This window comes from Geobacter sp. AOG2, assembly GCF_019972295.1.
In the GTDB taxonomy this organism is placed as follows: domain Bacteria; phylum Desulfobacterota; class Desulfuromonadia; order Geobacterales; family Pseudopelobacteraceae; genus Oryzomonas.
The window spans coordinates 442815-558157 of the sequence record NZ_BLJA01000001.1 but is presented as its reverse complement, the minus strand read 5'-3'; the positions used below and the strand labels follow the sequence as shown (position 1 = coordinate 558157).

Annotated in this window: 87 protein-coding genes, 4 tRNA genes, 2 pseudogenes and 1 riboswitch (2 of these 94 cut by a window edge); of the genes and pseudogenes, 35 read left to right on the top strand and 58 right to left on the bottom strand. The window is 58.4% G+C overall.

Annotated features, from left to right (window positions below):
• Both arsS and LDN12_RS02410 read right to left on the bottom strand, forming a co-directional pair.
• Positions 1–386, bottom strand: the 5' end (the start) of a protein-coding gene (gene arsS / locus LDN12_RS02415; RefSeq protein WP_223921097.1) for an arsenosugar biosynthesis radical SAM (seleno)protein ArsS. It extends 571 nt beyond the left edge of the window; only the first 386 of its 957 coding nucleotides appear in the window; the start codon lies at positions 384–386; its stop codon lies off the left edge, out of view.
• 362 nt (positions 387–748) lie between these two features.
• The gene (locus LDN12_RS02410) at positions 749–1582 is read right to left on the bottom strand and encodes a replication initiation protein (protein ID WP_223921096.1); all 834 of its coding nucleotides are present in this window, start codon (positions 1580–1582) and stop codon (positions 749–751) included.
• 583 nt (positions 1583–2165) lie between these two features.
• Here LDN12_RS02410 and LDN12_RS02405 point away from each other — a divergent pair.
• From LDN12_RS02405 to glp, 10 genes are all read left to right on the top strand, one after another.
• The gene (locus LDN12_RS02405) at positions 2166–2996 is read left to right on the top strand and encodes a DUF2064 domain-containing protein (RefSeq protein ID WP_223921095.1); all 831 of its coding nucleotides are present in this window, start codon (positions 2166–2168) and stop codon (positions 2994–2996) included.
• 61 nt (positions 2997–3057) lie between these two features.
• Positions 3058–4023 carry a DUF169 domain-containing protein gene (locus LDN12_RS02400; RefSeq protein ID WP_223921094.1) on the top strand — a complete coding sequence of 322 codons (966 nt, stop codon included), beginning with the start codon at positions 3058–3060 and terminating at the stop codon, positions 4021–4023.
• Positions 4024–4040: 17 nt separating this feature from the next.
• A complete protein-coding gene (locus tag LDN12_RS02395) occupies positions 4041–4517 on the top strand; it encodes a GNAT family N-acetyltransferase (protein WP_223921093.1) in 477 nt (158 codons plus the stop codon).
• The gene (locus LDN12_RS02390; protein WP_223921092.1) at positions 4510–5301 is read left to right on the top strand and encodes an MBL fold metallo-hydrolase; all 792 of its coding nucleotides are present in this window, start codon (positions 4510–4512) and stop codon (positions 5299–5301) included. The genes LDN12_RS02395 and LDN12_RS02390 overlap by 8 nt, the downstream gene beginning before the upstream one ends.
• 18 nt (positions 5302–5319) lie before the next feature.
• Positions 5320–6039: a flavin reductase family protein gene (locus LDN12_RS02385; RefSeq protein ID WP_275951768.1), complete on the top strand. Its 720-nt coding sequence runs from the start codon at positions 5320–5322 to the stop codon at positions 6037–6039.
• A complete protein-coding gene (locus tag LDN12_RS02380) occupies positions 6029–6604 on the top strand; it encodes a hypothetical protein (RefSeq protein WP_223921091.1) in 576 nt (191 codons plus the stop codon). The genes LDN12_RS02385 and LDN12_RS02380 overlap by 11 nt, the downstream gene beginning before the upstream one ends.
• 136 nt (positions 6605–6740) lie before the next feature.
• Positions 6741–8081, top strand: coding sequence for a hypothetical protein (locus tag LDN12_RS02375; RefSeq protein ID WP_223921090.1), 1341 nt, complete (start codon positions 6741–6743; stop codon positions 8079–8081).
• Positions 8082–8257: 176 nt separating this feature from the next.
• Positions 8258–8854: a molybdenum cofactor guanylyltransferase gene (locus LDN12_RS02370; RefSeq protein ID WP_223921089.1), complete on the top strand. Its 597-nt coding sequence runs from the start codon at positions 8258–8260 to the stop codon at positions 8852–8854.
• Positions 8851–9354 (top strand): molybdopterin-guanine dinucleotide biosynthesis protein B, encoded by a 504-nt coding sequence (gene mobB / locus LDN12_RS02365; RefSeq protein WP_223921088.1) that lies wholly within the window; start codon positions 8851–8853, stop codon positions 9352–9354. Before LDN12_RS02370 ends, mobB begins: the two co-directional genes overlap by 4 nt.
• A gap of 108 nt (positions 9355–9462) precedes the next feature.
• Positions 9463–10683, top strand: coding sequence for a gephyrin-like molybdotransferase Glp (gene glp / locus LDN12_RS02360; RefSeq protein ID WP_223921087.1), 1221 nt, complete (start codon positions 9463–9465; stop codon positions 10681–10683).
• Positions 10684–10820: 137 nt separating this feature from the next.
• Here the strand turns inward: glp and LDN12_RS02355 are convergent.
• The 4 genes from LDN12_RS02355 to LDN12_RS02340 form a co-directional block, all read right to left on the bottom strand.
• A tRNA-Lys gene (locus LDN12_RS02355) sits at positions 10821–10896 on the bottom strand.
• Positions 10897–11131: 235 nt separating this feature from the next.
• Entirely contained in the window at positions 11132–11491 is a 360-nt protein-coding gene (locus LDN12_RS02350) for a cytochrome c3 family protein (RefSeq protein ID WP_223921086.1), read from the bottom strand.
• 381 nt (positions 11492–11872) lie between these two features.
• Positions 11873–12322, bottom strand: coding sequence for a ferritin family protein (locus tag LDN12_RS02345; protein ID WP_223921085.1), 450 nt, complete (start codon positions 12320–12322; stop codon positions 11873–11875).
• 198 nt (positions 12323–12520) lie between these two features.
• Positions 12521–13387: a cytochrome c3 family protein gene (locus tag LDN12_RS02340; protein ID WP_223921084.1), complete on the bottom strand. Its 867-nt coding sequence runs from the start codon at positions 13385–13387 to the stop codon at positions 12521–12523.
• Positions 13388–14433: 1046 nt separating this feature from the next.
• On the opposite strand from LDN12_RS02340, the gene LDN12_RS02335 reads away from it, so the two are divergent.
• From LDN12_RS02335 to LDN12_RS02320, 4 genes are all read left to right on the top strand, one after another.
• Positions 14434–15708, top strand: a complete 1275-nt coding sequence (locus tag LDN12_RS02335) for an HDOD domain-containing protein (protein ID WP_223921083.1) — start codon at positions 14434–14436, stop codon at positions 15706–15708.
• Between the two features lie 268 nt (positions 15709–15976).
• Positions 15977–18148, top strand: a complete 2172-nt coding sequence (locus tag LDN12_RS02330) for an HDOD domain-containing protein (protein WP_223921082.1) — start codon at positions 15977–15979, stop codon at positions 18146–18148.
• Entirely contained in the window at positions 18148–20352 is a 2205-nt protein-coding gene (locus LDN12_RS02325) for an EAL domain-containing protein (RefSeq protein ID WP_223921081.1), read from the top strand. Before LDN12_RS02330 ends, LDN12_RS02325 begins: the two co-directional genes overlap by 1 nt.
• Before the next feature lie 494 nt (positions 20353–20846).
• Positions 20847–23261 (top strand): methyl-accepting chemotaxis protein, encoded by a 2415-nt coding sequence (locus tag LDN12_RS02320; protein WP_223921080.1) that lies wholly within the window; start codon positions 20847–20849, stop codon positions 23259–23261.
• Between the two features lie 124 nt (positions 23262–23385).
• On the opposite strand, the gene LDN12_RS02315 is transcribed toward LDN12_RS02320, so the two are convergent.
• From LDN12_RS02315 to LDN12_RS02250, 14 genes are all read right to left on the bottom strand, one after another.
• Entirely contained in the window at positions 23386–24387 is a 1002-nt protein-coding gene (locus tag LDN12_RS02315; protein WP_374045027.1) for a peptidylprolyl isomerase, read from the bottom strand.
• A gap of 103 nt (positions 24388–24490) precedes the next feature.
• A complete protein-coding gene (locus LDN12_RS02310) occupies positions 24491–24751 on the bottom strand; it encodes a metalloregulator ArsR/SmtB family transcription factor (protein WP_308464323.1) in 261 nt (86 codons plus the stop codon).
• Between the two features lie 237 nt (positions 24752–24988).
• Positions 24989–28288, bottom strand: coding sequence for a PKD domain-containing protein (locus LDN12_RS02305; RefSeq protein ID WP_223921077.1), 3300 nt, complete (start codon positions 28286–28288; stop codon positions 24989–24991).
• A 30-nt stretch (positions 28289–28318) separates the two neighbouring features.
• A complete protein-coding gene (locus tag LDN12_RS02300) occupies positions 28319–28705 on the bottom strand; it encodes a cytochrome C (RefSeq protein WP_223921076.1) in 387 nt (128 codons plus the stop codon).
• Between the two features lie 526 nt (positions 28706–29231).
• On the bottom strand, positions 29232–30863 hold the full coding sequence (locus LDN12_RS02295; RefSeq protein ID WP_223921075.1) for a cytochrome c3 family protein: 1632 nt from the start codon (positions 30861–30863) through the stop codon (positions 29232–29234).
• Between the two features lie 58 nt (positions 30864–30921).
• Positions 30922–32007 (bottom strand): SMP-30/gluconolactonase/LRE family protein, encoded by a 1086-nt coding sequence (locus LDN12_RS02290; RefSeq protein WP_223921074.1) that lies wholly within the window; start codon positions 32005–32007, stop codon positions 30922–30924.
• The gene (locus tag LDN12_RS02285; RefSeq protein WP_223921073.1) at positions 32007–34028 is read right to left on the bottom strand and encodes a hypothetical protein; all 2022 of its coding nucleotides are present in this window, start codon (positions 34026–34028) and stop codon (positions 32007–32009) included. The genes LDN12_RS02290 and LDN12_RS02285 overlap by 1 nt, the downstream gene beginning before the upstream one ends.
• 37 nt (positions 34029–34065) lie before the next feature.
• On the bottom strand, positions 34066–34680 hold the full coding sequence (locus tag LDN12_RS02280; RefSeq protein ID WP_223921072.1) for a cytochrome c3 family protein: 615 nt from the start codon (positions 34678–34680) through the stop codon (positions 34066–34068).
• An 18-nt stretch (positions 34681–34698) separates the two neighbouring features.
• Positions 34699–35946, bottom strand: a complete 1248-nt coding sequence (locus tag LDN12_RS02275) for a hypothetical protein (protein WP_223921071.1) — start codon at positions 35944–35946, stop codon at positions 34699–34701.
• Between the two features lie 171 nt (positions 35947–36117).
• Complete coding sequence (locus tag LDN12_RS02270; protein ID WP_223921070.1) at positions 36118–36927, bottom strand: cytochrome c3 family protein; 810 nt, start codon at positions 36925–36927, stop codon at positions 36118–36120.
• Between the two features lie 379 nt (positions 36928–37306).
• On the bottom strand, positions 37307–38707 hold the full coding sequence (locus tag LDN12_RS02265) for a cytochrome c3 family protein (RefSeq protein ID WP_223921069.1): 1401 nt from the start codon (positions 38705–38707) through the stop codon (positions 37307–37309).
• Entirely contained in the window at positions 38694–38984 is a 291-nt protein-coding gene (locus LDN12_RS02260; RefSeq protein WP_223921068.1) for a hypothetical protein, read from the bottom strand. Before LDN12_RS02260 ends, LDN12_RS02265 begins: the two co-directional genes overlap by 14 nt.
• A 65-nt stretch (positions 38985–39049) precedes the next feature.
• Positions 39050–39538 carry a tetratricopeptide repeat protein gene (locus LDN12_RS02255; protein ID WP_223921067.1) on the bottom strand — a complete coding sequence of 163 codons (489 nt, stop codon included), beginning with the start codon at positions 39536–39538 and terminating at the stop codon, positions 39050–39052.
• A 293-nt stretch (positions 39539–39831) separates the two neighbouring features.
• Positions 39832–41274 carry a sigma-54-dependent transcriptional regulator gene (locus LDN12_RS02250; RefSeq protein ID WP_374045071.1) on the bottom strand — a complete coding sequence of 481 codons (1443 nt, stop codon included), beginning with the start codon at positions 41272–41274 and terminating at the stop codon, positions 39832–39834.
• Positions 41275–41286: 12 nt separating this feature from the next.
• Between LDN12_RS02250 and LDN12_RS02245 the strand changes: the two genes are divergently transcribed.
• Positions 41287–41730: a hypothetical protein gene (locus LDN12_RS02245; protein ID WP_223921065.1), complete on the top strand. Its 444-nt coding sequence runs from the start codon at positions 41287–41289 to the stop codon at positions 41728–41730.
• On the opposite strand, the gene selB (LDN12_RS02240) is transcribed toward LDN12_RS02245, so the two are convergent.
• From selB (LDN12_RS02240) to LDN12_RS02210, 7 genes and pseudogenes are all read right to left on the bottom strand, one after another.
• Positions 41693–43603: a selenocysteine-specific translation elongation factor gene (selB, locus tag LDN12_RS02240; protein WP_223921064.1), complete on the bottom strand. Its 1911-nt coding sequence runs from the start codon at positions 43601–43603 to the stop codon at positions 41693–41695. The genes LDN12_RS02245 and selB (LDN12_RS02240) overlap by 38 nt on opposite strands.
• 20 nt (positions 43604–43623) lie before the next feature.
• Positions 43624–43803, bottom strand: a pseudogene (locus tag LDN12_RS02235) (cysteine desulfurase); the annotation flags it as partial.
• Positions 43804–43957: 154 nt separating this feature from the next.
• Positions 43958–44055 (bottom strand) — tRNA-Sec (locus LDN12_RS02230).
• A 34-nt stretch (positions 44056–44089) separates the two neighbouring features.
• Positions 44090–45025, bottom strand: coding sequence for a LysR family transcriptional regulator (locus LDN12_RS02225; RefSeq protein ID WP_223921062.1), 936 nt, complete (start codon positions 45023–45025; stop codon positions 44090–44092).
• A gap of 770 nt (positions 45026–45795) precedes the next feature.
• A tRNA-Glu gene (locus LDN12_RS02220) sits at positions 45796–45873 on the bottom strand.
• Positions 45874–45881: 8 nt separating this feature from the next.
• Positions 45882–45957: transfer RNA gene (locus tag LDN12_RS02215), tRNA-Lys, on the bottom strand.
• Positions 45958–46024: 67 nt separating this feature from the next.
• The gene (locus tag LDN12_RS02210; protein WP_223921061.1) at positions 46025–47326 is read right to left on the bottom strand and encodes a diguanylate cyclase domain-containing protein; all 1302 of its coding nucleotides are present in this window, start codon (positions 47324–47326) and stop codon (positions 46025–46027) included.
• A 105-nt stretch (positions 47327–47431) separates the two neighbouring features.
• On the opposite strand from LDN12_RS02210, the gene LDN12_RS02205 reads away from it, so the two are divergent.
• Positions 47432–48580 carry a DUF362 domain-containing protein gene (locus LDN12_RS02205; protein WP_223921060.1) on the top strand — a complete coding sequence of 383 codons (1149 nt, stop codon included), beginning with the start codon at positions 47432–47434 and terminating at the stop codon, positions 48578–48580.
• On the opposite strand, the gene LDN12_RS02200 is transcribed toward LDN12_RS02205, so the two are convergent.
• The 9 genes from LDN12_RS02200 to gatC form a co-directional block, all read right to left on the bottom strand.
• Entirely contained in the window at positions 48577–49017 is a 441-nt protein-coding gene (locus tag LDN12_RS02200; protein WP_223921059.1) for a TraR/DksA family transcriptional regulator, read from the bottom strand. The two genes, LDN12_RS02205 and LDN12_RS02200, sit on opposite strands and share 4 nt — an antisense overlap.
• 102 nt (positions 49018–49119) lie before the next feature.
• On the bottom strand, positions 49120–50436 hold the full coding sequence (rimO, locus tag LDN12_RS02195) for a 30S ribosomal protein S12 methylthiotransferase RimO (protein WP_223924009.1): 1317 nt from the start codon (positions 50434–50436) through the stop codon (positions 49120–49122).
• A gap of 231 nt (positions 50437–50667) precedes the next feature.
• Positions 50668–51153, bottom strand: a complete 486-nt coding sequence (locus LDN12_RS02190) for a YajQ family cyclic di-GMP-binding protein (protein WP_223921058.1) — start codon at positions 51151–51153, stop codon at positions 50668–50670.
• 141 nt (positions 51154–51294) lie between these two features.
• The gene (locus LDN12_RS02185; protein ID WP_223921057.1) at positions 51295–52011 is read right to left on the bottom strand and encodes an outer membrane lipoprotein carrier protein LolA; all 717 of its coding nucleotides are present in this window, start codon (positions 52009–52011) and stop codon (positions 51295–51297) included.
• Between the two features lie 240 nt (positions 52012–52251).
• A complete protein-coding gene (locus LDN12_RS02180; RefSeq protein ID WP_223921056.1) occupies positions 52252–53886 on the bottom strand; it encodes a chemotaxis protein CheA in 1635 nt (544 codons plus the stop codon).
• A 3-nt stretch (positions 53887–53889) separates the two neighbouring features.
• Entirely contained in the window at positions 53890–54255 is a 366-nt protein-coding gene (locus tag LDN12_RS02175; protein ID WP_223921055.1) for a response regulator, read from the bottom strand.
• 94 nt (positions 54256–54349) lie between these two features.
• Positions 54350–55795 carry an Asp-tRNA(Asn)/Glu-tRNA(Gln) amidotransferase subunit GatB gene (gatB, locus tag LDN12_RS02170; RefSeq protein WP_223921054.1) on the bottom strand — a complete coding sequence of 482 codons (1446 nt, stop codon included), beginning with the start codon at positions 55793–55795 and terminating at the stop codon, positions 54350–54352.
• Positions 55796–55993: 198 nt separating this feature from the next.
• The gene (gene gatA, locus LDN12_RS02165; RefSeq protein ID WP_223921053.1) at positions 55994–57451 is read right to left on the bottom strand and encodes an Asp-tRNA(Asn)/Glu-tRNA(Gln) amidotransferase subunit GatA; all 1458 of its coding nucleotides are present in this window, start codon (positions 57449–57451) and stop codon (positions 55994–55996) included.
• Positions 57452–57600: 149 nt separating this feature from the next.
• Positions 57601–57888, bottom strand: a complete 288-nt coding sequence (gatC, locus tag LDN12_RS02160; RefSeq protein WP_223921052.1) for an Asp-tRNA(Asn)/Glu-tRNA(Gln) amidotransferase subunit GatC — start codon at positions 57886–57888, stop codon at positions 57601–57603.
• A gap of 524 nt (positions 57889–58412) precedes the next feature.
• Between gatC and LDN12_RS02155 the strand changes: the two genes are divergently transcribed.
• From LDN12_RS02155 to LDN12_RS02140, 4 genes are all read left to right on the top strand, one after another.
• Positions 58413–59912, top strand: coding sequence for a hypothetical protein (locus LDN12_RS02155; RefSeq protein WP_223921051.1), 1500 nt, complete (start codon positions 58413–58415; stop codon positions 59910–59912).
• 171 nt (positions 59913–60083) lie between these two features.
• Positions 60084–61601, top strand: a complete 1518-nt coding sequence (locus tag LDN12_RS02150; RefSeq protein WP_223921050.1) for a VCBS repeat-containing protein — start codon at positions 60084–60086, stop codon at positions 61599–61601.
• Between the two features lie 129 nt (positions 61602–61730).
• Complete coding sequence (locus tag LDN12_RS02145; protein WP_223921049.1) at positions 61731–63032, top strand: ATP phosphoribosyltransferase regulatory subunit; 1302 nt, start codon at positions 61731–61733, stop codon at positions 63030–63032.
• 159 nt (positions 63033–63191) lie between these two features.
• Positions 63192–64484: an adenylosuccinate synthase gene (locus tag LDN12_RS02140; protein ID WP_223921048.1), complete on the top strand. Its 1293-nt coding sequence runs from the start codon at positions 63192–63194 to the stop codon at positions 64482–64484.
• Positions 64485–64658: 174 nt separating this feature from the next.
• Here LDN12_RS02140 and LDN12_RS02135 read toward each other — a convergent pair whose 3' ends face one another.
• The 5 genes from LDN12_RS02135 to LDN12_RS02115 all read right to left on the bottom strand — a co-directional run bounded on the left by LDN12_RS02135 (position 64659) and on the right by LDN12_RS02115 (position 74081).
• Positions 64659–66635, bottom strand: a complete 1977-nt coding sequence (locus LDN12_RS02135) for a hypothetical protein (RefSeq protein ID WP_223921047.1) — start codon at positions 66633–66635, stop codon at positions 64659–64661.
• Positions 66636–66823: 188 nt separating this feature from the next.
• Positions 66824–67648: an AAA family ATPase gene (locus LDN12_RS02130; protein WP_223921046.1), complete on the bottom strand. Its 825-nt coding sequence runs from the start codon at positions 67646–67648 to the stop codon at positions 66824–66826.
• A 4-nt stretch (positions 67649–67652) separates the two neighbouring features.
• Positions 67653–68408, bottom strand: a complete 756-nt coding sequence (locus tag LDN12_RS02125; protein ID WP_223921045.1) for a hydrogenase — start codon at positions 68406–68408, stop codon at positions 67653–67655.
• Positions 68347–71874, bottom strand: coding sequence for an alpha-amylase family glycosyl hydrolase (locus tag LDN12_RS02120; protein WP_223921044.1), 3528 nt, complete (start codon positions 71872–71874; stop codon positions 68347–68349). Before LDN12_RS02120 ends, LDN12_RS02125 begins: the two co-directional genes overlap by 62 nt.
• Before the next feature lie 278 nt (positions 71875–72152).
• Positions 72153–74081 (bottom strand): tetratricopeptide repeat protein, encoded by a 1929-nt coding sequence (locus LDN12_RS02115; RefSeq protein ID WP_223921043.1) that lies wholly within the window; start codon positions 74079–74081, stop codon positions 72153–72155.
• Between the two features lie 169 nt (positions 74082–74250).
• Between LDN12_RS02115 and LDN12_RS02110 the strand changes: the two genes are divergently transcribed.
• The 4 genes from LDN12_RS02110 to LDN12_RS02095 all read left to right on the top strand — a co-directional run bounded on the left by LDN12_RS02110 (position 74251) and on the right by LDN12_RS02095 (position 77757).
• The gene (locus LDN12_RS02110) at positions 74251–75096 is read left to right on the top strand and encodes an HDOD domain-containing protein (protein ID WP_223924008.1); all 846 of its coding nucleotides are present in this window, start codon (positions 74251–74253) and stop codon (positions 75094–75096) included.
• A 392-nt stretch (positions 75097–75488) separates the two neighbouring features.
• Positions 75489–76004 (top strand): peptide deformylase, encoded by a 516-nt coding sequence (def, locus tag LDN12_RS02105; protein WP_223921042.1) that lies wholly within the window; start codon positions 75489–75491, stop codon positions 76002–76004.
• A complete protein-coding gene (gene fmt, locus LDN12_RS02100; RefSeq protein WP_223921041.1) occupies positions 76001–76960 on the top strand; it encodes a methionyl-tRNA formyltransferase in 960 nt (319 codons plus the stop codon). Before def (LDN12_RS02105) ends, fmt begins: the two co-directional genes overlap by 4 nt.
• A complete protein-coding gene (locus LDN12_RS02095) occupies positions 76960–77757 on the top strand; it encodes a DUF116 domain-containing protein (protein ID WP_223921040.1) in 798 nt (265 codons plus the stop codon). Before fmt ends, LDN12_RS02095 begins: the two co-directional genes overlap by 1 nt.
• 214 nt (positions 77758–77971) lie before the next feature.
• Here LDN12_RS02095 and LDN12_RS17835 read toward each other — a convergent pair whose 3' ends face one another.
• The 3 genes from LDN12_RS17835 to mtnA are packed head-to-tail and all read right to left on the bottom strand — an operon-like array spanning position 77972 to position 82468.
• Positions 77972–78238, bottom strand: coding sequence for a GSU3128 family (seleno)protein (locus LDN12_RS17835; protein WP_274382180.1), 267 nt, complete (start codon positions 78236–78238; stop codon positions 77972–77974).
• A gap of 12 nt (positions 78239–78250) precedes the next feature.
• Complete coding sequence (gene glnE, locus LDN12_RS02090; RefSeq protein WP_223921039.1) at positions 78251–81424, bottom strand: bifunctional [glutamate--ammonia ligase]-adenylyl-L-tyrosine phosphorylase/[glutamate--ammonia-ligase] adenylyltransferase; 3174 nt, start codon at positions 81422–81424, stop codon at positions 78251–78253.
• A 3-nt stretch (positions 81425–81427) separates the two neighbouring features.
• Positions 81428–82468: an S-methyl-5-thioribose-1-phosphate isomerase gene (gene mtnA, locus LDN12_RS02085; protein WP_223921038.1), complete on the bottom strand. Its 1041-nt coding sequence runs from the start codon at positions 82466–82468 to the stop codon at positions 81428–81430.
• 474 nt (positions 82469–82942) lie between these two features.
• Here mtnA and LDN12_RS02080 point away from each other — a divergent pair, with 474 nt between their 5' ends.
• A complete protein-coding gene (locus LDN12_RS02080) occupies positions 82943–85450 on the top strand; it encodes a helicase C-terminal domain-containing protein (protein ID WP_223921037.1) in 2508 nt (835 codons plus the stop codon).
• Positions 85451–85636: 186 nt separating this feature from the next.
• Here the strand turns inward: LDN12_RS02080 and LDN12_RS02075 are convergent, their stop codons facing one another.
• The gene (locus LDN12_RS02075) at positions 85637–86119 is read right to left on the bottom strand and encodes a hypothetical protein (protein WP_223921036.1); all 483 of its coding nucleotides are present in this window, start codon (positions 86117–86119) and stop codon (positions 85637–85639) included.
• 101 nt (positions 86120–86220) lie between these two features.
• Between LDN12_RS02075 and LDN12_RS02070 the strand changes: the two genes are divergently transcribed.
• The 4 genes from LDN12_RS02070 to selB (LDN12_RS02055) all read left to right on the top strand — a co-directional run bounded on the left by LDN12_RS02070 (position 86221) and on the right by selB (LDN12_RS02055) (position 90890).
• Positions 86221–87129 carry a metal ABC transporter substrate-binding protein gene (locus tag LDN12_RS02070; protein WP_223921035.1) on the top strand — a complete coding sequence of 303 codons (909 nt, stop codon included), beginning with the start codon at positions 86221–86223 and terminating at the stop codon, positions 87127–87129.
• A 1-nt stretch (position 87130) separates the two neighbouring features.
• On the top strand, positions 87131–88066 hold the full coding sequence (locus LDN12_RS02065) for a sensor histidine kinase KdpD (RefSeq protein WP_223921034.1): 936 nt from the start codon (positions 87131–87133) through the stop codon (positions 88064–88066).
• Between the two features lie 13 nt (positions 88067–88079).
• Positions 88080–88784: a response regulator transcription factor gene (locus tag LDN12_RS02060; protein WP_223924007.1), complete on the top strand. Its 705-nt coding sequence runs from the start codon at positions 88080–88082 to the stop codon at positions 88782–88784.
• Positions 88785–88979: 195 nt separating this feature from the next.
• Positions 88980–90890, top strand: coding sequence for a selenocysteine-specific translation elongation factor (gene selB / locus LDN12_RS02055; RefSeq protein ID WP_223921033.1), 1911 nt, complete (start codon positions 88980–88982; stop codon positions 90888–90890).
• Positions 90891–91010: 120 nt separating this feature from the next.
• On the opposite strand, the gene LDN12_RS02050 is transcribed toward selB (LDN12_RS02055), so the two are convergent.
• On the bottom strand, positions 91011–93023 hold the full coding sequence (locus tag LDN12_RS02050) for a molybdopterin oxidoreductase family protein (RefSeq protein ID WP_223921032.1): 2013 nt from the start codon (positions 93021–93023) through the stop codon (positions 91011–91013).
• A gap of 225 nt (positions 93024–93248) precedes the next feature.
• Between LDN12_RS02050 and LDN12_RS02045 the strand changes: the two genes are divergently transcribed.
• The 3 genes from LDN12_RS02045 to amrA are packed head-to-tail and all read left to right on the top strand — an operon-like array spanning position 93249 to position 94916.
• On the top strand, positions 93249–93809 hold the full coding sequence (locus LDN12_RS02045; RefSeq protein WP_223921031.1) for a glycine cleavage system protein R: 561 nt from the start codon (positions 93249–93251) through the stop codon (positions 93807–93809).
• Positions 93810–93812: 3 nt separating this feature from the next.
• Positions 93813–94319 carry a peptide deformylase gene (gene def / locus LDN12_RS02040; protein ID WP_223921030.1) on the top strand — a complete coding sequence of 169 codons (507 nt, stop codon included), beginning with the start codon at positions 93813–93815 and terminating at the stop codon, positions 94317–94319.
• A gap of 48 nt (positions 94320–94367) precedes the next feature.
• Positions 94368–94916, top strand: a complete 549-nt coding sequence (gene amrA / locus LDN12_RS02035; protein ID WP_223921029.1) for an AmmeMemoRadiSam system protein A — start codon at positions 94368–94370, stop codon at positions 94914–94916.
• A 38-nt stretch (positions 94917–94954) separates the two neighbouring features.
• Here amrA and LDN12_RS02030 read toward each other — a convergent pair whose 3' ends face one another.
• From LDN12_RS02030 to gspG, 5 genes are all read right to left on the bottom strand, one after another.
• Positions 94955–97621 carry a response regulator gene (locus LDN12_RS02030; RefSeq protein WP_223921028.1) on the bottom strand — a complete coding sequence of 889 codons (2667 nt, stop codon included), beginning with the start codon at positions 97619–97621 and terminating at the stop codon, positions 94955–94957.
• Positions 97618–98511: a transporter substrate-binding domain-containing protein gene (locus LDN12_RS02025; protein ID WP_223921027.1), complete on the bottom strand. Its 894-nt coding sequence runs from the start codon at positions 98509–98511 to the stop codon at positions 97618–97620. Before LDN12_RS02025 ends, LDN12_RS02030 begins: the two co-directional genes overlap by 4 nt.
• 40 nt (positions 98512–98551) lie before the next feature.
• Positions 98552–102190 carry an ATP-binding protein gene (locus LDN12_RS02020; protein ID WP_223921026.1) on the bottom strand — a complete coding sequence of 1213 codons (3639 nt, stop codon included), beginning with the start codon at positions 102188–102190 and terminating at the stop codon, positions 98552–98554.
• A gap of 173 nt (positions 102191–102363) precedes the next feature.
• Positions 102364–105024 carry a pyruvate, phosphate dikinase gene (gene ppdK / locus LDN12_RS02015; RefSeq protein WP_223921025.1) on the bottom strand — a complete coding sequence of 887 codons (2661 nt, stop codon included), beginning with the start codon at positions 105022–105024 and terminating at the stop codon, positions 102364–102366.
• Between the two features lie 139 nt (positions 105025–105163).
• The gene (gene gspG, locus LDN12_RS02010; protein ID WP_223921024.1) at positions 105164–105607 is read right to left on the bottom strand and encodes a type II secretion system major pseudopilin GspG; all 444 of its coding nucleotides are present in this window, start codon (positions 105605–105607) and stop codon (positions 105164–105166) included.
• A 426-nt stretch (positions 105608–106033) separates the two neighbouring features.
• On the opposite strand from gspG, the gene LDN12_RS02005 reads away from it, so the two are divergent.
• Positions 106034–106297 (top strand): cytochrome c7, encoded by a 264-nt coding sequence (locus tag LDN12_RS02005; RefSeq protein ID WP_223921023.1) that lies wholly within the window; start codon positions 106034–106036, stop codon positions 106295–106297.
• Between the two features lie 264 nt (positions 106298–106561).
• Here the strand turns inward: LDN12_RS02005 and LDN12_RS02000 are convergent, their stop codons facing one another.
• From LDN12_RS02000 to thiS, 7 genes and pseudogenes are all read right to left on the bottom strand, one after another.
• Complete coding sequence (locus tag LDN12_RS02000) at positions 106562–107428, bottom strand: winged helix-turn-helix transcriptional regulator (RefSeq protein ID WP_223921022.1); 867 nt, start codon at positions 107426–107428, stop codon at positions 106562–106564.
• 214 nt (positions 107429–107642) lie between these two features.
• A complete protein-coding gene (gene uvrB, locus LDN12_RS01995) occupies positions 107643–109670 on the bottom strand; it encodes an excinuclease ABC subunit UvrB (protein ID WP_223921021.1) in 2028 nt (675 codons plus the stop codon).
• Positions 109671–109847: 177 nt separating this feature from the next.
• Positions 109848–111248 (bottom strand): glutamate--tRNA ligase, encoded by a 1401-nt coding sequence (gltX, locus tag LDN12_RS01990; protein ID WP_223921020.1) that lies wholly within the window; start codon positions 111246–111248, stop codon positions 109848–109850.
• A gap of 134 nt (positions 111249–111382) precedes the next feature.
• Positions 111383–112312, bottom strand: coding sequence for a TIGR01212 family radical SAM protein (locus LDN12_RS01985; RefSeq protein ID WP_223924006.1), 930 nt, complete (start codon positions 112310–112312; stop codon positions 111383–111385).
• Positions 112313–112345: 33 nt separating this feature from the next.
• Positions 112346–112939, bottom strand: a pseudogene (gene thiE / locus LDN12_RS01980) (thiamine phosphate synthase); the annotation flags it as partial.
• Between the two features lie 225 nt (positions 112940–113164).
• Positions 113165–113944: a thiazole synthase gene (locus tag LDN12_RS01975; RefSeq protein ID WP_223921019.1), complete on the bottom strand. Its 780-nt coding sequence runs from the start codon at positions 113942–113944 to the stop codon at positions 113165–113167.
• 86 nt (positions 113945–114030) lie between these two features.
• A complete protein-coding gene (gene thiS, locus LDN12_RS01970) occupies positions 114031–114231 on the bottom strand; it encodes a sulfur carrier protein ThiS (RefSeq protein WP_223921018.1) in 201 nt (66 codons plus the stop codon).
• A gap of 101 nt (positions 114232–114332) precedes the next feature.
• Positions 114333–114431, bottom strand: a riboswitch (TPP riboswitch).
• A gap of 168 nt (positions 114432–114599) precedes the next feature.
• Between thiS and LDN12_RS01965 the strand changes: the two genes are divergently transcribed.
• Together LDN12_RS01965 and LDN12_RS01960 are read left to right on the top strand one after the other, a co-directional pair.
• Positions 114600–114926, top strand: a complete 327-nt coding sequence (locus LDN12_RS01965; protein WP_223921017.1) for a PilZ domain-containing protein — start codon at positions 114600–114602, stop codon at positions 114924–114926.
• Positions 114927–114986: 60 nt separating this feature from the next.
• A protein-coding gene (locus tag LDN12_RS01960; RefSeq protein WP_223921016.1) for an AAA family ATPase crosses the window boundary here: on the top strand, positions 114987–115343 show its 5' portion. 738 nt of this gene lie beyond the right edge of the window; the window shows 357 of its 1095 coding nt (coding positions 1–357); its start codon is at positions 114987–114989; its stop codon lies beyond the right edge, outside the window.

The window sequence follows — 115343 nt, the reverse complement described above, 5'->3', positions numbered from 1 at the left end:
ATATCCACGTTGTTCTGCAGCAGGAATTCGGGCAGGGAGGCATATTCCGGTTCATCGAGTATGACCAGGTTGCTGCGGAGCAGGATGGTTTCCACCGAGGCGATCTTTCCCAGTTCCAGGATCAGATAACGAAGGTGGGGGTTCATCTCCGGCGCCCCGCCGGTGATATCCACGACCCTGACCCCCTCGCGCTCCACAAAACGCAGGCAGTCGTCGACAACCGCCCTGCTCATCTTTTCGTGGCGGTGCGGTCCCGCTTCAACATGGCAGTGGGCACAGCTCAGGTTACAGACAAACCCCAGGTTCATCTGCAGACAGGCGACGGAATCCCTTACCAGCGCTTGCCCGCTTTTTTCCACATAGGTATCGAACGCTCTTGTTTCCATACGACTTCCTCCCGGACACCGGCCCACCGGTACGACCCCTTTGTGGCGGCAGGCACGGATGGCACACTAACGATTGCAAACACAAATGCACATGCAATCGTTGCGCCAACGGCAGTCATGTGCCTAACCTATTGCAATAGAATCATTACCATTTTGAGAGCCGGATCGGTAATTCTCGTTTTGATAAAGCGGTTATCGATTTGGAAACGGGCGGCCGGGGGCATATCGGCCCGGCAAAAAGGTTGTGTGATCGGATCCGGGCAACCGCTGTTCCGGGGATGCGCCAAAACGCAAAAGCCCCTGGATTGCAGGGGCATACAACTTATTGCAACCCAAGGGCTTCAAATATGCCTTATTTCCGGTTACAGCGTCCTGGCGGGCTTTTCCCCGGGTTGGGCCACCTTGAACTCGGGCTCCTTCTTCCGCAACTCCCTGGCCTTTTCTCCCACGGTTACTTCAAACCAGACACTTTCGACCCTGCGCCCTGAAAACGTCGGCCCGAAACGGATGAATATCGAGTCGTCCCAAGCATAGATCTCCGCAAAGGAGGGCTCCAAGACCCGGAGCTTCAGTTGACCGTACGAATAGCGGGTATGTTCGAGAGCGAGTTGCTCCATGAGCTGCGAGATGGAATATTCGGTGACCCCCCTGCCCCGCCAGTGCCAGATCATGTTGAAAACGGCAAGGGTATGTCTCCCCTTGTACTGGATTCCCTTGACCTGGCTGTATTCGTCGTCATCGGGGACAAATTTGAGAATCAGGGGGAGGATCTTTTCGGCAAATTGGAAGACGATCCGCCCGCCGGCATACTCGATGGACTGGAACCAGGCGGTCCTTGTCAGCATCCTTTTGTTTTTGTCAACGAGCCAGAGTCCCTTTTTAAGTATCTTTTCGATTTCGTCGGCCGACGGCAGGGAGGGGTTGTCGTGGCCGGGGGCGCACATCTCCATGAACCTTCCGACCTCCATGGAGTATGACGTTTGGGAAGGGTCGGTCTCGCCGGCGGCATGAATGAGCGCGATTGCCGCAGTAAGTATCTTCTGCTGCACCTCCGTGAGAGGGTCCGGATACCCGACCATGCCTTCCACCTTGATCAATTTGTTCGACTTGGCGGCAAAGCCTTCCAGATGAAGGAAGGTAGCCATGAATGTGTCGAAAACCGGATCGGGAGCGGTCCTTTTAAGATATATTCCCATGGGTCTCACGTCGGCCGGAGCAGGCCTTATTCTCCGTAAAAGGTTTCATCGAGGGATTAAATAGTATTGATACTTTTTTATATTGCAAGCTCTTATTTCCCCTGATCCAGACATCAATCGGTTGCCGGGCCTTCAGGTAAAAAGGGCCGGCAAGCCCAGCCCCACGTGTTTCAGGAAAGAACCGGCATGCCGGTCTCCCTGCCCGACTTCGGCAATTCCGCACCCAGGCGACCACCGGTTGTCTGCCGCGCAAATCCGCCTCCAGGGCAAGCCGCCTCCGCCCACCACCACCCCCGATCACCCCGTATCAAACAAGCCGGCCGTCACGGCGTCCGTGCATTTTCATATTGAGAGATATCTTGTCAAAACAAGAAAAAATACGTCACGCCGCTGCCTTCAAACACAACAATATCAAATTGTTACACTTATGTGACTCGATGGCATATTCGTTGCTCATACCTGGATGGCAACCTTCTGAAGAGGTCTGTTTCGGGATGTTTCAGGGAAACAACTCCGCCGTGAAGCCATGACCGCGACCGGCAGGATTTCCACAGCGGCAAACAACAGGAAGGCGAGGTACGCAATGCGAAACACAATAGTTGTTTTCACCAAGGTCCCCAAATCCGGAGAGACCAAGACTCGCCTCACGACGAACAGGGGCGGGATCCTCACCGCGGATGAGGCCATGGCATTGTACGAAGGCTGCCTCCTGGATGTGATCAATGTATGCATCGCCGCAAACAGCGGCGATGTCCGCATCTGCTACAACCATACGGGTGATGTGGACTATCTGGAAACCTTGCTCGAAAAGGTATCCGACCGGTCGCAGATCAAGGAACTGTTCCCCGACCAGGGCGGCAGCTTCGACAACTGCATGCAGTATGCGGCGGATTACATCCTCAAGGAAAACGGCTCCGCAAAGGTTGCCGACAGCATCGTGATCGTCGGAGGAGATATCCCCACCTTGCAGCCCAACATACTCCGGGATGCGGTCGGAAAGATAAAAAAGCTTGCCGGCAGCAAGGCGGGACTGGCGGCGACAAAAGAAACGAACGGCGCCGACCCGCACCTTGGGGCGGCTGTGGTGGAAGGGGCGTGCCAGGAGGGCGGCTTCTCCATAGTCGGTTACACCTGCACCACCCCGTTCGACTTCAAAGGGGTCTTTTACAATCAGGAGGGGATAACGGCCCTGGATATGCTGGTGCTGAAGGCTTCGCTCAAGAAAATCCCCCTGGGTGTCGTGGAGGCCGTTCCCGATGTGGACATCCCCGTCGACCTTGCCAGCATGATCCCGGTGGTAAAGGCCCTCAAACTGGCCTCCCGCCACGACGAAAGCATCCTGGTCCCGGCACACACCATTGCCGTTCTGGAGGAAATCGGGTTGGAGAGCACGGCTCCGCCGCCACAACGCTGAGCGAACAGTTCCGTCGAGACGCCACTCTGAAACCACTAACTGTTTACAGGTAGGTACTCACTTGAACAACACAGAACTCGCCGAATCGTGCAAACAACTGTTGACCCTCAGGTGGTCCCCTGTCGCCGTGAAGTTGCTGAAACCCGGCGAGGAGATCCCGGAAAACGTGGCCGAGCCTTCGGCGCCCCTGCGGCACTGTCAGGCGATAACGGCCGCCAGGCGCGGCAACAGCATCTACATGCCGCCCAGTAAACACGCCTGCCCCGACGGCTCCGCGATCATGGGGCTGATTCCCATGTCGCCCAAACTGCGCTCGGGAGAGCTGTACCTTCTGTTTCAGAAGCTTCCCACCATAGAAATCGCCCAGAAAATGATCGCCTCAAGGCCGGAATTCGCACCGGGCGCCTACCGGGCGTCGGTCGTCGCCCCCCTGGAGGACGCCTTGTTCGAACCGGATGTGGTTATTTTCACCATTTATCCGGAACAGGTGATGTGGCTCTGTTGCGCGGTCAGTTATGGCAGCGGGGAGCGGCAACTCTTTCAAACCTCCGGTTACAACTCGACCTGCTCCGATCTGACCGTGCAGGTGATGAAAAGCCAAAAGATGAATATATCCTTCGGCTGCTACGGCGCCAGGGCCATCAGCGACATCAACGATTTCGAGGCCTACCTCTCCGTCCCGTTCGCACAACTCCCCTCACTGGTCGAATCCCTGAAAAAACTGTCCGTCAAGAGCATCCCCGAGGCGCGCAGAAAGATCTACATGCCGCCGGTGATCGATAACGTCGGGCAAACCGGGGACACGGGGAGTTACGCCGTACAGGTCAAGGTTAACGAAGAACGCTGCAACGGGTGCGGCTTGTGCGCGGCATTCTGCCCGGAATCGGTGCTTGAAATGGACTTTGAGGGCGAATATCCCAAGGCCGTTGCCGTGGCGCCGGACAAATGCTGCACCTGCTACACCTGCGTCGGGCAGTGCCCGCAAAAAGCGATCCAGTTGGAATTGCGGCAGAATGACCGTGCCTGAACGCCGAGGGGACTAACGTGAACTACCGGATAATGTTCGCCCAGGAGGACGCCGAGGCTGAATTGCGGGGGATCCTGCTGGAAAGCGACATGGACATGGCAGGGGACATACGGGAGCACGTGCTGATCAAACGGCACGACGAGATCATCGGCGGCGGCATGCTGACGCAAACCGGCACGGACGTGTTCCACCTGATCGTCTTTGCCGTCAAGGAGAGTGCACGGAATCACGGTATCGGCAGCATCCTGCTCAAGGACTTGATCGGGCAGCCGTGGAAGCATTCTCTGAACAGCACCGGCAGAACGGATAACCCTTATACGGTGACAACGGTGGCAAAAGGGAAAAGTTCCGTTTTTTACAAGAAAAACGGCTTTGCCGCCTGCGATTTTTCTCTTCTGGCCTCCCCTTTCCGCGGGCAGTGCGACGACTGCCCGGAAAAAAGCGACTGCACCCCGGTGGCCATGGTTTACCAAGGACACGATCCCCGTGGCTAAAAACACCTTCAAAATAATGGGTTCAGGGGCCGGGCCGGGAGCGCCGTCCTTCTTCTGCGACTGCAAAGGATGCCGGGAAGCCCGTGATATGCCGACCTTTGCCAGGACCCGCAGCGGGGCGCTCATCGCGACGGAAAACCAGAGCATCCTGCTGGATACGCCCCCGGACCTCAGGGCCCAGTTGGTCAGGGAACATGTCAGCGTAATCGACCAGGTCTTCCTCACCCATTGGCATTATGACCATTTCGGCGGTCTGGGCGAGTTGGAATATTACGTGAAACTCAAGCGGATGCAGCCGATCCCCCTCTATTTGCCGCCGAGCGCGCTCCAACCGTTCGAACGGGCATTTCCCTATCTTGGCGAGGTCTTCTCCGTAACCCCCTGGAAGTTCAGCGAAACATATCTTTTCGACAATGTATCGATTACGCCGTTACCGGCCAACCACGGCATTGAGACCGCAGGGTTCCTGGTGGAATCCGCCGGCAACAGACTGGCGTATTTCCCGGATACCGCGGGCCTGCCCGAGCAAACCGCACGGCAGGTGGAAGGGGTGGACTGGCTTATCTGCGACGCTACCTTCCATGGCAACAACTGGCTTCCCGAAAGCCACATGTCGGTGGGGCAGGCAATCAACCTGGGCATGACCGTGCAGGCGCACACCACGGTGCTGACCCATATGTCGATCCACTACAGTCAGCCGGTGAGCGCCGGGGACCTGCAAGATACGATATCACCGCATCGCAACGTCCTGGCAGCCTACGACGGCATGACGATACCTCTGTGACCCGGAAGGCGGAGCCGTATGAAAAGATCCTTGGGTGCCAAGCCGCTGGGGTTGCCCGCACCCGTATGGGTGGTCGGAAGTTACAGTCCTGACGGAAGTCCCGCCATCATGGTCGTCTCATGGGGGGGAATCTGCTGCTCTACGCCTCCCTGTGTGGCCATCTCCATCGACAAAACACGCTTTTCCCACGCGAACATCATCGAACACCGGGCATTTACCGTCAATGTCCCGTCCAGACGCCATCTGATCGCCACCGACTACCTGGGTCTCGTCTCCGGCGCAACCGTGGATAAATTCTCGGCAACCGGCTTGACCGCAGTGAAGAGCGACACGGTGCAAGCGCCATTCGTCAAAGAGTTTCCGCTGGTTTTCGAGTGCCGGCTGCTGCAGAGCATCGATATCGGCTCCCATACCCAGTTCATAGGCCAAATCATGGACGTGAAGGCCGATGAGGCCGTGCTTGACGACAGGGGCAATCCCGTTGCCGGTAAGGTGAGTCCCCTTATCAGCAGCGCCGGTGACAGGTCCTACTATGCGCTGGGGGAATATCTGGAGCAGGCATATGTGCCGGGAATGGCCTTGATGGCGGAAATCGCGGCGAAAAACGGCACGAACGAACCGGAACCGGGCGCGTTGGCGCCGGGCGAGGCCGCACCAACAGGGACCGGGCGCCGGGCAGACCTGCAGAGAGCGGGAAGAAAGTCACATCATGAAAAGGAGATGACGTATGCCACGTAACACATCGATTCGATGCCGTCCGGGCGGGGTATTGACCGTCCTGCTGCTGGGCCTGGTTCTCCTGGCCGGCTGTGCCGGCGCCAAGGTCCAATCCCAGGGGCCGACTGACTACGTGGAGGTCTCGAACCCGGCTCAGACCATGTCGCCCTCTGCCCCGGAAACGATTTGGGTACCGCGAAAAAGCGTGGATAGCGGGCTGCCGCGTGCCGGCGAACTGGTGAAGCGGGGGTATGAAGCCGTGACAAATGGCGCACCGGCGGCGCCGGCGGGAGCCGGGATAGCCGGAACGGGCGGGAAGCCCGCGGCATTTATCCCCCGATTCGGCCTGGTCGTCGCGGCGGAAGGGGAGAAGGTCTACTTCAACCTGGGGAAGGCGGCCGGCATCACACCGTTTCAAAAATTGAAGGTATACCGGGGGGGAACCGTCGTTGAAGGTCTTGGCCTTGCTCCGGGCGAGTTGGTGGCCACCATTGAAGTTCAGGGCTTTGTCGGCACGAACGGAGCGTATGGCATTGTCAAACAGGGAGGGCAAGTGCGCGTCAACGATCTGGTCGGTGGCGAATAACTGCTTGAACAATGAATTGGCAGCACGAAACGACATGGCCAGTTATCCCCAAAAAGGAGGTGAAGCCCAGCTAGTTTCTGCCACGACCGAGAAGCATAAGAGTTCTGAAAATTAAATCTTATTATCGGAGGCACAAATGTTCAAAAAGCTTTGCAAGTCGATAACACCGTTGATGTTGCTTGCAGCCGTACCAGCCATGGCCGAAGAGGCCGTCCCGTACAATTGCGATTTTTCCCCGTCGTGTGAGGTGGCGCCCGGCGTCTACGGCGGCATGAGTTCGCCCGTAACCAGCAAGTTCAAACTCTCCCTCGGAGGGTATGTCAAGCTGGATTACGTCCACAACTCGAATGCGGTCGGCCCCATCAGCCCCGGTGCTCCCGCCGGCGGTTTTCCCATTGCGGGAAGCAAGGATGAATCCCTTTTCTCCGCCAAACAGAGCCGGATCTGGATGAAGGTCGGCGGACCGACGTTTCTGGGCGCCAAAACCAATGCCCTCATTGAGATGGATTTCTGGGGCGGCAGCTCCGCGTCCAACGAAATGGCCAATGTACGCATGCGCCACGCCTACGGCAGCCTGGACTGGGCCAACACCCAGGTGTTGTTCGGCCAGTTCTGGGACATCTTCGGTGCCGCCGCAGCGGATACCATCGATTTCAGGCTGGGCGGAACCACGGGTAACCCCGCCAACCCCCGGGTACCCCAGATCCGCCTGACCCAGAAGTTGAATCTTGGTTCCGGCAATACGTTGAAGTTCGTGCTCGGCGCGCAGAATCCCGTCCAGGACAATGCCGTGGCCGGCGACAACAGCCTGTCGAAAACCGGCGCCTTCGGCAGTGCCGTCAACGGCGCGGGACAGATCTCGTTCTCCAGCAAGGCTCTCGGGGTTTCCCCCGGTTACATGGGCCTCGGCAACAGCCCTCTGACCGTTACCTTGTTCGGGCTTGTCGGCAACGAGAAGTTTACGGACAATAACGAGATTACGAGCTACGGCTACGGTGCGTACGTCTTTGTTCCGGTTCTCAAATCGAGTGACGGCAAGAGCCGCGCCATGACCCTGTCGCTGGAAACCCAGGCCTATGTGGCGGCCGGGATGGATGTGCAGGGAGCCACGGCAATGGCGGTATCGGGCTCCAAGCCGAACCTGAACGCCGCTCAAGGGTACGGCCTGTATGGGCAGCTCAAATTTTATCCCACCCAGAACCTGGGGTTGACCGCCGGCTATGGCCGCCGCGAAACGCTCAACTGGGATAAGATCAAGTCCATGTCCGCCGCGACGGCGGCCCTCAATTATGGTGGGTCCATCTCCACCACGGCCGGCAATATCGAACGCTCAAACGAGCAAATATACGGCAACGTTACCTATGACCTGAACGCAGCGGTCCGGGTGGCGGCCGAATTCCAGCACTTCCGCACGCAATATGTCAGCCAGCTTGGCCAGGACAACGCTGTACGGCTTGCCGTCTTTTATTTCTTCTAATAACGCGGTAAAACAATAGCTGTAAAGACTGCCATGCAAAAAGCGGCACCTTTGCTCCCGGGCAAGGTGCCGTTTTCCCCCGGCTACCGGGGCCGTGACGGTCACGGCATTTCGGAATCGGAGCCCGAGGGGCGATCTTCGGCGTCAGAGAAAAATCAGGAGCGGTCAAGGCTGTCATGAACGAAAAACCGGAACCCGACATTACCGGCGTCATCCTGGTGGGTGGGAAGAGCAGCCGCATGGGAAGGGACAAGGCCTTCCTGAAGGTGGCCGGCAGAACGCTCTTCGAGAGGATACGGGAGGTCTTCGCGAAGAGCTTCGGGCAGGTCCTTCTGGTGGGCAACCGCGAGGAACGTTTTGCCGGTTGCCGTCTCCCGGTCCTTCCGGACATCTATCCCGGCAGCGCCCTGGGGGGCATCTATACCGGCCTCCACGGCGCGACGACGGAGTACATCTTCGTTTCATCCTGCGACCTGCCTTTTCCGAACCGGGAGGTCATCCGCTACCTTTGCTCGCAGCGAGAGGGTTTCGATGTGGTGGTGCTCAGGACGGATGACGGATACGAACCGCTTTTCGCCCTGTATTCCAAGAATTGCCTGGGCCCGATCAGGGAGTTGCTGGAGAGCGGCGAGTGCTGCGCCTACGGGTACTATTCCCAGGTTCGCGTCAGGTATGTCGCGTACCGGGAACTCGCCCCGTTCGACCGGGACGGCACGGCTTTCCTGAATGTCAACACCCCCGAGGAATTTGCAAAAATAGGAGGAGAACCATGAAGCCCAAGGCGATTTCGTTTGTGGCAAAGTCCGGCACCGGCAAAACCACCCTGCTGGAAAAGGTCATTGCCGCGCTCAAGGCGCGGGGATACCGGGTGGGTGTGGTCAAGCACGACGCCCATCGCTTCGACATCGATCACCCTGGTAAGGACAGTCATCGCCTGACGGCTGCCGGTGCGGATACCATGCTGATTTGCTCTTCGGAGAAGTTGGCGGTCGTGAAACAACATACTGTCGCCCCCACCATCGAAGAACTTCTGCCCGCATATTTCTTCGATGTGGACATCGTGCTTACCGAGGGGTTCAAGCAGAGTTCCCTGCCGAAGATCGAGCTGTACCGCCGGGAACGAAGCGGCACGCTCCTCTGCCGCGGGCAAGAACACGATCCGACCTTGGTGGCGGTGGCCAGCGATACGGCACTGGAACTGGATGTGCCGGTGCTCGACCTCAACAATGCCGGAGAGGTTGCCGACTTCATTGAGGCGAACCTGCTGAAATAAGCCCCCCGGTACCGGAGGACCTCACTTCGGTGGCCTCCAGGGGGGTGTTCCGACACACCACAACAATACAGGACTCGACGTTCCTGGCAGAAAAGAAGGAGACTACTCATGGTCAGCATCGAGGAAGCACAGCAAACCATCCTGGAATTCATCACCCCGTTGGATGCGGAAACGGTTCCCGTATTTCAGGGACTGAACAGGGTCACGCCCCAGGACCACGTCGCCCCTTGGGATATCCCGGCCGCCGACTACTCGGCCATGGACGGTTTCGCCTTCTCCCGCGCGGCGCTTGCCGGCAACCGCCTGAAGGTCACGGGCTTTCTGCCGGCAGGGGAGACGTGCAACGTCCCGGTGCCCCCCGGAGAAGCGATAAGGATCATGACCGGCGCCCCGATACCGCCCGGTTGCGACACGGTGGTTCCCATCGAGGAGGCGGAGGCGGAGGGAGAATGGATCGCCCTCTCCGCGATCAAGGCTGGCTCGAACGTGCGCAAGCGGGGAGAAGACATCCGGCACGGCAACGTCGTCATACCCGCAGGTTCACTGTTGCGCCCCCAGGAGATCGGCATGCTCTCCGCCATGGGATATACGTCGCTGCCCGTATACCGGCGTGCACGGGTAGCCATTCTATCCACCGGCGATGAACTTCTCGAGCCCGGCTCGACGCCGAGGCCCGGCAAGATCATCAACAGCAACAGTTACAGCCTCGCCGCCCAGGTTCTGGACGCCGGGGGAGAGCCGGTCCTGCTGGGGATAGCCCAGGACAGCTACGCAGCGGTCTGCGACAAGATCAAAACCGGCCTGGACCAGGACATGCTGGTCATTTCCGGCGGCGCTTCCGTAGGAGACCGGGACTTCGTCAAGGCCGCAATCGAGGGGTTGGGCGGCAGCGTCAACTTCTGGAAGGTCAACATGAAGCCGGGCAAGCCTCTTGCCTTTGCCACGCTCAAGGGCAAGCCCATCTTCGCGCTACCGGGAAATCCGGTTGCCGCCATGGTATCCTTCGAATTGTTCGTGCGCACCGCTCTCCTGAAGGCAATGGGGCACCGGCGGGTGCTCCGGCCGAAGGTCGCGGCGTTCCTGGAGGAACCCGTGATGAACAAGGGGTCGCGCCCGCATATGGTACGCTGTATCGTGTCGAAGCAGGACAACGGCTATCACGCCTCAACCACGGGCAATCAAAGTTCCGGGCGGCTTTCGTCGCTGGTCCAGGGAAACGGACTGGTCCGGCTGGAACCTTCTGCGTCCCATGTCGCGGGGGAGATGATCGATGTCCTGCTTATGGACCAGGAATTCGAGATGGGGATGATGGCACAAGCTCACCTGTAACATGGTGCGGGCGGCGCGGCGGGAAATCAGAGAGATTGTACACGCTCATCTTATCGAACAGGGTATGGTGAGCCCGTTGCCCCCAAACACAAGAGAGCCCTTCCGCCTGATGTGCGAAAGGGCTCTCCGTTTTTGTATGGTGGGCATACTTGGGTTCGAACCAAGGACCTGCCGATTAAGAGTCGGCTGCTCTACCAACTAAGCTATATGCCCATAGCAGGAAGTCCCCGGACTGGTTTGGGGCTTCCGACCTTGTCGGAACAACTAATTTTTTGTTTGTAGCAGACCAAGCTTTTTTTGTCAATGAATTCAATCACCAAAACGGCTTTCAAAGAATAACCGCACTAACTTCCCGATGATTTCCGGGACAGTCCCGACGTTTTTCGATGGGGCACATGCACCCCATCCGTCACACCCCGTTCATCGCTCCATTCTTTTGCCCCGCACACTATTTCGCTTGGGCGCGAAGCTGGAAATTCCTGTCCGACTGATGCGGATCATGGCACTTGGTGCACAACGTCCGCATGTCATGGAGATGTGTCGCTCCATTGGAGAGGTCATGGCATGATATGCACAGTTTGGTGACGTCGTTGATCGGCTGGAAGCTATGCTTCCCCTTTTTGACATGGCAGGTGAGACAGTCGCCGACAGCCACCGGACCATGGACAAACTTCAGGGTGCCAATTGCGGCATGGCAGCTTGCCGTAACGCACGATTCCCTGGCGGGCATCCCGGCGCCTTCGGCGGCGGGCATTTTGACGAGCAGCCCGATCACGATCACGGGATAGACCATATTTCTATAATTCATCGAATCTCCTCTATTCACATGATATCCGTGCAAGGCAGCCATACCGTCATTGTTCACATTACTCGCCACGCCGGCATCCTGGAGGGCTTCAGGAACCCATGCCGGCAAAGGGCGGTGAGGCGGCCATTCGTGCCGTGACGGCCAAAATATCATTAATTCGAACCGATCTCAACGGTAACGCCAAAAAAAAAGCCCGGCTACCGTTACCGGGTAAGCCGAGCATTGTCGCGAAGCCGACTGATGTCGTAATGTTGCAATTAACCATCTCCCGAACGGAACGTCACGGCAAAAAACGCTGGCCGGAATTACCGCCCGCCATTTCCACCCTTACACGGCTACCTGCTCCAGGCCCAGGGTGCTTCAGGTCGCATCGAATCGGGCCTAGCCTTCCGTGAGCACCCGCTCCTCGTAAAGAGCCTCGATTTTACGCCGGTGCCCCAACTCCACGTCCGCAAACGTCATCAGCACCTTTTGCAGTTTTTCATCGTCGGCCATGCCCGCAGCAGTCTTGTAGAGATGATACGCGTTGTCTTCGGTCTTCATGGCGTAGGTCAGGATCTCCTGGTAGCTCATGTCGGGCCTGAAAGGGACGTCGGCCAAGTACTTACTGATACTGACCTCGGGTATTTTGCACAGCTTGTGCTGTTCGGCCTTTTCGGTATCGATCTTGCTGAATACGTCCTTGTGGGTAGCCTCTTCCGCCGCCAATTCCTGGAACATTTTCCTGGCGGCGCCGCTACTGAGTTCAGCAGCCCGATTGTAGAGTTCATATGCCGTGTTCTCGCGATCCACGGCAAATTTAATGACATCGTCAAGGGTAACAAATTCCATAATTCTATTCATCCTCCTGATGTTGTATACACTACGGTAACGGACTGATTTAATCCTATATTTGGGGTTTGTCAATACCAAATGCCATCAATCATCCGTCTCCAGAGGCCTTGAATAGCTTGTTCCCACGATGGCCGCGGGGTGCCGGCCTTGTTGACCGGCACCCCGCCCGCCACCTAAGCTAACGCTGTCCCGAACTTATTTTTTGGTACCCATTCCGGGCAGTTCATGCACGTCGAGGTGGCAATCGAGGCACCTCGGGAACTTCGCCATGATCCCCGCCGGATGGACCTGCTTGTGGCACTCGGCGCACTGCGGAACATAACCGTGCTTATCATGGTGACACTGTGCGCACAGCACCTTGGCATGTTTGCTCGGGGTGGCTTGCCACTTGGCGTAGACCTTGGTGTGGCAGGAACCGCAGGTCCTGGCCGGCTCAGTTGCCGGGTAGGTGACCATCTTCGGCTTGTGAACGGAGTGACACTTGGTGCAGGTTGTGTATTCCTGGCCTTGATAATGCGGCTGGTGGCACATGGAACACGACGGCTTGAAACCGTGGGAGGTGTGGCACTTGGCGCATGCCAGCCGGGAATGCTTGCTGGGAAACTGCACGAGTTCCGCCTTTGGCTTGGCATGGCAGGTGGCACAGGTATTGGCGAGCCGGCTGGTCATGGCGACCTTGCGTGGCGTATGCGGGTTGGTGTGGCAGGTGCCGCAGTCCTTGTTTGCCGGGCCGTGGATATCGGTGTGGCACGACGCACACTTGGGCATGAGCGCCTCATAGTTGCCTTTCTTCGGGTTATAGGCGTGAAAGGTTTTATGACACCCCTGGCACTCGAATCTATGCAGGCCCCCGTTGTCCTTCAAAGAACCAAACTGGACGCTGTGGCACTGGGCGCACTGGGTAGGGGTAAGTGGCGTCGGCGTCATACTGTAGAGATCCGCCTTAACCGGTATGTCCACCGTGGCGAATTTAGCCGCAAACGCGGCAGACAGCGCCACAAGCACAATCAGCAGGGAACCGAACGCAATCCTCGTCATCTTCCTCGCAACAGCATTTTTCATACTTCCTCTCCTCCCGAGCATGTGTTTTCCAAAACTGGACCAGGGCCCCGGCCTATTCAACGTACCCGTGCCATGCCAGGTTCAGGTTATCCGCATTTATACTTCCGTGAGTGCGCCCACCTTGTACGATTTCGGAATGGAAACCGCCAACCCCTTGCCGGCAGACTTTTGTGTAACCCCGTGCTCGCTGAAGCCGCTCGATCCACCCCGTAACGGAGTCTACCGGTTCAACCTTTTTGTTCTTCAGGGGGGAATGCCGCAAAGTCTCTGCTGTTATACGGCCTCGCTGCCGTACGCAGCGGGTGCCGGTCGACACCATGGCACGCCGGGCGTGGAGAGCTTCAGAGCTATCAGAGTTGGCGGTGAGGTAATCGGATCGGCCTGGATGCATGCACAACACCATAGAGGCAATCCTTTTCGCTGCTGTGCCGCAGTAAAACCGGGCTGTCAGATCTGTGGCGTGCCGCGCCCTGTAAAATAACCAATTAGTCATATTTGTCAACACATTAAATGTGGAAAACACTCCCATATGCCGCTACGACACGGACTCTTTCGTACCCGTTATTAATGACCGGCCCCCGGAGGAGGTCAACGCTTTTACCCGCCGAAGGACGGCACCGTGCACGTGAGGCATTCAGGCACGGAGGCGGCAGACATGGTGATCCCGGGCAATGTTTTAGCAGCTTTGCGCCCACTTAAAAGTCATTTGGTAAAGAAACCTCATGGCATGTCCAATAAGGCACTATTATTAATAAATTCGGATAATTGTAAAATATTTGGCACAAGTGTTAAAAAAATTAACATTTTTACCGCAGCCATATCCCCTTAAAATCAATAAAATGTTTTATCTTTCGGACAAAATGATACAATTATAGAATTAATGCAACCTACTGATTTTTTATTTGATTTTTGTTTTGATGGGGCGTAAACAAAGTAAAATTTATTGTATATTTGCATACATTAATCATATGGGCTCCATCAACTGGTCGGGAATGATGATTGTCGAGTAAACTTCTAAAAAACGGGGCACCAGGGCAGATCAGGTTATGAGAAACATACGTGGACAGTTGGGAGTCATGTCGCTCCCCGATCTGATTCAGTGGATCGAGAACAGCAAACGTTCAGGGACGCTTGTGCTTTCTCAACATGCCAGTCACAAGAAATTCTATTTCCAGAACGGGGAGATGATCTTCGTCTGGTCCGATAAGGAAGGAGAACGTTTCTGGAGTTACATTGAGAACGAGACAAGACAGAGCGCCATCGGACTGAAAGAGAAGTTCAAGGATTCCGAAAAATTGGATATTCCGATTCTGAGCTATCTTTTGAATGAGCGACTTGTCAACAAAGATCGGCTGGAATTCATTCTTACGGTCATCCTGAAAACAGCGCTTACCGATGCCCTTGCATGGGAAACCGGCATATTTGAATTTGTCGACTCCCTTCCCGCAGAAGTTATAAATGGTCCGATAAAAATCAACAGTTCCAGAATACTGATGGATTCAATACTGCAATTTGACGAAACGGATCAAATCAGCAGGGTAAGCACCAACCATGTCCTCAATGAGATCATGGACCAAATTCGCAATGGCATCACGCTGCTGCCCCCGCTTCCCGATATCATGAAGAGGATTTTGGAAAAGATTAACGACAAAAATGCGACCGTTGCCGAGGTTGTCGAGAATATTACCGACCAGTTGCTTATCGCAAAAATACTCAAAATATGCAATTCGCCTTATTTCAGTCGAGGAATTAAAATAAATTCACTCCACAAAGCCATTACCTATCTTGGTTTCAAGTCGTTGTTAAGTATCGTCACCATCCATTCAATAAGCAGCTTCAGCCCCAAAAACGTTGATGATATCCGGAAGATTCTACACCACAGCCTCATATGCGGCATGATTGCCAAGGAATTGGCTGAGAGTGTCGGCGAAAGCCGTGACACGGCTTTTCTGTGCGGCGTTTTACACGATCTCGGGAAAACCATCCTTACCGATATTGCCGGTGCTTATAATATCACGGCGGAAGCCAAAAGAGCGATCATCAGGGAAAATCATACCGAAACGGGATACTTATTGGCAAAAGAGTGGGGATTTTCCGATGAAATACAGGAAGCTGTGCATTGGCATCACAACCCGGAAAAAGCCGACATCAACGTTCAACTTGTGACTCTGATTCATCTTGCCGACATGATAGCGCATTCGGGAAGGGCGATGGACGGGATAGGCCCGGCATGTTCGGCCTTGGGCCTGTCTCAGGATGAGGTGATGTCGGTAGTCAACCATTTAGACCGGCTCACTCGAGACGTAGCCAACATCTTGTAAGACGGACCGGCACCATTGATCTGCGGGTTGAATCGCGGCAAGCCCAACCCGGTCGGGTCCGACACGGCGAAATTGGCTGAAAACGACAAAACGGCATTCCACCAGTAAAAAAATATGAATACAATCTACTTTTCACGTTATCGTAATCTAATTTATTCTTGTTATAGAGTAGGCATTTGTGGCTTAATGTGATACTGCTATTCCATGTTGCATACCGTGCAGATTAGTTTGTGTTGCTTTGTCGAAACAATACTAAGGAGGATTTTGATTGCAACAGATTCCTGGAGCGGTCCTTGATGCAATAGAGTCGATCCAATTGCCGTCCATGCCGCAAGTATTGTTACGATTTTTGAGTGCGACAAACGACGACCAGGTATCGATGGCCGAGTTGGCAAAGGTGGTCGAACAGGACCCTGCCCTGAGTGCGCGGATTCTGACGATCGCAAATTCGCCGGCGCTACGATGCGGCGTGGAGATCAGAAACCTCGATCAGGGGCTGGTCGTGCTCGGCACACGCCTCATGAGAACTCTGGCGGCATGCCTTGCCGTCCAGAGCGTTTTTGCCCGCACCGCCGGTAATTCACGATATGATTTGACCGGGTTTTGGGGGCACACGCTACGGGTTGCCGAGCTTGCTTACGCCATTGCGACCCATGTCAACTACCCTGACGCGGGAGAGGCATATCTAGCAGGCCTTTTGCACGATATCGGCCAGTTGCTCCTGCTGGGGGGCATGGGCGACAGTTACGGCGTCCTGCTTGATAGAAGCGCCGACGAAATCGCACTTCAAGATAATGAAGATTCGCTGCTCAGCACCGATCACACCGTAGTTGGCGCCTGGCTGATCGATCAGTGGAATCTCTCGTCCTTCATGGCGGATGCCGTCCTTTTTCATCACAAACCTGCCAGCGAGATCATTAAGGCCGACACCCTGAGCCAAATCGTGTGGTCCGCGCATATTATCGACGACAACAAAAATTCCGACCTGCTGCAAAACGAATCGACCTCGAATCTCGCTACGATCAAATCAATGATAGGCATCGAATCGTCCGATACGGCGGCCATCCGGCAGTCGTGTTCCGAACGCATCGGCTCGCTGGCCACGGCGCTTAACATTGAGGAAACCGGGTACACGAAGACCCTCCCCTGTTTTTCCACCCCGTTTGAATATTTCAGGCCAAAACTGAACGATAACGAGGTGACGTTCTCCCGCATGGAAGCAGCGGTGCGCGACATGGCCACGATGACTTCCATACAGCAAAACCTGGCGAGCCTCTGCACTGAAACCGACATTGTCATGGCGGTACGGGAGTCGGCCCGAATCCTGTTCGGACTGGGGCGGATCGCGTTTCTTTTCGTTCAGCAGGACAAACAGTTGCTCTCCGGGGCGAATGTAGCCGGGCAACCGGCCTTACTTCAGCGCCTTGAAATCAAACTGGACGCGGAACAGAGTCTGGCGGCCGCCACGGCCCTGGGAAAAGAGCCGTCCTCCACGTTCGATGACGGGCGGCCGGCGGCCGCTTCGCTTGTAGACATCCAGGTCGCGCGCGCGCTGGGGTGCGAAGGCGTGCTCTACGTCCCCATGCGTGTCCGAGAGGCTCGCGTCGGCGTCATGGTCTATGGAGTGAACGGCACCCAATATGCCAGGATCCGCCCACGCCTCGGCTGGATGGCGAATTTCGCCAATCTGGCCGGGGAGAGCATCGAAACCTGGAGGGAATTGCGCCGTCGCGAACAGGAACTTGCGACAACCATGGCCAGCCGCTTCGAACAGCAGACGCGCAAAGTCGTGCATGAGGCCGGAAATCCGCTCGCCATCATAAAGAACTATCTGAAGATCGTCAGCCGGAAGTTGCCTGAAGAACTTGACGTGCACCATGAACTGAATATCCTCGGCGAGGAAATCGATCGCGTAACGCAAATTGTGCGGAGCTTGGTTGACGTTGTCGAAGCCTCGCCGGCAACCGACACATTCGACATCAATACCGTAATTGAGGAGATGTTGGCGCTTTATGGCGAAACGTTCTTTGCCAGTTGCGGCATAACCCTCGTAAAGTCCCTGGAGCCGAACCTTCCCTCCGCATCGGGAGACCGGAACAATTTAAAACAGATCCTGTTCAATCTCTGGAAAAACGGCTCCGAGGCAATGCCGGACGGCGGCCGGTTTACCATCTCCACCCGGGGGAGCATCGTTCAGGACGGGCAGGTCTATATCGAGATTCATTTAAGCGACTCGGGTCCCGGCCTTCCTCAAGATGTCCTGCAGGGTCTCTTCAAACCTCTGGCCCCGAACAGGCGCCCGGGCCATTCCGGGATCGGGCTATCCATCGTGGCCGCACAGGTCGAACGCCTTGGCGGTCGAATAAGCTGCCAGAGTGAGGCCGGACAGGGGACCTGCTTCATTATTTTACTGCCGCAGCCCGAGGGACACCAAAAATAATGAACTTTTTTGTCCGTTCGGAATTCGACCATTCCCCGGAATTGGTTGACCAAACACAGCACATACTCCTCGTGGACGATGAGCCGCGGATGCGCTCCAGCCTGCGCCAGCTCCTGGATGGCGAAGGCCGTGACATTGTGGAGTGCGGGACCGGCGAGGACGCGCTCACCGTGCTCAAGGGGCAAGACATCGCTCTCGTACTGCTGGACATCAATCTTCCGGGCATTTCCGGCCTGGATGTGATGGAATGGATTACGGATTTCAAAACCTCGACAAGAGTCATCATGGTCAGCGCGGACGCAAACATCGACTCCGCCATACGCGCTCTCCGAGGTGGGGCTGTGGAGTTCATACGCAAGCCTTACGATCTGGAAGAGATCCAGCGTAAGGTCGACGACGCCTTGCAGCGCAGCCGGTTGGAGCGCAGCAATAGTCTGATGACCAAGCGTCTCGAACTTTCCGAGCGAATGCACCGGTTCCTGGTGGAAAACTCTCCCGATCTCATCTACACGCTTGATACGGACGGTTGCTTCATCTTTATCAATGGCAGGGCCGAGTCGCTGCTCGGCTACTCGCGCGACGAACTGATCGGACGCAAATACACCTCGATCGTCCACGAGGAGGATGTCGAAATCGCCAGGTATGCCTTCACGGAACGGCGTCGCGACAACCGCGCCACGACAAATGTCGAAGTACGCCTGAAATGCAAGGACAGCCACCAGGCCGAACTCCGCCAAATCGTCACGGTTGCAAGCGCCATGGGGGTCTACGAGGAAAGCGGCGACTCCCCGACGAGACGTTTCATAGGCACCTACGGCGTAGCACGCGACATATCCGAACGCAAGAAAGCTGAAGAGACCATCAGTTTTCAGGCCATGCACGACCACCTTACCCACCTGCCAAACCGCAAACTGTTCAGGGACCGGCTCGAATTATCCATGAATCAATCAAAACGTAATGGCCGGCTGGTAGGCATTATGTTTATCGATCTTGATCGTTTCAAGCTCGTCAATGATACCCATGGGCATGCCGAAGGCGACGAACTTCTGAAAAACGTGGCCCATCGCCTGCGTAATTGCGTGAGGTCCGGCGACACCCTGGCCCGCCAGGGGGGGGACGAATTTACGGTGCTGTTGCCGGATCTGCATTGCCCCGAGGATGCGAGCATCATTGCCGAAAAGATTCTGGATGTGCTGAAAGCGCCGTTTCACGTGCGGGGGCAGGAATTTCGGGCCACTGCCAGCATTGGCATTGCCGTGTACCCGAATGACGGGGATAGTGCCGATGTACTCTTGAAGAACGCCGATATCGCGATGTACAAGGTAAAGGCCAGCGGCAAAAACAGTTACCTGTTTTTTACCGCTGAGATGAATGCGTGCTATCACGAGCGTATCAGCCTTGAAAACGAGTTGCGCCAGGCCATCAACGGCTCTGAATTCGTGTTGTACTATCAACCGCAGATCAGTATTGACGAAAACAGGATCGTAGGGCTGGAAGCCTTGATCCGATGGCGGCATCCGGTACACGGGCTGTTGAATCCGGCCAGTTTCATCGACCTCGCCGAGGAGTCGGGGTTAATCTGCGATATTACCGACTGGGTGTTGGCCGAGGCGTGCGGCCAAATGGCCAGATGGCGCGAAACGGGATTGGGCAACCTGCGCATTTCGGTCAATGTCTCGCCGCTGGAGTTCACTCACAGCGACTTTCTCGAACGGATCGTATATAACATTACCAAGTTTCGCCTTCCCGCCAATGCCGTGGAGATAGAAATAACCGAAAACCTTTTATTGCACGATGTCCCGGGCGTTATCGAAAAAATGCAGTATCTGCGCAATCATGGGGTGCGAATATCGATCGACGACTTTGGCACCCGTTATTCTTCACTCAATTACCTGCGCAAATTTCCCATCAACACCATCAAGATTGACCAGGCATTTGTTCGCGACCTGGCAGAGGGAACACGCGTTTCTCCGATTCTCCATGCGATTATCGGCATGGCCCGCGGGTTCGGACTGCATCTTGTGGCAGAGGGCGTCGAAACGATGTTCCAGATGAAGACCTTGAACGAGCTCGGCTGCGATGAGATGCAGGGCTATCTCTTCAGCAAACCGATGCCTGCCGCCGAGCTTGAACTGGTGCTGAGGTCGGTCGTCAATCACGGGCATCAATTGACTCAAGAGGCCTCGTGCAGTTTTCAGGATTAACCTCCGAACGCGACGGGAAATGGCCATAAACACAACTTCCCGCCCGCTTGCCCCAAACGACGAACAGCAAGAGAAAATCCCTCTGCCTTAAAAAAGCCACCTTCTTTTTGAGAATTACCGTCCCCTGGCGGCCCCACCTTAACCGTTCGGCACAATAACCATAAACTGCGGCACCCCAACGCTCCCAGGCAACGAATTCAAATCTTGACCCAGCCTCTGCAAGGTTCCCGGCACTTGTTGCAGGAAAATTCGGACTAAGCAATCTCTGATAAGCAAGACAAGCTAGTAAGGCCTACCCTATCTTGTGTCCGGGGAACCGGGTGCGCAACCAAGCTAGTAATAAATTATAAGGCATAATTTGATAAAATGGCTCATTGATGTTTGACAGCACTGAACAAATAATGTAAATATGCATATAAACAAAATGGATATAATTGGATATTAGAATACAAAGACTGCTTATTCTAATCTATTCTTTGTTTATGCGAGGAACTATGAAGATCAAAACCAAGCTCTTCTTGAATGTTGCGATTGTTGCCGGCATTTCAATTATAATTTCCGTTACTTGCTATGTCAGCATGACCTTTATCAAGGAAAAACTGGCATATCTCACGGAAAAAAGCACACCATACCAACTCAGGACGCTGGAATATGAACGGTCCATCCAGGCGGCGACTGCCGACTTGGTCAAAGTGAGCACATCAAGGTTCAAGAAGGAGCTTGATGATGCCAGGGCGGAAGCGGCAAAATCACTTGAGACCGTAAAAACCTCCCAAACGACAATCGAGTCGATGTCCGGCGAAAAATTCAATACCTATTCCGAACTGGAAGATATTTTCAACCGGCTCGTCGAAACCGTCACGGCAAGCATAGTATCCGAGGAAGACGCCAACAACACGGCAAAAGCGACGACACAGCATCTGAATGAAACCATCGCCAAACTCAAGGAACTTGACGGCCTGGTTAAAGCCTTGCAAGCCTCGCGTTCCGCCACATACGTCACTTTCGTTGAAGGCAGGAACTCCTATGCCGACAAACTGACCAGCCTTGAAATGGCCAAGGCACAGCTTAAAGACACCATGGTCCTCTGCTTTCAATCGCAACGAGGAAATGTCAAGGGCTACAAAAGCGAAGTCAAGGGGCATCTCGACCGCTTACAGCAAAATGGCAATGTGCGCGGAAATCAAAAATTAAAGGCCGCAATAGCGAGCTTATCCATAAAACTTGATGAATATTTTACCTTGCGAATAGCAGGCAATCGTAAGGCCGACGGGATGATTGACGATCTTCTGGATAAACTGGATGGAATAATAGGGTCCCTTGACAACGAAATAGACAACATCAGTGAAAAAGTAGCAGATATAACCGGTAAAAACGGCAACTCGTTTGCGCAAGCAAATATTACGGTAAGCGCCCTTTCCAGCAATTCAGAGTTACTGGCGTATGGATCATCTGTCGACGGGCTTGTTACCAGGCTTTTTACGGCTACTACGGAAAAAGAGATAGATACGACTTTGGCGACTATCGCGGCTCAGTACACAAAAATACATAAGGCGGAGTCGGAGCTGCAAAAACATCTCAAAAAACTTAATGCCGTAAAAGAGCTCGCGGTGCTGAATAAAACGATATCTGCCCTGGATGGCGTCTATGCGAACCTTACCGCCAAGGGCGGAATAGTCCCGAAGCTGAAAAACAGACTCGCAATGCAGGAAGTTGCGTCTCAGGAATCGGTGAAACTCCGGAATATCGTCATGCAGCAAGCCCAGGAAAGCAGGCAAACGTCGAGCGTAGCACAGGGCGAGCAGGAGAAGTCGATTGCAGCCGTCAACTCCATGATCCGCAAAAGCCTTGGACTGATCCTGACCATAGGGGCGCTTGCGGTCCTTTCCGGCATTATCTTCGGCATCTGGATGTACCGGGCAATCGCCCGCCCTCTTTCCAGGCTTATTTCCACAACCCGCGAGATAGCTTCCGGCAACCTGAATTGCACCATATCCGCGGAAAGCAATGATGAGATCGGCCAGGTTCAGAAAGAAATGGCCACAATGACGGGCAGCCTCCAGAACATTGCCAAAAAGATCGGGGTGGCGACCGACACCCTGGCGGGGAGTTCGGAGGAACTCTCTTCCACGGCGCGTACACTGGAGAACAGCACGGAGCAGCAGACCGAGCGTATCGAGCAGTCTGCCGCCGCCATGACCGAGATGTCCCAGACCATAAACGATGTATCCAACAATGCCAACGAAACTGCGGATACCGCCGCGTCGATGCGCGAAACCGCCAACCGCGGGCGGGACAGGATGCATACCGCCGTCAGCCAACTCAACCAATTTGCCGAGACCATAAAATCCTCGGCCCTGGAGGTGGAGACGCTTGGTACTCAGTCGGAGAAAATAACCGGCATTGTCGCGCTCATCAACGACATTGCGGATCAGACCAACCTGCTGGCGTTGAACGCCGCAATTGAAGCCGCCCGGGCCGGAGAGCAGGGACGCGGTTTTGCCGTAGTTGCCGATGAAGTGCGCAAACTCGCCGCCAGGACCTCCGAAGCGACCGAGGAGATCGTGGAAAGCGTATCATCCATGAACACCGGTGTCGGCACGGCCGTCAAACTCATTCGGGAAGAGAGTTCTTCCGTGGACCAGGTTGTCAACATCGTGAACGAATCGGTACAGTCCATAGACGAAATTGTCGAAAACATGGACAAGATTACCGGCATGATCGGCAGGATCGCCGTCGCCGCCCAGCAGCAATCCGCGACATCGGATGAAATTTCAAGGGTTATGAATACTATCTCCGACGTCGCCCGGCAGATCAAGAGCGCCTTTGTCGACGTCAAGCAGTCTTCCGAAAATCTGGCCGCCACAGCCTCCGATCTCAATGACACCGCCAAATGGTTCCGACTGTAACGGCAGCGAATTGAAGATCATGGCAACGCCTCGCGTAATCTGATCGGGTTTTGGGGCGAGGCGGTCATTTCCCAGGGGGGCTCTTGCCCCCCCTCACCAATAAAGATACCGTTTGCGGCTGCGATTATGGCAGCAGCACGTCGACCTTGGCGCTCTTGCGAGCTTCGCCGACAAAATCTCCAATAGCCACATTCGTTTTTTGGGTTCTGAGGTAATCCTCGATCTTTTCCCTGGCTTCGGCCAAGGAGACCGTCTCTGCTTTTTTCCGGTTCAGCAACTTGATGATATGATAGCCAAACCGGGTCTCCACCACATTGCTTAGGCCTCCCGGTTCGAGAGCAAAAGCGGCCTGTTCGAATTTAGGGTCCATTTTGCCTTTGCTGAAGTAGCCCAGATCGCCCCCTTGCCTGCTGCTGGGGCAGGTCGAGTTTTCCTTGGCCAGTTTGACGAAATCGGCGCCCGCCAACAGCTCCTTGCGGAGCTTCTCGGCTTTATCGCGCGCGATCTTCTTCTCTTCGACCCCTGCCTTGCCGTCAACACCGATCAGGATATGGCTGGCCCTGATCTGCTCGGGCTGACGGAACTTGTCAGGATTCTGCTCATAAAACTTTTTGATCTCTTCGTCGCTGACCGTAATCTTGGGGGAGATGTTCGTGTCGATAAAATTGGCAATGACCAGTTCCCGGCGGGTAGAGTCATGGAGCATTTTTTCGTTCATCCCGATACGTTGGAGCGCTTTGTCATACTCCTTGGCGTCGGGGAAACCGCCTTTGATCTTCGCCAGTTTGGCGTCCGTCCGCTTGTCGAGATCTTTGACGGCAAGCCGCTGGCCGGCCTGAAAAAGCAACTCCGCACCGATCAATTGATTGAGAGCCTGCTTTTCGAATTCTTTTTGCAGATAGGGGGGGATTTGCAAATCGGGCCGTCCCGCCATCAAAACCGTTTCAGCCCGCTTGAGTTCGGCGACGGTAATATCTCTGTCATTCACCCTTGCCGCCGTTTTCTTCAGATCCGTCTCCGATGTTTTGGCAGTCGGCAAGGGCGGCGTCATATTTGACGATGCTACCGAACAAGCGGAAATGAAGAACAGCAATATCCCTATTGTACTTATTGATTTTGAAAGCATATGTAACATCCTCCCTAGGTATGTATGTTGCGGTACAAAGCAATCTTAACAAATAGACGGCGCTGTATATTTGAAATTCACTTGAATGATTACTATCGTATAGTTACGTTATGACATCGTTGCGGGATAATGAATCAACAAGCCTTTTAGCCAGTGGACTACTGATAGTATAGTACATTTCTCCGCCTTTACGCCTTCCTTCAACTATGCCATTTGTTTTTAATAATGAGATATGTTGCGATACTGTAGCCTGCTGTAATCCAAGAGACTCCCAGATGTTTCTGACACATTTTGATTCATGGATCATATTTGACAGGATTTTAAGTCGCACCGGATGACCAAGTATTTTTATGAGACGTGCCATTGATTTATATGAGTCCATAATTGCCTTCCGCTCAAACAAACTATTTAATAAGACTTATCTGCCAGATAAATCTCAGATGAGTTTTACATTACCAGCTATAATAAATTTTCAACACGTACCCGATAACATCTCCAGTGAGGCCAATGCAGTAACGTAAAACCATTATTCTCCGATAAACAATGCCCGGAGGGGGAACCCTCCGGGCAATTTCATTGTATGACATTGTTTCAGGCTGATTTAGTTCGTGCCGTCAACGGTAATGACCTTCTTGAAGTACCCCTTCTGGATACCGTTTTTGTAGACGTAAATCTCGACCGTCTTGTTCCCCGCCACACTGTAGGTGTGGGCCTTGGCGACGGAGAGGGCATCGCTGATGGTCACATAGTCATATTTGGCGTCGCCCCAGATGATCTTGACCTTGTCATTGGGGGTCGGCAACGGCGTGGCGGTAATCGTGCCGCCCCGGTTACCGGGATTATCCGTCCAGGTTATGACATCGGCAACCGGTACAACGACCTCGACCTGCTGTGTGGCCACCGAGACATTTCCACTCTCGTCGGTCACCTTCAGGGTGATGGTCTTCTGGCCGATGGTGCTGAAGGTTACGCTGGAGGTCTTTCCGGAAGCGATGGCAGTCCCGTCGCTGGAGGTCCAGTCGTAGGTGATGACGCCGGCGTCATCGGGTTTTGCCGCATAGGCCGCCAACGGCAGGACGGCATCTTTGGCGACCTGGATACCGGGGGCCGACTTGTCGGTATCGGTGAAACTGGATGAGAAATTGGCGAACGGCTTGACACCAATTCCGAACTTCGCCGCATTGATGACATTTTCATTGGCGAGGTAGTTGTTTACCCATGCCGTGCGGTTGGCATAGGTATTCCCTTTGACGTCGGTGAAGGTGCCGTCGATCGGATAAAGAGCCTCGGACCTGTCAAGAGGTTTCACTTTCTTGTAGGTTCCACCGGCATTCGAGGTGAACGTGCTTCCATCCCAGGTGCCCAGTTCATCGAATTCGACTTCAAGGGCGCCGCCTGCCTTGGTGGACAATTCGGCTCCGGTCACGATATCGTCCTTCAAGCCCACGACTTCCAGTTGTGAAGCCGGAGATTGCATGAACTGTGCGCCTGCCGTGGTCTTGATGGCAGTGCCGAGCATATCGAAATCGCCCTTGAACAATGAGGTTTTCGGTGTGGAAGAGTGGCAGTCGGCGCAACTGGTGCCGAGAACATAGGTCCGCGTCGGCCGCACACCGTGGGTCAGCTTGTAAGGACCGCCCAGCAATGCAAGCTGGGTGTTCGTCCAGTCCTTGTTGTCAACCGAACCCTTGATGGCGTTGCGATAGGCCTTGTAACCCGAGATCTCTTCCGGTGTCGAGAATACGACGTTGCCGCCGTACACACCGACGTACTTCCACGCGCCGGTGAAAGCGCCGGTTGCGTCATAGGCGCTCTGGTAGGAGCCGTTGCCAAAGCCGACCGGGATCGGAGCAAAACCGGAAGGGCCGAAATTCATGCCGGCCTTCAGGTCGCGGGCAATCCAGGGATCGTAGTTGGCGGTCAGGACGCCGGAATAATCGCCGGCATGGTGTGTCGGTCCCGAGCCGGTAACGCCGTCGCCATTGGCGTCAACGGCGGGGTCCACGTTGTTCCAGATCGCTGCGGTAATGATGTTCACGGCATAGACCTTGCGGCGCCAGCTCGTATTGGTGCTGGTGTTGTCGAAGGTTTTATAATAGTTGCCGTTTTTCTGCCATGTGAAGAGCGGTTCCCACTTCGTCAGGTTGGTATTCGCCGGAATACCCATGCCCGGATCGGAGAACATACCCAGCATGCCGCGCTCGGCGGCAAATCCAAGCATGTTGGGATAGCGGTTGCCGGAGGTGGAGTCCAGTTCGCGGACAACCATCTGCTCGCGTGCCAGGTGGCAGACCGTGCAGTCCATGACATCAAGATGGTTGCCGACGAACGGCACTTCGTTGCTGCCGTTGGTCGTCTTGACGGCCTGGGTGATGTTGGCCAGCAGACCTGCATTCTGATGGGCCGCCAATGGATTGGGAGCGCCGAACGTATCGATGGCCACACCATCGCTGTTTTTCCCGGTAACGTGGCAGTTCTCGCATTTTTTGACCGTATTCTGACTGTTGACGGTGGTTCTCTTGGCTGCATTGCCTTCTACGCCGGCAGCGCTGTCATAGCCTTTACCCGGATCGCAGAGACTCTTGCCGTCGAACGTGGTGTTCGGGTTGGCTGCATCCGTGGGGGCTGCAAACCGGTCAATCTTGGTGGTATTGGTGTTCATGTGACAGCCGGCGCACTCGAGGGTGAGGTGCACGTCGTAGCCGGGCGCCCACAGGTCGCCGCGCTTGAACCACTCGGCGCGGGGGAAGGGGACAACGCCTTTCTTGAGGGCATTCTGATCCTGCATGCCATTGCCAAGGCTGGCCTGATAGTAGATCGGACCGGTGCCGGCGGGGTTGCCGCCGCCCAGGAAGTACTGCTTCATGCCGGGCATGGCCGTGGAGAAGTCGGCAAATGCGGCCGCGTTGAACTCGGACCTTCCCATGGCCGACGGCCATCCTGCCGGAATCGTGGTGGTGAAACCGGGAGTCGTACTGGCGATACCCGTCATGGTCATGTACAGGGTCGGGGATGTCGCATATGGAGTCAGTGCCCAATCCCACGTGGCGCCGAACGGGGCGTTGAAGTCGAAGGCCGGCATGGCAAGGCCGGTGAACGATTGCGTGAAGCTGCCGGTGTAGGCCATCGGGGCGCTGGAGAGGAAGTCCCGCATCATGTCCGGAAGGTCTTTAAGGCCCGAAGGCATATGGCAGTTACGGCAGTTCTGACTTGGGGGATTGGCTTCCAGCTTGGCCAAAGCCGCCGGGGCAAGGGACACGGTGTTGTCGGAGTTCTTTGTCAGCAACCCGGTCGTGAAGTCATAGGCTTGCGTGAACATGTTCATAAAACCGGCGCCGAACGACGGCGTGGCGTTATGAGCGCCGCTGTAGGCCATAACCGATGACATCAGGTTGTTGAAACCGTCGAAATGGCACATCAGGCAGTCCATTTCCTTGACGTTGGGCATCATGACCTGCTTGTCGAAAACCGGCATGCTGCTTCCGTCGGGCATGGTCATGGTCATGGCCTGTCCCCAACCGGAATCGGTGATGACCGGCTGGCCGTTCATATAGAGCGGGTAGGACCAGGGAGACATCATGACCTGGTGTTTCGGCAGTCCCGTATCGGTAAAATACTGATCGAAGACCGTCATGGTGTAGGGGGTGGATCCGTCGACCGCCGGATTCATCATGCTGAAGCGTTTACCGTTCCTGTCTTTTTCCACGAAACCGCCGCCCGGATGGCAGCTGCCGCAGGTTGTCGACAGGTCCCATACCGAAAGATCGACCATGGTAAACTGGCTTCCGGTGTTCGTTGTTGAACCGGCGGTGACCGTACTGCTGCTGCCGGATATGAAATTGCTCAAATTATCAACGTAATTTAATGAGGAGATAGTCGAGTTGCCGGGATTTTGATTCATGAGGTTCGCCACCTGGCGAAGAGAGGGGCTTCACCACTTGCCGACCATGGCGGTCGACTGGGTCCATGGCTTGTTCTTGGTGGCATCGAATTTTCCGTCGGAAGAATCGGAGTACTCACTTCTCCCTTGGTTCGAATGGAACGCGTGGTCGGAGATCTTGTCGTAGGTGTAATCGACGCCGTTCATCACGTGGCAGCCTGCGGTGCCGCAGGTCTGCTTCGGGCTGTAGGGCATGCCGTTGCCGTTTGCATCGACCTGGACCGGCACTTTCGCTCCACCGGCCATTTGCATGCCGATTTCCTCGAAGGTATAGAGCGTGACCGGAGGATGGGCGGCAAACGAAGTGCCTGCCGCCAGGACCAGGCTGGCAGCGGTTGTCGCCGTCAGCAGGCCCGTTTTGATTCTCAATCGTTTCATGTAGTTGATTTCCTTTCCGTAGCAGTGTTTTTGCACTAAAGAAGACCACCGGCGATAAGCACCGGGGCCCGGGTACCTCTGCCGCATCAAACGGTTGCAGTGCGGCAGACGCTGCTCGATCCGCATGGGGGTGCGGGCCGGGCAAGGGAAAGAGAGCTGTAGCTCAAACTAGCAAAACCAGGACCAAAAACGCTTTGCATACGGCAAACGTTTTATATATGTATTTGGTTTAATGAATTATGATGGGAGGGGACCCGGCAAGATCAGCTTAACCAACTGAATTTTATTAATTTTATTCCGGTGGAGCGCGAGCAAACCGCGGTGAATACCCTCTGCCTCACCGTCTCTCGCTCCTGGGCGGATCGCTTCGTTGATGGGGAGGGGTTCGGACCGATTCGAATAATTTCACCCGTCCGGAGGGGGGATATAACCCACGCAGGGGGAAATGGCCCGATTGCCCGTTCAGCGCGGCGTATGGCTACTCGTGTGGTACGGGAACCGGCCTTCGCTCATCCAGCGCCCCCTATCAGTAATACTTGGGATTCGCTGCATGGCAACTCACCGTACAGCTCCGGGCGGAGGAATCGTATGTCCCCGAAGTGACAAACCGGAGGTCGAAATTGATCAGATGGGAGTTGGCGGCCACGGTGGCGCCGCGGGCCTGCGGGACGCCGTGGGGGTCATGGCAGACCGAGCAGGGGACCTGGTGGGTAACCACATGTTGCTGGTGGGCCGGAAACGCGGACTTGGCGGGATCAAGCACAATATTCTGATCGTGGCAGCGGAAGCAGAGGGCATAATTGGCCTCGCTGTAGGCGAGCGGGTAGATGTCGGTTTCATAACGGGCAACCAGGATATGCTTGTAGTTGGAACCGTGCGGCCCCTTGGGTTGGCTGCTGTCGTCGTTGGCGTGGCAGTCGCAGCAGTAGATCATACTGCTGGTGCTGTACTGGATGCGCAGGCTTGGTACGTTGCCGCCCTTGCCGATGGCCACCACGGGGTGAAAGGAGGGGTTCGAGGTATCGAAGTCCAGACGCGTATTGAGTTCCTGAATCTGCCTGACGATGGTCTGCGTGGCGTAAAAACTATTCTCGGCATGGCACCGAAAACAGATCTCAAACTCGTTGGTGGCGGCTGTGGGGAGCACCGCACCGCTGCTCGAAACCCCTTTGACCCCTACCAGGGAACCGGAGACGGCCGGGGCTGCCGCAGACGCCGTCTGCACCTGGTGGGGGTTGTGGCAGTCTTCGCATTCCACATGCTTCGAGGCGGTCAGCGGATTTTCGCCGGGGTCGTGGACGCCGGTGGTCGCGCTCACGGGATGATTGTAGAACTTGTTGGTTACGGTTGCTATATCCGCCGCCCCGCCGGTTGCCGAATGGCACTGATAACAGTTGGCCTCCTCGTCGGCGAATTTGAGCAGCCGCTCGTTTCTGCCGGCATTATGGCTGGCGTGGCAGAGGGTGCAGCCCGCCCCTTGACCGGCGGTGGCATGGATGGAGGCGTTCCATCCGGTTATGCTGTGGCAGGCCTTGCACAGAGCCGAGTCGGAGTTATTCATAACCAGGAACTTGCCGTAGGTATCGCTATGGGGGTTGTGGCAGGCGGTGCATTGAAGCATTCCCCCCTCTTCGAGCCGGACCGCGTGAGGAAGGGAACCGGGCGGATTGAGCTGGCCGTTCTGCAGGGCCAACTCGTTGGTGAAGGCAAAGGATATGGGATGGTCGTCACGCAGGTCGGTTTTCAGGTTGGTCGGGTTGCCGGTCGGCATGGAGGTTATTCCCCCGGCCATCGGGATGCTTTCCGACGAACCGTAAAAGGCCCCCAGGGCGATGGTGCCGTCGTGACAGCTGAGGCAGAGGCGTGCGGAGCCGCTCGGCTGCCCCGGTTTCGCCACCAGGGTCGAGGATTGGTAGAGGTCGTAGATGGCGGTGCTGGTCGGGCGGCTCCAGAGCGGTGTCAAGGGGTTCGCGTGATGGGGCGTGTGACAGAAAACGCAGACCCGCTCTTCGCTGACGGCCTTGATGGTGCCGGGCCCCGATATGGACAGGTTGTGTTTGCTGTTCAGTATTCCAGTAGCCACGGACGTGCCCGGAGCGATGATCGCCAGGGCCAAAGCCGCTATTACGAGTGTCGCCGGCTGCGAAATCTTCTGCATCGTTGTTTCCCCCTTACCGGACAAAGCCCTGCACCTGGTCAGGATACCGCCTTCGAGCCTAATTTCCCCGTGGTTCCCGGATGTACCGGAACACCTGGAGCCTGTTGTTGTAGGTATCGGCTACGTAGATGAAGTCGTTGCGATCGATGTAAAGCCCCGACGGCATCCAGAGTTCGCCTTTGCCGCCGCCTCTGTTGCCGTAGCTGAGCAGGAACTGCCCATCTTCATCAAATATCTGAACCGTATCGAAGAGCGCATCGCAGATATGCATGTGCCCGTCACTGTCGATGCCGATCCCCTTGGGTTTGGCAAAGAGCCCCGATGCGTTGCCCAGTTTGCCGAAGCCTTTCAGGTAGGCGCCATCCGCAGAAAAGATCTGCACCCGGCCATTAAGGGCGTCGGTCACGAAAATACGCCCCTGGCCATCGACCGTCAGGTCGGTGGGACGGTTGAACTGGCCCGGATTTTCGCCGGGCATGCCGAAACGAAAGGCCTCCGCTCCTTTGATGGTGAAGGCCGCGATCTGCCCCGCCAGGGTATCGCTTACGTACAGCAGGTTGTTGCGCGGGTTGTAGACGATGCCGGTAGGCCGCTGCAAACCGTGGGTAATGAACGGTTCAACCCGGAGGTCGTCAAGATTGAACCGATAGATTTTCCCCGCCGCCGAGTCGCTCACGTAGACCATTTCGCCGGCATCCTCCGCGATGCCGATAGGCGATGAAAACCGGTTTCCCTCCTGTCCCCTGACCAGTTCGTACCGTCCTGAAGCCCGGTCGATGACATGGATGGCCCTGCCGCCCGCATCGGCGATGAGTATCCGGTTCTTGTCATCCACGTGAAGGCCGTAGGGACGGGTAATGCGTATCACCTCCTCACCGAAGACGGCGCCCCACAACCTGCTCCAGAAGCCTTTGCGGATCCCGGCGTCATCGGCGGTAGCAAGGGACTGGACCCAGACGACGCGGGGCGGCATGGGGGGAGGCGGCCAGACGATCTTGTCGAGCGTGGTTGCCGTGTTCGGCCCGGAGACGGCGGCACACCCCACCGTCCCCGCCACGAGGGCGAACGCCAGGAGCCATGCCACGGCAAGTGCGGTCCCCCGCGGCAATCGTTCCCTTCCTGCGTGGGTCGCGGTGCGTTTCATCAGAATATCCTCCGTACATTCAGGGTAACGGACTGGCTTCGGCTGTAGCCGGATGACGAGACCCCCCAGTTCGCCGAGGAATCAAGCGTGACGACCGTTCGGCCGAAGTTGCCTTCCAGGCCGAGTTCGATACTGAACCTGTTACTGGTGGCGGAAGCCGTGAACAGATTGTAGTAGCCCAAGGTCGCCTTGCCCTTGAAATTCTGCGCGATCAAGCGGCTGTAGGCGGTGGACAAAAGAAAGGTGTTGTCCCATCCCTGCGAGTTTGATGCGCCTGCGGCGGTGTTTTCGTACCACGAATAACGCTCGTTCGCCTTGGTGAGAAGCGAAGCCTTGCCCCCGGACAGGGTGTGCGTCCAGAGCGCCTCGATATGCTGGAGGTTCTGGTACACGCTCTTGTTGAGCGAATATTCGAGCGATACCGTATGGGGAGCGAGCAGGCTCTCGATACCGGCGGCGAGATGGGTGTTCGCCCCGATCGTTGTGCTGGGGTCGGTTCCGCTGAGAATCCGGCTGTCGCTGTGGCTGTAGTTGGCGTGCAGGAGGAATTTTCTCCCGAACAGGCCAACTCTCCCGCCGACGGTATGACCGGAAGTGGAAAAGGTGATGTTCGGGCTCTGACGATAGGAGTAACTGATATAAATGATCGGGACCCCCGGGTCGGAATTGATCAGGAGCCTGGTCTGGAACCCGGACAACACGACGCTGAAGTCGCTGAAGGGGAGCGTTCTCCCGGCGTCCTTGAAGATGGCGACCGTGCCGCTGTCGATATTGTTCGCCGTCAAGTCGACGAATTGGGGAAACAGGGAACCGAGCGGAACCTTCTCCACCTCCGTCAAGCTCACGTCCGTGCGCTTGCGCTCCTGAATCGTATACTGATAACCGTAATTGAGCCTGATCGAGCCATCCCTGGCGAGTTCGTTCGTATAGACGATGTTCGCATTCCACGAGGCATTGCGGTCCGACCCGTCGTTATAGCTCCCTTGCGCGAGAGACCCTCCCACATTGGTCAGCAGGCATTTGAGATACTTTTGCGAGAGCGACCCGGAGATGCTCTCCTGATTATTGGCCCGGTTCTCGTCCACGTTGCGGTTCCTGGTATAGGAGAGATTGCTGTCCAACGCCTTCCCGATCTGCCAGTTGAGGAATGACCCGAAATAGGTCTGCAAACCCGGATAATTGCCGCTCCGTTCATGGTAAACGAACTTTGAATCGATCTGGCGGTGCAAGCCTTGAACATTTTTCCAGGAGAGGGTATTGGCCGCGTCGAGGTTGCAATCGTTACGGTTGTCGGTTGTGCCGGTCCCGAGCAGGGTCTGGCGATCAAAAGACTGGGCCAGGAAAAGTCTTGTCCTGCTCAGTTCTTTGGTTCTGTGGAGAAACAAAACGGATGCCGTCTGGGAAGAGCGGTCGATGTCGTCGGCAAGGCCGTGGGTTGTCGAAGAACTCCGGTCGTAGGTTAACGTGACCGGCAGATGTTTGTTCGGGATGCCGAAGGAAACGCTCTGCCCCTCCGTGTCGAGTGTATAGGCCCGGCTGAAGGGCGGCCGGATTGTTGCGTTGGATGAACTGGCTGAAAAATTGAAAGGATAGTTCATGCGGTCGAGGATGATTCCGTTGACGTTGTAGGATACGTGCGTGTTGTTACCCGTAGAGCCGCCTTCCGTGGTATTGTTGACCAGCATCTGATTGGCGCTGAGGGTTATGGTGGCCTCGCCGCGGAGCAGGCGGGGGTGCAGGATCGAATACCCGCCGCCGATGGTGTAGGATTCGCTGAAGTCATTATTGGTCGAGCTGTTTTTCGTGGTACCGGCCTTGCTCAGGCTATCGTTATAGTTGTAACTGAGCCCCGCGGACTGGCGCAGGTCGCTCAGACCGAGCAGGGTGAAGCGGGCCGCTTCGGCAGATGCGGGGAACAGTGTCAAGGCCGCGCCGAACCCGGCAAGACCATACGAAAGAAACCGGACTGCGTCCCGCACGGTGACGGATGCGTTCCTGCAGATCATCAGGACGGGACTCATAAACCGTTAACTCCGACAGTGCTCCCCATCGCGAGAACTACTTCAGAAAATAGGCCGAATCCCCGGCATGGGGATCGTGACAGTTGTCGCAGGCTATACCCTTTTCAGCGAACAGGTCGTGCATGCGGGCGGCTTTGCGGCGCTCGGTGTGACACTTGGCACAGAGAGCCGCTTTATTCGTGGTAAGCAACGACGGATAGGCAGAGGTGTGGGGGAGGTGGCAGGCCAGACAATCGCCCACCGCCGCGGGACCGTGCTGGAACGGCTTGGTCAGGAGGTCCTTGTGGCACGTGAAGCAGAGATTTTCCCGCGACGTGACCAACAGTCCCTCTTCGCCGCCGCTCGCGCCCCCCTTGTCCGCCTTGTGGCAATCGTTGCAGCGCTTCTCCTTGTAGGGGCTGTGCTCGGACCCCCTGACCGCCGCCGAAAGTGCCGGAGCGGCGTTTGCCTGGTCTTTCAGGGCGGCGGCCTTGACCCGTTCCACATGTTCCTTGCAGAGTTCCTCGACAGGCGGGAGGGTCGGGTATCCGTCGAGGATGGAGGTCAGGGCCTTGTGCCGGGTAAGGGGGTCGCAACCCGTGACCGACCAGATCAGGCCGGCCGACAAGGCGCAACAAAGGGCGCGGCGCAGGCGCATATGCGTGTTTTCCACGGGAGAATGGCCTCGCTTCTACTGTGCCGGCGGGACGTCGGCGCTGCCCTCGCCAATCGCCGGTTGGCCGGTGGCTTTGTCTTTCCCCTCCTGGGCCTTTCGGGCCTTTTCCGCAGCCTCTGCCGCCCGCTTTTCCTGGTCGGCAAGCGCCTTCCTGTACTCGGCGTCGTAATCGAGCCCCTGTTTTTTGCCGAGGCCGTAGACATTGATCATGTGATCGCCGACCTGGCTCACCACGAAAAGCACCTTATCGAGGATAAAATCCGGAGCGGCCAGCTTCTGGTAATAGCCGAGATTGTCGCTGGTGACGGCAATGCCGGCGGGGATGTTGAGCGAGCCCGGCGTGCCCGGCGCGCCGAAGAACATCAGCAGCCGCATCTGCGGGTCGAATATCTGCACCTGTTGAGCGGCGGCATCTACCACGTAGACAAGGCCGTCCTTATCCACGGCAACCCCGCGGGGGCGGCCGAATTCTCCGAAATTGACGCCCAGACGGCCATAACCCATCAGGAAGTTGCCGTCCCGGTCCAGCTTGATGACCCGGCCGGTGCCGAAGTTGGAGACATACAGGACCCCCTTGCCGTCGGTCGCCATGTTGGTGGGGCCGGACAGGCCTTTTCTGGGGTCTTCGTCACGGCCGATGGATTTCTGGTAATCGCCGGTGATCCGGTCGAAAAGGTGAACCTGGCTGCTGGCCTGATCCAGGATGTAGACGAAGTTCCCCTCAACCCCCACGGCAACCGGTTTCATATCCTTGCCCCGGCCGAAGCTGCGCAGAAAGGAGCCCTCGGGGTCGTACTGCAGCACTTCCAGCCGGGAGGTATCGGCGACATAGATGTTGCCTTGCTCGTCGACCGCCACGTTTACCGGTTTTTTCAGCCGTCCGGCATTGACGTTGCCCGGCAGGCGGGTCATTTTTTTATTGGGGAGGTCAATGATCAGGACGTCCGCCTGGACGGTGTCGCAGACATAGACCTTGCCGTTGCCCACCGCGACCCCATAGGGTTTGACCAATGGGATGAAATCGTCGCTGTTGCTGCCGTTGAGAGCCAGAAGCGACAGCGCCTTGCTCTCCACGACGTCGGTCGAGTCCTTGATGGCCTTGAGAAACTGAACGCGCGGCAGGTCGGGGGGAGCGGGCCAGAATACCCGTTTCATACCGGATCGACCGGCGCAGGCCGTCAAGCTTATGGTCAGAAGCGCCAAGGCAATCCACTTCATACCCGCCCTCCACATCCGTTCCTGATTTGCATCCTTTTTGCTCATGCCTTCCCCCTTGTTTTTTCGGACGGCAGCCACATGCCGCGCCGAAAAACCCGCCCAGTGGCGGCGCTTTAATATAAATTTATATGCATACATGGATAAAATAGCGGCAAGAAAAGGGCCGCCGGAGCCCGGCAGCCCTTTGAGAGCTGTACACGACAGGCACGTGCTCAATTATTTGTTCTTATCATGGCATGACAGGCACAGCGCGGAGTCCTTCTGGTCCGCGAGCAGGAAGTAACCGCGGCCGGAAGCCGGTGCAGTGTTCTGAACGGCCGTGCCGTTATGAACGTCGTGGCATGAGGCGCAGGTCATGACGGCGCCAACTCCGTCGATGTTCGTGAGGACATCGGAGATCTTCTTGACCCCTATGGAAGAATCGGCTGTTTTCAACTCATACCTGCTATCCCCCTGCATGTCGGCATACACGAATCCGACCGGATGGTCATTGGAAAGCCCATACGATTGGCCGATGGCGAAGTGCCCTGAACCGAAGTAATTCATCTGGTCGTCGCCCAGGTTCGAGACCGTGCCGGTTTTCCCATAGTAGGAGTCAACGGCGGTGTTGCCGTCATGGCAGCTCATGCAAAGGCGCGAGGGGCCTGCCATGTTGTCGTAGAATTTGCCGTCCGCTGCGGGATTGAAGGTGGCGCTGACATACTGGTCGAACTGGGTGCTGAGAACGGCACGGCTCCAAAGGGGCACGTAGACGTTGTACGTAATGTCGGTCGTGGTACCGGTGCCCGGATCGGTAACCGTTACCGTTGAGGTCTGGGTCGGGTCGGCCGAGTGGTGCGGGGTGTGGCAGTATGCGCAGACACGCTGGTCGGTATCTTTTACGCCGCCGTTGTTGGTAAGGAACACGTTCATGTCATGCTTGGAGCCGACAATGCCGCCGCCTTGGGAGCCGGCGGCTCCATAGGCCAGGGTGGCGCCCGCAACGATACCGGCGAGGGCGACAAGGGTAATGATCTGTTTTTTCATGGGTACTATTTCCTCCTGAAATAGGTAATTTTTTGGGTACGCTCCGTGGCTCTCTTTCTCTGTGGATCCTGCACCTTACCGAAAACGGCAGCTTCCCCCAAAGCAACCGTTTCCCTGCAAACTCCTTGTTGCGTGCAGATGACACGGTGATAAAGCAAGTCGGATGCCAGTAAAATAATGATTTTTATCGCACCTCAACATATCGAATATATTAATAAAGGCATTTATTGCCGCAGCATCGACCGCTCCGATTACAAAAATGTGGGGGATTTCGCTCAGCGGGCAAAAAGAGGTGGGGTATATGCACCACTGCCGTGAGGGCACACGGAAAACGGCGCCCTGCAAGGCGCCGTTCATGGAGGCGACACACGGGATAATGCTATTTTTTCAGGGGGATACGAAGGTCGAAGGGCGTCTCCCGGTCATAATTGAACCGGCGGTGACATCCCGGAGCGCAGCTCCCCCCGGTCGGGGTGAGCTGAAAGCGGCTCTTGATCCGCCATTGGCCGAACTTTGCCCCATCAGCGCTGATCAGCATGGGGCCGCTGGAGGCGTGCGGCTCGTGGCAAGCCCGGCAACTATGGCCCTTGCCGGTGTTGACATGTACATAATGGAGGTTCCTGCCGCCGTTGCGGAACTTCGTATAGAGGGTGGTTTCGGAGAAACGGAAGATATTTTTGTCATGGCATTTCATGCACAGACTGTAGCTGCCATCTTTATAGGAAACATAAAAGTCGCTGGGGTAATTTCCCGCCAGTATCCTGGGGAAGTCCGAGCCATGGGGCGAATGGCAGCCACTGCATTGAGCTTTTTGAATGGGGCCATGCAGGTGCTTCTTCCCATCCAGTTCCTTTTTGATGTTGCCCAGGGGCGGGGTGCCAAGCTTATCGGTATTGTGACAACCGAGGCAGGCGCTTTTTTCGTCATCGGCCTGGAGCAGCCCCTTGGCCTTGGAGAAATGCGCCGTATGGCAGTTGGCGCACAGTTTGCCGCTAACGACAGGCTTGTGGGGTACTTTGTTGTTTCTGATCTTCTTCCCCGTTTCCGTGTGACACCCCGTGCAAAGGTCCGGCATCGCCTGTTTCAGGAGGTTGGGCCACGCCGAGCTGTGCGGGTTGTGGCAGGAGGTGCACGGTTCCTTCTTCACGGGCGGATGGACGACCGTTGCGGCTTGCATTTTTTTGGCAAAATAGGCGTGGCACGCCAGGCAGGTTTCACGGGGAGCCGCTTTTAAAAGAGCCTTGCCGTCGGATTGGTGAGGATCGTGACAGGTGGTGCAACTTCCGCTCGCCACGGGGCCGTGGGCGTATTTCCGGCTGAAGGGCTCGCTGTCGTGGCAACCGAGGCAGAGACCTGTCTGATCCTCGCTGTCGTCGAGAAGAAAGCGGCCGTTTGCTCCATGGGGTTTGTGGCAGGAGAGGCAATCCCCGTCCTTGACCGGTGCATGGACCACCGATTTCTTCCCCATTGCGTCATGGCACTGATAACACAGAGCTGCGCCCTTGGCGGTCACGTCAAAGCTTTTGCCTCCTTTGAGCGGATGTTCCTTGTTTTTTTGCACATGGCAGGAGAGACAGTCGTTCTCTTTGACCGGCTGATGCATGTTTTTTATGGTAGTAAAAGAAAGATGGCAGGATGACGTCACGCAGGTTTCGGCATATGCCACCGCTGCCGTGGCGCCGAGCATCATTACCGGGAGAAGGGATACGAGGCGCCTCGTTACCGCGATGCATGGGGAGGCCCCGGTTTTCATGGGGTTAAGACGATCAATGGTCATCATTCAGGTAGTCGTTCAGAAGTGAGCGAAGGGTTGCGGCGTCATCCGGCAGATTCCTGCTTTTCATGCACTGCATGATTTTCTTGATTTCGTCGGTGCCGAGGGAAAGCGGCGGGGCCGGCATCGTGTCGTCTCCGCCAAGCTCCTTATACGCGCGGTACCTGGCACAGGAGCTGTTATCCCCGAAACAATACTTGTTTTTTATGTAGTCCGCCGCCTGGGGCATTTCCGGCATCGCATCGTTGAAAAATTTGCAGCATTTGAATATCTCACAAACCATGACATACTCCCAATCCCATGTTCATGTGCAGAGCGGTGGCGGTTTCAGCGCCAGGAGTCCGACGCCTACTTGCGATCAAGCTCTTTCAGTATTTTTTTCGCTTCCCGATACCCCTGCTCCGCAGCCATGCGGAACCATTTTTCAGCCTCGTCCTGATCCTGTTTTCCGCCAAGCCCCTGGAGAAGCATCATCCCCAAATCATATTGGGCATTTGCAAAGCCACTTTCCGCGGATTTACGAAAAAGTTTACGGGCCTCATTGAAGTCGGCTTCGACCCCTTCGCCTCTCACGTACATGAACGCCAGATTCCACTGGCCAACCGGATAACCCTGCTCAGCCGACTTCCGATACCACTTGACCGCTTCCTGCTTGTCCATTTTGATGCCCACGCCCGAGGCATACAAAACACCAAGCTTCGACTGGGCGTCCGCCTTGCCCTCCTCCGCCAGCTTCCTGATCGCGGGGATGTCCAAGCCGTCGAATCCCCAGGCAGGCATGGAAGCCACAACAAACTGAATGCACCAGAAAATGATTGCGACATGCGGTTTTTTCACTTTTCAACTCCCTGACGCCCCTGCTTTATGCACCCGCCATCTACCGTGGCACGCAGGAGAAATGGCTGTGATCGCATACAATTCGCACCTTGGTGTGGCGCCGCCATGAAAGCCCGGAGGCCAATCCGCTCAAGTTTCCGGAATATCCGCGGCAGATAACAAGAACGCCTCCCTGGGGAGGCGCTTGTCGCTGTGTCGTTAGCCCCGGAGGACGAAAACCGGCGTCAGGCGCTTCATACCGGTTTGGTGAAATGGTCCGGGAGCAGGCCAGCGTTACCTTACCCCTTCCGCCCTCAGCAGTTGGCCCACTTGGAGGCACTATATCCATCAAGTTTGGACTCGCCCTGAACCGTGTCCAGCAAGCCTCTCTCCGTATATTCGGAAATTCCGAATTTTTTCATGCGGTAACGCAAGGTATCACGACTCATCTTGAGGGATTTTGCCGCCTTTGACTGGTTGCCGTTGGCGTTTTCCAGGGCAAGGGTGATCAACTGTTTTTCAACCTCCTCGAAGGAGATCCCTTCGGGGGGCAGTTGGAACCCGGCAAAACGGCCTCCATTATCCGCCGGTAATGCGGCATACGTGGCCGGCAACGGTTCCGGGCTCTGCTGATCCCGTTGAGGTTCCCTGCATAAATGGAAGTGCGCCAGCTCGTGGCCTTTCTCGAGCATCATGGCCCGCTCGATGACATTGCGCAGCTCGCGGACATTGCCCGGCCAGCAATAGGAAAGCAACTCTTCCAACGCATCGGGTGAGACCCGTTCAACCCTCCTGCCATACTCGGCATTCAGGCTCTGTATGAAATACTGTACCAGGGCGGGGACATCCTCGAGCCGTTCACGCAGTGGCGGGATACGGATATTTATCATATTGAGCCGGTAGTACAGATCTCCCCTGAAACGCCCGTCCGCAACCATTTGCGGGAGGTCCTGGTTGGTCGCGGCAATGATTCGTACATCCGTCTCCACCTCACCCTCGCCTCCAAGGCGGCGAAAGCGCTTCGTCTCCATGACTTTCAGCAGCTTCGTCTGCATCGTGGGCGGCATGTCGCCTATTTCATCGAGGAAAACAGTACCGCCATTGGCAAGCTCGAAGATCCCTTTCTGCTTTTTGGATGCATCGGTGTATGCGCCTCTTTCATGCCCGAACAGTTCGTTTTCGATGAGATTCTCCGGTATGGCCGCACAATTCACCTCAACGAACGTTGCACCGGATCGAGCGCTGTACTGGTGGACGGCCCGTGCCACCAATTCCTTTCCGGTACCGCTTTCACCGGTTATCAGGACCGTTTTTGCGTCAGTCGAGGCACACACGTGCACCAGCCGGAAGATATCCACCATCTTGGGAGAGTTGCCGATCATTTGGTCCGGCGCGGTTTTTTTCCGGCGTTCCGTGGAGAGGGACTCGACATCTTTTTTCTGCTTTTCCTCCAAACTTTGAGCTACGGCATGAACGATCATCTCCATGTTGAACGGCTTGCCGAAAAAGTTGACCGCACCCAGCTTGAACGCCTTAACGGCTGAATCCGCAAGAGAGCTGGCGGTAATGACGATGAAGGGGAGATTGCCGTCATCCTCCCTCATCGTAACAAGCAGGTCGAGGCCAAAAATATCGGGAAGATAGAGGTCAAGTATCACCAGCTCAGGTTTGAAATCGTGAAATTTTTTGAGGGTTTCCTCTCCTGAAGCAGCCGTTTCGACAACATATCCGGCCTTTTCAAGCCTCAGACAAAGCATCGAGGAAATAAGATGTTCATCGTCGACAACGAGAATTCTGTTATTCAAGGCTGCCCTCCTCAATCAATCATTGCTCCGGATTCTCCGCGATGGCTATCGCGAGAGAAAAGCAATTCTCCACGCATTACACACGAACAGATTAAATTAATGCTATATATAGAGAATATTATCTATAAGGTAAAACGATTTGTTTTAATGATGATATTCAAGTTTCCGATGAGGCTGCACGACACAATTCAAATTACTGATATTATTACATTAAAATCTGAAGAACTATTTTGTATAACCATAGTGGCAGTAAAAATTTTTTCGTTTATTCAACAAGCCGGTTGCCCGGCTTCTCCACATAAGCCGGACCAAAAAGTGAACAGCCGTTACGCCATTGAGGTGGCTACCCCGTTCAATGATGTTCCAAATATCAACGTCTCCGTAAAACCCGCTTATCCCCCACCCTGATGGTAACCTTCTCGCTGTCGAAATACTCCAGAAGCGGTATCAGAAATTTGCGCGACAGTCCCGTCAGCTCGCGATATTCCGGCGGGGTTATCCCTCCATTTTCCTGGAGATGGCGTACCAGTTTCTGCCGAAGGGTCTCCAACGCCTCGCCGGCGTAGAACAGGTCGCTGGCGATACGCACTGCGCTGCCGGTTCTGGTCAGAAGGGCAATGGTATCCCGGACGGATTTTTCGCTGCAGTGAAGACGCTCCATAAGTTCTTTTATGCTGGAAGGTTCAAGCGCTTTTTCGCGCAGAAACAGGGAGACGGCCGCTGTCATGTCGCCTGCCTGAGAGGCTGCCGGCACAGCCCGCCCCGCCGGCCTGACGATATCCCGTTCGGGAACCAATAACCCGTCCCGCTCCAGGGCCGAAAGGAGCGGGGTAAAAAAACGCGGATCGCTCCGCTTCGGCAGCCGCGTCCTGAGCTCTTCCTTTCCTATCCCCTCTTTCAGCGGGTTGGCGGCCAAAAAAGCGTTTACTTCATCCACTAACCCATTCTTAAGAGTCCCGAAGGCTTCCTTTGCCAGAAAAATACGTGGTTCGCGGGTCATCTGAAGGATATCGCCCGTACTCAGGAGTGCTGAAATCGCTGCTTCGGCCGCCTTGCGGGGGATACCGGAGCGCAGGAGGATATCGTCGAATGAAATTCCCGTCAGCTTGCTCTGTCCGATTATCAGGGCGCTGATACGCTGATGCTCCTGATTTTCCAGCGAATCGAGAAGTTGCACCGTTTCTTCGCTCCGGCGCCTGCGGCCGGGGGGAAAGGGATCCAGCACTACTCCGCCGCCTATGGTTACGGCGGGGGAGGCTGTCCGCAGTATGTAGCTGTCCCCCGAGATCAGCAACACCGGTTCACTCAGACGCAACTGCACATAGGCGCTGTCCCCCGGCTGGAGTACATCGCGATCCAGCAAAATAACGTGGGCCTGAACCTCATAGGTGGCCGAATGGAGGCGCACGCCCGCGCGATGCTTCAATTCCCGGGGCGCCGTCGGAAGATAGTCGAGGCGGACATCCACGGCTCGCGTTGCCTGAAACACGTCACGCGGAACAACCACGTCTCCGCGATGCACCTGGTCCAGGTCAACTCCTTGCAGATTGACCGCCAGGCGCTGGCCGGCAAGACCTCTCTCCACCTTCCTTCCGTGGGCCTGAATGCCACGAACCCGGCCTTCTCTCGCCGAAGGAAGCAGTTTGAGGTCGTCACCCACGGCAATCTCGCCTGAAAGGAGCGTTCCGGTCACCACGGTACCGAAACCGGCCATGGTAAAGACCCTGTCCACCGGCAAGCGGTACTGCCCCTCGCGGCGTTTTTCGTCAACGGCACCTGCCAGATCGGCGAGGACCGCCTTCAACTCTTCGAGACCTTCGGCCGTGCGGGACGAAACCGGCATGATCGGAGCGTCTTCCAAAAAACTGCCGGCCACGAATTCACGCACTTCCTCCGTCACCAGTTCCAACCATTCCCGCTCAACCAAATCGCGCTTGGTCAGGGCCACCAACCCTTTTTTAACTCCAAGCAGCCGCAGGATATCCATATGCTCCCTTGTTTGGGGCATGATCCCTTCGTCGGCCGCTACGACCAGCATGACGACATCCATACCGCCAACGCCGGCCACCATGGCCCGCACGAACCGTTCATGTCCCGGGACATCGACGATGCCGAACCGGATGCCCCCGGAAAGTTCCAGGTGGGCAAACCCCAGTTCGATGGTAATCCCACGCGCCTTTTCTTCCTTCAACCGGTCGGTGTCAATACCGGTCAGACACCTTACCAGTGAGGTTTTTCCATGGTCGATATGGCCGGCCGTGCCGAGGATGAGGTTTTTCATGGCCGACACCTCGCGAAAACGCGAAGGGCCAGATTGAGTGATTCGGTGACGTTGTGGGTGAAGATGATCCGCGCCGGGTCGGGAACGGAAAACAACCGGCCCGGAGAGGCGCCGATGCCACGCATGGCATGTATGACCGCCTGATACGTGGATTCCGGCTTGGGGTGCGATGTTGCCGCGTTATCGAGATAGATGGCCATATGCGCGGGTTGACTTTCTGAAGGATGAACTTGGGTGCGAGCTTCCAACAAACCAGAGGGGGTACGGAAATTTTCCGGGGTTATTCAGGGCAACCTGTCAAACGCCCCATGCAATGCGTGCTCTTGGCAACACCGGATCCGTATAAGCATAAAATGGCGGAAGCACATGGGAATCGAACCCACCGGGGCGATTTCTCATCCCCCCCACCGGTTTTGAAGACCGGGCCGCCCACCAGCGACGGACGTGCTTCCGAAACAAAGATACTGCCCGATTTGCCCGTATCGCTTACCTGTCAGCGTTGTGCCCGGAGGGCTTGAAAGGTGACGGCAAAGAAAAAACCGAATGGACGCTCTCGATAAAATTCTTGAAATAATAATTTTCAAGCCACTTATGGTCAGTGGCCAACGTGCGCGAACGGGTATATGAAAAGCCGGGAATAACATGCTCCCGGATCTCCCCCCTCCGAAGATGATCATCGACCAGGTCTCTCGATACGAAAGCAACGCCTTGTCCCTGCAGGATGGATTGTATTGTGAGGGGGAGATCGTCATAGATATCCACGCCCTTGAAATTATCCATGCTGAAACCGAGGTGGCATAAGTTTTTCTTGAGAAGACAGCGCGAACTGCAGCCTTCCCTGTGGGTAATAAGGCGATACTTGAATAGATTTTTCAACGTAGCCCCTTCGCTTGGTATCTTTAACGAAGGCGATGAAACTAAAACCAGGTCATCCGGAGGCAGACGGAAATAGGCAGCTTCCTCTGAAATCAATTCATCGCAGTGCTCAATAACGATAAGGTCGAAATGCTTATCAGCCAGGCCTTTAATCGACTGCTCCGATTGTTGAGCGATGAGCTCCAAACTCACCTCTTCGGATTTTTCCTTCATAAAAAGTTTAAGAACCTTCGGCAGATAAACGATACCGAACGTAGGTGTAAACCCAACCGAAAGCTGTATCTTTCTCCCGATATTTTTCATTTCATTTTCGATTTCCTGTTCAGCCGTCAATATCAGGTTCGTCTTCTCCAGGACCTTCTCTCCCGGCGGGGTCGCCCTGAGAACGGAGCCGGAACGGTCCACGAGTTGGCACCCATAGTGGTCTTCAAGCAATTTTATGCGCTGGGAAACCGTGGACTGGGACAAACACAGCTTTTCAGCGGCACGGGAAAAACTGCCCGTCTTCAGCACCATCATGAGTGTCCTCAGATATTGCGTTTCCATCAGATATCCTCGCGTTATCCAGCCAATACATACCTACAGGGAAGAGATGCCAATAACATCATGAGCGAAGTTAGCGGCCCGGCAGGTAACTACATAAAATGTTTGATGTCTGTTTGCGGCAACACATTCGTCAGTGCCGCTTGTTCGATAACAACCGATCGTATCCATCGCCTCGCCGGCAGGAGTTGGCGACAGAAAACCATCCCCGAATAAACATATGTGCATATGCCTAATCAAGTATAACGTAAATCAGATATATATATTTTTGAATTAAGCAAAATGCATACCAGATTGGCCTCTCCGATGGGAGGCTGAAACCATAAAGCGACGATCAGGAACTATTTCAACGCAGATAAATTATAAATCACCTTATTAACATATAGTTACGATATCGGAAATCTTGAGATACCATAAAACAATTCCATGGCATCCCCTCGGGGCTATTTCGTTGCCTTGCTTAAAAACGAACTTTTATTTACTCATTGCGTCAAATGACCCATGTCGAAAAACGAGTGAATAATCCTTAATGACACGCGCGAATCAGGCATCAATGTCATGCCCCCTCTGCCGAGCATGACAATCAACAAAAAAAACCCTCCTGCTCATAGCGGGAGGGCTCCTTCGTCTCGGCTTCCCCAGACCGGGGAAATTTTGGTGGGCATACTTGGGTTCGAACCAAGGACCTGCCGATTAAGAGTCGGCTAGCCTACCGGCAAGGGACATGACCAACAAAAAAGGCCCTGAACCGAAGTTCAGGGCCTCATTGTTTTTGGCGTCCCCTACCGGATTTGAACCGGTGTCGCCGCCGTGAAAGGGCGGTGTCCTGGGCCGGGCTAGACGAAGGGGACGTTTTCAGTGGTGAGCCGCGTTGGGATCGAACCAACGACCACCTGATTAAAAGTCAGGTGCTCTACCGACTGAGCTAGCGGCTCAAAGAGAATTGCATTTTTACAACAGAAACAAATACGAGTCAACAATTATTTTTACTTTCGTAACAATTTAATCCCCTGCCATGCCATCGTCCTCCGGCAGGTGCTGCGGCGGCGCATGTCCCTTTTTGTCGTACTTGTCAAGGTACATGCGCCTGTCGGCCAGCTTGAGGGCGGCATGGAGCCCGGACGCATCATATGCGGTCGCCACGCCCAATGACAGGCCGCGGGCGTAACCGTTCTTTTCCTTCTTTGGCCGGCAATCCCCCTGTATAATGCGCTGTACCGCCTCCTGAGCGGTTTCCTGGTCGGTGCGCGGCAACAATACGGCAAACTCGTCCCCGCCGATGCGTGAAACAACGTCGCCGGCCCGAAAGGCGGACAAGAGCAGCTCTGCGGCCATGCGAATCAGCCGGTCGCCTTCGTCGTGGCCGTAGTTGTCGTTGATCAACTTGAGACCATCGATATCGGCAATCACAATACTGACCGGAAAGTCCCGGCTGGCCGCCAGCCTGCTCATCTCAGCCTCGAAATACGCCCTGTTGTAAAGGTTCGTGAGCGAGTCGTGATTACTGAGATACCGGAGGTTTTCCTCATAGTGCTTGCGCTCGGTAATATCCTGGGATACCTTGAGATACTTGATTATGGCGCCAGCGGAGTTGCGCAGAGGGCAGAACTTTGCCAGCTCCCAATAGACCTGACCGTCCTTGCGGCGATTTGCCAGTTCACACTCCCACTCTTTCCCCTCCCTGATGCTGTTCCAGAGTTCCCGGTAAAGCTCGGGAGGGTTGAGATCCGATTTGAGGATACGCGGATTCTTGCCGATGATCTCCTGGGTACTGTAGCCGGTCACCTTGGTGAAGGTCGTATTGACATATTCGATGGCGCCCTGAAGGTCGGTAATGAGAACCGATGCCGGCGCCTGCTCCATGGCTTGGGACAACAGATTGAGGGTTTCATCCTGTTTGCGGAGGCGGCGTTTGAGATCGATATAGTCACAGCATTTATCTATGGCCTCTGCCAGCCTGGCAAAATCGATGGGTTTCCTGATGTAATGATTAATGCCGAGAGAGACACAATCCAGAAGATATTCTATATCGCTGAATGCCGTCAAAATCACAACCTGGCAATCCGGTCGGAGGCGGCGGATCTCGCGGACCATCTCGATGCCGTCCATGACCGGCATCCTGATATCGGTCACCACGACATCCGGGGTATGAACCTTGTATGTTTCGAGCCCCTCCCTGCCGTCGGCCGCGACATAAACGGTACCGACAACGCGCATGAGCAGTCGTGAAACCGTATCCCGGGCGGTTTCGTCGTCCTCGACGAACAGTAACGAGATGTCATTATGGAGATTCAATGGGGACATGGCATCGAACCATTTTCATATTTACCCGCCCATATGTATATGAGTGTATCGTATAATCGGTCCCCCGCAAGTGCACCGGCGGGCAACCCGGACAAAGGAAGATGAATGGAAGCGATAAGCATTGCACGTTGCAACGACTATGACTATTCCCGGGTGAGGGCGGCGCTGATCTCGCTTCTGGAACCGCTGGGCGGCATCGAGGCGTTCGTGCGGCCGGGCGACAGGGTCTTGCTCAAGCCGAACCTCCTGGCCGCCAAAGTGCCGGAAGCAGCCGTAACCACTCATCCTGCCGTCGTAAAGGCGGTTGCGGAGTTGCTCAGGGATGCAGGATGCCGGGTGATGATTGGAGACAGCCCCGGCATTGGCGGTTTCCGGAAGGTGGCCGACAAAAGCGGCATCGCCCAGGCGGCGCGGGAAAGCGGCGCCGAACTGGTTGAATTCGAAGAAACCGTCGAACTCAAAGGCGCGGGGACCTTCCGTCGTATCGCCATAGCGCGGGCTTACTGGGAGGCCGACAAGATCATCAACCTGCCCAAACTGAAGACCCACGAGATGATGACCATGACCTGCGCCGTAAAGAATCTGTTCGGTGCGGTCGTGGGTGCGGAAAAACCGGCGTGGCACCTCAAGGCCGGAACATCCCGGGAGCAGTTCGCCCGGTTGCTGCTGGAAATATACCTGCTGAAAAAGCCCATTCTGAATATTGTGGATGGTATCGTTGCCATGGAAGGGAACGGCCCCGGAAGCGGCGACCCGATCGGGCTGGGGGTATTGATCGCCGGCGTCAGCCCGGTGGCGGTGGATGTGGTGGCCGGTCGGCTGGCCGGGATACCCGCCGAGCTGTTGTATGTGGAACGGGAAGCTGCTCGCATGGGATTGGCGGGGACGGAGATGGAGGAGATAGAGATGAGCGGCGTTTCGCCCGACTGTTTCGGCGACAGGCGGTTCAGGCTCCCCACCGGCCTTGATGTCCAGTTCGGCTTGCCCGCCTTCATAAAAAAAGGTCTCAGGCGGCACCTGACCTCATTTCCCGTGGCCGATACCCGCCGCTGCCTCCTGTGCGGCATCTGCCGGGACGCCTGCCCGCCGCAGGCCATCACCATAGAAAACAGCTCCCTGGTGGTTAACCATGGGAGCTGCATTCGTTGCTGGTGCTGCCGCGAGCTATGCCCCCATGATGCCATGCACGTACGGCGGGGGGTGCTGCTGAGGATCGCGACCGCTTTAAGTCGTTCGCGGAGAAGGAGACGTTAGGCGTCCTCTTCCTCGCCGCCTATGGGAATCTCGCGGTAGGCGCGATCCTCCTCGAAGCGCTTGGTCTGGGCCTGGAGCTTTTCCAGATCGGATTTGCACTTGACGCAATGGCGCGTGAACGGCATGGCCTTGAGCCGCCCCAGGGGGATTTCCTCTTCACACTCTTCGCAAATGCCGTACTCCCCTTCATCTATTCTCAGGAGAGCCTCGTCGATACTGTGCAACTTCTCCCGCTCACGGTCCCCCAACAAAAGGCCCAGCTCACGATCCCGTTCGGATGAAGCCTGGTCATAGATGTCGCCGCTCGGCTCTCCGACCGCCGTGGTTTCGGCGCCGCTCTTCACGGTTTTGGATATTTCCCGCAGGGTATCCTCTTTCATTTGCTGAAGGATATCCTTGATTTCTTTCCATTTCTTTTTTGCCGGCTTAGTGGTCATGGTGCTCCTCACTCCCCTGGTCTGCTTTCATACCGCCCTGAAAAGGGGGCAAACTATTACAGAAAACAGATCATTTGTCAAGCCAAACAACCGGGAGCCGCCTCACGCTACGATCTCACCGATCAGATCGTAATCCGATGAGTCGGTGACCTTGAGAGAAACGATATCCCCCACCTCGGCGGTCCCGGCGGTGATATAGACCTGCCCGTCGATATCCGGAGCCTGGCGCGATGAGCGCCCCTTGAGGAGCAGGTCGGTTTCTTCACTGTACCCCTCCACGATGACCTGTTCCGTGGTGCCGATCAGGGCCCGGTTGCGACGGAACGAAAGCCGTGCCTGGGCGCGCATCAATTTGCGGTAGCGTTCACGCTTGACCCTCTCCGAGATCTGGTCCGGCAGGGAGGCTGCCGGCGTATTCTCTTCCCGCGAGTAGCAGAAGACCCCCAGGCGATCGAACTGGGTCTGTTCCACGAACCGCATCAGGTTGGTAAAATCGTCCACCGTTTCACCGGGAAAGCCGACGATCAGGGAGGTGCGCAACGCAATGCCGGGGATCTCGCGGCGCAGCGTGGCAATCAGCTCCCGGATCTGCGCCTCGCTGCTCCGGCGCTTCATGCGCTTGAGTACCGGGTCGGCGATGTGCTGGATCGGAATATCCAGATATTTGCAAATCTTCGGCTCGTCCCGTATCAGTGCGATCAGGCTGTCGGTGATCCCGTCGGGATACGCATACAGCAGGCGCACCCATTTGATGCCCTCGATGGCCGCCAACCGGCGCAGCAATGTTTCAAGCGTGGAGCCGTCGTCGAGATCGCTGCCGTAACGGGTGACATCCTGGGAGATGACGTTGATCTCCTTCACCCCGCGGGCCGCCAGCCGTTCCGCCTCGGCCACCAGCGCCTCCAGCGGACGGGACCGGTAAGCGCCCCGCAGTTGCGGGATAACACAGTACGAGCAGCAATTGGAACAGCCTTCGCCGATCTTGAGGTAGGAATACCATGCCGGCGATGAATTGAGGCGCGGCAATGATTCGTCATAGACGTAATCGGGATCGCCCACGTAGCGCAGTTGGCCCTCCGCGTCTTTTTTCTCGGCCAGGATCTCGGCAATGCGCGGGTAATCGCCGGTGCCGATGAAGATATCCACCTCGGGCAGATCGTTGGCCAACTCCTCCTGGTACCGCTGCGGCAGGCAGCCGGAAACGATCAGGGTATGGCAGCGCCCGTCGTGCTTGCGTTCCGCCAGATCCAGAATGGCGTCGATACTCTCCTGTTTGGCCTCTTTGATGAACGAGCAGGTATTGACGATGATCACGTCCGCGTCCTTCTCGTCGGTGGTGATCTCGTAGTCGTCCTTGGCAAGCACGCCGAGCATGACCTCGGCATCCACCAGGTTCTTGGGGCAGCCCAGGCTGACCATACTTACTTTTTGTTTAACCCTTTCGCTCACACACACCTCTTCATTTTTTCACTATCAGGCTGTTGAAAATCCCAGGTTGTTCAAAAACAGTCAGATCGTTGCACCCGCTAAAGGCCCTTGTGCGGCGTATAATTATGCGTGAGCATAATTATCGGTGACGGAGCGACAGCGTAGTCATCCCGCTTAGCGGGACGCCGATAGGCGCTAAGATGGCTGTTTTTCAACAACCTCCTACTCCCTGAAATTCACGAACTGCATCTCCACCCCCAAATCCTTCCCCTTGAGGAGTTGGATAGCCTCCTGCAAATCGTCGCGGTTCTTGCCGGTCACCCGCACCTGGTCATCCTGGATCTGGCCCTGGACCTTGATCTTGCTCTCCTTGATGGCGGCAATGATCTCCTTGCCCTTCTCCTTGGAGATTCCCTGCTGGACCGTTATGATCTGGCGTACCATGCCGCCCGAGGCCTGCTCGATCTTGCCGTACTGCAAGGCCTTGATGGAGATGTTGCGCTTGAGAAATTTGGACTGGAGCACATCTACCACCGCCTTGAGCTTGTAGTCGTCGTCGGCCAGGATCTTGACGGCGTCTTTTTCCTGGCTGATCTCGCTCTTGGACCCCTTGAAGTCGTAACGCTGGCCGATCTCCTTGATCGCCTGGTTGACGGCGTTATCCACTTCCTGCATGTCCACTTTTGAAACGATGTCGAATGACGGCATATCAGCATCCTCCGGATTGATATGTGATTGTAGTATATTCACCCTGAAGTCGTAAAGGGGATGAAATTTTGCAACGCGCCCGCTTGCCCGCGCCCCTCCGTGTACTTTGAGCGACTCTGCGGTGTTGCACAGAAAAGCGCCTTACGGCTTGACGACCTCGACCCCTGCGGGGACCTTGAAGTTGAATGTGCCGTTGTCGATGCCCTTGTTGACCCTGACGCGGCTGTAGTCGATGCGGGTCTGATTGCCGCCGGCATCATGCACCACCGAAGCCCGCACCGGAAACGTATCCTGCACGCTCCCCTGCCGCCGGAACCGCTCAACCGCTTCGGCCGAAACGGTCAACTGGAGCCGCACCAGAACGGGCGTCGGCTTTTTGGGGACCAGTTCGAGTTGGTAGTCGCCATTTTTATCGCGCTGTTCCTTGGCAAAGGAGACCGCGAAATCGCGCGTAACGTGCCCCAGGCCGGTCAGATAGGAGAGAGCGATGGAGTTGCCCCCCTTGAACATGTCCCCCACCGAGCTGACCATCACCTGCCGGTTTTCCGGCATGTAGTACCAGACCTGCTTGCCGTTGGAGACAATCTGCTGTTTGGGCTTGGCATAGTCGAAGCGGAACATGGCGGCACTCGAAGCCGGCCGTTTCAGGAACACCTCGCCGTCACCCTTCTGCTCGCGGCCGACCCCGCTGATAAGCGTGCGCTGTGAGAAATCGGCGCGTACGTCCCGCAAACCGGCATACCCCTTCTCCAGCGCCCCGATCACATCCTTGAGGCTCGCAGGTTTGTCGGCAGCCTGCAGAGGCGCCCAGGCCAGAACCAGCACAAGTAACAAACCAGGTCCGAACCAACGTATCATAGTGAAACCTCTCTTAAGAGGTTGTTGAAAAACAGCCATCTCGCCGCCGTCCTCGAAAGCCCTTTTGTGCGGCGTAGCGCTGCTACGCCTCCGCAGGGCTTCCTGCGGGTGCGACGATCTGACTATTTTTGAACAACCTGGGTTGTTCAACAGGCTGTTAAAACGGAAAATGGCGCAATCCGGCCGCTGATTCTGCCACAGGCCTGCAGCTATCGCAACCGCTTTTAAGGATCGGACGGTTCAGAGCAGAGCACTGGCATCCATGACGTACACGATCCGCCCGTCCCCCGTGATAGCCCCGCCGGTAACCCCTTTGATGCGGCAGAGCGGAATGCCTAGCGGTTTCACGAAGATCTCTCTCTGGCCGAGCAGGCGGTCGACGGTCAGCCCGGTCACGACACCGCCCGTATCGACGACGACCGTCGGGACCAACTCCCCCGGATCGGGTGCGGTGGTCGGTTGCCCGAGCAGGCGGTTGAGGCTCTTGAGGGGGACCTGCCTGTCGTCGAGAACGAAAACCGATTGGTCCCGCTCTCCGAATATCTCGCCATCCCCGAGCTCGACGGTGCGATCGACGACATTGACCGGAAACGCGAGCGTCAGCGGACCGCACTCCACGAGAAGGGCGTGGATGATCGAGACCGAGAGAGGGAGCCGCAGCAGGAAACGGCTTCCCCGGCCTGTCTCCGATTCTATGACGAGCCCTCCGCCCAAGGAGTGAATGGCGGTCCTCACGGCGTCCATGCCAACACCGCGGCCCGAGATGTCGCTGACGGTTTCTGCCGTGGAAAAACCGGGGGCGCAGATCAGCATGAGCGCCTCGTGCCGGGTCAGGACGCTGGCCTGTTCACGGCTGAGCACCCCCTTTTCCACCGCCTTGTCGGCGAGCCTCCCGGGGTCCATGCCCCGCCCGTCGTCGCTAACGACGATATTCACGCAATCCTTGTCGCGGGACACGGCAATGCGGATCGTACCGGGGCCGGGCTTTCCGGCGGCAATCCGCTCTCCGGGCATTTCCATGCCGTGATCGACGGCATTGCGCAGGATATGCACCAAAGGCTCGCTTACCTCCTCGAGAATCCCGCGGTCCAGTTCGATCTCCTTCCCCTCCACCTGAAACAGGATCTCCTTGCCCTGCTTGCGGGACAGGTCGCGCACCAGCCGGGGAAAGCGATCGGCAACGAACGAGAACGGGAGCATGCGGGCCTGGAACACCTCGTCGCGAAGCTCCCGCAGCAGCATGGAAAGCCGCTTGAGCGGCTCTTCGAGCTGCGCCCCCTCACCATGCTGCGCACGGTCCGCCAGGCGGTAACGGGTGGTAATCAGTTCGCCGGTGATGTTCACCAGGCGGTCGAGGGTTTCGGTCTTGACGCGAACACTTTTGAAGGAATCGGTGTGACGGAACTGATGCTCCGGGGCCGCACCTGCCGGGTCGCGGTCGCCGCCCACAGGTTCGGTATCGGCGCCAACGGGCGGTTGTGGCGGGGTGGGACCGGCGGCAGCGTCGAATGCGGCCAGCCGGTTGACCAGTTCAGCGGCATCCGGCAACCGGTCGTCGCCGGCTTCGATCGTCGAGACCATGGCGGCCAGGACGTCGCTCCCTTCCAGCAGGATATCGGCCAAGCCCGGCGTAAAGCCAAACTCCCCGCTGCGCACCCTGCTCAAAAGATCCTCCATGCGATGGGCGAGGTCGGCGACGGCCTGATACTGCATGGTAGCCGCCATTCCCTTGAGGGAATGGGCATGGCGGAACAACTCGTCGATAGCGGCCGTATCGGCGGCATTATCCTCCAGCCTGACGATCAGTTCGTTGAATACCTGAATGTGCCCCTTGGATTCTGAGACGAACAAATCCCGGTACTGGGACATATCCATGGCTTACTCCCCCAGACTTTCCAGAGCTTCCGCGATCTTTTCCGGGCTGAAGGGTTTCTGGACATAATACCTGGCACCCAGGTCCAGCCCCTTTTTGACGATCGCCTCCTGGCCGATGGCCGAGCAGAGGATCACCTTGGCCTGCGGTTTGATCTTGCGGATCGAGCCCAGCAGTTCGATCCCATTGGCATCGGGCAGAATGATATCCAGGAAAATGATGTCGGGATTGCAGTCGTGGAGTTTTCTCATGGTCTCTATGCCGCTGGCGGCCTCGGCGGCGACGGCATAGCCCTTGTCCCTCAGGATGGTGCCGAGAATATTACGCATGAACAGGGCATCATCCACGATCATTACCGTAGCGTTACTCATTGTCGCCTCCATTGCGCCCGTGGGTAGCGAACCAAATTCCTTATAGGACCTATAGGGCCTATAAGTCCCATAGGTCCCAGAGGATCCAAAAGCACTAAGGCCCCTTGAGCTTCGTCAACAGCAGTTCGTTCACCACTGCCGGGTTGGCCTTGCCCTTGCTGGCCTTCATGACCTGCCCCACGAAGAAACCGAACACCTTTTCCTTGCCGCCCCGGAACTCCTCCACCTGAGCGGCGTTGGCGGCAATGATCCCGTCGATGATGGCCTCGATCTCGCCGCTGTCGGAAACCTGGGCCAATCCCTGTTTTTCTACGATTGCCTGTGGTTCTCCGCCGTTTTTCCACATCTCCTCAAAGACCGTCTTGGCAATCTTGACGGAAATGGCGCCCGTGTCGATCAGCTTGAGCAGTTCGGCCAACTGGCGGGGGGTGACGGGGCACGCCTCGATGGCCGTCCCCGAATCGTTGAGCGACCGGGTAACCTCGCCCATAAGCCAGTTGGATACGGCCTTGGCGTTGTGGTGGAAGGCCACGCACTCCTCAAAGTAATCGGCCAGTTCGCGGCTGGCGGTGAGCACCTCGGCATCGTATTCCGGCAGTCCCAACTCGGTGATGAAGCGCTGCTGCCGGTGCTCGGGAAGTTCCGGCAACTCTTTCTGCGCATGTTGGACCCAATCGGCGCCGATCACCAGCGGCACCAGGTCGGGATCGGGGAAATAGCGATAGTCGTGGGCCTCCTCCTTGCTGCGCATGGAGCGGGTCGTCCCGCTGTTCGGGTCGAACAGGCGCGTTTCCTGGACCACGGTGCCGCCATCCTCGATCAGGTCGATCTGGCGTTGAATTTCGTACTCGATGGCCTGTTTGACGAACTTGAACGAATTGACGTTCTTGATCTCGGCCCGGGTACCGAGGGTATCGGAGCCGACCGGCATGACCGAGACGTTTGCATCGCAGCGGAAGCTCCCCTCCTCCATGTTGCCGTCGCAGATCCCCAGCCAGGTCACAATGCGGTGCAACTGTTTCAGATAGGCCACCGCCTCGTCCGACGAACGCAGGTCCGGCTCGGAAACTATCTCCAGAAGCGGCGTGCAGGACCGGTTCAGGTCAACCCCGGAACCGTCATCCAATCCGGGGACGTCGCCATGGACCAGCTTGCCTGCGTCTTCCTCCATGTGGATGCGGGTAATGCCGATGCGCTTGACCTCCTGCCCCTCCACCTGGATATCGAGCCACCCCTTCCGGCAGATCGGCTCCTCGAACTGGCTGATCTGATACCCCTTGGGGAGGTCGGGGTAAAAGTAATTCTTGCGGGCAAAGACGCTATGATGGGCAATGGTGCAATTGGTGGCCAGCCCGGCCCTGATGGCGAATTCGACCACCTTTTTGTTGAGCACCGGCAAGGCGCCCGGCATGCCCAGACAGACCGGGCAGGTCTGGGAGTTGGGTTCGGAACCGAAGGCAGTGGAACAGCCGCAGAAGATCTTTGACCCGGTCTTCAGTTGGGCATGGACCTCAAGGCCGATAACAGGTTGAAATTTCATAGGTAGATACTCCAAAAAATTAGCTGAAACCTGGAAAAGAATAAACCTGCCACAGAGACACAGAGACACAGAGGTTCGCAGAGATGTCATCGAGAAGAACAACGGTAACAATATTTCAAGGTTCCGAGTGTAACGACCTTGTTACGTGTTAAAGGTTTTCTCTGTGTCTCCGTGTCTCTGTGGCAGATTTTAAAACGGTTATATCTCTGCCTTTCTCGTATGCCATTCCGTGGCCTGCTCGAAGGCATGGCCCGCACGCAGAATGGTCTCCTCGCCAAAGGGTTTGCCGATCAGTTGCAGGCCGATGGGCAGGCCCGACGCGGAAAATCCGGCCGGTACGGACATGGCGCAGGTACCGGCCAGGTTGACCGGGATGGTGAAGATATCCGACAGATACATCTGCAACGGGTCATCGACCATCTCGCCGATCTTGAAGGCCGGCGTCGGCGCCACCGGGGTCAGGATCGCGTCCACCGCCTCGAAGGCGCGGGTGAAATCGCCCATGATCAGCGTGCGCACCTTCTGGGCCTTGACGTAATAGGCGTCGTAGTAACCGGACGAGAGGGCGTAGGTGCCCAGCATGATGCGGCGTTTGACCTCGGCCCCGAACCCCTCGCTGCGGCTTTTGGTCATCATGTCGATCAACCCTGCGGCCTGCGGGCTTCGATGTCCGAAGCGAACGCCGTCGTAACGGGCCAGGTTGGAGCTGGCCTCGGCGGTGGCGATCAGGTAATAGGTCGCCACGGCATAGTCGGTGTGGGGCAGTGAAATTTCCACAAATTCCGCCCCCAGCCGGCGATAGGTCTCGATGGCCCGGTCCATGGCCGCCTGGACGTCCCGGTCGAGGCCGTCGATATAATATTCCTTGGGCAGGCCTATCTTAAGGCCCTTGACGTCGCCGGTCAGTGCGGCCGTGTAATCGGGAACCGGCGTGTTGATGCTGGTGGAATCCTTGGGATCATGGCCGGCAATCGCCCCCAACATGATGGCGCAATCGGTCACGTCCCGCGTGATCGGGCCCACCTGGTCAAGGGAGGATGCGAACGCGATCACGCCGTAGCGCGAGACGCGGCCGTAGGTAGGCTTGAGACCCACGCAACCGCAATGGGAAGATGGTTGACGGATGGAGCCGCCGGTGTCGGTCCCCAGGGTCGCCGTGGCTTGACGGGCCGCGATGGCCGCCGCGGAACCGCCGGACGACCCGCCTGGGATGCGGGTGATATCCCAGGGGTTGCGGGTGACGCCAAAGGCGCTGGACTCGTTGGACGACCCCATGGCGAATTCATCCTGGTTGAGCTTGCCCAGCAAGACGGAACCGCAGCCGCGCAGCCGCTCCCAGGCCGTGGCGCTGTAGGGGGGGATAAAGTTGTGGAGTATGCGCGAACCGCAGGTGGTGCGAATACCCTCGGTCAGAAAGATGTCCTTGAGGGCCAGGGGAACCCCCGTGAGCATATGGGCATCCCCGGCAGCGATGCGCCGGTCGGCGGCCTCGGCTTCCGCCAGGGCAGACTCCGGGGTTACGGTGATGAACGAACCGACGCGGGGCTCGACCGCCTCGATACGTTCCAGCATGGCCTTGGTGGCCTCCACGGAGGACACCGTGCCGGCCTTCAGCTGATTAGCCAGTTGGCCGATGGTAAGTTCAAAGATATCCATTCAATCCTATCTCCACGTATATGGGGTGTTTCGCCAAAAATCCCGCATGTAACAGAAACGAAACATAACGGCAACCATATCTCAAACTTTGCGGCGTATAGTCCGCAACTTATGTTCTTTGGACTTTGCGGCGGGCGGACAAACGGGCGTCATTCGATGACCTTCGGCACGCGATAGAAACTTTCCACCCTGTCCGGGGCATTGGCAAGGGCGGCCCCAACACCGATGGACGGGCGAACCGCGTCCTCGCGGAAGGCATTCTCCACCGGAACGGCGTGGGAGGTGGGGCGGATATCGGCAGTGTCGAGCTCATTGAGCTTTTCCACATAGCCGAGGATCGCATCCATCTGGCCGGCAAAAAGATCCGTTTCGGCCTTGCTCAGTTCCAGGCGAGCCAGCCGGGCAACGTACTCGACGTCGGTAACCGTGATTTTCATGACATCTCTGCTCCGCAACATGAAAGTAATTCGTCCTTATGAGGACTGTTTTGTAGCATGAAACACCCCTCTTGACAACCACGTTCACGGCACCTCCCGAGGACGGCGGTGCCGTCTTAAAACGACTTTTTACTTGACTTTGGTTTTATTTATTATATATTTTACACAACTTTTTAGAACAGATACTGAAACAAACGATCCGACAAAACTGCTATCCCGTTGTTTTATAGACACTTTTCTTTTTTCGGAGTGGCTGCAACCAAGGAGGCGAGTGACACTGTGAAACGTTTCAGAGAATCATCGAAAAAAGCGGGAAGCGCCCTCTATTACCTTCAAGCAGTCTGCTGATGCAGCCCGGCTTGGGGGTATTCGTGTTTTTATTGTCGTGATTTTGATAACGGTAATCAAGTATTTGATACCGAATTTCGCATGAAAGGTGGTGGTCGCCGGAAAAGAAACCGGAATTCACAAGGTTTGCAGTCCGCAGCAGTACAAGCATTCAATAAAAATTGAAGGAGGCACACATGAGTTTCAAAAAGAGGATTTTGGCAGTTGCAGCAGCAGGCGTTTTGGGTGCCCTGACCGCTGTTCCGGCAATGGCACTCGAGAACGAGTTTCACGGATTTTACAAACTGAGATACTTCGTGTCGAACTATGAAGGCTATAACGGCGGCCCGATTCTCTACGGACCGACTCCCGGCAAACCCGTAACCTCGGACACGACCGAAAACCTTCAGACCCAAAATTATTTCGAGCAGCGGGCCCGCCTCTTCTACACCGCCAAGGCCAACGACGATCTGAAACTGGTGACCGGCTTCGAGATCGACTCCATGTGGGGCGACACTGCCCAGAGCGGCACGAACAGGAACACCGGCGGCGCCCTGGAATCCGATGCCGTCAACCTGGAGACCAAGTGGGTCTACCTGGATTTCAAGATCCCCTCGACCCCGACGAAAGTCACGGCCGGTATTCAACCCTTCAAGGACTCCCTCAAGGGCATCTTCTTCGACTTCGACGGCGCCGGCATCATGACCTCCACGAAGCTCAGCCCCTTGACCCTCAACCTCGGCTACATCCGCGGCTACGACGAATCCTACTTCAGCACCAGCCTGCCGAAAGGGCAGCAAAACCTGGACATCGGCGTTGTTGAAGCCAAAATGGCCATCACGAAAGATATGAATGTGGGCGCCGTCTACTACCTGTATGCTGATGGCCGCGGTTTGAACGGCCTGAGCAACGGCTCGGTAACGGGCGTTAACACTACCTCCATCATGCTGCACACCCTCGGCCTCACTGCCGATGCCAAGGTCGGCCCGGTTGCCTTGAGCGGCTTTGCCGCCTATCAGGGTGGTGTGTACCGGAATGTTACGGGACTGGGGCTCGTATCCGGCGCCAGCGCTTACTCCAACGCCCTGGCATACAACGTGGCCGCCAAGGCCGCGGTGGGCCCCGGCAGCCTGAAGACCGCCCTGCTCTTTACCTCCGGCCAGGGTGACGTAAAGAGCGGCCACCTCACCGGTTGGGTCGGCACCAGCCAGTCCAAGGACCGCACCTGGTCCTCCACTACCGGTACCAGCTCCTACAACGAGTCCGGCATGATGCTGCTCAACCGCAACGCCGCCGCACAGTGCGGAACGACGGACCGCTCCATCGCCTACAACACCGGCAACGGCACCAACCCGCTCGACATGCAGGGCCTCTACCTCTACACCCTGGGCTACGACGCCACCATCACTCCCAAGCTCTATGCCAATGCCAACCTGGGCTTTGCCTGGACCGCCAAGACCAACGGCCTGAAACCGACCGACAAGAGAACAGGCCTGCGCAATTCCAGCAACTACATGGGCTCCGAGATCAACCTCGAAACCGGCTACAAGATGTATGACAACCTGACCGCCTACGTGCAGGCCGCATACGTCGTGCTGGGCGGCTACTACAAAAACTCCCTTACCAAGGGCAACGGCTCCGCTACCGATCCGGAGAACCCCTACACCGCTCGCGTCGGCCTGACCTACGCATTCTAATTTGACGTTACACCCGATGTCCGGAAGGGCGGGAACCATCCCGCCCTTTTTTTTTGACATGTCCGGCCTATTTTGCGATAATCCCCAGGCTTTCCGATACTCATCGCAACAACCTTTCCGGGATTGCACCGCTCTGAAAAAAACGCCCCAGGAACAGGCCTAGGAGAAACCATGAAAAAACTGATCGTACTACTCGCCGCACTGTTCGTTCCGCTGGCTGCCCTGCCGGCTTTTGCGGCGCAGGTGCGGGTATTTGTGTCCGACATGAACGCCATTGGCGTACCCAATAAGGATGAGATGAAAACCACACTCCAAACCCTGCTGGCGGCACGCCTGAACAGCGAGAAGATCATAGCTGTCGGCAGTGCGGCCGAGGCCGACGCCGTTGTGACCGGCACGTACATCGTTCTGGGCAAGGTATTCAGCATGGACGCCATGGCCAGGACCACCGGCGGCAAGACACTGACGCGCGTCTATATTCAGGGTGACAGCAAAGACGAGTTGATCCCCGCCGTGGGTAAACTGGCGGAGAAGCTGACGGCCGAACTGGACAAGGTCTATTCCGGCGGGCAGCCGATTGTCCCTGCTCCGGCTGCCCAGGCCGCCCTCCCTGCTCCGGCGGCCCCGCTTGTAGCGCCAAAATCCGATTTCATCAAAAGCGAGCAAGTCCGCCCGGCCCCTGACAGCGAATTCATCAAGCCCAAGGAAACGGAACAGGGCGGTGCCGGCGGTTGGCTGAGCAAGCGCCTCGCCGGCGCGGCCAACCTGATGAGTCTGGGTACAACCCTGCCTGACGGGAGCCGCGAGGTATTCCTGGCCGAGGAACGCCGTCTTGCCTACTACCGCCAGGGACGGGACATGAAGCTGGTGACTGAGACGGAGTTCAGAAACACGGAAAAAATCCTCTCGCTGGACACGATAGCCGGCAGCAAGGGTCTTGAGATCTACGTGACGCTCGTTCGTGGCGATGAGCTCGCCTCCCAGGTCTGGCAGGTACAGGGCGACAAGCTGGTAAAACTGGCCGAGGAATTACCCTACTACTTCCGCGCCTTCAGCCCGGCCGGCGGCACCAAAAAACTTTACGCCCAGGCCATTGGCCGCGAGACCGATTTCTACGGAGACGTATTCGAGGCCACTCGCTCCGGCAAAGAGATAACCCTGAAGAATCCCATCAAGATGCCGCGCTTCGGCAATATCTACACCTTCAACCAGTTCCGCGACCAGGACGGGAAAATTCTCACCGTCGTCATCAACCCGGACGGCTACCTTATTGTCTACGACCAGGAGCAGAAAGAATTGTGGCGCGGTAACGACAAGTTCGGCGGCTCGGAACTTTATTTCCAAAGAGAGGATACGGGCGCTACCTATCGCATGTCGGGAGATAAACTCCGCTGGATATTCATGAACATGCGCATTCAGGTGACCGCGGCCGGCACTATCCTGGTGGGCAAGAACGAAGGCTTTTGGGTATTGGGCAATGCCCGTTCCTACAAGAAAGGCTCGGTCTACTGCTTTGCCTGGAACGGTTCGAGTCTTGAGGAAAAATGGCACACCCGCGACACCCAGAATTACATGCCGGACTATTATTTCGACGATGCCCGTAACGAGTTGTGGATTCTTCAGACCGTGCAGCGTTCCGGCATAACTACTCGCGGCGCCTCATCCCTGGCGATCAAAAAGGCGGAATAGCTTAATCCCCTGGTTATCCCGGTACCCGGACCGGAAAGCCGCTCCCCCCGGACGTCTTTCCGGTCCGAATTCTTTGTGCGTGCGAACAGGCCACGTGCGGGAGATTATCTACTTCAGGAATTGATATACATGACCATGCCATCACCCGACATATCACTCCCCCGCGGCGTTAGCGACTTTCTGCCGGATGCCGCCGCCAAGATAGGCTTCATCGAGGCAAAGATCCGCCACGTCTTCGAGTTGTGGGGGTTCCGGCGTATCATCCCGCCCAAGCTGGAATACGAGGATGTGCTGACCATCGGCATGGGAGAGGAACTGCAAGGGAAGACCTATCGCTTCGACGACCGCCAAACCGGGCGCCTGCTGGCTTTCCCGCCGGACATTACACCGCAGATCGCCCGCATTGTGGCGACCCGCCTCTCCGGCTGGCCCTTGCCGCACCGCATAAGCTACAGCGGGCGCGTTCTGCGCCAGACGGAGATGCAGACCGGCCGCAGCCGCGAACTCTTCCAGTCGGGGGTGGAACTGATCGGCCTGGACTCGCCCGAAGCGGACGCCGAGATGATCACCATGGCGATCGAGGCCATGCAGAACCTGGGCTTCGACAACTTCAAGATCGACCTGGGACAGGTGGAGTTCTGCCGGGGGATCATGACCGCTTCCGGCCTGAACGGCCAGCCGCTCCGGGAATTACAGGAGGCTATCGCACGCAAGGATGTGTCGGCCGTGTCGAAAGTGCTGGCCGCCAGCGCCGTTTCCGAGGCCTCCCGCCGGGAAATCTCAGCCCTGCCCCGTCTTTTCGGCGGCCGCGGCGTTCTGGATGAAGCCGAGCAGGTGGTGGACAACCAGCGGTCCCGCGCGGCACTCGCGAACCTTCGCCAGGTGTTGGAAATCCTGGATATTCACGGTGTCAGCGATCATCTGACCATTGACCTGGGAGAAACACGCGGCCTGGGCTATCACACGGGCATCACCTTCGAGGGATTTGTCAGCGGTCTGGGCGAGCCGGTGTGCAGCGGTGGCCGCTACGACAACCTGACAGCCCGCTACGGTTTTTCCGCCCCGGCCACCGGTTTCACCTTCAACGTGCTCAGCCTGCTCCAGGCGCTGGAACGGCGACCCGAGGTGGAGGCCAGCACCACCAGGGATTTTCTGCTGTTCAACAGCCGCGACGACCGGCGTGAGGTGCTGGAGGTGGCGCGCCTGCTCCGCTCGCGCGGTTACACCGCCGCCAGGGACATCATCCGTCGGGAGTACGACGACTCGCTGGCCTATGCGCGGCGTATGAATATCCGCAGCATGCTGATCATCGGGGATGAGGCGTGCGGGGAAGCATACACCGCCGTGCGGGTTCGCGACGGCAAACGGTTCAAAATCACCAAAGAGATGCTACTGCACGAAAATCTTGTTACTATTATTGAAGAGAACTAGCAGACTGTTGAAAAACCAGGTTGTTCAAAAATAGTCGGATCGTCGCACCCGCAGAAGGACCTGAGGAGGCGTGAGCTTTGCTACGCCGCACGAAAGGGAGTTCGAGGACGCGGCGAGATGGCTGTTTTTCAACAACCTATCACAGGGAGACCACGAGACATGGCAAACGTTGTAGTCGTAGGAGCCCAGTGGGGCGATGAGGGTAAGGGCAAGGTTGTCGATATTTACACGGAGCATGCCGATGACATCGTGCGCTACCAGGGTGGTAACAACGCCGGCCACACCTTGGTGGTCGGGAGCGAAAAGGTTGTTCTGCACCTGATACCCTCGGGCATACTGCATGAGGGGAAGCGCTGCATCATCGGCAACGGGGTGGTGCTGGACCCGGAGGTATTCATCCGGGAGATCACCAAACTCAAGGGGTCCGGCCGGATCAGCGACGACTCCTGCCTGTTGCTCTCCGAATCGCTGCACATCATCATGCCCTACCACAAACAGATCGACATCGCCCGCGAAGCCAAGAGCGGCGACAAGAAGATCGGCACCACCGGCCGGGGCATCGGCCCCTGCTACGAGGACAAGATCGGCCGGCGCGGCATCCGCCTGATGGACCTGCTGGACAAGGAGGTCTTCACCCGCAAACTGCGGGAGGTACTGACGGAGAAGAACTTTATCCTTGAAAAGCTGCTGGGGGAGGCCCCCTGCGACTTCGACGCCATTCTGGCCGAATACTGCGGTTATGCCGAGGTGCTGAGGAAATACGTCGCCGACACATCGCTGGTTCTCAGTAACGACCTGAAGGCGGGCAAAAAGGCACTATTCGAGGGAGCGCAGGGGACGCTTCTGGACGTGGACCACGGCACCTATCCCTATGTCACCTCGTCGTCCACCTGCGCCGGCGGCGCCTGTACCGGCTCAGGGGTCAGCCCACGGGATATCCACGAGATCATCGGCATCTCCAAGGCCTATGTCACCCGCGTGGGGAGCGGCCCCTTCCCGACCGAACTGCTGGATGCGACCGGCGAGCAGTTGCGCCAGACCGGCGGAGAGTTCGGCGCCACCACCGGCCGGCCGCGACGCTGCGGCTGGTTCGACGCCATGGTGGTCCGCTATGCCGTGCGGGTCAACGGACTGACCGGCATCGCCCTGACCAAGTTGGATGTGCTCTCCGACTTCGACACTATCAAGATCTGCACCGGCTACACCTGTAACGGCACAATCCTGGAGACCCTGCCGGCCAGTCTCGAACTCTTCGAAAAGTGCCAACCGGTCTACGAAGAACTGCCCGGCTGGAAGAGCGATATTACCGGGGCGCAGACCTACGATGACCTGCCGCAACAGGCTCGCGACTATGTCAAGCGTCTGGAAGAACTGGCCGGTTGCCCGATCGTGCTGGTTTCGGTCGGCCCGCGCCGCGATCAGACCATCATCCTGCGCAACCCGTTCGAATAGCCGGTCTCTGACACGTTGTAAAAGAGCCCCGAGGTTGGGAAAACCTCGGGGCTCTTTTGTTCCATCACGCTCTGAGGCACCGAATACCGAAGGAGCAGCCTGGTGTCCTCCCGTGTGGCATTTTCTCTGTGCTTTCCTCTGTGTCTCCGTGTCTCTGTGGCAAATATTTTTGCACTACCAGATATAATCCTTTGCGATCTCCCGCTTGTCGTGGCCGTACAACAGGTGCATCACCCTGATCCGCTTCAGCGCGGGGGGAGACAGGCTTCCCAAGGGGATGTAGACTATTTTCTTCCCCATGCCGGCTGCTATGCGCTTGAAGACGCTGCGCGGCGGCCGGGCCGCCGCATAGACCACATGGGTCTCCGGCGAATAATCGAGGGCGGCCATCAGCAGGACCTCGGCCTTGGTCCCCCATCCCCGATAGGAGGGGTCCTGCCACACATCCCGCATCCGGCGCGGCGGATATGACAGCAGCAGCCCCCCGTACTCGCAGCGGCAGATGCCCGGCCCGCTCACGTTGTCGCCCGGTTCGGTGGCGTAAAAGGCCATGTCCGACTCCTGTTCGTGCTCTCCCAACCAGGTCATGGCAAAAGGATAGCGGTTGCGGCGGTCCTCGTCGAAGATGATCACCACGCTTCCCACGCCGCCTCTGATCCGCATCCGCTCCCACACATAGATGCGGCCGTCGTGGGGTTTGTTGCGGATCGTCTCGCGCAGGTCGATACCGTCCAGCAGCGAGGTACTCAGGGGTTCCACCCGGCTCTGCTCCTCGGAGAGCTGCTTTATCCCCTTTCGCTTCAGAAGCTTGCCGTAATTTTCGATGACGATATCCTCGGGCGGCCAGGAGCAGACCGAGCCGTCGTCGAACCCATCCAGCCATTCACCCGGCCGCTGTTCCCGCTTCCGCTTGAGGCCCCGCAAACCGTAACGGCCCTTGTCCGACTGCTTGCGGGGACGAAAGCGGATCACGCGGCTCTGGTCGTAGAGGTCTTCGACCCGCAGGCGCAACACCGGAATCTCCGTCTCCTCCCGCTGCCAGGGATAACAGCCGGCCAACCGCCAGAAGGCGTAGGCGAAGTTGTCGTCCACGCAGCCCCGGGCGGCGGTCAGAAGCTGGAAGAGATCGGGGAGCAGACGTCCCGAAAGGGCGGCGTAGTTGCGGCAGAAACGAAAGAAGGCCCGCTTCTGCCAGTAGTGGAGGTGCTCACCCGTTTCCTGCCGGTAATGCCGGGCCGCATGCTCGAACAGGCGCAGATGGATACGTTGCCGGTCCGGCATCTCCCCCTCCACCCCCACCTTCCGGGCACTCTCCTCCATGGCCGCCCGCATGATCTCCTGTTCGGGCAGTTCCTGCTTCCCTCCCGTGATCAATTCCAACGCGTTAAAGCGACGCCGCAAGGGGGGCACCGCGCACCCGCGCTCCGGCGGCAGGCCGCTTCTGCGCATCTCATAGAGAGCCGACGCAAAGGGAAATTCGCCCATCACCTCGCTACATGATTCGGGATGGAGGTTAAAGATGCGGACATCGTTACGGCGCAGCCGACCCAACGGCTCGCTGCGGGGTTGTCCGTAGAATTCCCTGATCCGCCCTACGTGGGCCATACCGCCCACAAACAGGATGCGTTCATGATGCTGCGCCAGCCGTTGCAACCGAAACGCCATCCCCTGCTCGCGGCGGATGTCCTCCCGGCACGGCACCGTATCCGTCGCGGCCCGGCAGTATTCCCGGTAATAGTCGGCCAGACCGATGCGCTGGACGGCATAGGAATCGGGCAGGAGTTCTTCCACAGCCGGATAGTCGTCCAGATCGACGTCCACCAGGTGGAGGGGGATTCCCTGTTCCAGGGCGCAACGGGCGGCCTCCGCCAGCGGGTCGGCCGGTTCCACCAGCAGATAGATGGTTTTTGCTTTGAGGGAGTTGGCAGGAGAACGGGGAACGGAATCGTAGGAGATGACCGAGACCTGGGGCAATCTGCGTATCGCCTGGATGAAGCGTTCTTCCAGGGTGGAGGGCAATTCCACGGCAATACAGTCGGGCCGGACCTGTTGGATAGCCTGGCGTACCAGATGGGCGAACTCCATGCGGTAATGCAGGATGGGCAGGGCGTGGACGGGGCCGAAGGTTTCCAGGTGGAGGCGGGTGGGCATGGGTCAGCACTCTTGACAGGTCGTTGAAAAACAGCCATCTCGCCGCCGTCCTCGAAAGCCACTTCGTGCGGCGTAGCGCTGCTACGCCTCCTCGTGGCTTTCTGCGGGTGCGACGATCTGACTATTTTTGAACAACCTGGGTCTTCAACAATCAGTTAATTCGTGGTCATCCGGAAACGCAGTTGGCGTCAAACACGATCAAGATACGCAAGGGCCTCGTCCCCCAGCACGCGCTCCACGGCCAACGGGAGCAACTCGGCGGCTTCCGTGCCCTGCATGCGCATCATCTTGAGGGCGTAGCGGGCAATGTTGATGCCGTCCCGCACGGAGTAGGACTCATCGGCGGCATGGGCGCGTTGGAGGAAATCCACCACGTACCTCAGGATGCGGCCGCTGCTGAAGGGCAGGTTTTCCCTGAGGATCAGCAACTCCTCGTCGGCATCAGGGAAGTCGATGTATATCTGGGGTTGGAGGCGGGAGTGGATGTATTCCGGCACCTCGAAGGTCGAGGAATCCTCGTTCATGGTGACGACGATGCGAAAATCCCGGGCGGCGGGGATACGCAGGCCGGTGACGACGGATTCCACGTAGCGGCGGTCGTCCAACAGCGGCGCCAGCGAGGCCCAGGCCTTCTCGCTCATGCGGTTGCCCTCGTCCAGTATCAGCACCCCTCCGGCAAGCATGGCCGAAACCAGGGACGATGCGGCATACTGGATCTTCCCGTCCGGGCTGATGACCGGCGAGATGATCAGATCCTCGGGCCGTGTATCCATGGTGGCCTGGTAGAGATAGACCGGCCGCCCCAAATGCTGGGCCGCGGCATAGGCCAGGGTGGTCTTGCCCACCCCCGGCTTTCCCACCAGACGCGGGTTGAAGGGGATATCCCGTTCATCGATCACCATCCACGCCGCCAAGAGTTGGGTAAGCAACTCTTCCTGCCCCACCCATTTCAGCGCAAGGGTTACCGGGGAAGCCAGGTTCAGGGCGATACCGTCGATGGTTGTTTGTTTCATTGGTCTATCTCCTCCCCAACAGCCGCAGCAAACCGTCCAGGATGGTCAGGGGATGAGGCGGGCAACCGGGGATATAGAGATCCACCGGCAAAAATTTATCGATACCGTCGTGCACCTCATGGTGCCCGCGAAAGGGGCCGCCGTCGATGGCGCAGGCCCCGGCGGCGATGACCACCTTGGGGCCGGGGATGGCATCCCACGTCTTGAGAAGGGCGATGCGCATGTTCTCCGTGACCGGCCCGGTGACGAACATGCCGTCGGCATGGCGCGGCGAGGCCACGAACTGGATGCCGAAGCGCCCCAGGTCGAACCCGATGGTGGAGAGGACATTGGTGTCGGCCTCACAGGCGTTGCAGCCGCCGGCGCTCACCTCCCGCAGTTTGAAGGAGCGCCCGTACAGGGACACCAGTTCCTTACCCATGCTGTGGGCCAGCCGGCGTTCCTCTCCCTCCCGGACCACCAGGTCCTCCCGTTCCGAGGTAGCCAGCTTTTCGTCGGCGGTGAAGCGCACCGCGCCGTTGGGACAGGCCCGTTCGCATTCGGGGCAGAACAGACATTTGCCCATGTCCAGGGCCAAGCCGTTGGCGTGGTAGATGGCATCCACCGGACAGACGTCCGAACAGCAGGTACAGCCGGGCGGGCATTGGGCCGGGTCGAGCCGCGGATAGCCCCGGAACAGTGCCGGCAGGAGCGCCGGCTCAGCGGGGTAGCGTGTCGTCCGGTGTTTTTGACGTATGCGCTCGAGCGCCGCCTTGAACATCCGTACCCTTTCTTTTGTGTTTCGCCGGGCTTTCGGCGTCGATCTCCAGCGCCGGCTCCGATAACTGCTGAAACAGGCTGCTGCGGTAGCCCGCATGGGCGGCCAGAGCGGTACTGGCAGCCCGTTCCCGGCCGGCCGCGGCCAGCCATGCCGAAACAGTACGGCTGGCCGGACGTTTCAGCGCCAACTCCACCAGACCGATTACGGTCAGCCATGCAACCAGCTCTTCGAAGCGCTCCTTGTTGAACCACTCGACGCCGTCACTTTCGTGAATCATCATGAAATCACGGCAGGGCGGGCAGGCAAAGGCCGTGGCGATAGTACGTCCGCCGCCGCCCTGGCCGTCGTCCCACGCCAGCAACAAGGTGAGGAGCAGGGCGGCATCCCGGCCCGGATCCTCCTGTAGTACTCGCCTGAGGGTGCAATCGAGCCCGAAGGTCCCCAGGGCGTCCCCCCCGGCATGTTTCAGGAGCAGCCACCCCAACAGCACCCGGGTGCCCACAGGACTGTCCAACAGCTCCATCAGCCCGGTGTGCGTTGCCTGTGCGATCTTGGCAGCCGGTTTCATCGCCCGGAAGGCCGTCGAGAATTCTCGCCAGGCGGAAATCTCCTTCAGCACGGCATCGGCCCCGCTCACGCCTCCGGGCAGGTGCGCATGCAGCACGGCCAGGAAACGCTGGGCCGCCCGGATAACATCGGCCGTATCCGCTCCGGCAACCGGACGGTCCTTATCCGGCATCGGCACCGTCTGCAGTACGGCCCGGAAGGCGGTGTTCAGGGAGGCGTAGCGTTGTTGTTTGAGTTCGTCCTCCAGGTTTTCCACCCCTTGGCCGTTGAGTGCCGCGCAGAGGCCCTGCCAGCTTCCCTCGGCATCGTCCCGGATCTCCCGGAAATCCATGAAGACGTGGAACTGGTATTCGCCCAGCTCCACATAGAGCCCCTTTTCCGCCAGTTCCCGGCCGTTGCGCACATACTCCAGATTCCGGGTGTGGTCGCGGAAGGCATAGAAGACGTGATCCTCAGCCGTAACGCCGAGGGCCGCCCCCAATGTCGTCCGGCGCAGTTCGACGGCATCGCCGTCGGTCTTGACGGCGAACGCGGCGGAATCCTTGATCCATCCCGCGCAACTGGCGTACCGGTTATGGTACAGGACCAGCGCCCGCTGTTCACCCACCTGGTTGGAATAGGCAAAGACGTTCTCGTCGACTGCGTGGCCGGCGTAGAAATCGTACAGCACGAAATTATCCGCCCCGGAGAAGAGCCAGCGCCGGCGCAACAACGGGAAGATCCACATCTCGTGGCCGCGCACCAGCCCTTCGTCGACCGCCTCGTCCCAGTAGGCCCGCTTGTACTCCATGCCGTACTTTTCGTGGAAGCCTTCGATCTGGCCATGGCCGAGCATGGGCAGCCCCGGCATGGTCGCCAGCAACACGCAGGCGCCGAAGTATTTGCCCTGGGTCCCGAACTGCTCCACGGCGGTCTTTTCGTCCGGGTTGTTCATGAAGTTGACGAAGCGCTTGAGCACTTCGGGGTTGAACTCCAGGACGTTCTTGATGGTCTGCCGGTACTTGGCGTTTTCCTCCGTCTTGAGCATGTTCATGAAGGCGCTGTTGTAGACGCGGTGCATGCCCAGGGTCCGTACGAAATACCCCTCCATCAGCCAGAAGGCCTCGGCCAGGAGCAGGGTACCCGGTGCCTCGGCCGCCACCCTGTCCACCACCTCGCGCCAGAATTCAACCGGGAAGAGGGTATCGAACTCCTCCCGGCTCATGCCGTGCTCCGCCCGGGACGGGATGCCGCCCCCCAGGCCGCGGATCGGGAACCAGAGGCGCTGGTAGTGCTTCTTGGCCAGGGTCATGGCGGCGTCGAAACGGATGATCGGGAAATTGTGGGCCACGTGCAGGATGGTCTGAATGACCGCCTCGCGCACCTCGGGGATCAGGTAGTTGAGTTGGGCCGTATCGTTCCAGGGGATGCTGGTCCCGTCGTTGCCGTGGTAGATGTAGCGAATGCGGCCGGTCGTGCGCTCGATCAGGCGAAAGACCACGGCGGCGTCCGTCTTGGTCCAGTAGCCGTCCTCGATCTGGATGCAGGCGTCGCCCGAGTGGGACAGGTCCTCACCGTTGAACTGATAGGTGGGAAACGGGGGGTAATCGGTCTGCACGAACCAGTCCGGGTGCTGGATGACCCAGCGGGAATAGATGCCGGTGTGGTTGGGGACCATATCGCTGGCCAGGCGGATGCCCCGCCGGACGGCCCGCTCCCGCAGGTTGCCCAGCGCGGCCCACCCACCCAGGTCGGCGGCGATCTCATAGTCGTACAGGGAATAGGCCGAGGCGATGGCGTCGGAATTGCCGCACAACTGTTTGATGCGCTGGGAGGCCGGCGAGCGTTCCCAGACCCCGATCAACCAGAGTCCGGTGACGCCGGCTGCGGCCAGCCGGTCCAGTTCCGCTTCCGGTATCTGGTCGAGGCGGGTGATGGGCCAGCCGTACTGCTTCGAGAGCTGATCGAGCCAGACATAGACCATTTTTGCGATCAGCACCACGTTGGACATCCAGTCCGCATCCGGCGAGAACCCCTCGTACTCCGGGTAATCATAGCCGCCGAAGACCGAGCTGCCGCCTGCCTGCCCGTGCCCGCCACGGCCGAACTCCAGAACCGGCGGCGGTCCCGGCGCTCCGGCTCCGCCCCACTCCCGCTCCTCTTCCAGCAGGATATCGAAGGCTTCGACCACCTCTTCCAGCAGTTCCGGCGGCAGTAGCTTGACCCACCGTGTGCGGACAAAATCCAGTTGGCCGGCGAGCGAGGTGGGGGCGGAACCGATGGGCGCCCACAAGGCATCACCAAGGGTACAGCCCAACTCCTCCAGAAGCGGCCCCTGCTTCAGGGCGCTCTGCATGCCGGCGGCCATAACCGGGTACGTGGTCTCACTCGCCAGGGGCCGGTCGTCAAGAATGGCACGAAAGCTGTCAAGAGCCGGATTTTGAGCGGCCAGCCGGAGCAGGAGCAACTCCCGCAGGACCATCCGCCTGCCCTTCTCACCGGCTGCACCGAGCCATTCGCCGCTTTGCTGCGTGCCTTGCAACACCCCATCCGGCGGAAAAAGTGCTATGAAGCGCTCCAGCGTCGCAGCCGTTTCAGCCCCGGCCGGATCACACCCTCCCCGTTGCAGGGCATCCGTCATCACCCCCGGTGTTGCCTGTTCTCCCAAAACGTCGATGAGATGACGGTACACCTTGAGCAGCATGGCATAGAGAACGAGATGGCCGGCATGGGCCGGTGGCGCTTCGGCACTTTTGCCGCGATTCAGCTTGAAAGCGAGTTGCCGGTAAAACATGACCGGTGGGATACTGCGGGTGGCGATGCGTTGCGAAAGCACCCCCAACTCTAGGGAGCGCCAATACCGGGCGGATATCTGGATAGTGTGGGGAAAGTAATCTAGCGCGCTGCTCAGTTCAGTCATATCTGTGTCCGGCCGTGGGTGTTGGGAGGCTCGTAATAATAAATTGAACAGAATTGCGCTCAGATTTTGGTCAGATTTGGCGGTAGCGATTGAACAAAACCGCAGGCGTAGCAGGGCTACGTCGAGGATTTTGCGATTGAGCTGCGGTCAAAGATGGCCGGAAGATGAGATGCAAGATGTTCATGTTATTGTTGCCAGCCTCCTTAGGGTTACAGCGGCAGGAACGCCGGAACGGGGCTGCCCGTAATCCGTCGGACCGATGAACGCTACAGGGAATACTAATGTTTTTTCTTGGTCTTGGTCTTGCTCTTATCCGACTTTGCGGACTTGCCGCTCTTGGAGGTTTTTGTCCTCTTTGCCTTCTTGGACTTGCTCTTCTTGCTCTTTTTGCCGATCTTATTGCTGATCTTGTGGGGTTCGGGATTGAATTCATCCCGGATATTGTTCAACAATATCGAAGCTTCCTCCAGACCGGGATCGGCCTTTTTGGCCGCTTCGAGCGCCTCTTTGGCCTCGGTGAGCCGGCCGGTCTTCAGGTAGAGGCGCCCCAGTGCATTGAGAGCGCGCGCGTGGTCGGGTTTCAGCGCCAGGGCCTTTTTATAGCTGGCAATGGCGTCGTCATAGTCCTTCTTGAAATCGTAGATCAGGCCCAGCTTGTAGTGGTTGTTGGGGTCGTCGGGGAAGAGTTCCGCCGTGCCCTTGAGCAGGTCGGTAATCTCGTCGTAACGCTTGTCCTTGACATAGAGAGAAACCAAGGCGTTACGCGTGTCCATGTCGTCTTTCTGTTGTTCCAGCACCTTTTTATAATGCTCGATGGCCTTGTCGTTCAAACCCTTCATCCGGTAAAGGGCGGCAATCTCACGATTTGCATCGACATTCTCGGGAGACTGCTTCAGCACCGCCTGATACCCTTCGATGGCCAGGTTCGTTTCTTTGTTGCGGGCAAAGAGTCGCGCCAGCTTGAGCTGGATATCGGGGCTGTTGGGCCTGAGCTTGAGAAATTCGCCGTACTGCTCCACCGCCTGGGCATTGCTTCCGCGGTTCAGGTAGATATCCGCCAGACGTAGCCTGGCATCGGCATTTTGCGGCTTGACCCGTACCGCCTGCTTGTAGGCGACCACCGCCTCGTCCAGCATGTCCCGTTTCTCGTAGAGAATACCCAGGTTGAGGTACACGTCGCTGCTGGTGCTGTTGCGATAAACCGCGCCCTTATAGGCTGCAATGGCCTCATTATCCATGTCGGCCGAGCGGTACAGGTTGCCGAGCTCTTCATACGCCGCCACGGCATCGGGCTGCTCCTTGATGGTCGCCTTCAGCCTCTCGATCGCCTTTTCAAGCTCTGCCCGGGGCCGGGCTTCGGCTACCGGCTTGGCAGCAACGGGGGCTGGAGGGGGACCCTGAGGTGAGACAGCCGAGGCCGTCTTGCCCTTGCCGCCCAGAAGCCTTTCATACTCGGCCTGCTTTTTATCGCCTTTTCTGGTATAGATGTCGGCCATCATCAAGTGGATTTCGCGGTTTTGCGGGCTGGACAACGCAGCCCTCTTCAGCTCGTCCAGCGCCTTGTTCAGGTCGTTGCGCTCCAGATAAATGGAGGCAATGCCCAGATGAGCCTTTTCGGAATTCGGGTCGGCCGCCAGCGCCCGGCGATACTCCTCCAGGGCCTTGCCCTGTTGTCCGATGGCCACATAGATCTCGGCAAGGCCGGTAAACACGCCGGCATCACCGGTTAATTCACGACCGGCTTCATTAAAGTGATAGATGGCGAGGGGATAAACCTTACGCTCCGCCAGGATCAAGGCCATGGCCTTATGATATTTGGGATTGGAAATCGACGCGAGGCCGCGGGCCAACTCGACCGAGGCCTCGTCGTTCATCCCTTTCTGGGCGTACAGGAGCCCCAGATTGCCGCTCGCCAGGGGAAAGGACCGTTCCAACTGCAGCGCCTTGCGATATTCCGCAATCGCTCCGTCCAGATTGCCCACCCGCTCGAACTGCAATGCGGTAACAAAGTGACCGGCAGCACCGTCAGGACAGAGCGAGAGGATCTCCGCCTCGGCCTGACGCACCTTGGTCTCATCATGGAGTGCCCCCAGCTTCCCGGTAAGCTCCAAGGCCTTGGGGCAATTGTCCGACCCCAACCCCCAGGTAAAGCCGGTCAACATGAGTACCGCGCAGGGCAAGGCAAGATATGAGCGAATCATTGGCATGTTCTTGGACTGTCCTTGGTTAGTGATGGGGGGGGATTATACATGGCACCTGGTCAAAATTCAATTATTTCGGCGAATATCTTTGATTATTTACATTTTTATGCAATAATTCCTTTCCGTGTAAGACCTGTCGGCCATACCCGTTTGCATGCAGCAAGGAGCGGAAATGATGAACCAGGAACTTGAAACGCTGATCATGAACGCCAGCGACCTGCCCACCATCCCGGTGGTCGCAACCAAGGTCATGCAACTCGTTGAAAGCGAAAGCACCACTTCGGAAGAACTGGCCAAGATCGTGGCGTCCGACCCGGCTGTTGCCGCCCGGGTCCTGAAGATCTCGAACTCATCGTTTTACGGCTGCCAGCGCCAGATCCAGACGCTGTCCCACGCCATCATGATCCTGGGCTTCAGCACCCTGAAAAGCCTTGTGGTGGCGGCCTCGGTCAAACAGGTCTACAAACCCTACGGCCTGACCGAGAAAATGCTCTGGGAGCACTCCTTCGGCGCCGGCCTGGCCGCCCGTATCATCGCCGGCATAACCCGGCTGGTGAATGAGGAGGAGGCCTTTCTGGGCGGCCTGTTCCACGATATCGGCAAGATCATCATGAACACCATGGACAGCCAGCAGTTCCAGAGCGTCATGCAGAAATGCTATAATGATCGGATTTCGTTCCTGGAAGCCGAACGGCAGGTGTATCCCTACAGTCATGCCGACGTGGGGGCGCTGGTCATCAAGAAATGGAACTTCCCCGAGATCCTCATGCATGCGGTCCTGAAGCACCACACCTACGACTTCGGCACCGACGAAGACCCCTACCAGGTGCGGCTGACCTGCGTTGTCGGACTGGCAAACCTCTTCTGCCACAGGGTGGGGGCGGGCATCCGCGAGCCGGAGGATTTTGCGCTCCACGAAACAGCTCCCGCGGTCATCCTGGATATCGATGAGGAAAAGATGAACTTTCTTCTGGAGACCTTTGTGGAAGCCTTCAGCCGGGACAAGGGCTTTTTCAGCTAGAAAAGGGCTACAACGTTTCGGGAAGAGCTTCCCCGGTCATCTTCCCGCGCCATTTCGCCGACCTCTCTTTAACTATCGATGCGGCCGCCTTGCCGCTCCTTCCGGTCGTTCCTCCCTTTTTCCTCCGGCCCTCTGCGGACTATTCCTGCCCGGCCCTTTACCCCGCCGATCCCTCCGACCGAGTCCGCCATATGCCCCGCACCAGCGTTCAAGATGATAAATTGATTTTTTTTATCCGAAATAGTATCCTAATAAACTAACGTAGAGTCTGACTCCCGATGGGAAAAAGCAAGGGAGCGAAGGGGCCGCCCTTCTTGAGCGGCTTATGACACGCTGGCCCCGCTCGCGGCGCATGATGGCGCCGGACGCACAGAATACATTCAAGGATGTTTATGATCCGCACAATCCTCACCTATCCCAACCCCGAACTCAAGAAAAAGTCGGCGCCGGTCACCGTTATCAATGAGTCCCTTCAGCAACTGGTCAAAGACATGGCGGAAACCATGTATGACGCACCCGGGGTCGGACTGGCCGCCCCGCAGGTCGGCGTACACCAGCGAGTTATCGTGATCGATGTTTCCGCCAAGGACGAACCGCCTGAACTGATTGTAGCAATCAACCCCGTCATCGTCCACGCCGAGGGGGAAGCCTACGAAGAAGAGGGCTGCCTTTCCGTTCCCGGATATGCGGCCAATGTCCGCCGCCATGCAAGCGTCGTGGTCAAGGGACTGGATCTGTCGGGGAACGAGAAAAGCTGGCGGGCGGAAGACCTGCTGGCCATTGCCTTCCAGCATGAGATCGACCACCTGGACGGTGTGCTCTTTGTCGATCACCTTTCGCCCCTCAAGCGCGACCTGTTCCAGCGCAAGTTCCGCAAGGCCGCAGAAGAGAAAAGGGGCGAAAAATGACCGGCTGGCGGGTGATTTTCATGGGGACCCCCGAATTCGCGTGCCCCACGCTACAGGTCCTTATCGACCGCGGAGAAGACCTGGTGGCGGTGGTTACCCAACCGGACCGGCCCAAAGGGCGCGGCCAGAAGTTGATGCCGCCCCCGGTCAAGGAGCTGGCCCTGCATCACGGCATCCCGGTGCGCCAACCCCTCAAGGTGCGCGAGCCCGCCTTCATCGAGAGCATCTTGCAGCTCAAACCGGACGTGATCGTGGTGGTGGCTTTCGGGCAGATCCTTCCCAAGGCGCTCCTGGAAATCCCGCCCCATGGCTGCATCAACGTCCATGCCTCACTCCTCCCCCGTTACCGGGGCGCTGCGCCGCTCAACTGGAGCATCGTCAACGGAGAACGGGAAACCGGCGTCACCACCATGCTGATGGACGTTGGCCTGGATACCGGCCCGATGCTGTTAAGCCGCTCCACCCCCATCGATGAGGACGAGAATATCACCTCACTTCACGATCGCATGTCCGTGATGGGCGCACAATTGCTGGCCGAAACCCTGGACGGCCTCCATACCGCCTCCATATCCCCGCGGGAGCAGGACAACGCCCTCTCCTGCTATGCCCCCATGTTGAAGAAGGAGGATGGCCTGATCGACTGGTGCCGCGACGCCCGCGCCATCCACAACCAGGTGCGCGGCCTGAGCGTCTGGCCCGTCGCCTATACTCTCATGGACGGCCAGGCACTCAAGATCTACCGCACGCGGGTTGGAACCGGCAACGGCCAACCGGGTACGGTGCTGCGTGCCGCCAAAGGGACGTTTGAGGTCGCCTGTCTGACGGGAAGCCTGATTATCGAAGAGTTGCAGACGGCAGGAAAAAAACGTTTGGATTCGGCCAGTTTCCTGGCCGGCTGCCCGGTGCTGGAAGGTTCCCGGCTTGGCGGTGAAACCGGCGGCGGAGACAGGCAATAATGACCGGCACAAAAGAGACCAATACCCCTCCCCGCAAACGCCTGTTCATCTCGCTGATGGGTTTTACCTGCCTGATCGTGGTGGGCCTGATCTTTCTCGCCTGGTGGGTTCCCAATCGCGGCCTCGCCAATATCCACCCCCGGCTGCCCCACATCGTCGGCATCGTTGTGGCGGTGCTCTCGGGCGTTGCCATCCTGGGAACCGGCCTGTTGGTGCTGACCACCGCCCTGGGGAAGGACATCTTCTTCACCCGCTTCATGCGCCTGGTGGTCATCAAATTCCTCCTGCCGATGATCGAGCTGGTAGGGCGCGGGCTGGGGCTCGACAAGGACAGTATCCGCCAATCCTTCATTGCCATGAACAACAGCCTGGTCGTCTCGCAGCGCCAGAAGGTCAAGCCCGATCGCATCCTGGTGCTGCTCCCCCACTGCATCCAGTTGTTCGACTGCGAGATCAAGGTCACGGGCGACATAAAGAAGTGCGTGCAATGCGGTCGGTGCGACATCAAGGGTTTGGTGGACATCGGACGAAAGTACCATGTGGACATATCGGTGGCCACCGGGGGCACCCTGGCACGCAAAGTGATCGTGGAGAAGCGCCCGAAACTGGTACTGGCAGTGGCGTGCGAACGCGACCTCACCTCCGGTATCAAGGATTGCTACCCCCTGCCGGTAATCGGCATCCTCAACGATCGCCCTTTCGGCCCCTGTTTCAATACCACCGTCGATACCGCCAAAATCGACGAGGCCCTGAGCCAGGTGATCCTCCCGGAAGAAGCCGCTCCCCCAACCGCCTGACACACAATAATGCGGGCGGAGATATTCCCCGCCCGCATCGTTTTCTACCACCCCTGAATCCGTGACGCCGGAATGCCGCAGTGGCCGGAAGGGCCTGCCCCCCCGGCGCACGTGCCGCAACACGTCACTCGCTCTGCCGTTCCTCCGGCGGGTTGCCGCCATCTTCGCAGGGGCAAAGACTGGGGCCTCCCGGACACACGGAGCCGTGGAGACGTCACGGATTCGGGTTTTCCTCTTCAATCTCCGCCAGCATATCCAGGGCAAAGTTCTTGGCCCTGCCGCCGGGGGCGATGGCGCCGTAGGCGATCGCTTCACGGAGTTCGGCGTCCGTGGCGCCGTAGGACTTCGCGGCCGCGAAGTGTTTCTTCAGTCAGGTGGGACACCCCACGGCGATGGCGCACCCCACGCGGATCAACTCGCGCGTGCGGCCGTCCAACACCTCTTCGTACTCATAATCGAGAAACTTCTTGCGGATGTTCACGGTTACCCCCTCTCAGAGCGCCGACTCCCCAAGAATCCTGGCATAGCAGTCCCGGATTTTGCCGGTTGTCTCTTCGTAATCGCTGATAAGCAAAGCGCCGGGATTTTTCAACGCAGGATCGTACCCCAACCGTCGGGCCAGCTTGTTCATGTAGCTTTTGGATCCGGCCAGATCGTTCACCGAGTAGTCGTGAATGATGCGCAGACGGTTTTCCAATCTGCGCAGGAACGTAAAACCGGAGAGTAACGCCTCCGCGTCGTCGTGCGGCAAAAGCCCCAGGGAGTTGATCTCCTTGAGGACCACGATGGTGCTGGTGGTGCGCAGCTCCGGATAGCCGCAGCCGTACTTGAGTTGCAGATACTGGGCAACGAATTCCACATCGACGATCCCGCCCCGGCCGGTCTTGATATTGTAGCTGCCGCTCTTCTCCCGCGCCAGTTCGTTCTCCATGCGCATCCGCAGCCGGTGGATCTCGCGGCGCCCCTCGTCATCGATGGACGCCCCGTAGACCGTATGGCGAATAACGTCCTGCAGCTGGCCGCCCAGCCCTTCATCCCCCAGTACCACGCGGGCCTTGGTAAGCGCCTGGCGTTCCCAGATCTGGGCCTCCTTGCGGTGATACTCGAGGAACGAATCGAGGGAGGTGACCAGCGGGCCGGCGTTGCCCGACGGCCGCAGGCGGGTGTCGATCTTGTAGACATACCCCTCGCGGGTCTGCATGCTCAGGATCGAGATGATCTTTTGGGCCAGTTTGGCAAAGTATTCATGGTTGGAAACCTGCTTCTCGCCGTTCGTTGCGCCCTGGTGGTCATAGACGAAGATGATGTCCAGGTCGGAATGATAGTTGAGATCGCCTCCACCCAGCTTGCCCATTGCGATCACCGCCAGCGATGCCTCCGCATTCCTGCCCTCGAAACGGTACATCGGGCGCCCGAAGCGCTTCAGGTCCAGAGCAGCCAGGCGATAAGCCGCCCCCAGGCAGGCCTCGCCCAGCACGGTCAACTGGGCGGTCGCCTCTCCCTGGGCCAGCTTGCCGTGGATGTCGTTCAGGCCGATGCGCAGAAACTCCTCGTTGCGGTAACGCCGCAGCAGATCCAATTGCTCCTCGAAGTAGTCGGTTCGCTCCAGCAGGCTGTCCAGTTCCATGGTCATCATATCCCGGGACTTGAGCGTGGAAGCGTAACTCCGGTCCACCATGCTGTCCAGCAACTCCGGATGGCCGATCAGGATCTTGGAAAGGAATTCGGACATACTGAACAGGGACACCAGCAGCTTGAGCGTCTCCCTGTTTTCGGCCAGGAGGGCGTAGTAGGAGGAACGGGTGCCGATGATGGCCAGAAAGCGCTCCAGATTGGCAAGGGCCATATCGGGATCGGGCGACAGGAAGGTCTCCTGTAAAAGCAGCGGGGCGATCTTTTCCAGGATGCGGCGGCCGCGCTCGGTAAGGTTGCCGCTTTCGGGGCCGCGGCGGAGCGATTGCAGGTTTGCGTAGGCGCGTTCCACGTCCTCGAATCGTCGTTCGGCCAGCATGTCCTTGACCAGGTCGGGATCTGCCTTGGTATCGAGAAAAAGGAGCACCCGGGGATCCACATCCTGTTTAAGCTTCTCGTCGCGGGAATGGAACAGATTCCCGTAGATGGCCGAGACATTGCCGCGATGCTCCTCCAGCGTTTCCAGGAACCGCGCCGTACCCGTGGGGCGCAGGAAGCCGCAACGCCGCGCCAGCGCCCCCAGTTCCTCCTCTTTGGCGGGCAGGTTGTGGGTTTGACGTTCCTGAACCACCTGGATGCGATGTTCGACCGTCCGCAGGAAGCGATAGGCCTCGGAGAGCTTGCGATGATCGTCGTCCGAGATCAGGCGTACCGCCAACAGGGCGTCCAGCGCCCGGAGCGAATTGCGTTCCCGCAGGTTGGGGTTCTTTCCGGCGTACACCAGTTGCAGGGCCTGGATGAAAAACTCGATCTCCCGAATCCCTCCCCGCCCCAGCTTGAGGTTTGCCTCCCCTTCCATGGAGCGGGCCAGGGAGGCGTCGATCTTCTGCTTCATATTCTTCATATCCTCGATCAGGTTGTAATCGAGGTATTTCCGGTAGACGAACGGCTGGAGCATCTTCAGCAACCGGTCGCCCAACTCCAGGGAACCGGCCACGGGCCTCGCCTTGAGCATGGCCGTCCGCTCCCACGACTGGCCCCACGATTCGTAGTAGATCTCCGCCGAGCGCACTGAAATCGCCATATCGCCGGATTTGCCCTCCGGCCGCAGTCCCATGTCCACACGGAAGACAAAACCATCCTCGGTAACCAGGGAAAGGGCTTTGCTGATCATCTCCCCCAGCTTGTTGAAAAAACCGTGCAGCGAGATAACGCCCGTCCGTCCTCCGGGATCGACTCCGATCCCGCTGGTCTCGCCCCGGTCCGATTCGTAGAAGTAGATAATGTCGATGTCCGAAGAGAAATTCAGTTCATTCCCCCCCAGTTTACCCATACCGATCACGACCATCTCTGCTTCGCGAAGTCCGTCCTCCCCCTCCGTCAGGGGCACGCCGTATTCCCGGATCAGACAACGGCGGCACACCTCATAGGCCACCTGCAGCGATGCGGACGCCAGGCTGGAAAGCTCGCCGGTCACCTCCTCCAGCGCAGCAAGACCGTTCAAATCGCGGGCGGCAATGCGCAGGATCTCGGCCCGCTTGAAGCAGCGCAACACCCGGAGCAGTTCCGCGAAGTCGGTCGTGTCATCCACCCGGGAACGCAGGGCATCCAACATCTCACCCTCTTTCCGGGCGAGGTCGATGGCATTCTCCAGAAACAGCCAGCGGAATATGGCGGGGGTTTTGAAGATAAGGTTAACCAGGAACGGCGAAGAACCGCACAACAGAATAAACTGCCCCAGACGTTTCCCGCGGTGCGCTATTTCGGCCAGATCTTCGGGGGGGATGGCGCCCGCCAGACGCTCAAAGGCGTTGAGCGCAATGTCGGGCAGGGGGGACAACAGTGAGCCGGCAACAATACGATGCAGCGAGTCAGTAGGGAAATGTGACGCGGTCAGGATAATATTTTCTGCCGAGCGCTCGCCGTGGAGAAAGCCCCGTGACTCCAGGAAAGCGGCCAGTTCCCGCGTACGACCGTCATGGTCGTCCAGTCCCATTATCCGGCTGAATTCCCGGAAGAATCGTTCCCCTGGCATGGGTCAGATACCTGCGGCCTTCCTGAGCCCGAAGAGGTAGTCGCCGCTGACAATCCCCTTTTCGGTGATGATGGCGGTAATATAACGGGCCGGCGTGACGTCGAAGGCCGGGTTGCGGACGCTGATCCCCGTGGGGGCGATGGCGATCCCTTTGATATGGGTCACTTCACCCGCGTGGCGCTCCTCGATGGGGATCTGGCTGCCGTCGCTCAGGGAGAGGTCCAGGGTCGAGACCGGCGCGGCCACATAGAAAGGGATATTGTTCTCCTTGGCCAGCACGGCCACCGAATAGGTGCCGATCTTGTTGGCCGTATCGCCGTTGGCGGCGATACGGTCCGCCCCAACCACGCAGCAGGTTATCTCGCCGCGGTTCATAAAAAAACCGGCCATATTGTCGGAGATCAGGGTGGCGGGGATTCCCTCCTTGACCAGTTCCCAGGCAGTCAGGCGAGCCCCTTGCAGCCAGGGGCGGGTTTCGTCGGCAAAGACCTTGATTCCCTTGCCCGCTTCGTGGGCTGCGCGGATCACCCCCAGGGCGGTGCCGTAGCCGGCGGTGGCCAGGCCACCGGCGTTGCAGTGGGTCAGGATCGTGGCCCCCTGAGGGATCAGGGTGGCCCCCCATTTGCCGATGTTGCGGCAGATAGTCAAATCCTCCTCTTCGATACGGATGGCCTCTTTTTTGAGTGCCTCCCGGATCTGATCGAGCGTCTTGCCGCGGTTGGCCTCCGCCACTCGCTTCATCCGATCAATGGCCCAGAACAGGTTGACCGCAGTGGGGCGGGTGCGGGCCATGACCTCGCAGACATTCTCCAACTGGCGGAAAAACGACTCCTGGGTATCGGCGATGATCTCCCGCGCCCCCAGAGCAACCCCCATGGCCGCCGCAACTCCGATGGCCGGCGCTCCCCGGACGATCATACCTTTGATGGCCTCGGCCACGGACTTAAAATCCTCGTAGGTATTGTAGACCTCTTCTCCCGGCAAACGGGTCTGGTCGATCATGATCACGGTGTTGTCGCGCCACTCGATGGTGCGGAAGGACATGCAAAGCTCCTTGTACGGGGTTATAAAGGCAGTTTACCATCAGACTGTTGAAAAACTCAGGTTGTTCAAAAATAGTCAGATCGTCGCATCCACAGTATAATCGCCTCCGGCGATTATCGGTGACGAAGCGCAGCGGAGTTCATCCCGCAGGGACAGAACCGGAAGGGTTCTGCTAAAGGCCCTGCGGAGGCGTAGCAGCGCTACGCCGCACAATTTCACTTGTGAAATTGGACCGCGAAGGCGCCCGAAGGGTGAGGCCAAAGGCCTCAGTCACAAAAGGGGCTTCGAGGACGAAGGCCTGATGACTGTTTTTCAACAACCTCGTTTACTATATGTATCACGGAGGCCGGACTCAGGCAATCATTTCAACCGGGGAGAGCCCCCTTTTTCCTTGCCGCCCACCGGCAGCGCTGCTAAACTTACAACAGTGATTGCCGACGGCACACTGTCCGCAGGAAAGAAGTTTATAGCCAAATGCACAAGTATTTCAGCGACGACGCATTGCTTCTGATGCGCCACGAGATTGAGGCAGCCGCCGGCAACGAGGTCTTTTTCATCGGCCGGGCCAATATTGACGGCATTGTTTTCGAGACAGAGGCCATTGCCCGCGGCAGCAAGCAGGCCGTGCCCGCCATCCTCACCCGCGCGGCCTGCGGCGACGTGGTCATCCACAACCACCCCTCCGGTGATCTGACCCCTTCCGGGGCGGACATGGACATCGCCTCGGTGGCCGGCAACCAGGGGATCGGCTTCGCGATCATCGATAACGGCTGTACCCGCTGTTACCAGGTGGTGTCCCCTTTTACCGAAAAAAAGGGGGAACTGCTCTCCCTGGACGAGATTGCCCGGGTCTTCGCGCCGGACGGGATGATGGCCCACCTCAAGGGGTACGAGCAGCGCGACGAGCAGGTGCGAATGGCCTTTGCCGTGGCAGAGGCATTCAACCACGACCGGGTAGCCCTGGTCGAGGCCGGCACCGGTACCGGCAAATCCCTGGCGTACCTGGTGCCGGCGATCCTCTGGGCGGTACGCAACAACCAACGGGTGGTGGTTTCCACCAATACCATCAACCTCCAGGAACAGTTGATCCGCAAGGACCTCCCTTTTCTGGCGCGCAACTCCTCGCTGGAATTCAAGGCCGTGCTGGTCAAGGGGCGCGGCAACTACGTCTGCCTGCGTAAACTGGAAAACGCCGAGGCCGAGCCATCCCTGTTCCCGGACGAGGCGGCGGCGGAGTTGACCGCCATCATCGAATGGAGCCGCGGCACCCAGGACGGCTGCCGTAGCGACCTGGCCCTAACCCCGCGGGAAGGCACCTGGGAGGAAGTCTGCTGCGAAGCGGACCAATGCAGCCGCTCCCGCTGCAAGCATTTCAACCGTTGTTTCTTCTACCGGGCCCGGCGCGAGGCCTCGGCCGCCAAGGTGCTGGTGGTCAACCACGCCCTGCTGCTTTCGGACATCGTGCTGCGCAAGGAGACCGGCTACGACGCCACCGCCATCCTGCCCCCCTTCACCCGCCTGATCTTCGACGAGGGGCACCACCTGGAGGATGTGGCCACCAGTCACCTCTCCCTGGTCATCTCCCGCGGCGGCATCCTGCGCCAGTTGCATCGGCTGGTCCCCCAGAAAGCCAGCCGCAGCGGTCTCCTGACGATCATCTCCGCCCGTCTGGCCCGGGATCTGCCGGACACCATGGAGGCGCTCTATACCGAGCTGTCGGCCCTGCTTGAAAGCCACCTGCTTCCCAAGGCCCACGATTTGGCCGGCCTGACCGAGCAGAGCATGGATTGGCTGGCCCTGACCGTTGAGCGGGAGACGGGGGGCGAGGCAGGGCGGGAGCGCAAACTGCGGATCACGCAGGCGGTGGAACAGGGCGCGTTCTGGCAGGAATGCCGCCAGCGGACCCATGCCCTGTCCGATGCGCTGAACGACTACACCTCGGCCCTGCGCAGTTTGCTGCGCCGGTGCGAGGATCTGCCGGACAAACTGCGGGAGAAGCTGGCCGACCAGTTGCTGGATGCCGGCGGTATCGAAGGGCGCCTCCAGGCAATGGCCGACGACCTCCTGTTCTTCATCTCCGATGCCGAAGGCTACTGCCGCTGGATCGAATCCCGCTCCGGCCACCGGGGCGTGCAGGCTAGGCTCTGTGCTGCGCCCCTGGACGTCTCGGGCCAGGTAAAGGAAACGATTCTGGACCGGATCAAGACCATCATCGTCACCTCGGCCACCCTGACCGTGGGGGGAGATTTCGGCTACCTGAAAAAACGCACCGGCTTCGGCCTTCTGAAGCCTGAACGCCTGAAGGAACTGCGCCTGGCCTCCCCCTTCGACTACGCCTCCCAGGTCTTCGCCGGCATCCCCGAGGACATGCCCGAACCGACCGCGCCCGGCTTTCGCCAGGCGCTGGAGGAACGCATCCTGCGGGCCGTGACCATCGCGAAAGGAGGTGCCTTCATCCTGTTCACCTCCTACGATCTGCTCAACCGCGTCCATGGCGCGCTGGCGCCGGAGTTGGCCAGGCAGGGGCTGGTGGCCCTCAGGCAGGGGGAAACCGGGCGCCATGCCCTGCTCTCCCGCTTTCGCAAGGAAAACAACGCCGTGTTGTTCGGCACCGATTCGTTTTGGGAAGGGGTGGACGTTAAGGGGGACGCGCTCAGATTGGTGATCATCGCCCGGCTCCCCTTCCAGGTACCGACCGAGCCGGTACAGCAGGCCCGCACCGAACAGATCCAGGCTGCCGGCGGCGATCCTTTCCGCGAGTTCTCCGTGCCCCAGGCGGTAATAAAATTCCGCCAGGGTTTTGGCCGCCTGATCCGCAGCAGGGATGACCACGGCGCGGTGTTGATCCTCGACCGCCGGGTAACCACCAAGAACTACGGCAGGATCTTTCTGCGCTCCCTGCCCGATACGGCGCTGGTGACGGGAAATTCGGAGGAAGTATTCGGGAGAATGGAAGCGTTCTTTGACGGGCTTCCTTCGTAAGGCCTTAGCAGGCTGTTGAAAAACCACGGTTGTTCAAAAATAATCAGATCGCCGTACAAGGGGGCTTTCGAGGATGGCGGCGTATAATTATGCGTGAGCATAATTATCGGTGACGGAGCGATAGCGTAGTCATCCCGTTCAGCGGGACGCCGATAGGCGCTAAGATGGCTGTTTTTCAACAGCCTCTTAGAGGCCTTGCTTCATCCGCTTCCTGACGCTGAAGTTGAAGCACTGGAAATAGGAGAGACAGGCAAAGAGGAACGAGAACAGGACACTGGAAAGCACCAATGGTGCTCCCTGGGCCTTTGCCTGGTCAGGCGCCAGGGCGACAAAGATGATAAAAAAAGCGACGGCGCAGAATTTCCACAGGTCGCCCAACAGGCGTTTTTTGCGCAAGGCGGCCAACTGGTCGATGGACAGTCCGGGGACACTCCCTTCGATCTCGAGCCCGGCGTCCCGCCAGGCGAGCCGATACACCGGATAGATGAGGATCACCTGGACCACGATGGCGGCAATGATGCCGGTTACGAATTGATCCGGCCGGCCACGCAGGGCGAACAACCTCTGAAAATTGAACGCCATATACGCCAGCAGGGCAATCAACAGGGCCTGGACGACGCGGTAAATCATCATGGTGCGGTTAATCCGTTTGGCATCAGGATTGGGCATGGATTTATTCTCCGCAATGCTATTAATGAATTGCGTTGGCGGCGCCCTGAGTTTATAACAGAATAACACGGTTATACGCAAGCCTTCATAAGGAGCTGTAGATGATGGCACCATTATTCAGAACGGTCATGATCGCGACCCTCTGGCTGACCGTCCTTCCCTTCGCCGCCTCGGCCGAGGAACCGATCAGAGCGGTCGGCACGGTATCGCCTTTGAGTGACATTGTCCGTAAGATCGGTGGGCGACATGTAGCGGTATCGACAGTCCTTGCTCCGGGGGCGTACCCCTCGGAATACGTTTTTCGCGAAAGCTATCTGGCCAAGATGAGGGGCACGGAGCTGGTTATCCGTATCGGAGAGGGTGGCGACCCCTGGAGTGACCGTCTCATTGCGGCGGCCGGTGCAAACGTATCGGTCATCAATGCCGCCCGCCAGGAGGATCTTGCCGTTGCGAACCGTTTTGCCGGTCCGCGCGAACCGGCCGGCTCATCCATCCCGCAACTCTATGTCTGGCTGGACCCCCGGATCGTACGCGACCGCATCGCACCCGCGGTATTGCAGGCGCTTTCCGAACTGCGCCCCATCCGGGCGGCGGATTTCAGGCGCAACTTCCGCCGCCTCTTTTTTGAACTCTCGAAGATGGATAACGAGACCGGCGCCCTGCTGGCGCAGATGCCTCCCAAGCCGTTCATGGCCCAAACAGGGGCCTGGAACTTCCTCTTCAACCGCTACGGCCTGGTGCCCGTAGAGGTGATCGTACCCGATGAAAAGACGGAGATCAGCGCCGAAAGGATGTCGAGGATGATCGCCAGGGGCAGGCTTGCCGGAGTCCACCTCATTTTCCGCAACCACCGCCCTCCCAGCCGGCCGCTCACGCAGATCGCCAAGAGGATCGACGCCACCATTGTGCCGCTGGGGGTGATGGGAAATGAGCACGCGGGCATAATGAACGGCAACTACCTTGAGATGATGCAGATAAATATAAGAAAACTGCTCATGGCGTTTCACTGACATGCGACTGCTCCGGCGTTTATTCAATCCGGTCATGGCCTTGATCGCCGTCCAGGTGGTCTGGATCACCCTGGTGGTCTGCTGGATCTACTGGTTCATCGGCAAACATCGCGAGTTCCGCAACCTGGCGGAGAAGTATCGGCCGGAGCTGCTGGGCCAGGGGTACAACTGGCCGGTCATGGTCGAAGGACTGGTCATGCTGGTGGCCATCCTGGTCGGCGTGTACGTCATCTTTCACTACTGGAACCGCCAGTCGAACCTGTACGCCCAACAACGCAACATCATCTCCCAGGTTACCCATGAACTGAAATCTCCCCTGGCATCCATCCAGCTCCACCTGGAAACCATCCGCCTGCGGCGGCCGCCGGAAGAGAGGCTGGACAACTTCGTGGGCACCATGCTGGCCGATACGGAGCGACTGCACTACCTGATCAATAACCTGCTCATGGCGGCGCGCCTGGATCAGCGCCGCAAACCGCCCGAGCGGCGTCTGACCGACGTTTCGGCGCTGCTGGAGGAGCAGGTGGAACGGGAACGGAGCAGGCTCCCCCAGGGTGGGAACATCTCCCTGGAGTCGGAAGCGGGGCTCAAGGCATCCATCGATCCGGAAGAGATGGGCATGGTGCTGCGCAACCTCTTTGAAAACGCCGAACTCTATTCGCCGGAAAGTCCCGATATCTCCGTGACCCTGGCCAGGTCGGGGACGCAGCTCGTCCTCTCGGTCAAGGACTGCGGGCGCGGCCTGGAAAAGAAGGAGTTGAAAAAGGTCTTCGAGATGTTCTACCGCGTCCGACAGGCAGGCGAACATGTTCGGGGGACCGGGCTGGGGCTGTATATCGTCCAGTCGGTCGTCAAGGGATACGGCGGAACGGTTGCGGTAACAAGCGCAGGACTTGGCAAAGGCAGCACCTTTACCATCAAAATCCCCGCTGCTTGAGGTTAATCGTATGATGACACACGACAAACCCCACATCATGCTTGTCGAGGACGAGATCCATCTGGCGCGTGGCATCTGTTTCAACCTTGAGGAGGAGGGCTGCCGCGTCAGCCATTTCGACTCGGGTGAAAAGGCGCTGGTCACCCTGGAGGTGGAACATTTCGACCTGATCATCCTGGACGTCATGCTACCCGGCATGGACGGTTTTCAGGTCTGCCGCGCCGTGCGCAAACTGGACCCGCGCGTGCCGATTCTCATGCTGACCGCTCGCTCCGAGGATAGCGACCGGGTGGAAGGCCTGGAGAACGGGGCCGACGACTACCTTACCAAACCGTTCAACCTGGTGGAATTTCTGTTGCGGGTCAAGGGGATGCTGCGTCGCTCCTCCTGGTACCGGCCCGAGCCGGTCGAGGAGGGATACCGTTTCGGCGACAACGAGGTATTTCTGCTCTCCTACCGCGCCCGCACCGCCCAGGGGGAGATCGACCTGACCGAGATGGAGGTGCGCGTCCTTGCGCTCTTTTTCCAGAAGGAAGGCGAGATCATCCCGCGGGGCGAGCTGCTCCAATCGGTATGGGGCTACACCAGCGACACCGAAACCAGAACCCTGGACAACTTCATCGTCCGCCTGCGCAGGTACTTCGAGCCCGATCCCGGCAAACCGGTCCATTTCCAGACCGTGCGCGGGGTGGGGTATCGCTTCAACCGGCAAGCATAGCACCCCTTTCCCCGTCCCCCCTTACGGGACTGAATCCTGGCAGACTGTTGGAAAACTCAGGTTGTTCAAAAATAGCCAGATCGCCGCACCCGCAGAATACCCTGCGGAGGCGTAGCAGCGCTACGCCGCACAAAAGAGGCTTCGAGGACGGCGACGAGATGGCTGTTTTTCAACAACCTCCTGAAGGAACATCCCATGAAACACCTCATCCTCGGCACCGCCGGACATATCGACCATGGCAAGACCTCGCTGGTCAAGGCCCTGACCGGCATCGACACCGACCGTCTCAAAGAGGAGAAGGCCCGCGGCATCACCATTGAGCTGGGGTTCGCCCATCTTGAGCTGCCGGGCGGCATCGTCTTCGGTATTGTGGACGTACCGGGCCACGAAAAATTCGTGCGCGCCATGGTGGCCGGCGTAGGAGGCATGGACCTGGTCATGCTGGTGATCGCCGCCGACGAGGGGATCATGCCTCAAACCCGGGAACATCTGGATATCCTGAGGCTTCTGGGGGTGAAGAGCGGCCTGGTCGCCCTGACCAAGCGGGACATGGTCGACCCGGACTGGCTGGCCCTGGTGACCGAGGAGGTGCGGGAATTCACGACCGGCAGTTTTCTGGAAAATGCGCCGATCATGCCGGTGTCCGCCCGTACCGGTGAGGGGTTGGATGCGCTGAGGGCCGAACTGGCCAGGCTGGCTGAGCAGAGTGCGGAGAAACGGCGGGAAGGATATTTCCGCCTGCCGGTGGACAGGGTTTTCACCATGGCCGGTTTCGGCACGGTGGTGACCGGCACCCTGCTCTCGGGCGAGATCAAGGTGGGCGACGAACTGGAACTGCTCCCCTCGGGCCGTGAAGGACGGGTGCGCGGCATCCAGGCCCACGGCAGCAAGGTGGAGACCGGAATGGCCGGGCAGCGCCTGGCGGTAAACGTGCAAGGCGTGGACCTGGACCAGGTGCACCGCGGCAACGTGCTCGTGCCGCGGGGGGTATTCCGGGCCACCCGGACCGTGGATGCGCGCCTGGACCACCTGGCCTCCGCGCCCCGCGAGTTGAAACATCGCGCCACCCTGCGGCTCCACTCCGCCACCTATGAGGTGCCGGCCCAGGTGATCCTGCTGGACCGGGATACGCTACAGCCGGGAGAGAGCGCATTCGTGCAGTTGCGCCTGAAGGAACCGGCCCTGCTCTTGCCGGGCGACAGTTACATCCTGCGGGTCGCCTCCCCCGCCACCACGATCGGCGGCGGCGTGGTGCTGGACCCCTTCCCCCCCCGCCGGCGCCGGCGCAGCGAAGATGCGCTCCAGTTATTGGAATTGATGGGCGGCGACGAGCACCAGCGCATCTGCGCCCTGCTCGTCGGCCAAGGCCTGCTCTCCGGGATTACCTTCGAGGAAACCCTGCTCCGTTCCGGCCTCCCGCGCAAAGCGGTCGAAACGGCCCTGGCCGGACTGCTCTCCGGCGGGGAGATCGTTCAAATGGTCCGGGAGCCGCGCATCTTCCTGTCGAGAGAGTCGTTTGCAACCTTGAAGACCGGCCTGCTGGGCGAGGTTACCGCTTTTCTGGCAGCCAATCCCCTCAAGGAGGGCATGGGCAAGGAAGAACTCAAAACGCGGCTGCCCAAGCGGAGCGACCAGCGCTTCTTCACCCCCTTGCTGTCGGCCATGGAGCGGGACGGTTCCCTGGTCGCCGAACGTGACATCGTCAAACCCGCCGGGCGGGTTGTGCAGAGTTCCGCCTCCGGCGACAGCCTGGCGGGCAAGATAGCCGCCTTCCTGGGGGAGAAGGGCAACGAGCCGCCGACGATCAAGGAGATCATGGAGCGCTTCCGCTGCGACGAAAAGGCCGTCCGCGACAATCTGGCGCTTTTGGTCAGGAAGGGGGAGGCGGTGCGCATCTCCAGCGATCTGTTCTACGCCGCCCCGGCCCTGGACGGCCTGCGGGAGAAACTGGTGGCCCTCATCCGGGCGAAAGGGGAGATCACCCCGCCCGAATATCGGGAACAGACCGGCCTGTCGCGCAAGTTCCTCATCCCGCTCCTGGAATACTTCGACAGCGAGAAACTCACCATCCGGGTGGGGGACAAACGGGTACTGCGGAAGAGGTAGGGTATCCCCTCAGCTTTCCCCTCACCCGGCCTTCGGCCACCCTCTCCCGGTGGGCGAGGGGAAAAATCTGCTCCCTTCTCCCTCAGGGAGAAGGTGCCCCGGAGGGGCGGATGAGGGGGCTTACGCCCTCCGCACCTCCACCGCCACGTCGTACAACGTGCTCCCTCTCCCGCCGTCGGTCAGGCGTTGAGACGTCAGGGCGTTTACGCCGCGCTCGCCGGGGCAAAACTCCCGCCACCAGACCCCTTCCGTGACCACCGTCCCCGCCGGGACCCGCTCCGTGACCTTCAGGGTAAAGGCCACCTCGCCAAGGCCGTTATGGGCCGTCACTGCCTGGCCATCAGCCAGAGACCGCCCGGCCGCATCCTGCGGGTGCATCATCAGCGTCATGCCCCCCTGTTTCTCCCGCAAATCTTCCTGCTCGTAAAAACTGGAATTGAGGGCAAATGGGGTGGTTGCCGACTGCAGGCGCAGGGGCAGGTGGTCACCGGCGGCATGGGTGGGAAGCAGGCGCGGCAACGGCTCCGGCTCCCGGGAGTTCAAGATCTCGATCCTGCCGGAGGGGGTCTTCCAGTCGCCCTTGGGGCTCGAGGGGGGCGTCAGCAGCACCGGTTCCCCCTCCCGCAGGCGTCGGGTCGTCTCCCTGTCCCGCCAGGGGGTGTCGAAATCCAACAACTGTTCCACCAAGTCGTCGGCCGACTGCCTGAAAAAGGGTTCGTCCCATCCCATACCGGCGGCCAGAAGCGAAAACACCTCCCAGTTGGATTTGGCCTCACCCACCGGCGGCAGGGCCGCCCTGCTGCGCTGGCTGTGGTAGCCGCCATAGCAGCGGAACAGGTCGGACTGCTCCAGGGACGAGGTGGCAGGCAGGACGATGTCGGCATAGCGGGCCGTATCGGTCAGGAAACGCTCGTGCACCACGGTGAACAGGTCGTTGCGCTCAAGCCCCCTGATGACGGCGTTCTGGTCCGGCGTCACGGCGGCCGGATTGGAGTGATAGACGTACAGGGACATGACGGGCGGGTCGTCCAGTTCGGTCAGCGCGGCCCCCAGTTGGTTCATGCTCACCAGGCGCGCCGGCCGCTCCAAAAAATCCTCCCGCGTGACCCGGTGCAGAGGGAAAGCGCCCCCGGTGGAGGTGCCGGGGAACACGCCGCCGCCGGGGCGCTGCCACGCCCCGCTGAGCGCGGGCAGGCAGGCGATGGTGCGGACGGTCATGGCACCGTTGCCGTAACGGGTCAGGCCGCTCCCCAGGCGGACGAAGGGGGCCTTTGCGGCCGCAAACTCCCGCGCCAGGCGTTCGATGACACAGGCCTGCAGGCCGCAGGCCTCCGACATGCGCTCCGGGGCGCAATCAGGCAGCACCTTTTCGGCAAACTCCTCGAAGCCTGTCACGTTGTCCCGGATAAAAGGCCGGTCCGTCAGGCCGTCGCGGACCATGACGTGCATCATCCCCAGGGCCAGGGCGCCGTCGCCGCCGGGGCGCACGATGAAGGCCTCGTCCGCCGCCTCGCAGGTCGGTGTGCGGTAGGTGTCGATGACCCACAGACGAGCGCCGCGCCGACGGGCGGCCTGGGCGTCCCGCATGGCGTGGATACTGGTGGCGGCGGCATTTATCCCCCACAGGATAACCAGGTCGCTCTGCTCCATCTCTCCGGGCTCCATGGCCGGGGTGTCCCCCATGACCGCCTTCCACCCCGCATCCTTGGCCGGAGAGCAGATGGTCCGTTCCAGGCGCGAGGCCCCCAGTTTATGGAAAAAAGGATGCCCGCTGTTCCTCTGCACCAGTCCCATGGTCCCGGCGTAGGAATAGGGGAGGACGCATTCTCCTCCGTAGCTGGCGATCAGCCCTTTCCAGCAGGAGCAGATGCGTTCGATCGCCTCGGCCCATGATACCGGTTCGAAACAGCCCTTCCCCTTGGGACCGGTACGCATCAACGGCGTCGTCAGACGGCGCGGCGAGTGGACGGTGCGCTCGTAGTGATTCATCTTGGGGCAGAGCACGCCACGGGTCATGGGGTGATCGGGATCGCCGCTAACGCGCACGGCGCGGCCCTCCTCCACCTCAACCAGCAAGCCGCAGGCGTCGGGGCAGTCGTAGGGACAGACGGAACGAACAATATTGGGGCTCATGGAGATTTTCCTTCCAGATGTGCGGGATAACATATTATACTCGGTTTCGATCCATTGTGTAGACCCTAAGAACTACTTTGACCAGGTATTGCGCCTGGATTTCGGGTAGATTTGGCGGGCCTGATTGAACAAAACCGCAGGCGTAGCAGCGCTACGTCGAGGATTTTGTGATTGAGGGGCCGCCAAAGATGCCCGGAAGGCAGGATGCAAGACCAAGGGGGTTATATGACGCCGCAGCCTGAAATACTGCACTACGCCGTATCCGTTGTCGGCAAAGACCGTACCGGCATCGTGTCCGGCATTGCCGAAGCGCTCTTCCGCCTGGGCTGCAATATCGCCGACTCCAGTTGCACCATGTTGGGCGGCGAGTTTGCCGTGATCCTGATCGTCTCCCATGGCAGGCCGTTCAGCAAAAGCCGCCTCCATGACGAGTTGAAACCGGTCTGCGACGGGCTCGGCATGTCCCTGGCCGTACGCACCCTGCAGGCCGACGAGATCGCCCGTCTGGAACCCCCGGGGGAGATTTGCCTTGTCTCCGTCTACGGAGCCGACCAGCCGGGCATTGTTTACCGCGTGACCCAGGAACTGGCGGAGCGGGGCGTTAATATCACCGATCTGAACACCAAACTGATCGGCACGGCCGAAGAGCCGGTCTACGTGATGATGCTGGAAGTGGCCCTGCCGGAAGGCCAGACCCCCGAAGAGCTTGAAGCGTTGCTGGGAAACCTGAAAAAGGAGTTGAACGTGGAAATCGGCGTGCGGGTGGTTACGCCGGTAGCCCTCTGACATATGGCGACTCAACCTATTCTGCGGTATCCGCACCCGGTGCTCAAGAAGCTCTGCCACCGGGTGGAAGCCATCGACAACCTGATACACACCCTGATCCAGGACCTGCTCGACACCATGCGCGACGGCCCCGGTTCCGTCGGGGTGGCAGCGCCGCAGATCGGCGTAACCCTACGGGTCTGCGTGGTGGACGTGTCGGCCAGCCGGCACGGCAAGGACAACAACCACGGCCAGCTCTGCATGATCAATCCCGAGATCACGGCCCGGAGCGGAACGGCCGTCATGCGCGAGGGGTGCATGAGCGTGCCGGACTATACCGGGGATGTGGAACGGGCCACGGAGATCACGGTCAGGTTCGACGAACCGGACGGGACCGCGCGGGTCATCACCGCAACCGGCTTCGAGGCGGTGGCCATACAGCACGAGATGGATCACCTGGACGGCATCCTGTTTCTGGATCGGATCGTCAGCCTGAAGACCGGGCTGTTCCGGCGGAAGAACTACAAGTAGTTTGCACCCCGGAAACGGGCGGTTTTCGGATGAAAACCTGGAGGAGACATGGCGGAACTCTTGACGAAAAAGGAACAGAAAGATCTGCTGAAGATCGCCCGCGATACCATCATCGCCTATGTCTCCGACGGACGGATCCCCCCGGTGGAAACCACCTCAAAGGGGCTTGTCCGTGAAAACGGCTGTTTTGTGACCATCAAGCAGCAAGAGCGCCTGCGGGGCTGCATCGGCAACTTCGTCTCGGATAAACCGCTCTACGAGCTGGTACAGGAGATGGCCGTGTCGGCCGCGACCCGCGACCCGCGTTTCTACCCCATGAAGCGCCAGGACCTGGAGGACTTCAACCTTGAAATATCGGTGTTGTCTCCGCTGGAAAAGATCGCATCGGTCGATCAGATCCAGGTGGGGAAGCACGGCATCTATATCATCAAGAACAGCTATCGCGGCGTACTGCTTCCCCAGGTGGCCACCGAATACGGCTGGGATCGGGAGACCTTCCTGAAGCACACCTGCATCAAGGCCGGTCTGCCCGAGAACGCCTGGCAAAAGGAGTGCGAGATCTACATCTTCAGCGCCCTGGTGTTCGGAGAACAGTAATCGCGAAGCGATTTACGGCTCTTAAACCGGGCGCGTCTTCATCCCCGCAGTAACCATTTAGCCAGCAGTTTCGCCACGACCTCGGAATGAATCGGTTTGGCGAGATAGTCGTCCATGCCCGCTGCCCGGCACCTCTCCTGCTCCTCCCGCAGCACATGGGCGGTTACGGCAATGATCGGAACCCCGTGGTTCAGGACCGCTGAATCGGGAGAGCGGATCATTGCCGTCGCCTCGTAACCATCCATTTCCGGCATCTGGCAATCCATCAGCACCAGGTCATAGGGGATCGTCTGTAACGCCCTGACCGCCTCGCGGCCGTCCGCCACCGCATCGGCACGATAGCCCAGCTTCTTCAGGATCGCTACGGCGACGGCCTGGTTGGTCGGGTTATCCTCGGCCACCAGGATGCGCGCCGGCCGGTTTACGCATTCCGCGCCCGTTTTGACCGGGGCCATGACCACAGGCGCCTGAGGTGCGTCAACCTCCTCTGTTTCCAGTATCGTGACGAGCCGTTCATACAGATGCGACTGGCGGACCGGTTTAAACAGGTATCCTGCAAAGCCGTCTTTCCGGTAATACGTCACATCGCTCAAACTGGTCAACGGCGTTATAATGATCAGGCTCGTGGCGCTGATCCGATGATCCTCCCTGATGTTCCGGGCCAGTTCCGGGCCATCCATATCCGGCATATACCTATCCAGCAATGCGATCCGAACCGGTTTCCCGCTTTGGGCCGCCGCGCGGAGCACCGACAAAGCGGTGTGCCCATCCGGCGCTTCGTGGCAGACGCACCCCCCTGATGTCAACAAACTGCATATCTGCCTGCGAGACGCCTGATTGTCGTCCACGACAAGGACCGGCACATCCCTGAACTCATCGCACGGCTCCACTACGGTGGTTTTACCCCCCTGCTGCAATTCCAGCCCGACGGTAAACCAGAACGTCGAACCCGCCCCCTCGTTGCTTTCGACGCCGATAGTGCCATCCATCAACCCGGCCAGTTGCTTGCTGATGGCAAGCCCCAACCCCGTACCGCCGTATCTGCGCGTAGCAGAGCCATCCACTTGGGTAAACTGGTCGAAGAGGCCCGCCAGTTGTCGCTTCGGGATGCCGATGCCGGTATCGGTGACCGAGACGCGTACCTGTACCCGCTCTCCGTCCGTGTGGTCGCACTGGGCGTGGATGACCACCTGACCGTGGGGAGTGAACTTGATGGCATTACCCACCAGATTGATGACAATCTGGCGTAACCGCCCCGGGTCGCCACGCAGGAATAAAGGCACCTGGGGCTCGATCAGGCAAACCAGTTCAAGGCCTTGCTCATAGGCCTGCATGGCGAACATCTCTGTTGTCTCCTCCAGCAGGTCCCGGAGGTTGAAATCCAAACTCTGCAACTGAAGCTTCCGGGCCTCTATCTTGGAAAAGTCGAGGATGTCATTGATGAGTTCCAGCAGGCTCATGCCGCTGCTGCGGACGATTTCGGCATAGGTGCGCTGCTCGTCATTAAGATCGCTCGTCAGCAAAAGATCGCTCATGCCGATGACGCCGTTCATGGGGGTGCGGATCTCATGGCTCATGTTGGCCAGGAATTCGCTCTTGGCCCTGTTGGCCGCTTCGGCCTGTTCCTTTGCCCGCAGCAGTTCATCCTGAAGCTGGATGCGAACCGCCATTTCCGATTCGAGGAGCCTGTTCCGTTCCGCCACCTCATGTTCCCTGATGCCCTGCTCAGCCAGCCGGGCCTGCAAGAGTTTGGCGCGGGTGGCGGCACGCAGGGAAAACGCCCCGCTGATCAGGATGAACGCCCCCAACGTACCGGAAACGAGGAGAAACATGCGGGGTGAATTGGCGCTGCCGTGGGAGGTATCGGGAAAAAAGAAGGCCAGGGAAAGCGGCGTATCAGGGACAGGGATACGCGAACCCATCATATGCAGGGATACTTTTTCAGGCGTCACGATATGGAAAGAATGTATCTCGCCTTGTTTTAACTTCCGGGGGTCGGGCAGAAGCCGGGAAGGCAAACCACCGCCAACCTTTTGCGTACTGAGGAGATAGATCCCGTCCATGATGAGCGCATCGGCTCGTCCCGCCTCCAGACTTTCCTCCTCGACAAAGCGGGTAAAGATTTGGCCGACATCAAGCCAGGCGATTACGAACCCCGCAGGGACATCCTTGAAGGTAACCGGGCATACGAGAATGAGAGCATGGTTGGCATCATGGCTGTCCAAAAACATCCGTCTTTCATCAGGATGAGTCAGTAATTGTGTGCGCCAGTCCGCTCCCCCGTCCGCAGGAAGGCTACCGGCCAGGACTTCCCCTTTCGGTCCCAGAATCAGAATACGGCTGAAAATCGGCTTGTCGGCGATGATTTTCTTGTTTTCGTAGGAAGCGGCAAATTCACGGAGCGCATCAAGACTGGCCCCTAACCCATACTCCATCGACATGCCGAGCGCCCTGTTCTCGAAATACAACGAAAGTTCCCGTGAGCGGGCGATGTTCTGGATATCGTTGAGGCGCTCCTGAAGAAAATAACTGACCGCAATGGCCCGTTTCTCGGCCCCCTGGACGATGCGAAGGGAGGTATAACGCTGGAGTTCCCGCTGCGCCTGATACTGGGCAATCACCAGATATACCAGATAGCCTACCAGGGCCACCCCCAGCAGGCCGAGCAAAAGACGACGCGGTATGGATGCCGACGGACGGGTCATCGTGCGCGGTAATCGGTGCCCTTGAAAAATTCCGGGAAATAGCGGACAGAGGAAGGATAATATTTTTTGACGATCTTCAGGTAACTGCCGTCCTTTCTCGATTTACTCAGGAATTCATTGAAGGCTTTGCACAGCTTTTGGGAATCCTTCGCAAAAGCGACGCCCATCATTTGTTTGTGCGAGACGGGTCCGATAACCTTGAACCTTCCGGGCCATTTTTCCAGTGCTATCAAGGCATCGGGGAAGTCGAGGATGGTCATCTCCGCCTCTCTCTTCAGCAACGCCGGCGCCAACTCGTTCAGTTTACCTCTGAAGCAGATTACCCTGGCGCCGGTCTCCGACAGCTTGTAGAGCGATGGGTCGAGGCAGGTCTTTTCCAAGGTCAGCACGCTCTTGCCCTTCATCAGCGCCTTTGTCCTCGAAATATCCCGATCCACGGAACCGGTCGGTTTTATCGGCCTCACCTTCGACTCTGCCAGGGCTACCAGCCAAATCTGGCTGGGAAAGACCGGCGTTGAAAACGTGAGTACCTTTTCCCGCCAGGGAAGAATGGTGAAGCCATTGGCGATCAAATCCCCCTTAACCGGCGTTTCCTCCAAAAATTCGACCTGGTCGCCGGTCACCTTGACCTTGTGGCCGGTAAGATCCCGGACGATGGTGTCCCAATTTTCGGGAACATATTCGTATCGCACTCCGATACTGGCAGCGAATCCCTTGATCAGTTCAACATCAAGACCGTCGCCGGAACCGCTGACGAAATTGGCGTAGGGAACCCCCAAATGGCGCAGTACCCCCCGTTGCTGCACCTCCGCCAGGTCCGCCGCGCGGGCGGGTGCCATACAGGCGGGCAGCATAACGGCCGCGATGACAATTGCAATAATGATTCTCATGGTACCTCCCGTCCTTCCCGGCGACCTGCCAGGCCGAATACTAAATTCCAGGGGCAGGATGCCGCTGATACCACCCGCGCCCCGCCAGCACCCCCTTCAGGCGTTCGAACTCGTCCTCCAACTCCTGCACCAGAATACCGGCGCGCTCAAGCTCCCTGTTTTTGCCCATTTTTTCCAGTTCCGCGGCAAGACGATACATTGTTGGCGCGCTGATGGTGGCCGATGCCCCCTTCAACGAGTGGGCCAGATACAGCACCCGCCCGTCGTCACCGGCCGCGAGGGTATCCTGAAGCGATGCCAGGCTGTCGGCGGCGCTCACGACATACAGTGCAACCACATCGCGGCCGAGTTTTTTATCATGCATGTTGCGCTTCATAAAGTCAAATTCATCAAATATGGCGGCGTGTTCAGACGTGCCGTCCTCTTGCGCATTTTCGACCGCAGGAGAATCCCCGCCGGAACCGGACGATAACCATTTTTTAACCATTGCCGCCACAAGCTCCGGCTGAATCGGCTTGGCGAGATAGTCGTCCATACCCGCTGCCCGGCACCTCTCCTGCTCCTCCCGCAGCACATGGGCGGTTACGGCAATGATCGGAACCCCGTGGTTCAGGACTGCCGAATCGGGAGAGCGGATCATTGCCGTCGCCTCGTAACCGTCCATTTCCGGCATCTGGCAGTCCATCAGCACCAGGTCATAGGGGGTCGTCTGTAACGCCCTGACCGCCTCGCGGCCGTCCGCCACCGCATCGGCACGATAGCCCAGCTTCTTCAGGATCGCAACGGCGACGGCCTGGTTGGTCGGGTTATCCTCGGCCACCAGGATGCATCCACGTTGCACCGTGGAAACAGGGACGGGACTGGCCGGTGTTGCGGGCGCGTTTCCGCCATCGACTGGCTGCGTCGCGGCAAGCGTGGGCTGCAAGGCCAGTCGGACCGTAAACCAGAAGGTAGAACCCTCGCCCTCTTCGCTCTCAACACCGATGGCGCCCCCCATCAACTCAGCCAATTGCCGGGATATGGAGAGGCCCAGGCCGGTGCCGCCGTATTTACGGGTCGTCGAGCCATCCACCTGAACGAACGAAGAGAAGATGCCGTCCAGGCGGTCCCCGGGGATGCCGATGCCCGTATCCCTGACCTGGAAACGGAGGGTTGCGTGATGCGCCTCCCCGGCAGCCAGGCCGACAGCGATGTCCACGCTTCCCCGAAGGGTAAATTTCAAGGCATTCCCGGTCAGATTGATGATGATCTGGCGCAGTCTGCCCGGGTCTCCCCGCAGTTGCCGCGGCACCTCCGGCGCAATGGCGCAACTCATGGCGAGCCCCTTGTCGTTCGCCAACGGCATCAGCATCTCCAGCGTATCGTCCAATACGCACTGCAGGTCGAAGTCGACCAATTCCAGCTCCAGCTTGCGGGCCTCGATCTTCGACAGATCCAGGATATCGTTGATGATGGCGAGCAGGCTTTTGCCGCATGAACTGACAACCTCGGCATAGCTGCGCTGTTCCTCGGTCAATTCCGAATCAAGCAGCAGGTCGCTCATGCCGATGATGCCGTTCATGGGGGTACGGATCTCATGGCTCATGTTGGCCAGGAACTCGCTCTTGGCAGCGCTGGCCTCGTCGGCAGCGGCCTTGGCCTGTTGCAGCGCCTCTTCCACCAGTTTGCGCTCGGTTATGTCCTGTATTGTGCCGAACATGGTAACCGGCACCCCGTTTTCATCCATCTGCAGCGCCCCAAGCCCATGCACCCAGCGTTCGCACCCGTCCGCCTGACGTATAATACGATACTGACGATCAAAGGGCTTCTTTTCGCCCAGAACCTCCGACAGAAAATACTCCTGCATGACCGCGCGGTCGTCGGGCGAGACGAGATCCAACCATCCGTTCACATCCCGTGGGTATTCGTCTATGCCGAATATTTCATCCATAACCGCCGAACTGGACCATACGCCGGAGTTGATATCCAGTACATAAAAGCCGAGCCGGGCCACCCTCTGGGCGTCCAGCAGTTGGTGCTCGCTCTCCCGGAGCGCCTTGGTACGCTCTTCGACCCGCTCCTCCAGGGTCGAGTTCAGCCGCTTGATCTTTATGAAGTTGTCACTCAAGGCGCCGATCATCTCCCGAAAGTTGTCGATCAGGTGGCTGGTTTCCATAATGCCGCTTTCAGGCCAGACGATCTCTTCACCCGATAACAGTTTGAGTGGTATATTCGACGAAATCCCCCGCAGTTTGTCGGCCCAAATAATGATCCTTCGACTGAACACCTCGGCTAACGCCAATATCGCAAAGAGTATGCCGGACATGGCGACCATCATGGTGGCGCGGTGTTCGTAAAAGGGGGTCAGGACCGGCGCCAGCGGTTGTTCCAGAATCAGTTCCCAAGCCCCCGCCGTGCCGACCCGTGTCGAAGTGATGTAGCTCGTTTTCCTCCAGCGCTCCATGGCCGGAGTATTTACGGCCAGCAGAGGATGCCAGGCCAGAATATCCTTGTCGAGGCGATGGTATTCCCCCTGCTGGCGGGCATAGTGTTCCATCGCCCTCAGGTCCCCCCTGTTAGTCACGATGACCCTGCCGTGACTGTCCAGAAGGGTGAAGCAGACCTTGTCGGCGGTGGAGCCTCCCTCCAGGAGCCCGCGGATCTTCCCAAGGTCGAGAACACCCGCAATATTGCCGCTATATCCGCCGTTTGAGATTACCGGCGCCGCAACCACAATCGCCGGTTCCGGTCTGCCGATCCCGGGGATAAGAACATCGGAGAAGCAGGGTTGAAGCGTCTTTTTCAGCACGGCGACGCAGGAAGCGTCGGGGAAAGGAACACCGGGGCGGCCCGTTGTGCCGCCGACAGGCGCCACGTCGGTGAGCGTCCACCCCTTGCTTATGAGCCCCAGCGCGCTGAAGTTCCGGTCCAGGGCACGGATTTGCTCAATGCTGGCGTGCATCATGGCAGGTGAATGGGAGGCGGCCATCCCGGCCAGATGGGTCAGCATGGTCAATCGGTCTCTCTGCCACATCGCGAGGTTGGTTGCGGCAAGGCGGCTCTTCTCGTACAACTTCCGACGGATGCCGAGTTCTGCCTTTGCAAATTCGTACCTGCTCTCGATGGCAAGGGTGATCAACGTCGGCAGCAGTATGAAAAGGGCCAGCAGATTGAATATCACCTCCCGGAGCGGAAAGAGCGTTTTCCGGAAGCGGGGCGCGATAGCCATGAATAACAGCCGGGCCAGCAGGGTATTGGCAATGCCGTTCAGGGGCATCTTGATCATGATCAGGAAGGTATTGTTGAACGGCACGCCCATGATGCCGTAAAAAGCCAGACAGATCAGCGGGATGCCTACAAACAACCAATACGCGACGTTCGCCGGGACCAGCGCCAGCCGCTTCCGTCGGTTGAGCCAGCCGGTCACGGCGACCTCAAGGGTCATGATGATGATTGCGTAGGGATGATTCCAGGTCAACCAGGTAATGCTGCTGATGAGGAGCCCTGCCAGCACGCCCCGGCCAAGGCCGAAGAACTGGAGCGCCAGCATGGCGAAGATACTGCCGAAGACATAGTCGACATCAAAAAATAACTGCAATTTGAAATAATTACCGGCTACGCCGGCGGCGGTGAGCAACAGAAAGAGGGATATCGCGTTCTCGGGAGGGTCGGCATCGTCGCCGGTTTGCAGTATATTCATAACGTCTCCAAACAACATAATGAAGAACGCTTTTTTCTGGCAAAGAATATACTCGTAAATTTCATATTTTTAAACTTATATTTACAACAGCGTTGGTAAAGAAACGCAAAGACCCCACGGCAGGAGCATCCCGTGGGGTCTTCGCATTCAGGCCGCATTGCGGAGAGAGCGAATCAGGAGGACAAAGCGGCGTGGGCCGCCGCAAGCCGGGCAATGGGCACCCGGAAGGGCGAACAGGAGACGTAATCCAATCCGACCTTGTGGCAGAAGATGACCGAGGACGGGTCGCCGCCATGTTCGCCGCAAATGCCAAGTTTTATGCCCGGACGTGTGGCGCGGCCCTTTTCCGCCGCCATCTTCACCAATTGGCCAACGCCGTTCTGGTCCAGCGATACAAAGGGGTCTTCCGGCAGGATACCATGATCCACATAGAACGGCAGGAATTTACCGGCATCGTCGCGTGAAAGTCCGAAGGTGGTCTGGGTCAGGTCGTTGGTGCCGAAGGAGAAGAATTCAGCATCGACGGCGATCTCGTCGGCGGTAAGCGCCGCACGGGGCAGCTCGATCATGGTGCCGATCAGGTATTCCAACCTCACGCCGTACCGGGCGATAACCTCATCGCAGATAGCCACGGTGTTCTCTTTGAGCACCTGAAGTTCCTTGGCGGTGGCGATCAGGGGGATCATGATCTCCGGGACGATGGCGAAACCCTCGTTTTTGACCAGTTCACAGGCCGCCTCCATGATGGCCCGCACCTGCATGTCGTAGATTTCAGGAAAGGTGATGCCCAGACGACAACCGCGATGGCCGAGCATCGGATTGAATTCGTGCAGGAACTCCACCTTGTGTCTGAGGGCGCCGACCGGCACCTTCATGGTCTTGGAAAGTTCCTCCAGATCCTTTTCCTCCTGGGGGAGGAACTCGTGCAGCGGCGGGTCCAGCAGGCGGATGGTTACCGGCAGTCCCTTCATTTCGCGGAAGAGACCGATGAAATCCCCTTTCTGCATGGGCAGGATCTTGGCCAGGGCCTTTTCGCGTCCTTCCACATCCTCGGAGAGGATCATCTCACGGACGGCTGCAATGCGCTCGGCGTCGAAAAACATATGCTCGGTACGGCACAGGCCGATCCCCTCGGCGCCGAACTGGCGGGCGACCTTGGCATCATGGGGGGTGTCGGCATTGGCACGGACCTTGAGTTTACGGTAGGTATCGACCCAGGTCATCAATTGGGCGAAATCGCCGGTCAGGGCCGGGGCTACTGTCGGCACGGCGCCCAGCATCACCTCGCCGCAGGAGCCGTCCAGGGTGATCGTATCGCCTTTTTTCACCACCACCCCGCCCCTTGCGGCAAAGGTTTCTCCGGCATAATCCACCTTGATATCGCCACAGCCGGCCACGCAGCATTTTCCCATGCCGCGGGCCACGACCGCCGCGTGGGAGGTCATACCGCCGCGGGCGGTGAGGATCCCCTGGGCGGCGTGCATGCCGTGGATATCCTCGGGACTGGTCTCGATACGCACCAGGATGACCTTCTTGCCCAGCTTGGCTTCGGCCTCCGCCTCATCGGCGCTGAAAACCACCATGCCGGAAGCGGCGCCCGGTGAGGCCGGCAGCCCCTTGGCAATGATCTGCTTATGGGCGGCGGGGTCGAGGGAGGGATGCAGGAGTTGGTCGAGTTGGGAGGGTTGGACCCGCATGACCGCCTCCTTCTCATCGATCAGCCCTTCCTTCACCATGTCTACGGCGATCTTGATGGCAGCCGGCGCGGTGCGTTTGCCGTTACGGGTCTGCAGCATGAAGAGCTTGCCCTTCTCGATGGTGAATTCGATGTCCTGCATGTCCTTGTAATGCTTTTCCAGGATGCCGCGGATATCGGCCAGTTGCCGGTAGCATTCGGGCAGGACCTCTTCCATGGAGGGGAGTTTGCCGTCCTTGTCCTTGACGCGGTTGATCGGCTGGGGCGTACGGATACCCGCCACCACGTCCTCGCCCTGAGCGTTGACCAGGAACTCGCCGAAGAAATAGTCTTCACCGGTGGAGGGGTCGCGGGTAAACGCCACGCCGGTTGCGCAATCGTCGCCCATGTTGCCGAACACCATGGACTGGACGTTGACCGCGGTGCCCCAGTCGGCGGGAATGTTGTTGAGCTTACGATAGGTTATGGCGCGCTGGTTCATCCACGAGCCGAAAACGGCCCCGATGGCGCCCCACAACTGCTCATGGGGGTCTTCCGGAAATTCTTTCCCCAACTCCTCTTTGATCTTGTGCTTGAACGCGCCGACCAGTTCCTTCCAGTCGCCGGCCGTCAAATCCGTGTCCAGCTGGACGCCCCGCTGTTCTTTCTTCTGTTCCAGAAGGTGTTCGAGGATATCCTTCTCCATGCCCATGACCACGTCGGAATACATCTGCACGAAGCGGCGGTAGGCGTCATAGGCGAAACGTTCATCACCGCTCTGGGCGATGATTCCCTGGACCGTGGTATCGTTCAGGCCAAGATTGAGGATGGTATCCATCATGCCGGGCATGGAGGCGCGGGCACCGGAGCGGACGGAGACAAGAAGGGGATTCTGGGGGTCCCCGAACTTCCTGTCCATCAGCGCCTCGACCTTTTTGAGGTTTTCGGCCACGGTAGCGGCCAGGGATTCGGGATATGCCTGGTTGTTCTTATAGAATTCGGTGCAGACCTCGGTGGTGATGGTAAAGCCGGGGGGGACCGGAAGGCCGATGCTGGTCATTTCGGCCAGATTGGCCCCCTTGCCACCCAGCAGGTTTTTCATCTCTGCCCGGCCCTCGGCCTGGCCGTTGCCAAAGAAATAAACATACTTCTGCGTCATAGTGCTGCCTCCTCAGGAATATTAGGGAATCGTGCTTTAGACCGGCTAAAAACTTTTATTCATAATTAAAATAATAGGTTAGGCGGTCCACTATAACTCAGAAAAACAAAATTTCAACTGTTAAATAAGAAAAAGGGGCTTATTTCAAATCCCAACTGTCGATATCGGCGTTCTTCCCTTCGCCCCCCTTGGCACCGTCGGCACCGTAGGAGTAGAGATCATAATCGCCGTGCTCACCCGGCGAAACATACAGGAAGTCGTTACTCCAGCCATCCTTGGGCACATTCTTGCTCTCCAGGTAGCCGCCCTCCTTATAGTTTTTGGGGATGACGCCCACGGTCGGCTTTGTCACCAGTGAATTCAATCCCTGTTCCGTTGAAGGGTAGACGCCGTTATCGAGTTTATACAGTTTAAGAGCCGATTCCAGGCTTCTGATCTGGGTCTTGGTGGTCTCAATCTTGGCGTCATCGGTACGGCCCATGATCTTGGGTCCGACCAGCGCGGCCAGGAGTGCCAGAATGACGATCACCACCATGATCTCGATAAGGGTGAAGCCGTGTCTGTTGTTGAATTGTTTCATCATGTCCTCCATCAGTGATATTCCGTACCTTGGGGATTTTACATGAACACGAACGCATGGCAAGGCTTTTTCAGGTGAAAGGTGGAGCTTGACGCAAAAGAACAAACTTCTGCCCCAATTGAGGTAACAAACCGGCAGACAATAACGGAGCAGCACGGTCAACATGAGTAATTTAAATATATTACAAGCGCGTCAGCATCTTGGCACAGGTCATGCTGAAAGAATGCGAGAGCGAATATGAAGGATGCAAGGTAACGGATTGACGACTGGCGCCGACGATGTGACGACGGAGAACACGGGAAGCCGGGAAAAAAAATGGGCAGGGGCGGTAAAGACGCCGACAAAAAAATTGTTGACTGACCGTGACCTTACAATGCATTATCGCGTATACGAATTTTAGCAGCACAACACGATCAAGGAGAGAAAATCATGAAAAAGACCGTAATCGCCATCCTCGCCATCGCAGCTTTTGCCGGGACCGCTTTTGCCGCCGACGTGATCACCCTGAAAAGGGGCGTCACGTTCAATCACAAAGCCCATCAGGAAATGCTGAAGGACTGTACGAAATGCCATGCCTCCGCAACCGGCGGCAAGATCGAAGGCTTCGGCAAGGACTGGGCTCACAAGAACTGCAAAGGTTGCCACAGCACCATGGGCAAAGGCCCGACCTCCTGCAAAGACTGCCACAAGTAACCGTTTGAACGGTTGACAGGTTTCACGGGAGGGCGGCACCGGTGCCGCCCTCTTCTTGTTTCGGCAGATTGTTCAAAAATAGCCAGATCGTCGCACCCGCAGAAGGCACTGAGGAGGCAGCCCTCTCTCTATCTCTCCCCCGGAGGGGGAGAGCATGCCGTGCCCTCTCCCTCCGGGAGAGGGATTGGGTGAGGGACCGCAGCGCTACGCCGCACGAAAGGGCTTTCGAGGATGGCGGCGAGATGACCGTTTTTCAACAACCTGTTATCCCTTGATCCCCATCCCTTTCCCCTGTTTGTAGAGAAACCCCTCGCGCTCCATGGCCTCCAGGTTGCGCTTCACCGCCTCCGGCTCGGCCCCGAGCAGTTCGGCCAATTTTCCCGCCGTTATCCCCGGCTGCTCCATGACCTCCCGCAGCATGCGGCTACGCAACTGGCGATTCGACCCCTCGAATTTCGACTGCCGGGTGTGGTGGGCGCTGCGGCGGCCCGGGTTGGGGTGGTTCTGCTTGAGCAGCACGCCGTAATCCATCAGCCCGTAGTACCACGTGCGGGGGTCGGCTCTGTCTAACGTAGCGGCGACCAGGGGCATGATCTCCCGGTCTCCCACCTGGTCCCTGTTGTGGAAAAAGAAATGGATGAAGACCGTGCGGATATTGGTCTCGATGAAGGGCTCCGCGGCCCCGAAGGCAAAGGTCGCCACGGCCCGGGCCGTGTACGGGCCGATGCCGGGCAGGGCTTCCAACTCCTCTATGGCCGTGGGAAACCGTCCGGCGAAGTGGTCCACGATCTCTTCGGCACACCGTTTGAGGGCCAGGGCGCGACGGTTGTAGCCCAGCCCCTGCCACACCTGCAACACGGAGGGCAGCGGCGCGGCGGCCAGGTCGGCAAGCGTGGGAAAGGACGCCAGAAACTCGGCATACTTGGCCTTGACCCGTTCCACCTGGGTCTGCTGGAGCATGATCTCGGAAACCAGGATGCGATAGGGGTCGCGGGTCTCGCGCCACGGCATGGGGCGGGGGTTGGTGCGGTGGTGGGCCAGGATAAGTTTCCGGAAGGCCTTGACCGTTGCGGGGGCGAGGGTGCCGGTTTCGTGGTAATGGCTGGTGAGGTGTTCAGGGTTCAATGTCAAACTTCAATCCTATGATAAAAAAACGGCAATTCTGCCACAGAGACGCAGAGACACAGAGAAAACCGGGCGTAAGACAAACAAAAAACAACGATTCCAGATAATGGTTTTACCCCAAAAAGCCTTTTGCCTTTCTCTGTGTACCTCTGTGTACCTCTGTGCACCTCTGTGTCTCCGTGTCTCTGTGGCAGATTTGCTTTTAAGAGATTCGCCGGGGTCACCGCAAAGCCAACTCCATCTCCTCCAGCCGCTTGATCCGGTCCCGCAGCTTGGCGGCGCTTTCGAAATCCAGGGCCTTGGCCGCCGCCAGCATCTCCTTGCGCAGCTTTTTGACCAGCTTGGGGATCTCCTTGGGGGCCACGTACTCCTCGGCCGTCTCGGCCACGCCCCCCGCCGGGGTGTAGTAATCCTTCTCCTCGATGGAACCCAGGATCGTGCCCATGCTTTTTTTGACCGTCTCGGGGGTGATGCCGAATTCTTCATTGTAGGCCAGCTGCTTGGCGCGGCGGCGCTCGGTCTCGTCGATGCAGGCCTGCATGGAGCGGGTCACCGTATCGGCGTACATCAGCACCCGGCCTCCCACGTTGCGGGCGGCCCGGCCGCAGGTCTGGATCAGGGAGCGGGCGGAACGGAGGAACCCCTCCTTGTCCGCGTCCAGGATGGCCACCAGGGAAACCTCCGGCAAGTCCAGTCCCTCCCGCAACAGGTTGATGCCCACCAGCACGTCGAATTCCCCCAGCCTGAGGTCGCGCAGGATCTGCATCCGCTCGATGGTGACGATATCCGAGTGCAGATAACGCACCTTGACGCCCAACTCCTGATAATAGTTGGTCAATTCCTCGGCCATGCGCTTGGTCAGGGTGGTCACCAGCACCCGCTCACCCTTGGCCACGGTCTCCCGGACCTCGTGGAGGAGATCGTCCACCTGGCCGAGGGCAGCACCCGCCGCCGTGGCGGGCCGGATCTCGATCTTCGGGTCCACCAATCCGGTGGGGCGAATGACCTGCTCCACGAAAACGCCGCCGCTCCGCTCCATCTCGAAATCCGCCGGCGTGGCCGAGACGTACACCGCCTGACGGATACGCTTCTCGAACTCCTGGAAGTTGAGCGGCCGGTTGTCCAGGGCCGCCGGCAGGCGGAAACCATACTGCACCAGGGTCTCCTTACGGCTGCGGTCCCCCCGGTACATGCCCCCAACCTGGGGAATAGTGATGTGGGACTCGTCCACGAAGAGCACGAAATCCTCGGGGAAATAGTCGATCAGGGTGTAGGGGGGCTCCCCCTCACTGCGGCCGTCGAAATAACGGGAATAGTTCTCGATCCCCTGGCAGAACCCCATCTCCTCCATCATCTCGATGTCGAAAAAGGTGCGCTGCTCGATACGTTGGGCCTCCAGCAGCATGTTCCGTTCCCCGAAATAGCGGAGACGCTCCCCCAGGTCCGTGCGGATCTGCTCCACCGCCCGTTCCAGGGTCTCGCGGGTGGAAACGTAATGGGAGGCCGGGTAGATGGCGCACTTGGTCAACTTCTGGAGCACCACGCCCCGCAACGGGTCGATCTCGCTGATGGCCTCCACCTCGTCGCCGAAGAACTCGATGCGCAGTGCCTTGTCGCTGTCGTAGGCCGGGAAGACCTCCACCACGTCGCCCCGCACCCGGAAGGCGCCGCGGTGGAAATCCATGTCGTTGCGTTCGTACTGGATCTCCACCAGTTTTCTCAACAGGGTGTCGCGGCCGTACTCCTCCCCCTGGTGGAAAAAGATATGCAGGCTGGCGTAGGCCTCGGGCGAGCCGATGCCGTAGATGCAGGAGACCGAGGCCACAATGATCACGTCGCGCCGGGTCAGGAGGCTGCGGGTGGCCGAATGGCGCATCTTGTCGATCTCGTCGTTGATCGAGGAGTCCTTCTCGATGAAGGTGTCGGTGGTGGGGAGGTAGGCTTCCGGCTGGTAGTAGTCGTAGTAGGAGACGAAATACTCCACGGCGTTGTCCGGGAAGAGCTCCTTGAACTCGCCATAGAGCTGGGCCGCCAGGGTCTTGTTGGGGGCCAGCACCAGGGCCGGCCGCCCGGTCTGGGCAATGACGTTGGCCACGGTGAAGGTCTTGCCCGAGCCGGTCACCCCCAGGAGCACCTGGTGCTGGTCGCCGCGCTCGACCCCTTCCACCAGTTCGGCAATGGCCTGGGGCTGGTCGCCGCGGGGGGTATAGGTTGTGGTCAGGTTGAATATGGATTCACGCGAACTCATGGAATCATTCTAGCCTCACCGGACGACCCTGTCCAGAACCTTCCCGTCGGAGGGACGGTAAGGCCCCCTCATCCGCCCCTTCGAGGCACCTTCTCCCCAGGGGAGAAGGGCTTATTTTACCCTCTCCCGGGGGAGAGGGCGGCCGAAGGCCGGGTGAAGGGAAAGGTGATACGCTTGCTATGCCGCCACAGCCGCCCGCGCCTTGGCAATCCGCTTGACGGTTTCATCGATCCCCAGGGTCATGACGATCTCGCCGATGCCGGGGGCCTGGGTACCGCCCGAAAGGGCGATGCGCACCGGCTGCCCAACCTGGCCCATCTTCCACCCCTTGTCGGCACAGATCTCCTTGAACAGGGCATCGACCTCTTCGACCGCGGCAGCGGCGGAAGTTGCCAGCCTGTCGGCCACCGTGTCGTAGACCGCCCGCAGGTGTTCCTTGTCGAACTTGGCCAGGGCCGCCTCGTCGTAGGAGTCGGGGGCCTTGAAATAGAACACGGCCCGCTCGGCCATCTCTTCCAGGGTCTGGGCCCGTTCCTGGAGCGTCTTTACCACCGCGACCACATCGGGGCCGCCCTGGGCGGCTATGCCGCGCTTTTCCAGATGGGGCAACAGCAGTCCGGCCAGTCGGGTCGGATCGGTGTTTTTGATGTAATGGGCATTCAGCCACAACAACTTCTCCGTGTTGAAGACACTGGCGGACCGGCCCACGCCGTTGATGTCGAACTTTTGGATCATTTCCTCGCGGCTGAAGATCTCGTCGTCGCCGTGGCTCCACCCCAGGCGCACCAGGTAGTTGAGCAGGGCCTCGGGCAGGAAGCCCATGTCCCGGTAGGCCATCACGCTGGTGGCGCCGTGACGCTTGGAGAGACGGGCCTTGTCGTCACCCAGGATCATGGGCACATGGGCGAACGCGGGCACCGGAAAGCCAAGCGCCTCGTAGAGCTGGATCTGGCGCGGTGTGTTGTTCACGTGGTCGTCACCGCGGATCACGGTGGTGACCTTCATGATGGCGTCGTCGATCACCACGCAGAAGTTGTAGGTCGGCGTGCCGTCGCTCCGCTGGATGATCAGGTCGTCCAACTCCTCGGCCGGGAAGGCGATGCGGCCCTTGATCAGGTCGTCAAAGGCCACTTCCCCTTCCTGGGGGGCACGGAAACGGACGACGAACGGCCTGTCGGCCGGCTGGTCGCCCCGTTCACGGCAGGTGCCGTCATATTTGGGTTTGCGGCCTTCCTTCATGGCCAGCTCACGCTTGGCCTCCAACTCTTCCGCCGTGCAGTAGCACTTGTAGGCCTTCCCCTGCTCCAGCAGTTTTTGGACATAGTCCCGGTACAGATCGAAGTTGTCGGTCTGGTAAAAGGGACCCTCGTCCCAATCCAGCCCAAGCCATTCCATGGCCTGCAGGATGGCGTCGATGGATTCCTGGGTGGAGCGTTCGACGTCGGTGTCCTCTATGCGCAGGATGAAGGTGCCCCCCTGCTTTCTGGCCAAAAGCCAGTTGAACAGGGCGGTACGGGCTCCCCCCACATGGAGGTAGCCGGTTGGGCTGGGTGCGAAACGGACGCGCAGGTCGGACATGTTCTATCTCCTCAATTCTTTTTAAATGCGGCAGAAGCGGGGCATCTGTGCGGACGGTTACTATAGCACCGCCGGGCGGCCGAAAAAAGCACTTTCCCCGGCAGGAAACGAATACATCGCCGTTCTCCGGCGGGTCAATTGAACCGATACCCCTGCCACGTGCCGCGCCGCCGCAGTTCGTTGACCACCGCGAACCACATCTGGTTGTTCTTCAGCCCCCATTGGGGCGCCACCCTGATCGCCAGCGGCGCCGAGCCGTACAGCCGCTGTACCGTGATGCGGGCCGGCAGGCGCTCCAGAAAATCGGCGGCCGAGGCCACGTATCTTTCCAGGGTGAGAGGTACGAACTCGCCACGGCGGTACATGGCGGCCAATTCGGTCCCTTCGACGGCGTGGAGTTGATGGAGCTTGACCGAGTCGATCGGCAGGGAGGCGATCAGCTCGGGGCTTTTAAGAAAATCCTCCGGCCGTTCACCGGGAAAGCCATGAATCAGGTGGGCGCAGATATCGAAATTTCGTCCCGCCGCCCGCTGCACGGCCGCGACGAAATCGTCCACGGTATGACCACGATTGATACGCTCCAGGATGGCGTCATCACCGGATTGGAGCCCCAACTCCAGACAGACGTAACGGTCACGGGCGATCTCCGTCAACAGCTCCAATGCCTCGTCGGTCAGAGAGTCGGGCCGGGTGCCGACCGAGATGCCGACCACGTCCGGATGGGCCAGGGCGCGACGGTAGAGGTCGGCCAAAACATCCACGGAGGCGTAGGTATTGGTGTATTTTTGAAAATAGACGATGAACTTCTCGGAGCCGAGACGGTGCCGATGGTAGGCCATGCCGGCAGAGAGTTGTTCTTCCAGGGGAATGACCGACTGGGTGTCCTTGGGGGAGAAGGAGACGTTGTTACAGTAGATGCAGCCGCCGGTCCCTTTGCTGCCGTCCCGGTTGGGGCAGGTAAAACCGGCATCCACGTTGACCTTGCTGACCCGGCAGTCGAAGCGCCGCCGCAGGTAATGGCCATAGGAGTGGATGCGCAACTCGTGATGGACGGCCGTGGGCAACGGGTTTCCCAGACTTGCCAGGAGTTCCCGGGCCGCGCGGCAGGGATCGGGGGCGGCACTGACGGCAGAGATCAGGGCCACGTGGCTGCAGCCCGTCCCCCGCACGGCGGTCATGTTTTCAGGCTTCACGCCGCCGAGGGCAAACACCGGGACCGGCAACGCCTCCACCGCCCGCTGCAAGTCTGCACACCCCAGCGGCTCCCCATAAGCCGCCTTGGAGGGGGTCGCAAAGACCGGGCCGAAGGTGATGAAGTCCGCCCCGTCATGCACCGCGCGGCGCGCTTCTGCCAGACCGTGGCAGGAATAGCCGATCATCATGCCCTTGCCGCACCGCCCGCGCACCTCGGCCACGGGTGCGGAGGCCGTCCCCAGATGGACGCCGTCGGCTCCCACGGCCAGGGCGATATCGACCCGGCTGTTGATGAAGAGCCGCGCTCCGAACTCCCTGGTTACGTGCCTGAGCGCCAGGGCAAGCTCAGTATATTCATCATCCGGCAGATCCTTCTCCCGCAGTTGCACGGCGCGCACCCCACCGGACAGTGCGGCGCGCACCACGTCCACAAGCGGCCGGCCCGCGGTCTGGCTGCGGTCGGTAATCAGGTACAGGGAAAAATCAACTGGTTTCATGGGGACACGGGAAACATGCGACAAAGATCATCGGGGCGCAACCGGTCACGCCCTTGGGTGAATGCGTCACAATTAGAAACGAGCAGTTTCCGATTCGGAAAGGAGGAATTTTTCGTCCAGGCAAGGAAATCAAGGGATTGCGCGGAGGCGTACATCGGTACGCCGCACAAGCAAGCCCGAAGATTGACGCCGCATGGGCGGAAAAGAACCCTTTCCGGGCGGAAACTAGGCAATCATGCCGTCCAGCGGGCTGGATGCGTTCGCGTAGAGCTTGCGGGGGATCCGTCCGGCCTTATAGGACAGCCGCCCCGCCTCCACGGCCAGCTTCATGGCGCGGGCCATGGCAATAGGGTCCTGGGCTCCGGCGATGGCGGTGTTCATAAGCACGCCGGCGCAGCCCAACTCCATGGCGACGGCCGCATCGGAGGCCGAGCCGACCCCGGCGTCCACGATCACCGGAATCTTGACCGTTTCCAGAATGATCCTGATGTTATAGGGGTTACGAATACCCAGGCCGCTGCCGATGGGGGCACCCAGCGGCATGACCGCGGCACAGCCGATATCCTCCAGCTTTCGGCACATGATCACGTCGTCGCTGGTGTAGGGGAGTACGGTGAAACCCTCCTTGACCAGAATCCTGGCGGCCTTGAGCAACTCCTCGTTGTCCGGGAAGAGGGTCTTCTCGTCTCCCAGCACCTCAAGCTTGACAAAATCCGACATGCCCGCCTCCCTGGCCAGGCGGCAGGTGCGTATGGCGTCGTCGGCCGTGTAGCAGCCCGCGGTGTTGGGGAGCAGGGTGTATTTCTTGGGGTCGATATAATCCAGGAGTGATTCCTTGCTCCGGTCCAGGTTGACCCGCCGCACCGCAACGGTAATGATCTCGGCCCCCGAAGCCTCCAGGGCTTCGGCCGTCTGCTGGAAGCTGGCGTATTTGCCGGTACCCACCATCAGGCGTGAGGTAAATTCGCGGCCGGCAATCGTCCATGTATCGTTTTTGGTTGTCATGGTAGAGCCTCTCCTTGTGCTGCCGTGTTGACTACAGGACGGGGTTCCGGCGAACGGTTTCCCCCGCCGTTACCCTTACCCGCCCTTTATCCCCCGCCCACGAAGTGGACGATCTCTATCCTGTCTCCCTCGGACAACCCGTGACCGTCATAGGCCGCCTTGGGAACGATATCCAGATTGACCTCCACCGCCACCCGCTCACGCGGCAGCTGCAGATGCTCCAGAAGGCCGGCGACCGTGCTGCCATCGGCGATGTCGATGGTCTCGCCATTCAGTGTAATGTGCATGTTTTCTCCTTCAGCGCCCGGTACGAACTGACTGCACGGGTCGTGAACAGGCTGTTGAACGGCCTCCTAAAACGCAAAAAAGCCGCGGAAGCGGCTTGGAACATCGGATGTCTGCGCTTCCCTACGCCGGCATTACCCGGATCAGGTACTAAGGGTCGCGGGCATTGCCGCTCTCAGTCGAAACTCCCCCAGCGTTTACATTAACCTAGTGTATTGGCGCGGGTCTGTCAATTGAATTTATGCCGCCATAATCCGGGAAAGTGGCAAGTAAAATTCCCCACCTTTTCAAATCTTCTCCCGCATCCGTTGTTTTGTGGTATAGTCGTGGCGCTTTCATTGCGTAATAAGCACTTCAGTTTGAGGGCATAATGACCGAAAAGAGAATTATACGGCGGCTTAAAAAACGTTTGACCGTCCATTTCGGCATCGACGGCGCAAGCCGTGTGGCATTCAGCGAGGACGTATCGACGACCGGCATGTTCATCAGAACCGCCAATGTCTGCCCACCCAACAGCAGGATCAGAATCGAATTTACCGTTGATGACAACCTGATTCAGGTTGACGCGCGGGTCATGTGGGCAAAGAAGGTACCGCAAAACCTCTTTCATCTGGCCAAGAAAAGCGGCATGGGGGTAAGGTTTCTGCGCTTCCAGGCCGGTGAAGAGCACTTCCTGCGGTTTCTTGAAGGGGCATGACCAAAGTCTCTGCGGCAGCCAGCCGGAGTGACATGGTTTCGAGAGGATGAAAAAAGACTCATGGCCTGTAAAAAGATATTCATAGCCGCCACCGGCCAACATTGCGGCAAGACCACCATCAGCCTGTCGCTCATGCATCTGGCGCGTAAAAAGTATGAGCGGGTCGGCTTCGTGAAACCGCTCGGCCCCAAATGCATCGAGTACAACGGCCTGACCATGGATATGGATGCCGCCATGATGGCCAGCGTTTACGGCCTGGATAGCGACGCACACCTCATGTCGCCCATGACCCTCACTCCCGGCTCGACCAGAAAATTTCTGGACGGCAAGATTTCCCCGGAAATACCCCGCACCCTCATCGCCGGGGCGATTCACGAACTGGAGCAAAAATACGACTTTCTGATCATAGAAGGAGCC

What these genes read in the sequence shown, in the direction of transcription:
- gatC (WP_223921052.1), bottom strand. Translation starts at nt 57,888, where the DNA reads ATGAAAATCACGGTTACCGACGTCGAGTACGTTGCCCGGCTGGCTCGC.
- LDN12_RS02285 (WP_223921073.1), bottom strand. Translation starts at nt 34,028, where the DNA reads ATGAGTCCCGTCCTGATGATCTGCAGGAACGCATCCGTCACCGTGCGG.
- LDN12_RS02125 (WP_223921045.1), bottom strand. Translation starts at nt 68,408, where the DNA reads ATGTTCAAGGCGGCGCTCGAGCGCATACGTCAAAAACACCGGACGACA.
- LDN12_RS02295 (WP_223921075.1), bottom strand. Translation starts at nt 30,863, where the DNA reads ATGCAGAAGATTTCGCAGCCGGCGACACTCGTAATAGCGGCTTTGGCC.
- LDN12_RS02130 (WP_223921046.1), bottom strand. Translation starts at nt 67,648, where the DNA reads ATGAAACAAACAACCATCGACGGTATCGCCCTGAACCTGGCTTCCCCG.
- uvrB (WP_223921021.1), bottom strand. Translation starts at nt 109,670, where the DNA reads ATGAGTTCGCGTGAATCCATATTCAACCTGACCACAACCTATACCCCC.
- amrA (WP_223921029.1), top strand. Translation starts at nt 94,368, where the DNA reads ATGGCGGAACTCTTGACGAAAAAGGAACAGAAAGATCTGCTGAAGATC.
- LDN12_RS02205 (WP_223921060.1), top strand. Translation starts at nt 47,432, where the DNA reads ATGGAAGCGATAAGCATTGCACGTTGCAACGACTATGACTATTCCCGG.
- def (WP_223921030.1), top strand. Translation starts at nt 93,813, where the DNA reads ATGGCGACTCAACCTATTCTGCGGTATCCGCACCCGGTGCTCAAGAAG.
- LDN12_RS02290 (WP_223921074.1), bottom strand. Translation starts at nt 32,007, where the DNA reads ATGAAACGCACCGCGACCCACGCAGGAAGGGAACGATTGCCGCGGGGG.
- LDN12_RS02300 (WP_223921076.1), bottom strand. Translation starts at nt 28,705, where the DNA reads ATGAAACGATTGAGAATCAAAACGGGCCTGCTGACGGCGACAACCGCT.
- LDN12_RS02200 (WP_223921059.1), bottom strand. Translation starts at nt 49,017, where the DNA reads ATGACCACTAAGCCGGCAAAAAAGAAATGGAAAGAAATCAAGGATATC.
- def (WP_223921042.1), top strand. Translation starts at nt 75,489, where the DNA reads ATGATCCGCACAATCCTCACCTATCCCAACCCCGAACTCAAGAAAAAG.
- LDN12_RS02030 (WP_223921028.1), bottom strand. Translation starts at nt 97,621, where the DNA reads ATGACCCGTCCGTCGGCATCCATACCGCGTCGTCTTTTGCTCGGCCTG.
- mtnA (WP_223921038.1), bottom strand. Translation starts at nt 82,468, where the DNA reads ATGTCCTTCCGCACCATCGAGTGGCGCGACAACACCGTGATCATGATC.
- LDN12_RS02225 (WP_223921062.1), bottom strand. Translation starts at nt 45,025, where the DNA reads ATGGAAACGCAATATCTGAGGACACTCATGATGGTGCTGAAGACGGGC.
- LDN12_RS02020 (WP_223921026.1), bottom strand. Translation starts at nt 102,190, where the DNA reads ATGAATATACTGCAAACCGGCGACGATGCCGACCCTCCCGAGAACGCG.
- LDN12_RS02380 (WP_223921091.1), top strand. Translation starts at nt 6,029, where the DNA reads ATGCCACGTAACACATCGATTCGATGCCGTCCGGGCGGGGTATTGACC.
- gatA (WP_223921053.1), bottom strand. Translation starts at nt 57,451, where the DNA reads ATGGATATCTTTGAACTTACCATCGGCCAACTGGCTAATCAGCTGAAG.
- LDN12_RS02350 (WP_223921086.1), bottom strand. Translation starts at nt 11,491, where the DNA reads ATGAATTATAGAAATATGGTCTATCCCGTGATCGTGATCGGGCTGCTC.
- mobB (WP_223921088.1), top strand. Translation starts at nt 8,851, where the DNA reads ATGAAGCCCAAGGCGATTTCGTTTGTGGCAAAGTCCGGCACCGGCAAA.
- ppdK (WP_223921025.1), bottom strand. Translation starts at nt 105,024, where the DNA reads ATGACGCAGAAGTATGTTTATTTCTTTGGCAACGGCCAGGCCGAGGGC.
- gltX (WP_223921020.1), bottom strand. Translation starts at nt 111,248, where the DNA reads ATGTCCGACCTGCGCGTCCGTTTCGCACCCAGCCCAACCGGCTACCTC.
- LDN12_RS02115 (WP_223921043.1), bottom strand. Translation starts at nt 74,081, where the DNA reads ATGCCAATGATTCGCTCATATCTTGCCTTGCCCTGCGCGGTACTCATG.
- LDN12_RS02075 (WP_223921036.1), bottom strand. Translation starts at nt 86,119, where the DNA reads ATGCCCAATCCTGATGCCAAACGGATTAACCGCACCATGATGATTTAC.
- LDN12_RS02245 (WP_223921065.1), top strand. Translation starts at nt 41,287, where the DNA reads ATGTTCATCGTCGACAACGAGAATTCTGTTATTCAAGGCTGCCCTCCT.
- LDN12_RS02145 (WP_223921049.1), top strand. Translation starts at nt 61,731, where the DNA reads ATGACCATGCCATCACCCGACATATCACTCCCCCGCGGCGTTAGCGAC.
- LDN12_RS02375 (WP_223921090.1), top strand. Translation starts at nt 6,741, where the DNA reads ATGTTCAAAAAGCTTTGCAAGTCGATAACACCGTTGATGTTGCTTGCA.
- LDN12_RS02405 (WP_223921095.1), top strand. Translation starts at nt 2,166, where the DNA reads ATGCGAAACACAATAGTTGTTTTCACCAAGGTCCCCAAATCCGGAGAG.
- LDN12_RS02340 (WP_223921084.1), bottom strand. Translation starts at nt 13,387, where the DNA reads ATGAAAAATGCTGTTGCGAGGAAGATGACGAGGATTGCGTTCGGTTCC.
- LDN12_RS02050 (WP_223921032.1), bottom strand. Translation starts at nt 93,023, where the DNA reads ATGAGCCCCAATATTGTTCGTTCCGTCTGTCCCTACGACTGCCCCGAC.
- LDN12_RS02345 (WP_223921085.1), bottom strand. Translation starts at nt 12,322, where the DNA reads ATGGAATTTGTTACCCTTGACGATGTCATTAAATTTGCCGTGGATCGC.
- LDN12_RS02095 (WP_223921040.1), top strand. Translation starts at nt 76,960, where the DNA reads ATGACCGGCACAAAAGAGACCAATACCCCTCCCCGCAAACGCCTGTTC.
- LDN12_RS02140 (WP_223921048.1), top strand. Translation starts at nt 63,192, where the DNA reads ATGGCAAACGTTGTAGTCGTAGGAGCCCAGTGGGGCGATGAGGGTAAG.
- LDN12_RS02335 (WP_223921083.1), top strand. Translation starts at nt 14,434, where the DNA reads ATGAGAAACATACGTGGACAGTTGGGAGTCATGTCGCTCCCCGATCTG.
- LDN12_RS02175 (WP_223921055.1), bottom strand. Translation starts at nt 54,255, where the DNA reads ATGAGTAACGCTACGGTAATGATCGTGGATGATGCCCTGTTCATGCGT.
- LDN12_RS02070 (WP_223921035.1), top strand. Translation starts at nt 86,221, where the DNA reads ATGATGGCACCATTATTCAGAACGGTCATGATCGCGACCCTCTGGCTG.
- LDN12_RS02110 (WP_223924008.1), top strand. Translation starts at nt 74,251, where the DNA reads ATGAACCAGGAACTTGAAACGCTGATCATGAACGCCAGCGACCTGCCC.
- LDN12_RS02150 (WP_223921050.1), top strand. Translation starts at nt 60,084, where the DNA reads ATGAAAAAACTGATCGTACTACTCGCCGCACTGTTCGTTCCGCTGGCT.
- selB (WP_223921033.1), top strand. Translation starts at nt 88,980, where the DNA reads ATGAAACACCTCATCCTCGGCACCGCCGGACATATCGACCATGGCAAG.
- LDN12_RS02190 (WP_223921058.1), bottom strand. Translation starts at nt 51,153, where the DNA reads ATGCCGTCATTCGACATCGTTTCAAAAGTGGACATGCAGGAAGTGGAT.
- LDN12_RS02135 (WP_223921047.1), bottom strand. Translation starts at nt 66,635, where the DNA reads ATGCCCACCCGCCTCCACCTGGAAACCTTCGGCCCCGTCCACGCCCTG.
- LDN12_RS02325 (WP_223921081.1), top strand. Translation starts at nt 18,148, where the DNA reads ATGAACTTTTTTGTCCGTTCGGAATTCGACCATTCCCCGGAATTGGTT.
- LDN12_RS02260 (WP_223921068.1), bottom strand. Translation starts at nt 38,984, where the DNA reads ATGGTTTGTGAGATATTCAAATGCTGCAAATTTTTCAACGATGCGATG.
- LDN12_RS02185 (WP_223921057.1), bottom strand. Translation starts at nt 52,011, where the DNA reads ATGATACGTTGGTTCGGACCTGGTTTGTTACTTGTGCTGGTTCTGGCC.
- gatB (WP_223921054.1), bottom strand. Translation starts at nt 55,795, where the DNA reads ATGAAATTTCAACCTGTTATCGGCCTTGAGGTCCATGCCCAACTGAAG.
- LDN12_RS02320 (WP_223921080.1), top strand. Translation starts at nt 20,847, where the DNA reads ATGAAGATCAAAACCAAGCTCTTCTTGAATGTTGCGATTGTTGCCGGC.
- LDN12_RS02370 (WP_223921089.1), top strand. Translation starts at nt 8,258, where the DNA reads ATGAACGAAAAACCGGAACCCGACATTACCGGCGTCATCCTGGTGGGT.
- LDN12_RS02005 (WP_223921023.1), top strand. Translation starts at nt 106,034, where the DNA reads ATGAAAAAGACCGTAATCGCCATCCTCGCCATCGCAGCTTTTGCCGGG.
- LDN12_RS02180 (WP_223921056.1), bottom strand. Translation starts at nt 53,886, where the DNA reads ATGGATATGTCCCAGTACCGGGATTTGTTCGTCTCAGAATCCAAGGGG.
- LDN12_RS01975 (WP_223921019.1), bottom strand. Translation starts at nt 113,944, where the DNA reads ATGACAACCAAAAACGATACATGGACGATTGCCGGCCGCGAATTTACC.
- LDN12_RS02080 (WP_223921037.1), top strand. Translation starts at nt 82,943, where the DNA reads ATGCACAAGTATTTCAGCGACGACGCATTGCTTCTGATGCGCCACGAG.
- LDN12_RS02155 (WP_223921051.1), top strand. Translation starts at nt 58,413, where the DNA reads ATGAGTTTCAAAAAGAGGATTTTGGCAGTTGCAGCAGCAGGCGTTTTG.
- LDN12_RS02310 (WP_308464323.1), bottom strand. Translation starts at nt 24,751, where the DNA reads ATGGCACGTCTCATAAAAATACTTGGTCATCCGGTGCGACTTAAAATC.
- LDN12_RS02210 (WP_223921061.1), bottom strand. Translation starts at nt 47,326, where the DNA reads ATGTCCCCATTGAATCTCCATAATGACATCTCGTTACTGTTCGTCGAG.
- LDN12_RS01965 (WP_223921017.1), top strand. Translation starts at nt 114,600, where the DNA reads ATGACCGAAAAGAGAATTATACGGCGGCTTAAAAAACGTTTGACCGTC.
- LDN12_RS02275 (WP_223921071.1), bottom strand. Translation starts at nt 35,946, where the DNA reads ATGAGCAAAAAGGATGCAAATCAGGAACGGATGTGGAGGGCGGGTATG.
- glp (WP_223921087.1), top strand. Translation starts at nt 9,463, where the DNA reads ATGGTCAGCATCGAGGAAGCACAGCAAACCATCCTGGAATTCATCACC.
- LDN12_RS02410 (WP_223921096.1), bottom strand. Translation starts at nt 1,582, where the DNA reads ATGGGAATATATCTTAAAAGGACCGCTCCCGATCCGGTTTTCGACACA.
- LDN12_RS02270 (WP_223921070.1), bottom strand. Translation starts at nt 36,927, where the DNA reads ATGAAAAAACAGATCATTACCCTTGTCGCCCTCGCCGGTATCGTTGCG.
- thiS (WP_223921018.1), bottom strand. Translation starts at nt 114,231, where the DNA reads ATGCACATTACACTGAATGGCGAGACCATCGACATCGCCGATGGCAGC.
- LDN12_RS02060 (WP_223924007.1), top strand. Translation starts at nt 88,080, where the DNA reads ATGACACACGACAAACCCCACATCATGCTTGTCGAGGACGAGATCCAT.
- rimO (WP_223924009.1), bottom strand. Translation starts at nt 50,436, where the DNA reads ATGGTCAGCCTGGGCTGCCCCAAGAACCTGGTGGATGCCGAGGTCATG.
- LDN12_RS02315 (WP_374045027.1), bottom strand. Translation starts at nt 24,387, where the DNA reads ATGCTTTCAAAATCAATAAGTACAATAGGGATATTGCTGTTCTTCATT.
- selB (WP_223921064.1), bottom strand. Translation starts at nt 43,603, where the DNA reads ATGAAAAACCTCATCCTCGGCACGGCCGGCCATATCGACCATGGAAAA.
- LDN12_RS02385 (WP_275951768.1), top strand. Translation starts at nt 5,320, where the DNA reads ATGAAAAGATCCTTGGGTGCCAAGCCGCTGGGGTTGCCCGCACCCGTA.
- LDN12_RS02065 (WP_223921034.1), top strand. Translation starts at nt 87,131, where the DNA reads ATGCGACTGCTCCGGCGTTTATTCAATCCGGTCATGGCCTTGATCGCC.
- gspG (WP_223921024.1), bottom strand. Translation starts at nt 105,607, where the DNA reads ATGATGAAACAATTCAACAACAGACACGGCTTCACCCTTATCGAGATC.
- fmt (WP_223921041.1), top strand. Translation starts at nt 76,001, where the DNA reads ATGACCGGCTGGCGGGTGATTTTCATGGGGACCCCCGAATTCGCGTGC.
- glnE (WP_223921039.1), bottom strand. Translation starts at nt 81,424, where the DNA reads ATGCCAGGGGAACGATTCTTCCGGGAATTCAGCCGGATAATGGGACTG.
- LDN12_RS02250 (WP_374045071.1), bottom strand. Translation starts at nt 41,274, where the DNA reads ATGCTTTGTCTGAGGCTTGAAAAGGCCGGATATGTTGTCGAAACGGCT.
- LDN12_RS02305 (WP_223921077.1), bottom strand. Translation starts at nt 28,288, where the DNA reads ATGAATCAAAATCCCGGCAACTCGACTATCTCCTCATTAAATTACGTT.
- LDN12_RS02025 (WP_223921027.1), bottom strand. Translation starts at nt 98,511, where the DNA reads ATGAGAATCATTATTGCAATTGTCATCGCGGCCGTTATGCTGCCCGCC.
- LDN12_RS02045 (WP_223921031.1), top strand. Translation starts at nt 93,249, where the DNA reads ATGACGCCGCAGCCTGAAATACTGCACTACGCCGTATCCGTTGTCGGC.
- LDN12_RS02120 (WP_223921044.1), bottom strand. Translation starts at nt 71,874, where the DNA reads ATGACTGAACTGAGCAGCGCGCTAGATTACTTTCCCCACACTATCCAG.
- LDN12_RS02265 (WP_223921069.1), bottom strand. Translation starts at nt 38,707, where the DNA reads ATGATGACCATTGATCGTCTTAACCCCATGAAAACCGGGGCCTCCCCA.